Below are 114195 nucleotides of genomic sequence, written 5' to 3'. Positions count from 1 at the left end.
CTGCCGGCCAGCGCGGACTCGAACATGTTGGGGATGCGCAGGCCCGGATCAGGTTGCAGGGTCACGTTCCAGGCCTGTTCGAACTGCGTGCGCACCGCTTCGTTGGAGATGTGCCGGTAGCCCGGCAGCTCGTGGGGGAAGGAGCCCATGTCGCAGGAACCCTGGACGTTGTTCTGCCCGCGCAGCGGGTTCACGCCGACACCTTCGCGGCCGATATTGCCGGTGGCCATGGCCAGGTTGGCGATGCCCATCACGGCGGTGCTGCCCTGGCTGTGCTCGGTGACGCCCAGGCCATAGTAGATCGCCGCATTGCCGGCGCCAGCATAGAGGCGGGCGGCGGCACGGATATCGGCGGCTTCGACGCCGCAGATCAGTCCAAGAACTTCCGGCGAGTTTTCCGCGCGGCTGACGAACTCGCTCCAGCGGGCGAAGTCGACACCTTCGCAACGGGCGTCGATAAAGTCCTGGTCGAGCAGGCCCTCGGTGACGATGACGTGGGCCAGTGCATTGAGCATGGCGACGTTGGTGCCCGGGCGTAGCGCCAGGTGCAATTCGGCGCGGGCATGGATCGAGTCCACCAGGTCGATGCGCCGTGGGTCGATGACGATCAGCCGGGCGCCTTCACGCAGGCTGCGCTTGAGTTGCGAGGCGAACACCGGGTGGGCGTCGCTGGGGTTGGCGCCCATCACGAGGATCACGTCGGCCTGCATCACCGAGTCGAAACTCTGGGTGCCGGCGGATTCGCCGAGGGTCTGTTTCAGGCCATAGCCGGTGGGCGAATGGCAGACCCGCGCGCAAGTGTCGACGTTGTTGTTGCCGAAGGCGGCGCGTACCAGTTTCTGTACCAGGTAGGTTTCTTCGTTGGTACAGCGGCTGGAAGTAATGCCGCCGATGGAGTCGCGCCCATATTTCTGCTGCAGGCGACGGAATTCGCTGGCGGCATAGGTCACGGCTTCATCCCAGCTGACTTCCTGCCAGGGGTCGCTGATGTGCTTGCGGATCATCGGCTTGGTGATGCGATCCGGGTGGGTGGCGTAGCCCCAGGCAAAGCGGCCCTTGACGCAGGAGTGGCCATGGTTGGCCTGGCCGTTCTTGTCGGGAACCATGCGTACCAACTGGTCGCCTTTCATCTCGGCGCGGAACGAGCAGCCCACGCCACAGTAGGCGCAGGTGGTGATCACGGCGTGTTCGGGCTGACCCAGTTCGACCACGCTTTTTTCCATCAGGGTCGCGGTGGGGCAGGCCTGCACGCAGGCGCCGCAGGACACGCATTCGGAGTCGAGGAAGTTCTCGCCACCGGCCGCCGCGACCCGCGATTCGAAGCCACGCCCGGTGATGGTCAGAGCAAAGGTGCCCTGGGTTTCTTCGCAGGCGCGCACGCAGCGGTTACAGACGATGCACTTGCTCGGGTCGTAGTCGAAGTAGGGGTTGGAGGTGTCTTTCTGGTCGGCCAGATGGTTTTCACCGGCGTAGCCATAGCGCACTTCCCGCAGGCCGACCTGGCCGGCCACGGTTTGCAGTTCGCAGTTGCCGTTGGCCGAGCAGGTCAGGCAGTCCAGCGGGTGGTCGGAGATGTACAGCTCCATGACGTTGCGTCGCAGGGTGGCGAGCTTCGGCGTCTGGGTGTGTACGGTCATGCCCTCGCTGACCGGCGTGGTGCAGGACGCGGGATAGCCGCGCATGCCGTCGATCTCCACCAGGCACATGCGGCAGGACCCGAAGGGCTCCAGGCTGTCGGTGGCGCACAGTTTGGGAATGCTGGTCCCGAGCATGGCCGCCGCCCGCATCACCGAGGTGCCTTCGGGCACGCTGATGCTCTGGCCGTCGATGTTCAAGGTGACCTGTACCTGGCTGTCGCGCGCCGGGGTGCCCAGGTCCATGTCGGTTTTCGGGTCGAAGAGAGTGATCATTGGTCGGCCTCCGAAGGCTGCAGACCGAAGTCGGCAGGGAAGTACTTGAGGGCGCTGGCGACCGGATAGGAAGTCATGCCGCCCAACGCGCACAGCGAACCGTATTGCAGGGTGTCGCACAGGTCCTTGAGGATGATCGCCTGTTCATCGCGACCGCTCTGGTCGGGAGCGGCCAGCAGGCGGTCGATCACCTCCACGCCGCGCGTCGAGCCGATCCGGCACGGGGTGCATTTGCCACAGGACTCCTCGGCGCAGAACTGCAGGGCGAAGCGGGCCATGTGGGCCATGTCGAGGCTGTCGTCAGCGACCACCACGCCACCGTGACCGAGCATGGCGCCAATGGCCGCAAAGGCCTCGTAATCCAGCGGGGTGTCGAAGTGTTCCGGGGGTACCCAGGCGCCGAGCGGGCCACCGACCTGGGCGGCCTTCAGCGGTCGACCGCTGGCGGTGCCGCCGCCGTAGTCTTCCACCAACTCGCGCAGGGTCAGGCCAAACGCCCGCTCGACCAACCCGCCGTGACGGATGTTGCCGGCCAGTTGGAAAGGCATGGTGCCCAGGGAGCGGCCCATGCCGTAGTCGCGATAGAACTGCGCGCCCTTGGCCAGGATCAGTGGCACCGAGGCCAGGGTCAGCACGTTGTGTACCAGTGTCGGTTGGCCGAACAGGCCTTGCAGCGCAGGGATCGGCGGCTTGGCGCGGACGATTCCGCGTTTGCCTTCGAGCGAATCCAGCAGGGCGGTTTCCTCGCCGCAGATATAGGCGCCGGCACCGACCCGCACTTCCAGGTCGAAGGCCAGGCCGCTGCCGCCGACATCGCTGCCGAGGTAGCCGGCGGCGCGGGCGATGCCGAGCGCCTCGCGCAGCGTCGCCACTGCTTGTGGATATTCCGAGCGTACATAGATGTAGCCGTAGCTGGCGCCGACGCTGAGTCCGGCAATGGCCATGCCTTCGATCAACAGGAAGGGGTCGCCCTCCATGAGCATGCGGTCGGCGAAGGTGCCGGAGTCACCTTCGTCGGCGTTGCAGACAATGTACTTCTGCGCCGCCTGGGTGCTGCGCACCGTGCGCCATTTGATCCCAGCGGGGAAAGCCGCGCCGCCACGACCGCGCAGGCCTGAATCGAGCACGGCGGTGGCGGTCTGTTCGCCACCGAGAGCGATGGCCCGGGCCAGGCCCTCGAAGCCGCCGTGGGCGCGGTAATCCTCCAGGGACAAGGGGCGGGTGATGCCGGCGCGGGCGAACAGCAGGCGTTGCTGGCTCTTCAGGTAGGGCAGTTGTTCCACCAGGCCCAGGGCCAATGGATGGCTGGACGGATCGCCTTGCAGGGCATCGAGCAGCGCTGGCACATCGGCGGCGGTCACTGGGCCGAAGCCGATACGGCCTTGGGGGCTGTCGACTTCCAGCAGCGGTTCGAGCCAGTACAAACCACGGGAACTGGTGCGTTGCAGATCCAGCGACAGATTGCGCTCCCGGGCCTGGGCCAGCAGCGCCGTGGCGATGTCGTCGGCACCGACGGCGCGGGCCAGGGAGTCAGTGGGCAGGTAGAGCGTCGGCATCATGCGTCCTCCCGGCAGGCATCGAGCAGGGCGTCCAGGCGTTCGGCGCTGAGCCGCGCATGTACCTGGCCATCCAGCTCCAGGGCGGGCGAGCAGGCGCAGGCACCGAGGCAATAGACCGGACGCAGGCTGATGCTGCCATCGGCGCTGCTGCCGTGGTCGTTCAGTTGCAGGCGGTCGCGCAGCTGCGCAGCGAGTTGTTCGGCGCCGCGGCTCTGGCAGGATTCGGCCCGGCACAGGCGCAGGATATGTCGAGCGGGGGGCGCGGTGCGGAAGTCGTGGTAGAAACTGATTACGCCGCGAACCTCGGCCTGGCTCTGGTTGAGGGCGTGGGCAATCTCTGGAATGGCGGCATCGGGGATGTAGCCGATGCCCTCCTGAATCTCATGAAGGATCGGCAACAGTGCGCCGGGGGAGCCTTTGTGGCGCTCCAGCAGGCGGTTGACCATAGACAGGTGCAGCATCTCATCAGGCATACAGCATTCCTCACGGTCACGGACAAACCCGGTGGTTGTCGTTTGTCCGAAAGTGTCGGCTGCGGCATACACACCACGTCACGGTATCGTGGCATGCCCGTTGGCCAGGCACCCTGAGTGGCCTCTTTTGGGGTCCGGTGCGATCTTTGTCGCACCTCTTCAGGGCATAAAGAGCAGATTGCCATGCGGCTTTGGGTTCATCAGTACCAAAGCGACGTGGACGGTTCTTTCTGCGACTGGACTTGAGTATAGAAGGCTACGGCTCGGGGTATGGGACAGGAGGGCAAAGGCCAAAAATGCAGGCGAAAAAAAACCGCCTTAGTAGGGCGGTTTTCCACAAGCCAGCTTGTCGCTGGCCTGCTGGTGTCACTGAGTGCATCAACGTGATGTGCTCACTTTACTCAGACCTTTTAACGTCTGCAATATTTGGGTGTAACCGAAATTTTCCAAGAGTGCGACGGAGACAGCCTTACACTGAGATTTCTTGATTAAAGTGGTTACACAATGGGTGTTTTTTTCAGCCCTTTGTTCTCAAACATTCAAGTATTCTCCTTTGGCTCTCTCGTTCTAAGCACTCTTTGAAGTAGTCAGGCTATCGCGCGCATTCAGGACCCTCTGACACGGCTTAGTAACCCGTGCCGGACTCGCTCTGAGGGCCATCAACCTGGCCGCTTCACTGAGTGCATCAACGTGGACTCGAAGGCGTACGTGTTCCGGTAAGTACGCTGGAGGTTTGGCTCACCCTTGGAGGGCCAACGTATGTCAAAGATCCTGCGACGTACCTGGAGCCTCGTAGTCAACGCATTTCGGGCTTATCGCCTGTATGAGTTTCTACGGGATCACTTCGATGACCAGCGGTAAGGGTTATTGAAGTGGCCCGCCCCGGTCTCGGCTTGGGCGGGTTTAACGAAAATCCCTTCAGTCGAGCCCTTCCAGTAGATTTTCTTCGCGCAGAATATCGTTAATGACCGACTCTCGGGCCTCGACGAGGCCTCTTCTCAGCACGGATTATAGTGAGTTATAGAGCTATTATAGATTCGCCATGGTGACGGTGATTTCGGGTCAAGGGGCACTGAGCAGGTGTCGACTGATTGCCCTGAAATATCTCGCTTCAAACGCTTTTTGAAGCACTCCGCGTATCTCGCTATCCTCGAAATGTCGTTGAAAATCCAGCGACCAGGCCTGGAAACCTGCGGAACAAAAGATAGGCGCATAGGCGCCACCATGGTTAGACTGTTGGCGCTTTTTTGTGTCCGCACGTCCGTGTCATGGCGGCTGTGCGCGGGAGGCCTTCGGGTCTGCCGGGTGCCTATCTTCCCGGTTTCCAGCCTGCGTACAGCTGCCACCCTTCGCCTGGAAACGACTGGTGCAGCTCCTTCATCAAGGTAGGAGTAACGCATGAACGTGTCGACTCAAGAGTTTCAGTTTCAAATCCCAAGCATCCAGGCATTCGCCAGAGGTGCAAAATGACCACATCATCCCCAATCAAAACCCTCGGCGCCGTCACCTTTTCTACCTGCGGTTCCCAAGGCCGCGAGCTGTTTCGCGTCAATGGCGATGTGCCGATGCTGGAAGCCATGGAGCATGCTTCCCTGTTGTTGCAGTGCGCCAAGGCGTTGTCCCTCGATGCGGCATTAGACGCAAAGGATGGCGAGCGCTATGCCTGGGCGGCGCATTATCTGGGGGAGATGGGCAAGGCCGTGATCGATGATCTTACGCAGGGGATGTTGCTTGAGGCATAGGCCTGCGCGGTTCAGGACGTAGCGCTTTGGCGGTGGGTGTTGGCAGGCTCACCGCGTTATCGTTCTTCGTCGGAACGCCGCCCGGAGCAAGCTCTGCTCCTACAGGGTGGGGGCGCGTGTTTCCTGATGCTTGAGAGTTCTTCAGGCGGTCCTGATTTCTTCCAGCAGCTCTGGGTGCCGGTCGAGTACTTTAAGCAGCTTGACCAAGGCCAGCGATGGCTTGGTTTTGCCATTCTCGTACCGAGAGAAGGCATTGATGCCTCCGCCGAAGATTTCCGCCGCTTCTCGCTGATCAAGGGAAAGTTTCTTGCGCACGCTGGCAATGAATCCTGGATCAACAATGGCTGTATTGACCTGTTTCGAGAACGCGCGCATTTCACGCATGACGCGGTCTGATTCAGCCAGATTCAGAACGGACTCGCCGCATACTGGGCAGAAGTCACCTGTCACTGCCGTGATCACGGTGTTTTCGCCCTTGTAGGTGTAGGGTAGGTCACGAGTATCGTGGAGCAGTTCTGCCGCACCACAGGCAGGGCATTTCATGTTCATAGCTCCTTGAAGGATACGATCAGTACGTCATCGATCACCGTCAGCTTCAAATACACATCGCCGACCCGGGTTTTGGGACGGTATACGTCCTGCCAGATCGTGTGATCGGCGTGTGTGGTCATGCTCTTGTAAAAGTCCGAGGTAGCCAGGCTCATCACAACGCCCAGCATATCGAACAATTCCAGCCCGAGCTCATCCGCCCCCATTCGGGCAGAGTGCGTGGTACGTACCTTCCCCGCCTCGACCAAGACTTTGATGATCGATAGCTTGCAATGGGGAGTGCTTTTTTCCATGAGATTAGATACTAACCTACTAGGTTTTTATTTGGCAACTTGGTGGATGCCTCAGAGGGCCAAGACTACCCTGAAGCTCCCATCGGTGCTGTCGGGGTGTATTTCAGAATTTGAATGTTAAGGGGGTGGGGAGGGAGATTCTGGTCGGGTGCAGCCAGCCAGGAGATCTTCATGGGCTGGCCCACTCTCACAGTTGAGGCTATCCATGATGAAGGGATGACCCCGATGCGCTTTTCGTCACTGAATGTCTTTCAGATAGTCCCTGAGCAAGCCAAGCGGGGTCTTCAGTTCTTCGGTCGTCTGAGCCTGATCACAGCCATCTGCCAGTCGCTGTAGCTCTCGGCCCAAGGGCTTTTGCGTTCCGCCAACAGCTTCCATCGCCACCGCCACGCAGGCCTTGACCTTGCCTCGGATCGCCTCGACATCACCCTTGCGCAGCAGCAACTCGAACACTTCCTTCTGGTACTCGCCCATCACCACGTCATCACGCAAAAGCGGGCTCCCGCCGTCAGTTTCGTAGGCCAGTTTGAGGGCAAAAAGGGCGACGGTTTCCAGTTGCGATTCCATGAGGCATTTTCCTCCGTCGACCGCTGCGACCGCGGGTGGTGGCTTTTCTGCAGGCGAAAAAAAAGACCTTGATAATCAAGGTCTTTTTTAATTTTGGTGCCCCGAGGGAGACTCGAACTCCCACTCCTTTCGAAAACGGATTTTGAATCCGCCGCGTCTACCAATTCCGCCATCAGGGCTCAATGGCGGCGAAGTATAGAGACGTGACTACCGTTGGTCAATCGCCTTTCATGGTCAATTTTGACGAATTCCGCTAAACTTTCCGGCCCTGCTGGACGAACCCCCATCATGCGCGTCGCTGACTTTACTTTCGAACTTCCCGATTCCCTGATTGCTCGCCATCCGCTGGCCGAGCGTCGCAATAGCCGCCTGCTGACCCTCGATGGGCCCAGCGGTGCCCTGGCACACCGTCAATTCACCGATCTGCTGGAGTATCTGCGCCCGGGCGATCTGATGGTGTTCAACAATACCCGGGTCATTCCGGCCCGCCTGTTCGGGCAGAAAGCCTCCGGCGGCAAGCTGGAAATCCTGGTGGAGCGGGTGCTCGACAGTCACCGCGTGCTGGCGCATGTACGCTCCAGCAAGTCGCCCAAACCCGGCTCGAAGATCCTCATCGAGGGCGGTGGCGAGGCCGAGATGCTGGCCCGCCACGATACCCTGTTCGAACTGGGTTTCGCCGAGGAAGTGCTGCCCTTGCTGGAGCGCGTCGGTCATATGCCGTTGCCTCCTTATATAGACCGCCCTGATGAGGGGGCCGACCGCGAGCGTTATCAGACGGTCTACGCCGAGCGTCTGGGCGCCGTAGCCGCGCCGACTGCCGGCCTGCATTTCGACCAGCCGCTGCTGGAGGCCATTGCCGCCAAGGGCGTGGAGACCGCGTTCGTCACCCTGCACGTGGGCGCCGGCACCTTCCAGCCGGTGCGCGTGGAGCGCATCGAAGACCACCACATGCACAACGAGTGGCTGGAGGTCACCCAGGACGTGGTCGACGCCGTCGCGGCCTGCCGTGCTCGCGGTGGTCGGGTGGTCGCGGTGGGCACCACCAGTGTGCGTTCGCTGGAAAGCGCGGCCCGCGATGGCGTACTCAAGCCGTTCAGCGGCGACACCGACATCTTTATCTACCCGGGCCGGCCGTTCCATGTGGTCGATGCCCTGGTCACCAACTTCCATCTGCCCGAATCCACGCTGTTGATGCTGGTTTCGGCCTTCGCCGGTTATCCCGAAACCATGGCCGCCTACCAGGCCGCCGTGGACAACGGTTACCGCTTCTTCAGTTACGGTGATGCGATGTTCATCACCCGCAACCCCGCGCCGACCGGACCCCAGGAATCGGCACCCGAGGAGCAAGCATGAGTCGTACCTGTCGTATGTCGTTCGAGTTGCTGGCCACCGATGGCAAGGCCCGTCGCGGTCGCCTGACGTTCCCGCGCGGCACCGTCGAGACCCCGGCCTTCATGCCGGTGGGTACCTACGGCACGGTCAAGGGCATGCTGCCACGGGATATCGTCGCCACTGGCGCCGAGATCATCCTCGGCAACACCTTCCACCTGTGGCTGCGTCCGGGCACCGAGGTGATCAAGGAACACGGCGACCTGCATGATTTTATGCAGTGGAAAGGCCCGATCCTCACCGACTCCGGTGGTTTCCAGGTGTTCAGCCTGGGCGCCATGCGCAAGATCAAGGAGGAGGGCGTGACCTTCGCTTCGCCGGTCGATGGCGCCAAGGTGTTCATGGGGCCGGAGGAGTCGATGCAGGTGCAGCGCGACCTGGGCTCGGACATCGTGATGATTTTCGACGAGTGCACGCCGTACCCGGCCGATGAAGACGTCGCGCGGGTGTCGATGGAGTTGTCGTTGCGCTGGGCCCAGCGCTCGAAGAACGCCCATGGCGACAACACCGCCGCGCTGTTCGGGATCGTTCAGGGCGGCATGCATGAGAACCTGCGCATGCGCTCCCTCGAAGGCCTGGACAAGATCGGCTTCGATGGCCTGGCTATCGGCGGTCTGTCGGTGGGTGAGCCCAAGCACGAGATGATCAAGGTGCTGGACTATCTGCCAGGCCGGATGCCGGCTGACAAACCTCGTTACCTTATGGGCGTTGGCAAGCCGGAAGATCTGGTGGAGGGTGTGCGCCGCGGGGTGGACATGTTCGATTGCGTGATGCCAACCCGTAATGCCCGCAATGGGCATCTGTTCATCGATACCGGCGTGCTGAAGATCCGTAACGCGTTTCATCGCCATGATGATTCGCCGCTGGATCCGACCTGCGATTGCTACACCTGCCAGAACTTCTCCCGTGCTTATCTGCATCATTTGGACAAGTGCGGCGAAATGCTCGGGAGTATGTTGAATACCATCCACAACTTGCGTCATTACCAGCGCCTGATGGCTGGTTTGCGCGAGGCTATTCAACAGGGTACATTGGCCGCCTTTGTCGATGCCTTCTATGCCAAGCGCGGACTTCCCGTGCCGCCCTTGGACTGACTTTTCAGAATTGTATTCTCGTAATTGGAGTGCCAAATGAGCTTTTTCATCTCTAACGCGTTCGCTGATGGCGCGGCCCCTGCTGCTGCCGGTCCTGCGGGCGGCTTTGAGTGGATTTTCCTGGTCGGTTTCCTGGTCATCTTCTATCTGATGATCTGGCGCCCACAGGCCAAGCGTGCCAAAGAGCAGAAGAACCTGCTGGGCAGCCTGGCCAAGGGTGACGAAGTGGTGACCACCGGTGGTATCGCCGGCAAGATCGTCAAGGTGACCGATGAGTTCGTGGTACTGGAAATTTCCGACACCGTCGAAATGAAGTTCCAGAAGGGTGCCGTCGCGGCCACTCTGCCTAAAGGCACACTGAAAGCGATCTAAGTTTCAACATTCAACAATCGACGGGGCGCGCAAGGCGCCCCGCGTCATAAGCGGGCGGCGTGATGCTGAACAAATACCCTCTGTGGAAATACGTACTGATCGTGGTGGTGCTGGCGATCGGTTTTATTTATTCCGCTCCCAATCTCTACCCTGACGATCCGGCTATCCAGGTCAGTGGTGCCAGCACGGCGCTGCAGGTCAACCAGGCCGATCTGGACCGGGCGAGCAAGGCGCTCACCGATGCCGGTATCACGGTCAAGGCTGCTACCCTGGCTGCCAACGGCAAGGACGGCCTGCTGCGTCTGAGCAAGCAGGAAGACCAATTGCCAGCCAAGGATGTCGTGCGCAAGGTGCTCGGCGACGATTACGTGGTTGCCCTCAACCTGGCACAGACCACCCCGCAGTGGCTGCGCAATATCGGCGCGCATCCGATGAAGCTGGGTCTGGACTTGTCCGGTGGTGTGCACTTCCTGCTGGAAGTGGACATGGACAAGGCTGTCGACGCCCGCCTGAAAGTCTACGAAGGCGACGTCAAGAGCCTGCTGCGCAAGGAGCGTGTGCGTTATCGCAGCCTGCCGCAGCTCAATGGTGCCATTCAGCTGGGCTTCACTGACAACGATACCCGCGAGCAGGCCCGTGCCCTGATTCGCAAGGGTTTCAATGATTTCGACATTGTTCCGGCCGACCTGAATGGCCAACCGGTACTGCGTCTGGCGATGACCCCGGCCAAGCTGGCGGAAATCCGTGAATACTCGATCAAGCAGAACTTGACCACGGTGCGTAACCGCGTCAACGAGCTGGGTGTGGCCGAGCCGCTGGTACAACGCCAGGGTGCCAACCGCATCGTGGTCGAGCTGCCGGGCGTACAGGACACTGCAGAAGCCAAGCGGATCCTCGGCAAGACCGCCAGCCTCGAGTTCCGCCTGGCCGCTGAGCCGGGTGCGTCGAAGGCGACCTCCGAAGAGTTCGAATTCCGCGAGGGCAAGCGTCCGCCTGCGCTGATCGAGCGTAGCCTGATCATCACCGGTGACCAGGTGACCGATGCCAAGGCCGGTTTCGGCGAGCACGGCACTCCGGAAGTGAACATTCATCTGGACAGCCATGGTGGCGAGCTGATGAGTCGTGCCACGCGCACCAACGTCGGCCGTCAGATGGCGGTGATCTTCATCGAGCAACGTCCGGTGACGACCTACGCCAAGCAGATGGTCAACGGCGTCGAGAAAGAAGTGGCGGTGCAGAGCTTCAAGGAAGACAAGAAGATCATCAGCCTGGCGACCATTCAGTCACCGCTGGGCTCGCAGTTCCGTATCACCGGTCTGAACGGCCAGGGTGAGTCGTCCGAACTGGCTCTGCTGCTGCGTGCCGGTGGTCTGGCTGCGCCGATGTACTTCGCGGAAGAACGTACCATTGGCCCGAGCCTGGGTGCCGACAACATCACCAAGGGTATTGATGCGTCGCTGTGGGGCATGCTGTTCGTGTCGCTGTTCATCATCGCCATCTACCGCTTCTTCGGCATCATCGCTACTGTGGCCCTGGCCTTGAACATGGTCGTGCTGCTGGCGCTGATGTCGCTGCTGGGGGCAACGCTGACGCTGCCGGGTATTGCCGGTATCGTGTTGACGATGGGTATGGCGGTGGACGCCAACGTGCTGATCTTCTCGCGGATCCGCGAAGAGATTGCCGCGGGCATGACCGTGCAGCGGGCGATCAACGAAGGCTTCAACCGGGCCTACACCGCGATCGTCGACGCCAACCTGACCAGCTTGCTGGTGGGCGGGATCCTCTTCGCCATGGGTACCGGTCCGGTCAAGGGCTTCGCGGTCACCATGTCCCTCGGGATCTTTACCTCGATGTTCACGGCCATCATGGTGACCCGCGCGATGGTCAACCTGATCTTCGGCGGTCGTGACTTCAAGAAGTTGTGGATTTAAGGGGCTGCCATGTTACGTACAATCAACTTCATGGGCGTTCGCAACATTGCGTTCGGCGTCACTGTGCTCCTCACCGTTCTGGCGTTGTTCAGCTGGTTCCACAAGGGCTTGAACTACGGTCTGGACTTTACCGGCGGTACGCTGATCGAGCTGACCTACGAGCGTCCGGCTGATGTGACCAAGGTCCGTGCGCAACTGGGCGATGCCGGTTATCATGAGGCGATCGTGCAGAGCTTCGGGGCGACCACCGACTTGCTGGTGCGCATGCCTGGCGAAGACCCGCAACTGGGTCACCAGGTAGCGGAAGCGCTGCAGAAGGTCGGTGGCGATAACCCGGCGCAGGTCAAGCGCGTCGAGTTCGTCGGCCCGCAAGTGGGTGAGGAACTGCGCGACCAGGGCGGCCTTGGCATGCTCCTGGCGCTGGGCGGTGTTCTGGTCTACCTGGCTTTCCGCTTCCAGTGGAAATTCGCAGTCGGCGCCATTGTTTCGCTGGTGCACGACGTGGTGGTGACCGTGGGTATCCTGTCGTTCTTCCAGATCACCTTCGACCTGACAGTGTTGGCGGCGGTGCTGGCGATCATCGGCTACTCGCTCAACGACACCATCGTCGTATTCGACCGGGTTCGCGAGAACTTCCGGGTACTGCGCAAGGCCAGTCTGATCGAGAACATCAACATCTCGACCACCCAGACCCTGCTGCGGACCATCGCGACTTCGATCTCCACCCTGCTGGCGATCGCGGCTCTGCTGTTCTTCGGTGGCGACAACCTGCACGGCTTCTCCGTGGCGCTGTTCGTGGGTGTGATGGCGGGTACCTACTCGTCGATCTACATCGCCAACGTGGTGCTGATCTGGCTGAACCTGAACAGTGAGGACCTGATTCCTCCGGCCAGCACCCAGAAGGAAATCGACGACCGTCCTTGATGTCCGTCATTTCTCCGGTTGTTGTCTGAAAAAGGCGCGAGTATTGAACTCGCGCCTTTTTTTGTGCTCCAAGGCTAGGAGAGATGCGGATAGGTTCCGCGTGTGATGGTCAGGAGGTTCACGTGAACAAATCGTTGCTGGTGGGTGCGGTTTTGGGTGCTGTCGGTGTCACCGCCGGAGGTGCTGTTGCGACCTACAGCATGGTGAAGAGCGGTCCTGAGTATGCGCAAGTGTTGGCGGTCGAGCCGGTGAAAACCCAGGTCAAGACGCCACGCGAAGTTTGCAAGGATGTGGCCGTGACCCGGCAGAAGCCGGTGCAGGATGAGCATCGTCTGGCCGGTACGGCGCTGGGCGCGGTCGGTGGTGGTCTGCTCGGCAGCCTGGTCGGTAACGGCCGTGGCAAGACCCTGGCGACGGTGGTCGGTGCCGTAGGTGGCGGTTATGCGGGGAACAAGGTGCAGGAGGGCATGCAGGAGCGTGACACCTACACCACGACCCAGACCCGCTGCAACACGGTCAACGATATCAGCGACAAGGTCGTGGGTTATGACGTGCGTTACCAGCTCGACGGCAAGGAAGGTCGGGTGCGTATGGATCGTGACCCGGGCAACCAGATTCCGGTGGACAAGGAAGGTCGTCTGATCCTCAGTCAGGCGCAGACCCAGCCAGGCCAGTAATCCCTCTTGGGGGTGTCGCTGCCTCTTATAGGGGTTGGGCTTGCCCGCGAAGCTTTTGGCGATCTTGAGGACGCCTTCGCGGCGGTTCAGCGTCCCGACAAGCCCGGCTCATGCAGGGTTTGCTGGCAGTCGGTAATTGCGGGCACAAAAAAAGCACCCCTCGGGGTGCTTTTTTATGGGCTGTCGCTTAGCGCTTCAGCGAGGCCGGCAGGTGCGGCTGGATCGCCGTCAGTACGGCTTTGAAGCACTTGGTGTTACCGGCGACGATGTGGCCTTTCTCGAGGAAGTCATGACCGCCGGTGAAGTCGCTCACCAGGCCGCCGGCTTCCTGAATCAGCAGGGCGCCTGCAGCCATGTCCCATTCGGACAGGCCCGATTCCCAGAAGGCATCGAAACGACCGGCAGCCACGTAGGCCAGGTCCAGGGAGGCGGAACCGGCGCGGCGGATGCCGGCGGTCTGGCCGACCAGGGCGCGGAACATGCCCAGGTAGTTGTCCAGGTTGTCCATCTGGTCGTCACGGAACGGGAAGCCGGTGCCGAGCAGGGCGCCGTCGAGGCTGGTGCGCGGGCTGACACGCAGGCGGCGACCGTTCAGTTGGGCGCCACGGCCACGGCTGGCGGTGAATTCTTCCTGGCGAACCGGGTCGAGGACCACGGCGTGCTCCAGGCGGCCACGATATTTGCAGGCGATGCTGACCGCAAAGTGTGGAATGCCACGCAGGAAGTTGGTGGTGCCATCGAGTGGGTCGATGATCCACAGGTATTCTTCGCCTTCGCCGCTGCCAGCGTGGAAGCCGGTTTCTTCGCCGCGGATGGCGTGGGTCGGATACGCTTTGCGCAGCGCGTCGATGATTTTCTGTTCGGCGGCACGATCGACCTCGGACACATAGTCCTTGGCGTCTTTTTCGTCGACCTTGATGGTATCCAGGCGCTCGATGGAGCGGAAAATCAATTCACTGGCGGCGCGGGCGGCGCGCAGCGCGATATTCAGCATGGGCTGCATGGACATTTCACCTAGAGTGTTAAAGAAAGCCGAACATTCTAACAGAAAAGTTTTGCCGGAAAAGGACGACGTTCGGTTTCGTGGCGTAAACCTGAGTGCTTCTGTAAGATTTGCTCCCCTTTGCCTTGTCCGAGAGCGCTTCGTCGTGCTGCAAAATATTCGTATCGTTCTGGTCAATACCAGTCATCCGGGCAATATCGGCGGGGCCGCGCGAGCCATGAAGAACATGGGGTTGTCGCGTCTGGTGCTGGTCGAGCCGCGCAGCTTTCCGTCCAGTGAAGCCGACGCACGGGCATCCGGTGCAACCGATATCCTTGAAAACGCCCAGGTCGTCGCCACCTTGGAGCAAGCCTTGGCCGGTTGCACTCTGGTGCTCGGTACCAGTGCCCGCGACCGCAGCCTGCCCTGGCCGATGCTGGAGCCGCGCGAGTGCGGGGTGAAGGTGATCGAGGAGGCGGCCAAGGACGTGCAGATCGCTCTGGTGTTCGGTCGTGAAGATTCCGGCCTGACCAATGACGAGTTGCAGCGATGTCATTATCACGTGCATATCCCGTCGGATCCCACGTTCAGCTCGCTGAATCTCGGGGCGGCGGTGCAGGTCTTGAGTTATGAGGTGCGCATGGCCTGGCTGGCGCTGGAAGGTCAGTCGCACAAGGTCGAGAAGGGTGATGCGGGCGAAGAGCTGGTCACCATGGATGAGCTGGAGCGCTTCTATGAGCATCTGGAGCAGACTCTGGTGGCCATCGAATTTCTCGATCCGCAGAAGCCCCGGCACCTGATGGCACGCCTGCGCCGGCTTTACGGACGCAGCTCGGTCAGTCGAGTGGAAATGAATATATTGCGTGGCATTCTCACGGAGACCCAGAAAGCGGCCCGTGGCGAACTCCTTAAGCGGAAGGAATGATGATGTTCGAGCGTTTGCGTGAAGATATCCAGAGTGTATTCCATCGTGACCCGGCGGCGCGCAATGCCTTTGAAGTGCTGACCTGCTACCCCGGCATGCATGCCATCTGGCTGCATCGCCTGAGTCATTGGCTGTGGGCGCGCAACTGGAAGCTGCTGGCGCGGGTGGTGTCGAACTTCGGTCGCTGGCTGACCGGTATCGAGATTCATCCGGGGGCCAAGGTCGGGCGGCGGTTCTTTATCGACCATGGCATGGGGATCGTGATCGGCGAGACGGCCGAGATCGGCAATGACGTGACGATCTATCAGGGCGTGACCTTGGGGGGTACCAGCTGGAACAAGGGCAAGCGTCATCCGACCCTGGAAGATGGTGTGGTCGTTGGTGCGGGTGCCAAGGTATTGGGGCCGTTCATCGTGGGTGCCGGCGCGAAGGTCGGTTCCAATGCGGTGGTGACCAAGGCCGTGCCGCCGGGAGCGACGGTGGTCGGTATTCCCGGGCGGATCATCATGAAGGCCGATGATGAGCAGGAGGCCAAGCGCAAGGCGATGGCCGAGAAGCTCGGTTTCGATGCCTATGGGGTTAGTGGCGACATGCCGGACCCGGTGGCGCGGGCTATCGGGCAGATGCTCGATCACCTGCAGGCAGTCGATGGGCGTCTGGAGGGGATGTGCGGCGCGCTGAAGGACCTGGGGAGTAACTACTGCGCCAAGGATCTGCCGGAGTTGCGCTGCGAAGGGTTTGCCGAAGTGAAGCCCGAGGATGAGGTCAAGGCTGGCTGACCTGTATTGGGCTTTCTGGCCTATTCGCTGGCAAGCCCTGCTCCACAGGGTGAGGGCGCACACAAGATAAGTGTGTGGCGCCAATCTGTAGGAGTCGGGCTTGTCGGGGCGCCGAACCGCGCGAAAGCGATTTCAGGGTCACTGAAAACCATCGGTCTAGCCCGATGCCATTACGCGCGGATTTTGCTATGATGCGCGCGCTCTTTTTACGGGTAAACCTGACTAAAGTACTGGGTCTTATAGTTGACTTAAATACTCGGGAATCGCATACTCGTACCCATTCCGTAACTCCGTGGTAATTGTCCATGCGACTGACTACAAAAGGCCGATACGCCGTGACCGCCATGCTTGACCTGGCATTGCACGCGCAACACGGGCCGGTGTCCCTGGCCGATATCTCCGAGCGCCAAGGCATCTCCCTGTCCTACCTCGAACAGCTGTTCGCCAAGCTGCGCCGCAGCAATCTGGTTTCCAGCGTCCGTGGTCCCGGTGGCGGCTATCAGCTGTCGCGTGACATGCAGGGGATTCAGGTCGCTCAAGTGATCGATGCGGTGAATGAATCGGTCGATGCCACCAAATGCCAGGGACTGGGTGATTGCCATTCCGGTGACACCTGCCTGACCCACCACCTGTGGTGCGACCTCAGCCTGCAGATCCACGAATTTCTCAGTGGTATCAGTCTGGCGGACCTTGTCACTCGCCGTGAAGTGCAAGAGGTTGCCCTGCGTCAGGATCAGCGCCGCTGTAATGGCAAGGCGCCGCGCCTGGATAAGATCGAAACGTCCGCCGTCGAATGACAGCCAGAGAGCCAGCGGTGCGTCAGCCAGCCTGATTTAGGAGATAGTTCATGAAATTGCCGATTTACCTTGATTACTCAGCGACCACCCCGGTTGATCCGCGTGTCGCGCAAAAAATGAGTGAATGCCTGCTGGTCGACGGAAACTTCGGTAACCCGGCCTCGCGTTCCCACGTGTTCGGCTGGAAAGCCGAGGAGTCGGTGGAAAACGCTCGCCGTCAGGTTGCTGACCTGGTCAACGCCGACCCGCGTGAAATCGTCTGGACTTCCGGTGCTACCGAGTCCGACAACCTGGCGATCAAGGGTGTCGCGCATTTCTACCACACCAAGGGCAAGCACCTGATCACCAGCAAGATCGAGCACAAGGCGGTCCTCGACACCACGCGCCAACTGGAGCGTGAAGGTTTCGAAGTCACCTACATCGAGCCCGGTGAAGATGGCCTGATCACTCCGGCCATGATCGAAGCCGCGCTGCGTGAAGACACCATCCTGGTGTCGGTGATGCACGTGAACAACGAAATCGGCACCGTCAACGACATCGCCGCGATTGGCGAGCTGACCCGCTCGCGTGGCGTGCTGTTCCACGTTGACGCCGCCCAGTCGACCGGCAAGGTCGAGATCGACCTGCAGAAGCTCAAGGTCGACCTGATGTCCTTCTCGGCCCACAAGACCTACGGCCCGAAAGGCATTGGCGCGCTGTACGTCAGCCGCAAGCCGCGTGTACGTCTGGAAGCGACCATGCACGGTGGCGGCCATGAGCGTGGCATGCGCTCCGGCACCCTGGCGACTCACCAGATCGTCGGCATGGGCGAAGCGTTCCGCGTGGCCAAGGAAGACATGGCTGCCGAAAACGTGCGCATCAAGGCGTTGAGCGATCGTTTCTTCAAGCAGGTCGAGCACCTCGAAGAACTCTACGTCAACGGCAGCATGACCGCCCGCGTCCCGCACAACCTGAACCTGAGCTTCAACTACGTCGAAGGCGAGTCGCTGATCATGGCGCTCAAGGACCTGGCGGTTTCCTCCGGTTCGGCCTGCACCTCGGCGTCGCTGGAACCTTCGTATGTACTGCGTGCCCTGGGCCGTAACGACGAGCTGGCACACAGCTCGATCCGCTTCACCTTCGGTCGGTTCACCACCGAGGAAGAAATCGATTACGCCGCGCAGAAAGTCTGCGAGGCCGTGACCAAGTTGCGCGCCCTGTCGCCGCTCTGGGACATGTTCAAGGATGGCGTCGATATCTCGAAGATCGAGTGGGCGGCACACTAAATAAAGAAGCCGCCACATACAGAACCTGTAGCGACGCGGTAAAGATGTCTGGCGTAGCTACAGGGTCGAGAGCGGCCCTGATGAGTGAGGATCAAGTACCATGGCTTACAGTGAAAAGGTCATCGACCACTACGAAAACCCGCGTAACGTCGGCAAGATGAATGCCGAAGACCCGGATGTCGGCACCGGCATGGTCGGTGCTCCGGCGTGCGGCGACGTGATGCGTCTGCAGATCAAGGTCAACGAGCAGGGCATCATCGAAGACGCCAAGTTCAAGACCTATGGCTGCGGTTCGGCCATCGCTTCCAGCTCCCTGGCCACCGAGTGGATGAAGGGCAAGACGCTGGACGAAGCAGAAACCATCAAGAACACTCAGCTGGCTGAAGAGCTGGCCCTGCCGCCAGTGAAGATCCACTGCTCGGTACTCGCCGAAGACGCCATCAAGGCCGCCGTTCGCGACTACAAGCAGAAGAAAGGCCTGGTCTGACCGATCCGGCGTTGAAGATTTGAGCGAAAAGCTAAGGAGTCCCCGATGGCTATCAGCATGACAGAAGCGGCTGCTCGACACGTGCGGCGCTCCCTTGACGGGCGCGGCAAGGGTGAAGGCATTCGCCTGGGTGTTCGTACCACAGGCTGTTCCGGCCTTGCCTACGTGCTGGAGTTCGTTGACGAGGTGGTGGCGGAAGACCAGGTGTTCGAGAGTCACGGCGAGAAAGTGATCATCGATCCGAAAAGCCTGACCTACCTCGATGGCACCGAGCTGGATTTCGTCAAGGAAGGGTTGAACGAGGGCTTCAAGTTCAACAATCCCAACGTGCGCGGTGAGTGTGGCTGCGGCGAAAGCTTCAACGTCTGAGGCTATTCGTGGGTACTCCTTGTCATTTCGCTTTGTTCGAGTTGCAACCTGGCTTCACGCTGGACCTCGATCAGTTGGCCGCGCGCTATCGTGAGTTGGCGCGCGCCGTTCATCCGGACCGTTTCGCCGATGCTTCCGAACGTGAGCAGCGCCTGGCGCTCGAGCGTTCCGCCAGCCTCAACGAGGCCTACCAGACTCTCAAGAGCCCACCCAAGCGTGCGCGCTACCTGTTGGCGATGAATGGGCGCGAGCTGCCGGTGGAAGTCACCGTGCACGATCCCGAGTTCCTCATGCAGCAGATGCAGTGGCGTGAAGAGCTTGAGGATCTGCAGGACGATGCCGATCTGCCGGGCATCGCCGCCTTCAAGCGGCGCCTGAAGACCGCCCAGGATGAGTTGAACGACAGCTTCGCGGCTTGCTGGAACGATGCGGCGCAACGCGAACAGGCCGAACGCCTGATGCGGCGTATGCAGTTCCTCGACAAGCTCACCTACGAAGTGCGCCAGTTGGAAGAGCGCCTCGACGATTAACCCCGTGCTGCTGCACGCCTGATATTCAGATAAGCCCAGATAACCATGGCCCTACTGCAGATCGCCGAACCAGGCCAAAGCCCACAGCCGCACCAGCGTCGTCTGGCGGTGGGGATTGACCTGGGCACTACCAATTCGCTGGTCGCTGCATTGCGCAGTGGTCTTTCCGAGCCCCTGGCCGATGCCGATGGGCAGGTGATCCTGCCGTCCGCAGTGCGTTATCACGCCGATCGCGTCGAGGTTGGCCTGTCGGCCCGGCAGGCGGCCTCCAGTGATCCGCTCAATACCGTGTTGTCGGTCAAGCGCCTGATGGGCCGCGGCCTGTCGGACGTCAAGCAGTTGGGCGAGCAACTGCCTTACCGCTTTGTCGGCGGTGAGTCGCACATGCCGTTCATCGACACCGTGCAGGGGCCGAAAAGCCCGGTCGAAGTCTCCGCCGACATTCTGCGGGTGCTGCGCCAGCGCGCCGAGTCGACCCTGGGTGGCGAACTGGTCGGTGCGGTGATCACCGTGCCGGCCTATTTCGACGATGCCCAGCGCCAGGCGACCAAGGACGCGGCCCGATTGGCCGGTCTGAACGTCCTGCGCCTGCTCAACGAGCCGACCGCCGCCGCCGTGGCTTATGGTCTGGATCAGCACGCCGAAGGCGTAGTGGCGATCTACGATCTGGGCGGCGGCACGTTCGATATTTCTATCCTGCGCCTGACCGGCGGCGTTTTCGAGGTCCTGGCTACGGGCGGCGATAGCGCCCTGGGTGGTGACGATTTCGATCACGCGATTGCCGGCTGGATCATCGAGCAGGCCGGGTTGTCGGTGGATCTCGATCCGGGGGCGCAACGCAGCCTGCTGCAGGCCGCTTGTGCCGCCAAGGAAGCGCTGACCGACGCTGTCGCGGTGGATGTCGCCTATGGCGACTGGCATGCGCAACTGACCCGGGAAGCCTTTGCCGATCTGATCGAGCCGATGATCGCCCGCAGTCTCAAGGCTTGCCGCCGTGCGGTGCGCGATTCGAATGTCGAGCTCGATGAAGTGCAGGCTGTGGTCATGGTCGGTGGCTCTACCCGTGTGCCGCGCGTACGCGAAGCGGTGGCCGAGATGTTCGGTCGTCAGCCGTTGACCGAGATCGATCCGGACCAGGTGGTTGCCATAGGTGCTGCGATCCAGGCCGATACCCTGGCTGGCAACAAGCGCGATGGTGGCGAATTGCTGCTGTTGGATGTGATTCCATTGTCCCTGGGGCTGGAAACCATGGGCGGCCTGATGGAAAAGGTGATTCCGCGCAACACCACCATTCCCGTCGCCCGTGCCCAGGAGTTCACCACCTACAAGGACGGTCAGTCGGCCATGGCGATTCACGTGCTGCAAGGCGAACGTGAGTTGATCAGTGACTGCCGCTCGTTGGCGCGCTTCGAATTGCGCGGTATCCCGGCGATGGTCGCAGGTGCGGCGAAAATCCGTGTGACCTTCCAGGTCGACGCCGATGGCCTGCTCAGTGTCTCCGCCCGCGAGCTGGGGTCGGGCGTCGAGGCGAGCATCCAGGTCAAGCCGTCCTACGGCCTGACCGACGGCGAAATTGCCCGGATGCTCAAGGACTCCTTCCAGTACGCCGGCGACGACAAGGTTGCCCGCGTGCTGCGTGAGCAGCAGGTCGATGCCCAGCGTCTGATCGAAGCGGTGCAGGGCGCTCTTGAGGCGGATGGCGAGCGTCTGCTCGACGCCGACGAGCGACTGGTCATCGAGCTGCAGGTGCAGGAACTGAGCGAACTGATAACAGGCACCGATGGCTATGCCATCGAGCAGCAGACCAAGCGTCTGTCGCAAGTGACCGATGCCTTTGCGGCCCGCCGCCTGGATTCCACGGTGAAAGCCGCCCTGGCCGGACGCAACCTGAACGAGATTGAGGAATAACGATGCCGCAGGTCATTTTTCTGCCCCATGAGAAGTTTTGCCCGGATGGCATGGTGGTCGAGGCCGAACCCGGTACTTCCATCCTCGAACTGGCGCATGAGCACCATATCGAGATGGAAAGCGCCTGTGGCGGCGTCTGTGCCTGTACTACTTGTCATTGCATCATTCGCGAGGGCTTCGATTCGCTGGAGGAGGCTGACGAGCTGGAAGAGGATTTCCTCGACCGTGCCTGGGGGCTGGAAGCCCAGTCCCGCCTGGGTTGCCAGGCCATTGTCGGTACCGAGGACCTGACCGTCGAGATTCCCAAGTATTCGCTCAATCACGCTGCCGAAGCGCCGCACTGATTCAGTGGGTCAAGGGTTCAAGGGGTTATCGAGGAGCTATCATGAGTCTCAAATGGACAGATGTACTGGAGATTGCCATCCAGCTGGCTGAAAGCAAGCCGGACATCGACCCGATATCGGTCAATTTCGTCGATTTGCGCAAGTGGGTCATGCAATTGCCGGAGTTCGACGACAAACCGGAACATTGTGGCGAGAAGATTCTGGAGGCCATCCAGGCCCACTGGATCGAAGAACGCGACTGATCCGGTCAAGTAATACCCGAGTTAGGCAATACCCAAGAACCCGCGTATAATTCGCGGGTTTAATTTTTCGCAAATTATCGTTTCTGGAGTTACACCATGGCTGTTCAACGCACTTTCTCCATCATCAAGCCTGACGCTGTTGCAAAAAACGTCATCGGCGAGATCACCACCCGTTTCGAAAAAGCCGGCCTGCGCGTTGTGGCTTCGAAACTCAAGCAACTGTCGAAAGCTGAAGCCGAAGGCTTCTACGCTGAGCACAGCGCTCGTGGTTTCTTCGCTGACCTGGTTGCCTTCATGACTTCCGGCCCGGTTGTTGTTCAGGTTCTGGAAGGCGAGAACGCTATTGCTCGCAACCGCGAACTGATGGGCGCTACCAACCCTAAAGAAGCTGCTCCAGGCACCATCCGCGCCGATTTCGCTGAATCCATCGACGCCAACGCTGTTCACGGTTCGGACTCCGAAGCCGCTGCTGCTCGCGAAATCGCTTACTTCTTCGCTGCTACTGAAGTAACCACTCGCTAAGCCACGGCTAATGAGTGAAGGTGAATCCATGACGACATCTGCTGTGAAAACCAACCTGCTGGGGCTGACCCAGCCGGAAATGGAGAAATTCTTCGACTCGATCGGGGAGAAGCGTTTCCGTGCCGGCCAGGTAATGAAATGGATTCACCACTTTGGCGTCGACGATTTCGACGCCATGACGAACGTCAGCAAGGCCCTGCGCGAAAAGCTCAAGACCGTTGCCGAGGTTCGTGGTCCCGAAGTGGTCAGCGAGGACATTTCCAGCGACGGCACCCGCAAGTGGGTGGTGCGCGTGGCGTCCGGCAGCTGTGTCGAGACCGTCTACATTCCCCAGGGCAAACGCGGCACCTTGTGCGTTTCGTCCCAGGCAGGCTGTGCCCTGGACTGCAGTTTCTGCTCCACCGGCAAGCAAGGCTTCAACAGCAACCTCACCGCCGCCGAAGTGATCGGCCAGGTGTGGATTGCCAACAAATCCTTTGGCAGCATTCCGGCGTCCATCGACCGCGCCATCACCAACGTGGTGATGATGGGCATGGGCGAACCGCTGCTGAACTTCGACAACGTCATCGCTGCCATGCGCCTGATGATGGACGACCTGGGCTACGGCATTTCCAAGCGCCGCGTGACCCTGTCGACCTCCGGCGTGGTACCGATGATCGATGTGCTGGCCGAGCACATCGACGTGTCCCTGGCGTTGTCGCTGCACGCGCCGAACGATGCGCTGCGTAACCAGTTGGTACCGATCAACAAGAAGTACCCACTGAAGATGCTGCTCGAGTCGTGCCGTCGCTACATGGACACCCTGGGCGAGAAACGCGTGCTGACCGTCGAGTACACCCTGCTCAAGGATGTGAACGACCAGGTCGAGCACGCGGTCGAGATGATCGAGCTGCTCAAGGACACGCCGTGCAAGATCAACCTGATCCCGTTCAACCCGTTCCCGCATTCGGGTTACGAGCGCCCGAGCAACAATGCGATCCGGCGTTTCCAGGATCTGTTGCATCAGGCCGGTTATAACGTCACTGTGCGGACCACCCGTGGTGAAGACATTGATGCTGCCTGTGGGCAGCTGGTCGGGCAGGTGCTGGATCGCACCCGTCGCAGCGAGCGGTATATCGCGGTGCGTGAGTTGAGCGCTGATTCCGATATGCCACTTGGCGCTTCGAGCCGAACCTGAGAGAGGACCTCCATGAGCTTGCGCGCTGCGCTCCTTGTACTGTTCGTCGGTCTGTTGGCTGGCTGCGTTTCGACGGGCAATGTCGATCCGATGAGTACCGGCAAGGGGCGTGATGAAGCGCGCAATGCGTATGTGCAGTTGGGGATCGGTTACCTGCAGCAGGGGCAGACCGAGCAGGCCAAGATCCCGCTCAAGAAAGCCCTGGAACTGAACAGCTCCGATGCCGATGCCAATGCCGCACTGGCGCTGGTGTTCCAGGCGGAAATGGAATGGGACCTGGCCGACCAGCACTTTCGCAAGGCGCTGTCCTCGCGTCCGAACGATGCGCGGATCCTCAACAACTACGGTGGCTTCCTGTACGAACGCAAGCAGTACAAGCAGGCCTACGAACGTTTCGAGCAGGCCGCCGCGGACAGTCTTTACCCCGAGCGTTCGCGGGTCTACGAGAACCTCGGTCTGACCGCCCTGGCTTTGGGTGATCGCGAGCTGGCCCGGCAGAATATGGACAAATCCCTGCGTCTCAATCGTCAGCAGCCACGCGCATTGCTGGAAATGGCTGAGTTGTCTTACGAAGACAGGCATTATGTGCCCGCGCGTGATTATTACGAGCGGTTCAGCCAGCTCAGCGAGCAGAATGCCCGTAGTCTGCTGCTCGGTATTCGCCTGGCGAAGATTTACGAAGATCGCGACAAGGTCGCCAGTTACGGCCTGCAATTAAAACGACTCTATCCCGGTACGCCGGAATATCAGCAATACCTGTCGGAGCAATGATGAAAGCGGCGCATCCAGAAGTTGTAGCAGCCACTCGCGTAAATCCCGGTGAGACCCTGCGTCAGGCCCGCGAAAGCAATGGTTGGACGCTGGCCGAGGTGGCCCTGAAGCTCAACCTGACCAGCAGCTCCCTGAGCAATCTGGAGGCCGGCGCCTTCGACAAGCTGCCGGGGCACACCTTTGCCCGGGGTTATATCCGTGCCTACGCCAAGCTGCTGGGTATGGACCAGACCTTGCTGGTGCAGCAGTTCGACCAATGCACCGGCACCGACTCCCAGGGCAGCAACGTTCATGCCCTTGGTCGGATCGAAGAGCCGGTGCGGGTTTCTCATACTATCTTGCGAATTGTCAGCCTGTTGCTGCTCATTGCCGTGATCGGTGGTGGTTTTGTCTGGTGGCAGGACCAGACCAGCCAGCGCACCAAGGATCAGGCGGCAATCAGCATGGAACACGTCGAAGTCGAAAGCGCCGACGGCACCACGCAGATTCATCCGATCGACGAGCCGGAAGATCAGGCGGTCGCGCAGAACCAGTCCAGCCCGCAAGCCGAGCCGGCCGAACCTGCGACTGAGACCCCGGCCAATGCCCAGGCTCCAGCGGCCCCGGCAGTGGTCCCTGTGCCTCATGCGGCGCAATCGCTGGTAGTCGCACCGCCGCCTGCGCCAAGCCCGGTGTCGCCCGTGTCGCCAAGCGCTGCGGTCAATGGCGCTGCAGGCGCGCCTGCCGCCGAGAGCAGTGCGCCGGTAGCCGGTGCCGGTCAGGTCCACCTCACGTTCGTCGCCGACTGCTGGACCCAGGTCACCGACGGAGGGGGCAAGGTTTTGTTCAGCGGCCTCAAGCGCAAGGGCGATTCGCTCGAAGTGAGTGGCAAGCCGCCGTTTGCGGTGCGTCTGGGCTACGCCAAGGGCGCACAGATTACTTACAACGGTCAGGCGGTCGATGTCGCACCGTTCACCAGCGGCGAGACTGCTCGCCTGAAGCTAGGTCAATAAGTCATGCACGGCGAATCCCCAATCAAGCGTCGCGAATCGCGTAAAATCTGGGTCGGCTCGGTGCCGGTGGGCGGCGATGCGCCTATCGCGGTGCAGAGCATGACCAACAGCGACACCAACGACGTCGCGGCCACCGTCGCCCAGATCAACCGGCTGGAAGCGGCGGGCGTGGATATTGTTCGGGTTTCCGTGCCGGACATGGACGCTGCCGAGGCCTTTGGCCGGATCAAGCAGCAGGTCAAGGTGCCGCTGGTCGCCGATATCCATTTCGATTACAAGATTGCCCTGCGGGTCGCCGAGCTGGGTGTGGATTGCCTGCGGATCAACCCGGGTAATATCGGTCGCGAGGACCGGGTGCGTGCGGTGGTTGACGCGGCCCGTGATCGCGGGATTCCGATCCGGATCGGCGTCAACGCCGGTTCCCTGGAAAAGGATCTGCAGAAAAAATATGGCGAGCCGACCCCGGCCGCGCTGGTAGAGTCTGCACTGCGCCATGTCGAGCACCTGGAACGCCTGAATTTCCAGGACTTCAAGGTCAGTGTCAAGGCTTCCGACGTGTTCATGGCGGTAGAAGCCTATCGCCTGCTGGCCAAGGAAATCGTCCAGCCGCTGCACCTGGGTATCACCGAGGCGGGCGGTTTGCGTTCAGGTACGGTGAAATCGGCGGTCGGCCTCGGTATGCTGCTGGCTGAAGGAATTGGCGATACTATTCGCATCTCGTTGGCGGCCGACCCGGTCGAGGAAGTGAAAGTCGGCTACGACATTCTCAAGTCCCTGCACCTGCGGTCCCGTGGGATCAACTTCATCGCCTGTCCGAGCTGCTCGCGGCAGAATTTCGATGTGGTCAAGACCATGAACGAGCTGGAAGGGCGCCTGGAAGACCTGCTGGTACCGCTGGATGTTGCGGTCATCGGCTGTGTGGTGAACGGTCCCGGTGAAGCCAAGGAAGCCCATGTCGGCCTGACCGGCGGTACACCGAACCTGATCTACATCGACGGCAAGCCGTCGCAGAAACTGACGAATGACAACCTGGTGGATGAGCTGGAAAAGCTGATCCGGCAGAAGGCGGCCGAAAAGGTCGAAGCCGACGCGGCAGTCATCGCCCGCGGCTGATCGAAGAATTTAAGGAATATCTGTGAGCAAGTCCCTGCAAGCCATTCGTGGCATGAACGACATCCTGCCTGAGCAGACGCCACTGTGGCGTTATTTCGAGGGTACTGTGGCGCGTCTGCTGGATAACTACGGTTACAAGCAGATCCGCATGCCGATCGTCGAATTCACCGAGCTATTCAAGCGCTCCATCGGTGAAGTGACCGATATCGTCGAAAAAGAGATGTACACCTTCGAGGACCGCAACGGCGATTCGCTGACCCTGCGTCCGGAAGGTACTGCGGCGTGCGTGCGTGCGGTGCTGGAGCACGGCATCAGCGGTGGCGGCCAGCAGCAGAAACTCTGGTACATCGGTCCGATGTTCCGTCACGAGCGTCCGCAGAAAGGCCGTTATCGCCAGTTCCACCAGATCGGTTGCGAAGTGTTCAATATCGACGGTCCGGACATCGACGCCGAACTGATCGTGCTGACCTGGCGTCTGTGGGGCCTGCTGGGCATCCGCAACGCAGTCAAGCTGGAACTCAACAGCCTGGGGACCAGCGAGTCCCGCGGCCGTTATCGCGAAGCGCTGGTGGAGTATCTTTCCGCACGCTTCGAACAACTGGATGAAGACAGCCAGCGCCGTCTCAAGACCAACCCGCTGCGCGTGCTCGACACCAAGAACGCCGACACCCAGGCAGTACTGGTGGATGCGCCGAAGCTGGCCGACTACCTCGACGAAGAGTCGCGCCTGCACTTCGAAGGCCTCAAGGCCCGTCTCGATGCCGCGGGCATTCCCTACGTGCTCAACCCCAAGTTGGTCCGTGGCCTGGATTACTACAGCAAGACCGTGTTCGAGTGGGTCACCGACCAACTGGGTGCCCAGGGTACCGTCTGTGCCGGCGGCCGCTACGACGGCCTGGTCGAGCAGATGGGCGGCAAGCCGACCCCGGGCGTCGGTTTCGCCATGGGTATCGAGCGCCTGATCCTGCTGTTGGAAACCCTGGAGCAGGTACCTGAAGAGATTTCCCGTCAGGTCGACGTGTACCTGTGTGCCTTCGGCGAGGCTGCCGAAGTGGCGGCGCTGGCCTTGAGCGAGAAGGTTCGTGACCAGTTGCCGAACCTGCGTTTGCAGATCAACGCCGGCGCCGGTAGCTTCAAGAGCCAGTTCAAGAAAGCTGACAAGAGTGGTGCGCTGTACGCCTTGATCCTCGGAGACGACGAATTGGCTCAGCAAGTGGTAGGTTTCAAACCCCTGCGTGGCCAGGGCGAGCAACAAAGCATTGCCTGGGATGCTCTTTCCGAGCACTTGTCCACCTGCGTCGTGCAGGGTTGAAGCTGTAAAACAGCCGATTTAGAGAATAAGGAGTATTGGGGTGTCGAGTTCCGAAGATGATCACGTAGCCGAGATGAAGGAATGGTGGCAGCGCAACGGCAAACCCCTGGTCACCGGCGGCCTGCTGGCGCTGGTGGTGGTGTTCGGCTGGCAAGCCTGGCACAAGTACCAGAGCAACCAGTCGCAAGGTGCCTCGGTGCTCTATCAGGAGTTGCTGGAAAGCACCCTGACGCCTGACGGCAAACCTGATCCGGCGCGTGTCGCCGACCTGGCCGGCAAGCTCAATACCCAGTATGGCGGCACCGCCTATGCGCAATACGGCAGTCTGTTCGTCGCCAAGGTCGCGGTCGATACCGGCAAGCTGGACGACGCTGCCACCGAGCTCAAGGCCGTGCTCGACAAGCCCGCCAATGCTACCTTGGGCGAAGTCGCGCGTCAGCGCCTGGCCCAGGTACTGGCGGCACAGAACAAGGCTGACGATGCACTGAAACTGCTCACTGGCGATGCCGACAAGGCGTTCCTGGCCAGTCGTGAAGAACTCAAGGGGGACCTGCTGGTTCAACTGGGTCGTAACGATGAAGCCCATGCTGCGTACCAAAAGGCCAAGGCGGCGCTCTCTGATGAAGCGGCGGTCGGTGGCTTACAAATCAAGCTCGACGACTTGGCCAAAGGGGATGCGTGACGTGATCCGTTGGAAACATGCAGCATTGCTGGCTCTGGCCATTCTGGCCGCGGGTTGCAGCAGCAACAGCAAAAAAGAACTGCCACCGGCCGAACTGACTTCCTTCAAGGAAGAAGTGGTTCTGCAGAAGCAGTGGAGCCGCTCCATCGGTGATGGCCAGGGCAAGATCTACAACCTGCTGGTTCCGGCTGTCGACGGCGATACTATCTATGCGGCTGACGACAGCGGCATCGTGGTCTCCATGGATCGCATGAACGGCGACGTGAAGTGGAAGAAGGACCTCGAACTGCCGGTATCCGGTGGCGTTGGCGTCGGTTACGGCCTGGTGCTGCTAGGGACCCTCAAGGGTGAGGTCATCGCCCTGGACGCCAGCAGCGGTGAAGAAAAATGGCGCGCGCGCGTGACCAGCGAGGTGCTGGCTCCGCCGGCAACCAACGGTGACGTGGTGGTGGTCCAGACCCAGGATGACCGGGTGATCGGCCTCGACGCCGCCACCGGCAACCAGCGCTGGTTGTACGACAGCTCGCCAGCGGTACTGACCCTGCGCGGCACGGGTGCACCGTTGGTGACCAACCACCTGGCGGTGGCTGGCCTGTCGACCGGCAAGGTCGTTGCCCTGGATACCCAGAACGGCGTGCCTGCCTGGGAAACCCGCGTGGCGATTCCTCAAGGTCGTTCCGAGCTGGAGCGGGTAGTTGATATCGACGGTGGCCTGCTGTTGTCCGGCGGCACCTTGTATGTCGCCAGCTACCAGGGCCGCATGGCTGCTCTGGATCTGGAAAGCGGTCGGATCCTCTGGCAACGCGATGCGTCCAGCTACGCGGGTGTCGCCCAAGGTTTTGGCAGCGTCTATGTTGCGCTGGCGTCGGGTACCGTCGAAGGTGTCGACGAGCGTTCCACCACTTCAATCTGGAGCAACGATTCCCTGGCTCGCCGCCAACTGTCGGCTCCGGAAGTGTTCTCCAGCTACGTGGCGGTCGGCGACTTCGAAGGCTACCTGCACCTGCTGAGCCAGGTGGACGGTCGTTTCGTCGGTCGCGAACGTATCGACAGCGACGGCCTGCGGGTTCGTCCGCTGGTGGTCGGTGACATGATTTACGTGTATGGCAACAGCGGCAAACTGGAAGCCCTGACCATCAAGTAGTTTTTAGCGCCTGAAGCTGCCGAGCAAACATCAGGCAAGGCGAAGATCGGGGAACATTGTGAACTGATCTTCACTGCCGCCTGATCGAGCGCAGCGGCTTGCGATGCAAAAAACAGGTTTGACTATGCTTGGGGGTATCTCCAAGCGGCCTCGCTCTGCGAGGTTTGCGGCACCCAAGGGGGCCGCCCCCGAGCACCAGCCGCTGCCACGCAGCGGCTTTTGTATTTTCTGAAATAACGAAGTGGAGAGCCGCATGGTTCCCGTAATCGCCCTGGTGGGCCGACCGAACGTCGGCAAGTCCACCTTGTTCAACCGCCTGACCCGCAGTCGCGACGCCATCGTCGGCGACCTGTCCGGTCTGACCCGTGATCGCCAATACGGTGAGGCTAAGTGGCAAGGGCGCTCCTACATTGTGATCGACACCGGCGGTATTTCCGGCGACGAGCATGGCATGGACGAAAAAATGGCCGAGCAGTCGCTGCTGGCCATTGAAGAAGCCGATGTCGTGCTGTTCCTGGTGGATGCCAAAGCCGGTTACACCGCTGCCGATCAGATGATCGGCGAGCACCTGCGCAAGCGTAACAAGCGTTCCTACGTGGTCGCCAACAAGATCGACAACATCGATCCGGACATGGCCCGTGCCGAGTTCAGCCCGATGGGGCTGGGCGATGCGATCCCGATCGCCGGTGCCCACGGTCGTGGCATCACCCAGATGCTCGAAGTCGCCTTGAGTGACTTCCCCAGAGACGACGAGGAAGAGCCGCCAGAGGGCGAAGAGGAAGAGGTTGCCGAAGGCGAAGAAGCCAAGCGCATTCCTGGCCCGAGCGAGAAGGACGGCATCAAGATCGCCATCATCGGCCGGCCGAACGTTGGCAAGTCGACCCTGGTCAACCGCATGCTCGGTGAAGACCGGGTGATCGTCTACGACCAGCCTGGCACCACCCGTGACAGTATCTACATCCCGTTCGAACGTAACGAGGAAAAGTACACGCTGATCGACACCGCCGGTGTGCGCAAGCGCGGCAAGATCCACGAGGAAGTCGAAAAATTCTCCGTGGTGAAAACCTTGCAGGCGATCAAGGACGCCAACGTGGTGATCTTCGTCATGGACGCCCGCGAAGGTGTGGTCGACCACGACCTGAACCTGCTCGGTTTTGCCCTGGAGTCCGGTCGGGCGATCGTGATCGCGCTGAACAAGTGGGACGGCATGACCCCGGGCGAGCGTGACTATGTGAAAATCGAGCTGGAGCGCCGGCTGTTCTTCGTCGACTTCGCCGACATCCACTTCATTTCGGCCTTGCACGGCACCGGCGTGGGTAACCTGTATCAGTCGGTGCAGAACTCGTTCAAGTCGGCGGTGACCCGCTGGCCGACCAGCCGCCTGACCCAGATCCTCGAGGATGCGGTGTCCGAGCACGCGCCACCGATGGTCAACAACCGGCGGATCAAGCTGCGCTACGCTCACCTGGGTGGTGCCAACCCGCCGCTGATCGTGATCCACGGCAACCAGGTCGAGAAAGTCCCGAAATCGTATGTGCGCTATCTGGAGAACACCTATCGCCGGGTGCTGAAGCTGGTCGGTACGCCGATTCGCATCGAGTTCAAAGGCGGCGACAACCCCTACGAGGGCAACAAGAACACGCTGACTGACCGTCAGGTCAACAAGAAGCGTCGCTTGATGTCGCACCACAAGAAAGCCGAGAAAAAGCGCCGCGACAAGCGCTGATCCCGGACTCGAAAGAGGGCGCCCATGGCGCCCTTTTTCATGCCTGGCGGATACGTTATTCTCGAACTGTCCCGTGCCGTCTAGAGCCGGATGTTGAGCAGGGAAAACGGCCCCATGATCACCAGCAAGTTGCCGAATGTCGGCACCACCATCTTCACCCGGATGTCCCAGCTCGCCGCGCAAACCGGTGCACTGAACCTGTCCCAGGGTTTTCCGGACTTTGATGGCCCGCCTGCGCTGCTTGAGGCTGTAGGTCGGCATATCGCCAGTGGTCACAATCAGTATGCGCCGATGACCGGCTTGCCTGCCCTGCGCCAGCAGGTGGCTGCGAAGGTTTTCAACAGCTACGGCGTCCATGTGAGCGCCGATGCGGAAGTGACCATCACCCCGGGAGCCACCCAGGGCATCTTCTGTGCGATCCAGGCGGTGATTCACCCCGGTGATGAAGTCATCGTCTTCGACCCCAGCTATGACAGCTACGAGCCTTCGGTGGAGCTGGCGGGCGGCCGTTGCATCCACGTGCCGCTGGCTCTGGATGATTTCGCCATCGACTGGCAGAAGCTTGAGGACGCGCTGAGTCCGCGTACCCGAATGATCATCCTCAATACGCCACACAACCCGAGCGGCACCTTGATCAGCCATGCCGAGCTGGACCAGTTGACGGCGTTGATTGCCGACCGCGATATCTATCTGATCAGCGATGAGGTGTATGAGCACCTGGTCTATGACGATGTGCCGCATGCCAGCGTGCTGGCCCATGAGGCACTCTATCAGCGTGCTTTTGTCGTCAGTTCGTTCGGCAAGACCTACCACGTGACTGGCTGGAAGACCGGTTATGTGATCGCGCCGCCGGCCCTGAGTGCGGAGCTGCGCAAGGTGCACCAGTACGTCAGTTTCTGCGGCGTGACCCCGCTGCAGTACGCCCTGGCCGACTACATGGAAGCGGATCCCGGGCATGTGCAGCGCCTGCCGGCGTTCTACCAGAACAAGCGCGACCTGTTTTGCGACCTGCTCAGCCGGTCGCGTTTCAGCTTCAAGCGAGTCGCCGGTACCTACTTTCAGTTGGTCGATTATTCGCAGATCCGCCCGGACCTGAATGACATCGACATGGCAATGTGGATGACCCGTGAACATGGCGTGGCGGCGATCCCGGTGTCGGTGTTCTACCAGACGCCGCCGGAGGGCCAGCGTCTGGTCCGCCTGTGTTTTGCCAAACGCGAGGAGACGCTGCGTGAAGCTGCGGAGAAACTATGCGTGATCTGAGTGCATTGCCCGACCTCAAGTTGGCCCTGGTGCAAACCTCTCTGGTCTGGCACGACCGCCAGGCCAACCTGGAGCATTTCGAGGTGTTGCTGGAACAGGCCCGGGGGGCTGATCTGATCATCCTGCCGGAAATGTTCACCACCGGCTTTTCCATGGAGTCCCGGACCCTGGCTGAGTCGGAAGAGGGCCCGACCACCCACTGGTTGCGCGGCCAGGCGAAAAAACTCGATGCGGTGGTCACCGGCAGCGTGATCGTGCATGCCACTGATGGTAGCCACCGCAACCGCCTGTTGTGGGCGCGTCCGGATGGCGAGGTCTGGCATTATGACAAGCGCCATCTGTTCCGCATGGCGGGTGAGCACAATCATTACACCCCGGGCGAGCGCCAGGTGCAGTTCGAACTCAAGGGCTGGCGGGTCCGTCCGCTGATCTGCTACGACCTGCGCTTCCCGGTGTGGAGCCGCGATGCCCACGACACCGACCTGTTGCTCTATACCGCGAACTGGCCGGGGGCGCGGCGTTTGCACTGGAATCGTCTGTTGCCGGCCCGGGCGATCGAGAATCTCTGTTATGTGGCGGCGGTGAACCGCGTGGGTACCGATGGCAAGGGCTTCTCTTACACCGGCGACAGCCAGGTGCTGGATTTCCAGGGCGAGTCGCTGCTGGGGGCGGGGGAGGCCGATGGTGTGTTCCAGGTCAGCCTGAGCGCGGCCGAGCTGGCGGCGTATCGCGAGCGGTTTCCGGCCAATCTGGATGCCGATACCTTCGAGTTTACTTGAATGATTGGTTGGTAGTGCCGGCCCTTTCGCGGGCAAGCCCGGCTCCTACAGGGCGGTGTATGCGAAAGTTTTCGGTACCACCCCGGCTTTGGACTGCCCCCAAGGGTTGGATTAGTGTCCAACTTCTTGGGGGCAGTCCACTCTGTAGCCGGGGTTGTCGGAGCGCCGAACCGCCGCGAAGAGGTCCTGAAATCCAACCCAAATCCCAGCATGAAAAAAGGCCCCGGGGTTTTCACCCCGGGGCCTTGTTCATTGCGGTGGACGCTTACGCGGCCTTGCTCGCAGTCGACTGGCTCAACGAGCGGTTCAAGGCGCTGAATACCGCCTTGAAGCTGGCCGTGGTGATGTTTTCATCGATACCCACGCCGTGCACCGCCCGTTCGCCGTTCACGCGCAGCTCGATGTAGGCCGCCGCCTTGGCGTTGGTGCCCGCGCCGATGGCGTGTTCGTTGTAGTCCATGATCTCCACCGGAACCGGCAGGCCGGCCACCAGGGCTTCCAGGGCGCCGTTGCCCTTGCCGCGCCAGTGCAGGTTGGTCTCGCCCTGGCCTTTGCTGGCCACTTCGACTTCGACGTTGCTGTTGCCGTTCTCTTCCTGCAGACGATGGCTGACCAGCGCGTACGGGGTGTTGGCTTGCAGGTACTCGCTGTGGAGCAGCGCGTGGATCTGCTGGGCAGTCATCTCCAGGCCCAGGCGGTCGGTTTCGCGCTGTACCACCTGGCTGAATTCGATCTGCATGCGACGGGGCAGGCTGATGCCATATTCCTGCTCCAGCAGGTAGGCGATACCGCCCTTGCCCGACTGGCTGTTGACGCGGATGACCGCCTCGTAGCTGCGACCGATATCGGCCGGGTCGATCGGCAGGTACGGCACTTCCCACAGCGCGTCCGCTTGCTGCTGGGCAAAGCCCTTGCGGATTGCATCCTGGTGCGAGCCGGAGAACGCGGTGTGAACCAGGTCGCCGACATAAGGATGACGTGGGTGCACCGCAATCTGGTTGCACTCCTCGACAACCTTGCGCACGCCGTCGATGTCGGAGAAGTCCAGCTCAGGGTTGAGGCCCTGGGTGTACATGTTCAGGGCCACGGTCACCAGGTCGACGTTGCCGGTCCGTTCGCCGTTGCCGAACAGGCAGCCTTCGACGCGGTCGGCGCCGGCCATCAGGCCCAGCTCGGTGGCAGCTACGCCGGTGCCACGGTCGTTGTGGGTGTGCAGGCTGATGATCACGCTGTCACGGCGGTTGATGTTGCGGTGGAACCATTCGATCTGGTCGGCGTAGACGTTCGGCGTGGCCACTTCAACGGTCGCGGGCAGGTTGAGGATCACCTTGTTCTGCGGCGTGGCGTTCCACACCTCAACCACGGCGTCGCAGACTTCCTTGGCGAACTCCAGCTCGGTGGCGCTGAAGGTTTCCGGGGAGTATTCGAACTGCCACTGGGTTTCCGGCTGCTGGGCGGCGTATTTGACGAACAGCTTGGCTGCGTTCACCGCGATGTCCTTCACGCCCTGCTGGTCCTGATTGAAGACGATGCGGCGGAACGACGGGCTGGTGGCGTTGTACAGATGCACGATGGCCTTCTTGGCACCGCGCAGGGATTCGAAGGTGCGGGCGATCAGGTCTTCACGGGCCTGGGTCAGCACCTGGATGGTGGTGTCGTCCGGGATGTGGCCGTCTTCGATCAGGGTGCGAACGAAGTCGAAGTCGGTCTGCGAAGCGGCCGGGAACGAGGCCTCGATTTCCTTGACGCCGACACTGACCAGGGTTTTCCAGAAGCGCAGCTTTTTCGCCGCGTCCATCGGTTCGATCAACGACTGGTTGCCATCACGCAGGTCGGAGCTGCACCAGATCGGCGCGGCGGTGATGGTTTTCGATGGCCAGGTGCGGTCAGGCAGGTTGATGACCGGGAACGCACGATATTTCGAAGACGGGTCTTTGAGCATGCTCATGGGGAATTCCTTGTGTGTCAGGGCCGAAAAGAGGCGGCCAGCCGATGTAGCGTTGTCAGGAAACAGCCTGGGGATGAGGCACCGCGATGTCAGCCCGGCAGTCGTGCACTGACGAGGCAGAGACTGCGGTGTTGACGACGCTGAATGAGGGTATGGGACGTTTTCATGCTTCCAACCCTAACCACTGGGGTGAAAGATGGCAAGCCTGTAGGAAAAATTGAGAGGAATACTCGATAAAGTAGCTTTTTCGAGATTTTATTTTGCTTCTTTAGCGGAAACTCTAGAACAATTGCGCACTATTTTGGACCAGCGCAATTCCTCTTGCCGTGTGGCAGGGTGTGGAAGGGGCGCCATCGGACGCTGCCCAGGTGACACCGAAAATAAAAAGGGAGGCTCGCAGGCCTCCCTTTTCAACGGCTCCACCCCTTTACAGGCTGGAGATCCGGGCGTGTTGCTCGGCCAGCTTGCCCAGGGCCTGTTCGGCCTCGGCGAGTTTGGCGCGTTCTTTCTCGATGACTTCGGCCGGGGCCTTGTCGACGAATGCGGCATTCGACAGCTTGCCGCCGACGCGCTGTACTTCGCCTTGCAGGCGCTGGATTTCCTTGTCCAGTCGGGCCAGTTCGGCACCCTTGTCGATCAGCCCGGCCATCGGCACCAGCACTTCCATCTCGCCGACCAGGGCGGTGGCGGACAGCGGTGCCTCGTCGCCGGCAGCCAGCACGGTGATCGATTCGAGTTTTGCCAGCTTCTTCAGCAGGGTCTCGTTTTCCTTCAGACGACGCTGATCCTCGGTACCGGCGTTGTTCAGGAACAGTGCCAGTGGCTTGCCCGGGCCGATGTTCATTTCGGCGCGGATGTTGCGCACGCCGAGCATCAGGCCCTTGAGCCATTCGATATCGTCTTCGGCGGCTTGGTCGATGCGTGCTTCGTTCGCTACCGGCCAGGCTTGCAGCATGATGGTCTTGCCTTCGGCACCGACCAGCGGCGCCAGGCGCTGCCAGATTTCTTCGGTGATGAACGGCATGAACGGATGCGCCAGGCGCAGGGCCACTTCCAGCACGCGTACCAGGGTGCGACGGGTGCCGCGCTGGCGTTCGACCGGCGCGTTTTCGTCCCACAGCACTGGCTTGGACAGTTCCAGGTACCAGTCGCAGTACTGGTTCCAGATGAACTCGTAGAGTGCCTGGGCGGCCAGGTCGAAGCGGAACTGGTCGAGCTGGCGGGTCACTTCGGCTTCGGTGCGTTGCAGTTGCGAGATGATCCAGCGATCGGCCAGCGACAGCTCGTAGGCCTCGCCGTTCTGGCCGCAATCCTCGCCCTTGTCCAGCACGTAGCGGGCGGCGTTCCAGATCTTGTTGCAGAAGTTGCGATAGCCTTCGACGCGGCCCATGTCGAACTTGATGTCGCGGCCGGTGGAGGCCAGCGAGCAGAAAGTGAAGCGCAGGGCGTCGGTGCCGTAGCTGGCGATACCTTCGGCGAACTCGGCGCGGGTCTGCTTCTCGATGGCTTTCTGCAGCTTGGGCTGCATCAGGCCGGTCGTGCGCTTCTGTACCAGTGCTTCGAGTTCGATGCCGTCGATGATGTCCAGCGGGTCGAGGACGTTGCCCTTGGACTTGGACATTTTCTGGCCCTGGCCGTCACGCACCAGGCCATGGACGTAGACTGTCTTGAACGGAACCTGCGGCGTGCCGTCCTCATTCTTCACCAGGTGCATGGTCAGCATGATCATCCGGGCGACCCAGAAGAAAATGATGTCGAAACCGGTCACCAGCACGTCGGTCGGGTGGAAGGTCTTGAGGAAGTCGGTCTGCTCCGGCCAGCCCAGGGTGGAGAAAGTCCACAGGCCCGAGCTGAACCAGGTGTCGAGTACGTCGTTGTCCTGTTGCAGGGTTACGTCTGCGCCGAGTTTGTGCTTGGCACGCACTTCGGCTTCGTCGCGACCGACATAGACCTTGCCGGACTCGTCGTACCAGGCCGGAATGCGATGTCCCCACCACAACTGGCGGCTGATGCACCAGTCCTGGATATCACGCATCCAGGAGAAGTACATGTTTTCGTACTGCTTGGGCACGAAGGCAATGCGGCCGTCTTCCACGGCAGCGATGGCCGGTTCGGCCAGCGGTTTGGTCGACACATACCATTGGTCGGTCAGCCACGGCTCGATGATGGTGCCGGAGCGGTCGCCCTTCGGTACTTTCAGCGCGTGGTCATCGACGCTGACCAAAAGGCCTGCGGCGTCGAAATCGGCGACGATCTGCTTGCGCGCCTCGAAACGGTCGAGGCCGGCGTATTGGGCCGGGATCTTGCCGTCGATGCTGTCGTTCAGCGTACCGTCGAGGTTGAACACCTGACAGGCCGGCAGGACGCTGGCGTTCTTGTCGAAGATGTTCAGCAGCGGCAGGTTGTGGCGTTTGCCGACCTCATAGTCGTTGAAGTCGTGGGCTGGGGTGATCTTCACGCAGCCGGTGCCGAACTCGGGATCGCAGTAATCGTCGGCGATGATCGGGATGCGGCGGCCAACCAGCGGCAGCTCGACGAACTGGCCGATCAGGGCCTTGTAGCGCTCGTCGTTCGGGTTCACCGCGACGGCGGAGTCGCCGAGCATGGTTTCCGGGCGAGTGGTCGCGACGATCAGGTGATCCAGGCCTTCGGCGGTCTTGGCGCCGTCCGCCAGCGGGTAGCGCAGGTTCCACAGGAAACCCTTCTCGTCGTGGTTTTCCACTTCGAGATCGGAAATCGCCGTGTGCAGTTTGGTGTCCCAGTTGACCAGGCGCTTGCCGCGGTAGATCAGGCCGTCTTCATGCAGGCGCACGAAGGCTTCCTTGACCGCTTCGGACAGGCCGTCATCCATGGTGAAACGCTCGCGGCTCCAGTCCACCGAAGAACCCAGGCGGCGGATCTGTCGGCTGATGTTGCCGCCGGACTGATCCTTCCACTCCCAGACCTTCTCCAGGAACTTCTCGCGACCCAGGTCGTGCCGGTTCTGGCCCTGGGCTTCGAGTTGGCGCTCCACCAGCATCTGGGTGGCGATACCCGCGTGGTCGGTGCCCGGCTGCCACAGGGTGTTGCGGCCCTGCATGCGGCGGAAACGGATCAGGGCGTCCATGATCGCGTTGTTGAAGCCGTGACCCATGTGCAGGCTGCCGGTGACGTTCGGCGGCGGGATCATGATGGTGTAGGCGTCACCCGCGCCTTGCGGAGCGAAGTAGTTCTCGGACTCCCAGGTCTGGTACCAGGAAGTTTCAATCGCGTGTGGCTGGTAGGTCTTATCCATGCGCGGCGGGACCCTTAGGCATTAATTCAGGAAAGCCGACAAGTATAACGGGGATATGGCGCGGGGCGTAGAGCGAGGTGAGGGGTGGCGGCAAAATAGGCCCGCCAATGCAGCGCATACATTGTTGGAGCAGGCGGGCGGCGATCCGACTTGCCCGCGAAGCTTCTGGCGATCTCGCGGGCCTCTTCGCTGGCAAGCCAGGCTCCTGCAAGGACCGCGTAGGTCCAGGTGGACGGGCTGTCAGGACGGATACTGGCTGAGCAGACGCTCCATCCGGGCATCCAGGCGGCGCTTGATCTCGGTTTCGATATGCGGCGCGAAGTCGTCGATCACATCCTGCATGATCAGTTGCGCGGCAGCACGCAGCTCGCTGTCCAGGTGCAGCAGGGCGTCCTGGTTCTTGTTGCGCACAGGTTCGACAGCAGGGGCGGTCGTCACGGGTTCGGGCGTCGGTTCGGGCTTGATTTCCACCGGCGTGCTGACCTTGGGCGTGACTGCTACCGGGGGCTCGGCCTGAACTTCGGTCTTGGCCTTGCCGCCCACCATGTCGAACAGCAGTGGAATCTGCACTTCAGGAGTAACGGTTTCGGTCAGCAGGGGCGGTTGCAGGGTTTCATCACCCAGCAGCTTGCGGATCGACTCAAGCTCGTCCAGCAGGGGCGCAGCTTTTTGTGGTTGTTTGGGAGTGTCCATCGGGGTGCTCAAAGTCGCTGTAGACGGTGATCTTGCAGAGGATAGCCCTGTTCGCGGTAGAAGCGGAAACTCTCCCGTGCCGCCTGGCGGATGCTCGGGTCTTCCACCACGACTTCCGCTATGCGGGCAAATCGCGAGGCAAACGGCGGAACCCGCTGGTCGAGGTTGACCAGCAGGTCCTGATGCGTTCCGGGATCGTCGCCCAGGCCCAGCACCACGCTGCCCTCCGGTTCACTTTCGGCCGGGCCGTGGGGCACGAAGCTCTCGCCCTTGAAGCGCCAGAGGCGGGCATCGAGCTCCTCGCGCTGGTCGGCATCGCTGCAGTGCAGGTAGATCCGGTGGCCCAGGCGCCAGGCCTTTTCGGTCAATTTGCAGGCGAAATCCAGGCGCGCGAGGGGATCGGCGCTGGGAAGAATATAGAAGTCGACTTGGGTCATGGGGAATTCCGCAGGCCAGGCGGCGGCATTGAGGGTCGCCGCCCGGCAGGCTCAGGCTCAGGCCTTGGCACGGTCCAGCAGGTATTGGGTCAGCAGGGGGACCGGACGACCGGTGGCGCCCTTGTCCTTGCCACCGCTGATCCAGGCGGTGCCGGCGATGTCCAGGTGTGCCCAGTTGAGGTTTTTGGTGAAGCGCGACAGGAAGCAGGCCGCAGTGATGGTGCCGGCCTTCGGCCCGCCGATGTTGGCGATGTCGGCGAATGGGCTGTCCAACTGTTCCTGGTACTCGTCGAACAGCGGCAGTTGCCAGGCGCGGTCATCGGCCTGGCGGCCGGCACTCAGCAGTTGCTCGATCAGTTCGTCGTTGTTGCCCAAAAGGCCCGAGGTGTGCGAGCCGAGGGCGACGATGCAGGCTCCGGTCAGGGTGGCGATGTCAATCACGGCCTGCGGTTTGAAACGCTCGGCGTAGGTCAGTGCATCGCACAGCACCAGGCGGCCTTCGGCGTCGGTGTTGAGGATTTCCACGGTCTGGCCGCTGAGGGTGGTGACGATGTCGCCCGGACGGGTCGCGCCGCCGCTTGGCATGTTCTCGGCACACGCCAGGATGCACACCAGGTTGATCGGCAACTGGAGTTCCAGCACGGCCTTGAGCGTACCGAAGACGCTGGCGGCGCCGCCCATGTCGAACTTCATTTCATCCATGCCGGCACCGGGCTTGAGGCTGATGCCGCCGGTGTCGAAGGTGATGCCCTTGCCGACCAGGGCGAACGGCTTCTCGGATTTCTTGCCGCCGTTGTATTGCATGACGATCAGGCGGGGTGGCTGGTCGCTGCCCTGGCCGACGGCATAGAACGAGCCCATGCCCATTTCCTTGATCTTCTTCTCGTCGAAGATCTCCACCTTCAGGCCCTTGTGGGTCTTGCCCAGGGTCTTGGCCTGTTCGGCGAGGTAGCTTGGATGGCAGACGTTCGGTGGCGCGTTGCCCAGGTCGCGGGTGAAGGCCATGCCGCTGGCGATTGCCTTGGCGTGGGTCACGGCGCGTTCGACTTCAGCCTGAGCCGCCTTGATGGTGACCAGGGTGATTTTCTTCAGGGCGCGCGGCTCTGCTTTCTGGCTCTTGTAGGCGTCGAAGGTGTATTCGCCATCAAGCAGGCTTTCCGCCAGCAGGCGGGTCTTGCCATAGCTGTCACGGCCCTTGACCACTACTTCGTCGAGTGCGAGCACGGCGTCGCTGCCGCCCAGGCCCTTGAGAGTGCCGAGAATGCTGGCGGCGATCTTGCGCAGTGGCCGGTCGCCCAGTTCGGCGTCCTTGCCTACGCCCACCAGCAGCACGCGTTCGGCTTTCAGGTTCGGCAGGCTTTGCAGCAGCAGGCTCTGGCCGACCTTGCCGGCGAGGTCGCCGCGCTTGAGGATGGCAGCAATGGCGCCGCCAGTCAGTTCGTCGATCTTCTGCGCGACCGCGCCGAGCTTGCGACCTTCGCCGACGGCGACTACCAGGGTGGCGGTCTTCAACGTTTCCGGGCTAACGCTTTTTACAACCAATTCCATGTCTGGGTCCTTGAATAAAGGTCAGTGGGGGCGCAGCGAGGCTCTGCGCCGGGCGGCTTGTCAACACGGTGGCGCGCAAGCGGCAAAGGCCGCAGTGTGAACCTCGCCGACCGCTGCTGACAACCCTGTGTTGCAGCTTTGCGTGCGTGGTTGAGCGTGCGCAGTGACAGGGGCGATCAATCACAGGATAATGCGCCATCCTTTCGGGTGGCTCGCAGTGCAGGCCGCCCTGTTTGCTTGTTCGGCCGCCTTAGCCCGACAACCCTGGAGTGTCTGGTTTGATTGTCTTTCGTTATCTGTCTCGCGAAGTCCTGGTTACATTGAGTGCCGTCAGCGCCGTCCTGCTGGTAATCACCATGAGCGGGCGCTTCGTCAAATTCCTCGCCCAGGCCGCCTCGGGTGCCCTGGATCCGGGTTCTTTGTTCCTGATCATGGGTTTTCGCCTGCCTGGCTTCCTGCAACTGATCCTGCCACTGGGGCTGTTCCTCGGCATCCTGCTGGCGTATGGCCGGTTGTACCTGGAAAGTGAAATGACCGTGTTGTCCGCCACGGGCATGAGCCAGCAGCGCCTGCTTGGCATGACCATGGCGCCCGCATTGCTGGTGGCACTGCTGGTGGCCTGGTTGAGCCTGGCCCTGGCGCCACAGGGTGCCTATCAGTTCCAGCTGGTGCTGAACCGGCAGGATGCCCTGACCGAGTTCGATACCCTGGAGCCGGGGCGCTTCCAGGCGTTGAACGACGGCTCGCGGATCACCTATACCGAAAAGCTTTCCGATGATCGTTCCCAGTTGGGTGGGGTGTTCATTTCGGAAAAGCGCTTGGGTCAGGACAAGAAGGATCGGGGTATTTCGGTGCTTGTCGCCGATCATGGCCGTCTTGAAGTCAAACCGGACGGTAACCGCTACCTGATCCTGGAGGATGGCTATCGTTATGACGGCAGCCCGGGACAGGCGGACTACCGGGCGATCAAGTACGACACCTATGGCGTACAGATGGAAAAACCGGAAATCAGCAACGAAGTGACCGACCGCGATGCGCTGGCCACCCACGACCTGTGGGGCAGCAGTGAACTCAAGTCGATTGCCGAGCTGCAATGGCGTCTGTCGTTGCCGTTGCTGGTATTCATCGTGACCCTGATGGCGGTACCGCTGTCGCGGGTCAATCCACGCCAGGGGCGCTTCCTCAAGCTGCTGCCGGCGATCCTGCTGTATATGGCCTACCTGACCATGCTGATCTCGGCCCGCGGTGCTCTTGAAAAGGGCAAACTGTCGCCGGCGCTCGGACTGTGGTGGGTGCATGTGCTGTTCCTGGCGATCGGCCTGGGACTGCTGTATTGGGAACCGTTGCGTTTGAAGCTGGCGAGTCGCCGCGACATGAAGGAGATGGCTCGTGGTTAAGCTCGATCGCTACATTGGCAGCGCCGTATTCATGGCGATCCTGGCTGTACTGGGGATCATTCTCGGCCTGGCCTCGCTGTTTGCCTTCATCGACGAGATGGGCAGTGTCAGCGATACCTACACCTGGGGCGATATCCTCAGCTTCGTGCTGCTGACGGCGCCCCGACGCGTCTATGACATGCTGCCGATGGCCGCGCTGATCGGTTGCCTGATCGGCCTTGGCAGTCTGGCCAGCAACAGCGAGCTGACCATCATGCGTGCCGCAGGGGTGTCCGTCGGGCGTATCGTCTGGGCGGTCATGAAACCCATGCTGGTACTGATGCTCGTCGGCGTACTAGTCGGCGAGTACGTGGCGCCGGTCACGGAAAGCAAGGCCCAGGCTGATCGTGCGCTGGCCCAGGGTTCGGGCGATGCGCAGAGTTCCAGGCATGGCCTGTGGCACCGTCAGGGTGACGAGTTCATCCATATCAACGCCGTGCAGCCCAATGGCCTGCTCTACGGGGTGACTCGCTACCAGTTCGACGACCAGCGGCGCCTGCAATCCTCGAGCTTCGCCAAGTTGGCGCGTTTCGACGAGGATCACTGGAATCTGACGGATGTCACCACCACCTATTTCCGTGGCGATCACACTGAAGTCATCAATGCGCCGCAGGAAACCTGGGCGGTGTCCTTGAAACCGAACCTGCTGAGTACCGTGGTGATGGTGCCCGAGTCTCTGTCGATCAGCGGCCTGTGGGGGTACATCCACTACCTGGCGGATCAGGGCTTGGCCAACGGTCGTTATTGGCTGGCGTTCTGGGTCAAGATCCTGCAGCCGCTGGTCACTGCAGCGCTGGTGCTGATGGCGATTTCGTTCATCTTCGGGCCGCTGCGTTCGGTGACCCTTGGTCAGCGGGTGTTCACCGGGGTATTGGTCGGTTTCACCTTCCGCATTGCCCAGGACCTGCTCGGGCCGTCGAGCCTGGTGTTCGGTTTCTCGCCGCTGTTGGCGGTGCTGGTGCCGGCGGGGATCTGCGCCATTGCCGGACTCTGGCTGTTGCGGCGCGCCGGATAGAAGGCTTGCACCCATCGGGATAGCCCGAAAAGAAGCCTCTGCCGACCAGCAGGGGCTTTTTTGTGCCTGTCGTCCTGCCGGTTGACGTGACGCCTTGGCTGCGCATCAGGTACAATTCCCGGCTATTTTTCGGCGGGCAGTCTGCCTGCAACCTTTTTGAGTGTTGACCCGTGAGTGATTTGAGTCATATCCGCAATTTCTCCATCATCGCCCACATTGACCATGGCAAGTCGACTCTGGCCGATCGCTTCATCCAGATCTGCGGCGGCCTGGCCGAACGCGAGATGGAAGCGCAGGTGCTGGATTCCATGGACCTCGAGCGCGAGCGCGGGATCACCATCAAGGCCCACAGCGTTACCCTGTATTACAAGGCTAAAGACGGCGTCACCTATCAGCTGAACTTCATCGATACCCCGGGCCACGTGGACTTCACCTATGAAGTCAGCCGTTCCCTGGCGGCCTGTGAAGGTGCGCTGCTGGTGGTCGACGCCGGTCAGGGCGTCGAAGCCCAGTCCGTGGCCAACTGCTACACGGCGATCGAGCAGGGCCTGGAGGTCATGCCGGTTCTGAACAAGATCGACCTGCCGCAGGCCGAGCCGGAGCGGGTGAAGGAAGAGATCGAGAAGATCATCGGTATCGATGCCACCGACGCCGTCACGTGCAGCGCCAAGACCGGCCAGGGTGTCGAAGACGTGCTCGAACGCCTGGTGACCACCATTCCGGCGCCAACCGGCAATATCGAAGATCCGCTGCAGGCGTTGATCATCGACTCCTGGTTCGACAACTACCTGGGCGTCGTGTCCCTGGTGCGTGTGCGTCACGGCCGGGTGAAGAAGGGCGACAAGATTCTGGTCAAGTCCACCGGCAAGATCCACCTGGTGGACAGCGTCGGTGTATTCAACCCGAAACACACTGCCACCGTTGACCTGAAGGCGGGCGAAGTAGGCTTCATCATCGCCGGTATCAAGGACATTCACGGGGCGCCGGTCGGTGACACCCTGACCTTGAGTTCGACCCCTGATGTCGACGTGCTGCCGGGCTTCAAGCGTATCCAGCCGCAGGTTTATGCCGGTCTGTTCCCGGTCAGCTCCGACGACTTCGAGGATTTCCGCGAAGCCTTGCAGAAGCTGACCCTCAACGACTCCTCGCTGCAGTACACCCCGGAAAGCTCCGACGCCCTGGGCTTCGGTTTCCGTTGCGGCTTCCTCGGCATGCTGCACATGGAGATCATCCAGGAGCGCCTGGAGCGCGAATACGACCTGGACCTGATCACCACCGCACCGACGGTAATCTTCGAGCTCAAGCTCAAGAACGGTGAAACCATTTACGTCGACAACCCGTCAAAGTTGCCGGATCTGTCCGCTATCGAAGACATGCGCGAACCGATCGTAAGGGCGAATATCCTTGTGCCTCAGGAGCACCTGGGTAACGTCATTACGTTGTGTATCGAGAAGCGTGGCGTCCAGTACGACATGTTGTTCCTCGGCTCGCAGGTACAAGTGACCTACGACCTGCCGATGAATGAAGTGGTTCTGGACTTCTTTGACCGCCTCAAGTCCACCAGTCGCGGCTATGCTTCGCTGGACTATCATTTCGATCGTTATCAGTCGGCCAACCTGGTCAAGCTGGACGTGATGATCAATGGTGAGAAGGTCGATGCCCTGGCGTTGATCGTGCATCGGGATAACGCGCACTACAAAGGTCGTGCGTTGACCGAGAAGATGAAAGAACTGATTCCTCGTCAGATGTTCGACGTTGCCATCCAGGCCGCCATCGGTGGTCAGATCGTGGCGCGGACAACCGTCAAGGCGCTCAGAAAGAACGTACTGGCCAAATGCTACGGTGGTGACGTGAGCCGTAAGCGCAAGCTGTTGGAAAAGCAGAAAGCCGGTAAGAAACGCATGAAGCAAGTAGGTAACGTGGAAGTTCCACAGGAAGCCTTCCTTGCAGTGCTCAGGTTGGATAGTTAGGTCCTATGTCACTAAATTTCCCGCTGTTGCTGGTCATTGCCGTCGCTGTCTGCGGTCTGTTGGCGCTGCTCGATCTGGTCTTTCTGGCGCCACGTCGACGTGCGGCGATCTCTTCCTACCAGGGCAGCGTCGCGCAGCCTGACGTGGCCGTGGTCGAGAAACTGAACAAAGAGCCTTTGCTGGTCGAATACGGCAAATCCTTTTTTCCGGTGCTGTTCATTGTGCTGGTGCTGCGTTCGTTTCTGGTCGAGCCGTTTCAGATTCCGTCCGGGTCGATGAAACCGACCCTGGATGTCGGCGACTTCATCCTGGTGAACAAGTTTTCCTACGGGATCCGTCTGCCGGTGATCGACAAGAAAGTGATCCCGGTGGGTGATCCGCAGCGCGGCGATGTCATGGTGTTTCGCTATCCCAGTGATCCGAACGTCAACTACATCAAGCGTGTAGTCGGGCTGCCAGGTGATGTGGTGCGTTACACCAGTGACAAGAAACTGTTCGTCAACGGTGAGCCGGTAGCCGAGCAGTTGGTCGGTAACGAACCCGGCATGCTGGGCAGTGCCGAACTCTATAAAGAGAAGCTGGGCGCCGCCGAGCACCTGATCCGCAAGGAAATGGGGCGTTATCGCGCGCCGCCTGATCATGAGTGGAAAGTGCCAGCAGGCCACTACTTCATGATGGGCGACAACCGCGACAACTCCAACGACAGTCGCTACTGGGACGATCCCAACATTCCCAAGGATCTGCTGGGCATGGTTCCCGATGAGAATATCGTCGGCAAGGCCTTCGCGGTCTGGATGAGCTGGCCCGATCCCAAGTTCAGCCGCCTGCCGAATTTCTCGCGGGTCGGTCTGATCAAGTAACCCAAACGGCGCTGTTGAATACAGCGCCGAATGTTTTTCAGGTACTTGAAGACGATGAGAACGACTATGCGCCATGCGGGCTCCCAGAAAGGCCTGTCGTTTTTCGGCTGGTTGCTGACCCTGGCGCTGATTGCCTTTGCCAGCAGCACGGCATTCAAACTGGTGCCGTTTTACCTCGACTACATGTCGATGAAGAAAATCATCATGTCGGTCGAAACCGACAGGGCGGCGGACGTCACCACCGTCAACGACTTTTACTCCCATGTTGCCCGTGGCATGCAGGTCAACAGTATTCAGGATGTGGATTTGAACAAAGCGTTAAGCGTCACGGTGGAGGGCAGCCGATTTCATGCCCATCTGAAATACGAGCAGCGCGTTGCGCTGATCCAGAATATCGATCTGGTGGTTAAGTTCGACCACGAATTCAGCGTGGGTAAACCGTGAGCCTGTCCCTGAACCGTCTCGAGCGCAAGCTCGGCCATACCTTCAAGGATCAGGAGCTGATGCTCCTGGCCCTGACACACCGCAGCTTCGCCGGGCGCAACAACGAGCGTCTGGAGTTCCTTGGCGATGCGATTCTCAACTTCGTGGCTGGCGAGGCGCTGTTCGAGCGTTTTCCACAGGCCCGCGAAGGCCAGTTGTCGCGTTTGCGCGCACGCCTGGTAAAGGGTGAAACACTGGCCGTGCTGGCCCGTGGTTTCGAACTGGGCGACTACTTGCGCCTGGGCTCCGGAGAACTCAAGAGCGGTGGTTTTCGCCGTGAGTCGATCCTGGCCGATGCCCTGGAGGCGCTGATTGGCGCGATCTATCTGGACGCGGGCATCGACGTGGCGCGCGAACGCGTGCTGGACTGGCTGACCTCGGAGTTCGACAGCCTGACGCTGGTCGACACCAACAAGGACCCCAAGACCCGCCTGCAGGAATTTCTGCAATCGCGGGCATGCGAACTGCCGCGTTACGAGGTGGTGGATATCCAGGGCGAGCCGCATTGTCGGACGTTCTTCGTCGAATGCGAAGTGGCCCTTTTGAACGAAAAAAGCCGTGGGCAGGGCGTCAGCCGTCGTATTGCCGAACAGGTAGCGGCTGCCGCAGCACTGATCGCCCTGGGCGTGGAGAATGGCAATGACTGATTCAACTGCAACACGCTGCGGCTATGTCGCCATCGTTGGCCGGCCGAACGTGGGCAAGTCCACGCTGCTGAACCATATTCTCGGGCAAAAGCTGGCGATCACCTCGCGCAAGCCGCAGACCACCCGCCACAACATGCTCGGGATCAAGACCGAAGGCGCGGTCCAGGCGATCTACGTCGACACCCCGGGTATGCACAAGAGCAACGAAAAGGCGCTGAACCGCTACATGAACAAGACTGCTTCGGCGGCGTTGAAAGACGTCGACGTGGTGATCTTCGTCGTCGATCGTACCCGCTGGACCGATGAAGACCAGTTGGTCCTGGAGCGTATCCAGTACGTCGAGGGACCGGTGATCGTTGCCCTGAACAAGACTGACCGGATCGAGGACAAAGCCGAACTGATGCCGCACCTGAGCTGGTTGCAGGAGCAGTTGCCCAAAGCGCAGATCGTGCCGATCTCCGCGCAGCAGGGGCACAATCTCGATACCCTGGAAGGCCTGATCGCTCAACACCTGCCGGAAAACGAGCACTTCTTCCCGGAAGATCAGATCACCGACCGCAGCAGCCGCTTCCTCGCCGCCGAACTGGTGCGCGAGAAGATCATGCGCCAGTTGGGGGCGGAACTGCCTTACCAGATCACCGTGGAAATCGAAGAGTTCAAGCAGCAGGGGGCGACCTTGCACATTCATGCGCTGATCCTCGTCGAACGTGATGGCCAGAAGAAGATCATCATTGGTGACAAGGGCGAGCGTATCAAGCGCATCGGCAGCGAGGCTCGCAAGGATATGGAGCTGCTGTTCGATTCGAAGGTCATGCTCAACCTGTGGGTCAAGGTGAAGGGCGGTTGGTCCGATGACGAGCGCGCCTTGCGTTCGCTGGGTTACGGCGACCTGTAGGGTCTGAGGATGTTGTCGCGGGTGTGCAGGGCAGCTGCGGGCCCAGCCCGCTCGCCACAGTGAGTCGCTGACTCACCACCACTTGTATCCTCCAGAGACATTCACAGACCGATGTCCACCCACCCGCCTCCCGGCCAGCCGGCCTACGTCCTGCACTCCCGCGCCTATCGCGAAAACAGCGCCCTGGTGGATTTCATTACCCCCCAAGGTCGTCTGCGCGCGGTGTTGCGCAGTGCGCGGGGCAAGGCCGGCACCCTGGCGCGGCCGTTCGTGCCCTTGGAAGTCGAGTTCCGTGGTCGTAGCGAACTGAAGAATGTCGGCCGCATGGAGAGCGCCGGCGTGGCGGCCTGGCTGGTCGGGGATGCGCTGTTCAGCGGTCTTTACCTCAATGAGCTGCTGATTCGCCTGCTGCCCGCCGAAGACCCGCACCCGGTGTTGTTCGAGCATTACGCCCTGACCTTGCTGGCCCTGGCCGAAGGCCGTCCGCTGGAGCCGCTGTTGCGCTCGTTCGAGTGGCGGCTGCTGGACGATCTCGGCTATGGCTTTGCCTTGAACGCGGATATCCATGGCGAACCGCTGGCGGCAGACGGGATGTATCGACTTCAGGTCGACGCCGGCCTGGAGCGGGTCTATCTGTTGCAACCCGGGTTGTTCCAGGGGCACGAACTGCTGGCGATGGCCGAGACCGACTGGAGTGCAGTGGGAGCCCTGTCGGCTGCCAAGCGGCTGATGCGCCAGGCCCTTGCCGTACATCTGGGTGGCAAGCCGCTGGTCAGTCGCGAGTTGTTCCGCAAGCCCTGAGCGGGCAGGGCGGTTCGCTGAAATTGATCGATGCAACTGAACGTGCAAGCCCATGTCCCGTGTATGCTGTGGGCCGAATCTTCAACTCTTCAGGAGCCTTTTCGTGAGCACCAGCACCCGCATTCTTCTTGGCGTGAATATCGACCATGTGGCTACTCTGCGTCAGGCTCGGGGCACCCGTTACCCTGATCCGGTCAAGGCCGCGCTGGACGCCGAGGAGGCTGGGGCCGATGGCATCACCGTGCACTTGCGTGAAGATCGCCGACACATCCAGGAGCGCGATGTGCTGTTGCTCAAGGACGTGCTGCAGACCCGCATGAACTTCGAAATGGGCGTGACCGAAGAGATGATGGCGTTCGCCGAGCGCATTCGTCCGGCCCATATCTGTCTGGTGCCGGAAACCCGTCAGGAACTCACCACCGAAGGTGGCCTGGATGTGGCTGGGCAGATCGATCGAATCCAGGCAGCGGTGGAGCGATTGAGCCGGATGGGCAGTGAGGTGTCGTTGTTCATCGATGCCGATGAGCGGCAGATCGCGGCCGCCAGGCAGGTCGGTGCGCCGGCGATCGAGCTGCATACCGGGCGTTATGCCGATGCCGAAACGCCGGCCGAGGTGGCTGAAGAACTGAAACGTATCGCCGATGGCGTGGCGTTTGGCGTGGCCCAGGGGCTGGTCGTCAATGCCGGGCATGGCCTGCATTACCACAACGTCGAGGCGGTGGCGGCGATTGCCGGGATCAACGAGCTGAACATCGGTCACGCGCTGGTGGCTCATGCGTTGTTCGTCGGTTTCAAGGGCGCCGTGGCGGAAATGAAGGCCCTGATCCTGGCGGCTGCGGCCAAGGCCTGAGGTCCTGTAGGCGCCGGCTTGCTGGCGATTGCGGACGCGTCTTTGTCGTCTGACGCACCAGCATCGCCAGCAATCCGGCGCCCACGCCTATCTCTGGTGGGTATCGGATTGATCCGCGAATAGGCTGGCTCAGAGCTGTGACGGTTGCTCGGTGGGTTTGGTCTTGTCGACGCCGGGGATGTGCAGTACACCTTCGGCGACCTGGCTGCCCTCGAGCTGCGGCTGAGTCACCCAGGTGAGAATGTCGTAGTAGCGGCGGATGTTGGCGACGAAATGCACCGGCTCGCCACCTCGGGCATAGCCATAGCGGGTCTTGCGGTACCACTGCTTCTGCGACAGGCGCGGCAGCATCTTTTTCACGTCCAGCCACTTGTTCGGGTTCAGTCCCTCGTTTTCGGCGAGCCTGCGTGCATCGTCAAGGTGGCCGCTGCCAACGTTGTAGGCGGCCAGTGCGAACCAGGTCCGATCCGGTTCCTCGATCTTGTCGTCGAGCTGATCTTTCATGGATGCCAGGTACTTGGCGCCGCCGAGGATGCTCTGTCGGGCATCCAGGCGGTTGGACACGCCCATGGCCTGGGCGGTGTTCTGGGTCAGCATCATCAGACCACGCACGCCGGTCTTGGAGGTGACGTCCGGCTGCCACAGCGATTCCTGGTAGCCAATGGCGGCCAGCAGGCGCCAATCGATCTTTTCCTGCTTGGCTGCGGTCTGGAAGTGTTTCTCGTACTTGGGTAGCCGTTGTTGCAGGTGTTGGGCGAAGGTATAGGCGCCGACATAACCGAGAACATCGACGTGCCCGTAGTAGCGATCCTTCAGGCGTTGCAGGGTGCCATTCTTCTGCACCTTGTCGAGGTAGGCGTTGATCTCGTTGAGCAGGCTGTTGTCTTCCCCGGGCGCCACGGCCCAGCGCTGGTCACGGGCATCGCCGAGGTCGAAGGCGACTCGCACGTTGGGGAAGTAGACCTGGTTCATTGCCACTTCGTTGGAATCCACCAGCGTCAGGTCGATCTGCCCCTCATCGACCATGCGCAGTAGGTCGACGACTTCGAAAGCGTCGGACTCTTCGTATTCTATTGCCGGATTCTGCTTTTTCAGTTCAGCCAGCTGTTCGGCGTGGGTGCTGCCTTTCAATACTGTTATGCGTTTGCCTACCAAGTCCGCCGGAGTGGTGGGGCGCGGCTGGCCGTTGCGGTAGATGACCTGTGGGGTGACTTCCAGGTAGGGGTGGGAAAAACGCGCCTGCTGCTTGCGCTCGTCGCTGCCGACCAGGCCGGCTGCTGCCAGGACCGGGCCGTTGGGTTTGCCCAGTTGGCTGAACAGGTCGTCGAGGTTGTCCGCTGTTTCGATCTCGAGCTTGACTCCCAGGTCATCGGCAAAGCGCTTGACCAGTTCGTATTCGAAGCCGGTTTCGCCGTTGCGGTCCTGGAAATAGGTGGCCGGACTGTTGCGGGTGATCACGCGCAGTACGCCGTCCTCCTTTACGCGCTCAAGCGTGCTGGGTTTTTCAACACAGGCACCGAGCATCAGGAAGAGTCCGGTTGCGATGAGCCACTTGGCACAGCGCGGGCGGAAAGCAGTTCGAGAAAACATTTGCGCAGTATACGCAAAGGACCTCGGCCGCCATATCTCGACAGATGGGTGCCGGTCTGCTAGCGAATCCGCCGCAAGGCTGGAGGCCGCAGGAATGGGGCTGTGCGATGGGCCGACAGCGCAAAAATAACCGTCCTGAATGGCTTTGATGCCTATTAATAATAAGCAGCGCTGTCCAAGGCGACACCTGGCCTGAGTCGAGGATGCCGTTTCGGGTGCCGACGCGGGCGGTTTAGGCTAGAATGCACGGCCTCAAAGCACACCCCCTTCCCGAGGCTGTCCCGAAGATGTTGATCCTGCGCGGTGCTCCTGCCCTTTCCGCCTTTCGCCACGGCAAACTTCTCGAGCAACTGAGCCAGAAAGTTCCGGCTGTCAGTGGCCTGTATGCCGAGTTCGCCCACTTCGCCGAAGTGACTGGCGTCCTGACCGGCGACGAACAGCAAGTGCTGGCCCGTCTTCTGAAATACGGCCCGAGTGTGCCGGTTCAGGAGCCTACCGGTCGTCTGTTTCTGGTGTTGCCGCGTTTCGGCACCATTTCGCCCTGGTCGAGCAAGGCCAGCGACATCGCCCGCAATTGCGGCCTGGGGAAAATCCAGCGGCTGGAGCGCGGTATCGCGTTCTACGTGGCCGGCCAATTCAGCGAGGCCGAGGCCGAACTGGTCAGCGCCGTCCTGCATGACCGCATGACCCAGATCGTCCTTGGCAGCCTGGAGCAGGCTGCGGGTCTGTTCAGCCACGCCGAGCCCAAGCCGCTGACTGCGGTGGATATCCTGGGTGGTGGTCGCGCCGCGCTGGAAAAAGCCAACGTCGAACTGGGCCTAGCCCTGGCCGACGACGAAGTCGACTACCTGGTGACGGCGTTCACCGGCCTTGCGCGCAACCCGCATGACATCGAATTGATGATGTTTGCCCAGGCCAACTCCGAGCACTGCCGTCACAAGATCTTCAACGCCAGTTGGGATATCGACGGCGAAAGCCAGGAAAAAAGCCTGTTCGGCATGATCAAGAACACCTACCAGATGCACAGCGAAGGCGTGTTGTCGGCTTACAAGGACAACGCTTCGGTGATCGTTGGTAACGTGGCCGGCCGTTTCTTCCCGGATCCCGAGACCCGCCAGTACGGCGCGGTGCAAGAGCCGGTGCACATCCTGATGAAGGTCGAGACTCACAACCACCCGACCGCGATCGCGCCGTTCCCTGGCGCCTCGACCGGTTCCGGTGGCGAGATCCGCGACGAGGGTGCCACCGGTCGCGGCGCCAAGCCGAAGGCCGGCCTGACCGGTTTCACCGTGTCCAACCTGCAGATCCCCGGTTTCGAGCAGCCTTGGGAAGTGCCTTACGGCAAGCCCGAGCGCATCGTCAACGCCCTGGACATCATGATCGAAGGCCCGCTGGGCGGCGCCGCGTTCAACAACGAATTCGGTCGCCCGGCCCTGACCGGCTACTTCCGGACTTTCGAGCAGTCCATCAGCACCCCGCACGGTGAAGAAGTGCGCGGTTACCACAAGCCGATCATGCTCGCCGGCGGTATGGGTAACATCCGTGCCGAACACGTGCAGAAAGGCGAAATTACCGTCGGTTCCAAGCTGATCGTACTGGGTGGCCCGGCGATGCTGATTGGCCTGGGTGGTGGTGCGGCCTCGTCGATGGCGACCGGTACCAGCTCGGCTGACCTCGACTTCGCTTCGGTACAGCGCGAAAACCCGGAAATGGAGCGTCGTTGCCAGGAAGTGATCGACCGCTGCTGGCAGTTGGGCGACAAGAACCCGATCAGCTTCATTCACGACGTCGGTGCGGGTGGCCTGTCCAACGCCTTCCCGGAGCTGGTCAACGATGGCGAGCGTGGCGGTCGCTTCGAACTGCGTAACGTTCCCAACGACGAGCCGGGCATGGCCCCGCACGAAATCTGGAGCAACGAATCCCAGGAGCGCTACGTGCTGGCGGTCGATGCGGCCGACTTCGAGCGTTTCAAGGCGATCTGCGAACGTGAGCGTTGCCCGTTTGCCGTGGTGGGCGAGGCCACTGCCGAACCGCAACTGACCGTGACCGACAGCCACTTCGGCAACAGCCCGGTAGACATGCCTCTCGAAGTCCTGCTGGGCAAACCGCCGCGCATGCACCGTTCGGTCAAGCGCGAGGCTGAGCTGGGCGACGATTTCGACCCGAGCGGCCTGCCTCTCCCCGAGAGCATCGAGCGCGTCCTGCACCACCCGGCCGTGGCCAGCAAGAGCTTCCTGATCACCATCGGTGACCGCTCCATCACCGGCCTGGTCGCCCGCGACCAGATGGTCGGCCCGTGGCAGGTCCCGGTCGCCGACGTGGCCGTCACCGCCACCAGCTTCGACGTCTACACGGGTGAAGCCATGGCCATGGGCGAGCGCACTCCGCTGGCCCTGCTGGATGCCCCGGCATCCGGCCGCATGGCGATCGGCGAGACCCTGACCAACCTGGCCGCCTCGCGCATCGGCAAGATTTCCGACATCAAACTGTCGGCCAACTGGATGTCCGCTGCCGGTCACCCGGGTGAAGATGCGCGTCTGTACGACACCGTGAAAGCGGTCGGCATGGAACTGTGCCCTGAGCTGGGCATTACCATTCCGGTGGGCAAGGACTCCATGTCCATGGCCACCCGTTGGAAAGACGAAGGCGTCGACAAGAGCGTGACCTCGCCGCTGTCGCTGATCGTGACCGGCTTCGCGCCCGTTACCGACATCCGCCAGACTCTGACCCCAGAGCTGCGCATGGACAAGGGCATCACCGACCTGATCCTGATCGACCTGGGTCGTGGTCAGAACCGCATGGGGGCGTCGATTCTCGCCCAGGTGCACGGCAAGCTCGGCAAGCAGGCACCGGACGTCGATGACGCCGAAGACCTCAAGGCTTTCTTCGCGGTGATCCAGGGCCTCAACGCCGACGGTCACCTGCTGGCCTACCACGACCGTTCCGATGGTGGCCTGCTGGTCAGCGCCGTGGAAATGGCCTTCGCCGGTCACTGCGGCCTGAGCCTGAACCTCGATGGCCTGGCGGAAACCGCTGCGGATATCTCGGCCATCCTGTTCAACGAGGAACTGGGTGCGGTGATCCAGGTGCGTCAGGACGACACTGCCGAAGTGCTGGCGCAATTCAGCGCCGCCGGCCTGGGCGATTGCGTCTCGGTGATCGGCCAGCCGTTGAACAATGGCGATATCAGCATCAGCTTCAACGGTGAAGCCGTGTTCACCGGCGAGCGTCGTCTGCTGCAGCGCCAGTGGGCTGAAACCAGCTACCGCATTCAGCGTCTGCGCGACAACGCCAACTGCGCCGACCAGGAATTCGATGTCCTGCTGGACGAAGGCAACCCGGGCCTGAGCTACAAGACCAGCTTCGACGTGAACGAAGACGTGGCCGCACCGTACATCAAGAAGGGCATTCGTCCACAGGTGGCGGTACTGCGCGAGCAAGGCGTCAACGGCCAGGTGGAAATGGCGGCGGCGTTCGACCGTGCCGGCTTCAGCGCCATCGACGTGCACATGAGCGATATCCTCGCCGGTCGTGTCGACCTGAACGAGTTCAAGGGGTTGGTCGCCTGCGGCGGCTTCTCCTACGGTGACGTCCTGGGCGCCGGCGAAGGCTGGGCCAAATCGGCCCTGTTCAACAGCCGTGCCCGCGATGCCTTCCAGGGCTTCTTCGAGCGCAACGACAGCTTCACCCTCGGTGTGTGCAACGGTTGCCAGATGATGTCCAACCTGCACGAACTGATTCCGGGCAGCGATTTCTGGCCGCACTTCGTCCGCAACCGCTCCGAGCAGTTCGAAGCGCGCGTGGCGATGGTGCAGATCCAGGAGTCGAACTCGATCTTCCTGCAGGGCATGGCCGGTTCGCGCATGCCGATCGCTATCGCCCACGGTGAAGGTTATGCCGAGTTCGAAAGCGAGGAAGCGCTGCTGCAAGCCGATCTGTCGGGTTGCGTGGCCATGCGTTATGTCGACAACCACGGCAAGGTCACCGAAACCTATCCGGCCAACCCGAACGGCTCGCCGCGCGGTATCACCGGCCTGACCAGCCGCGACGGTCGCGTCATGATCATGATGCCGCACCCTGAGCGGGTCTTCCGTGCCGTACAGAACTCCTGGCGTTCGGACGACTGGAGCGAAGATGCACCGTGGATGCGCATGTTCCGTAACGCCCGCGTCTGGGTGAACTAAGCGCGGTATGTACAAGCTCGCTTTCTTCGTTCCGCCCAGCCATGTGGAACAGGTCAAAAGTGCCGTATTCGCCGCCGGTGGCGGGCGAATCGGCACCTATGACCACTGTGCATGGCAGGTGCTGGGCCAGGGTCAGTTTCGCCCGCTGGACGGCAGCCAGCCGTTCCTCGGGCAGACCGGCGTGGTCGAGCAGGTGGAGGAGTGGAAGGTCGAGCTGGTGGTGGAGGATGCCCTGATCGCAAGCGTGGTCGGGGCTCTCAAACACAGCCACCCCTATGAAACGCCCGCTTACGAGGTCTGGCGTCTCGCGGACTACTGATTTCCCTTCTTCTGCCTGGCCTTCCATTGGGCCCGGTGTCCTTGTCTAGCCTTTCGACGCATCACCAGCCCTTGCTTCAGGGGCGAATCTCTACCAGCGTGCCATCCTTGACCAGGCTCCAGACTTCACGCATGTCGACGTTGCGCATGCCAATGCAGCCGTCGGTCCAGTCCAGGGTGTGCAGCCACTGTTCCGGGTAGTCCTCGGAGTCCGGGGTGCCATGGATCATGATCATGCTGCCGGGGTTGACGCCTTCACGGCGGGCACGGGCGGCATCGCTGATGTTGGGGTAGGAGATGTGCATCGACAGGTTGAACTTGTCGCTGGTCTTGCGCCAGTCGATCCAGTAGAAACCCTCCGGCGTGCGGCGGTCACCCTCGATCAACTTGGGCCCCCTGGGGTTGCGGCCAAGGGAAATCCGGTAGGTCTTCAGCGGCTTGCCGTCGTTGATCAATTGCAGTTGGTGGGCGGACTTGAGCACCAGAACTTTCTCGATGACCCGACCCTGCAGCGGGTCGGCGGCGGTGGCCTGGGACAGCGTGGCAAACGACAGGCAGAACACAGCGAACAACCAACGCATTGAAACGATATCCCTGAAAGTGGCAGAGCGGCTTATTGTGGTTCGACGGCTTTCGGCACCATCGGCGGCACGGCTTCGCTGCGCACCGGGAATTGCTGGCTCGGGCGATCGGCGAAGAAGCATTCTAAGGTACGCCCGACAGTCCTGAAAGCCAGCTCTGACCAGGGGATCTCATGTTCCTCGAACAACCGTACTTCCAGGCTTTCGGCACCGGCGGAAAAATCCAGGTCGGCCAGGTCGGCGCGATAGAACACGTGGACCTGATTGATGTGCGGTACATCGATCAGGGCATAGATGTTCAGGTTGTCCACCCGGGCGCAGGCTTCTTCCAAGGTCTCCCGGCGCGCGGCTTCCTCTACGGTTTCGCCGTTTTCCATGAACCCCGCCGGCAGGGTCCAATACCCCAGCCGTGGCTCGATGGCTCGTCGGCACAGCAATACCCGGGTTCCCCAGACCGGCAGGCAGCCGGCGACGATATTGGGGTTTTGGTAATGAATGGTCTGACAGTGATCGCAGACAAAGCGCAGGCGCGTGTCGCCCTCGGGGATACGTTGACTGACCGGTTTACCGCACTGGCTGCAGAACTTCATGCTGGATTCTCTGAGTGGCCGTCTATCTTCGCGTGCCCGGTCGGCTGTCGGCAAGTTGTGTGTTCGCGAAACCACCGAGGGGTTGGGCGCTCCGACGGTTTGGTGCATGATGGACGGTAAGTCAGACATCGAGATCAGCCATGCAGGATGAGCTAATTCGACGTGTAAGAGAGCATACCCCGCGCCCTTTGGAGACTGACCGACGTTTTCCTGAAGCGGCGGTGTTGGTGCCGATCACGCGCCATGAGGAGCCGGAACTGGTGTTGACGTTGCGTGCCAGCGGCCTTTCGACTCATGGTGGCGAGGTGGCGTTTCCTGGCGGGCGGCGTGATCCGGAAGACCCGGACCTGGCCTTCACCGCGCTGCGCGAAGCCGAGGAGGAAATCGGCCTGGCGCCCGGCCTGGTGGAAATCATCGGTCCGCTCAGTCCATTGATTTCCCTGCATGGAATCAAGGTCACGCCTTATGTCGGAGTGGTCCCGGACTTCGTCGACTACCGCGCCAACGACGCCGAAATCGCCGCAGTATTCAATGTGCCGCTGGAGTTCTTCCGCCAGGATCCACGTGAGCATACACATCGGATCGACTACCAGGGGCGCAGTTGGTACGTACCCAGTTACCGTTACGGCGAATTCAAGATCTGGGGGCTGACGGCGATCATGATCGTCGAGTTGATCAATCTCTTGTATGACGCCAAGATCAGCCTGCACAAACCGCCCGAGCGGTTCATCAATATCTGAAACCAGGCCATCGTCAGTAGGGCGCTGCATCCCGAACCGTGAGGACTACCGCATGAAATACCGTCTGGGCGACTTTCGCGTCGAAACCCATCCGCAGAGCTGGGTAGCACCCAACGCCGTCCTGGTTGGCAAGGTCAAGCTGGAGGAGGGCGCCAGCGTCTGGTTCAACGCCGTGCTGCGCGGTGACAACGAACTGATCCTGATCGGCCGCAACAGCAATGTGCAGGACGGTACGGTGATGCACACCGACATGGGCTATCCATTGACTCTCGGTACCGGCGTGACCATCGGTCACAACGCCATGCTGCATGGTTGCACTGTCGGCGACTACAGCCTGATCGGTATCAACGCAGTGATTCTCAACGGGGCGAAAATCGGCAAGCACTGCATCATCGGCGCCAATTCGCTGATCGGCGAAAACAAGGAAATTCCTGATGGTTCGCTGGTGATGGGCTCGCCGGGCAAGGTGGTGCGGGAGTTGACCGAGCAGCAGAAGAAGATGCTCGAAGCCAGTGCGGCGCACTACGTGCACAACTCGCAACGTTATGCCCGTGATCTGCAGGAAGACCACGAATGAGTACGGTTGAACGTCCGGTGGCCTCTCCCTGCGTGAGTATCTGTGCGCTGGATGAGCAGGATATCTGCACCGGCTGCCAGCGCACGGCTGGGGAAATCAGCCGCTGGGGGCGGATGGATAACGCCGAGCGGCGCGATGTGCTGGGGCGTTGCCATGAGCGGGCCAAGGCGGCCGGGCTGCTGTGGACAGTGGCCCAACCGGCTGCCTCCTGAGCCATTGACTGAGGGCCGCTGGCCCTGCGTCCCCCTCTACAGTACCCTGTGCGGCTATATCGACAAGTAGTCCTGCAGCCATGCTCTTTCTCATTGCCTACATCGCCAGTGTCGTGCTGATCAACTTCGCGTTTTCCAGCGCACCGCACCTGGACATCATCTGGTCGGCCTGGGGTGGCTTGGTGTTCGTGCTGCGCGACATGGTGCAAACCCGCTTCGGCCATGGCGCCATCGTTGCCATGCTGGTCGCGCTGCTGCTGTCCTACGTCACTTCCGATCCGGCCATTGCCCTGGCCAGCGCCACTGCCTTTGCCGTGTCCGAATGCATCGACTGGCTGGTGTTTACCGTCACCCGGCGGCCGCTGCATGACCGCCTGTGGATCAGTTCGGCGCTGAGTATCCCGCTGGACACCTTCATTTTCTTCGGCCTGATCGGTGCGCTGACTCCCGCTGTGATCCTGACGGCGCTGGGCTCCAAGTTCGCCGGGGTCACTGTGGTCTGGCTGGCGATGGCCTGGCGCCAACGTAACACCGTTCATCAGAACGGATAGCCCCAGCGGGCACAGGCCATACAGGCGAATCGCCGCAGTTCATGTAAAATGCCTGCCTTTCTTCCCTGCAGGCGCCCGGTGAGCGGGTGCCTTCGATGATCCGCTTCCCCGAGGACCTGAAATGACCCGTATCGGAACTCCACTGTCGCCGACTGCGACTCGCGTATTGCTCTGTGGCTGTGGTGAATTGGGCAAGGAAGTGGTGATCGAGTTGCAACGCCTGGGGGCCGAAGTGATCGCGGTCGACCGTTATGCGAACGCGCCGGCCATGCAGGTCGCCCACCGCAGCCACGTGATCAACATGCTCGACGGTGCTGCCCTGCGGGCGGTGATCGAGGCCGAGAAGCCGCATTTTATCGTGCCGGAAATCGAAGCCATTGCCACCGCCACCCTGGTGGAGCTGGAGAGCGAAGGTTTCACCGTGGTGCCGACCGCCCGCGCCGCGCAACTGACCATGAACCGCGAAGGCATCCGTCGCCTGGCCGCCGAAGAGCTGAAGCTGCCGACCTCGCCTTACCATTTCGCCGACACCTTTGAAGACTACAGCAAGGCCGTCGAGGATCTCGGCTTCCCCTGCGTGGTCAAGCCGGTGATGAGTTCCTCGGGCAAGGGCCAGAGCCTGCTGCGTAGCGTCGATGACGTTCAGAAGGCCTGGGACTATGCCCAGGAGGGCGGACGTGCCGGCAAGGGCCGGGTGATCGTCGAGGGCTTCATCGATTTCGACTACGAAATCACCCTGCTGACCGTGCGCCACATCGGCGGTACCACGTTCTGCGCGCCGGTCGGTCACCGCCAGGAGAAGGGCGACTACCAGGAGTCCTGGCAGCCGCAGGCCATGAGCCCGTTGGCCCTGGCCGAATCGGAACGGGTCGCCAAGGCGGTCACCGAGGCTCTGGGCGGGCGCGGCATGTTCGGTGTCGAGCTGTTCATCAAGGGTGACCAGGTGTGGTTCAGCGAAGTTTCGCCGCGTCCGCACGATACCGGCATGGTCACCATGATTTCCCAGGACCTGTCGCAGTTCGCCTTGCATGCACGGGCGATCCTCGGCTTGCCAATCCCATTGATCCGTCAGTTCGGCCCATCGGCCTCGGCGGTGATCCTGGTGGAAGGCCAGTCGACCCAGACCGCTTTCGCCAACCTCGGCGCAGCCCTGAGCGAGCCGGATACCGCTTTGCGCCTGTTCGGCAAGCCGGAAGTCAACGGCCAGCGCCGCATGGGTGTGGCCCTGGCGCGTGACGAATCGATCGAAGCGGCGCGGGCCAAGGCGACCCGTGCGGCCCAGGCGGTCGTCGTAGAGCTGTAAAACCGCGTCGCCTTATTCGCGTCGCCCCGACAAGCCCGCTCCCCAAAAGTCCGAGTACAATTCGGTGATTGGACTGCCCCCAAGAAGTTGGACACTAATCCAACCCTTGGGGGGGCAGTCCACATTGTGGGAGCCGGCTTGCTGGCGAACCGCCAAAGGCGGCCATCCCCCCCACGGTTATCAGCCGACCTTGTCCAAATCGCTGTCGCGCGTTTCCTTCAGGCACAGTACGGCAATCAGGCTCAGCAGCGCCGCTGCCGACACATACCCGCCGACCCAGCTCAAACCGCCCATCGTCACCAGCTTCTGGGCAAAGAACGGCGCCGCCGAGGCTCCGACGATGCCGCCCAGGTTATACGCCGCCGAAGCACCGGTATAACGCACGTGGGTGGGAAACAGCTCCGGCAGCAGTGCACCCATTGGTGCAAAGGTAATCCCCATCAAAAACAGCTCAAGGCTCAGGAACAGCGCCACGCCCCAGGTCGAGCCGTTGCCCAGCAGCGGCTCCATGGTGAACCCGGAAAGCAACGCCAGCACGGCGCCGATGATCAACACCGGCTTGCGCCCGAAGCGGTCGCTGGCCCACGCTGCCAGCGGTGTTGCGGCGGCCATGAACAGGACGGCGAAACACAGCAGGCCGAGAAAGGTCTCACGGCTGTAACCCAGGTTGGCGACGCCGTAGCTCAGGGAAAACACCGCCGAGATGTAGAACAGCGCGTAACACACCACCATGGCCACCGAGCCCAGCAGCACGGGCATCCAGTAGCGGCTGAACAGCTCGATCAGTGGCATCTTCACTCGTTCGTGACGGGCTACCGCGTTGGCGAAGATGGGGGTTTCCTCCAGCTTTAGGCGTACATACAAACCGACGATCACCAGCACGGCACTGAGCAGGAACGGAATCCGCCAGCCCCAGGAGCGGAACTGCTCGTCGCTGAGGCTCATGGCGAGGATCAGGAACAGGCCGTTGGCCGCCAGGAAACCGATCGAAGGCCCCAGTTGCGGAAACATGCCGAACCAGGCGCGCTTGCCTTCGGGGGCGTTCTCGGTCGCCAGCAGCGCCGCGCCACCCCATTCCCCGCCGAGTCCAAGGCCCTGGCCGAAGCGCAGCACGCAGAGCAGCACTGGCGCCCAGGCACCGATGCTGGCGTAACCGGGCAGTACGCCGATCAGCGTGGTGCACACGCCCATCAGCAGCAACGAGGCGACCAGCGTCGACTTGCGACCGATCCGGTCGCCGAAGTGACCGAACAGGATCGAGCCCAGTGGGCGGGCCAGAAAGGCAATACCGAAAGTCAGGAATGCCGACAGCATCTGTGCGGTGCTGTCGGTCTGGGGGAAGAACACCGGTCCGATCACCAGTGCGGCGGCGGTGGCGTAGACATAAAAGTCGTAGAACTCGATGGCGGTGCCGATGAAGCTGGCGGTCGCTACCCGGGCAGTGGAGTTCTGCGGTGTGGTCGAGCTGGCGTCATCGAAGGTGCTGCTGGAAGTCATTACGCGATTCCCTGAAAGTCTTGCTCGTAAGAATTATTAGTAGTGAACACCCAGGGATAAGGGCTTTTCCCGGGCCGGAAGGGGTTCTGTCCGGCGCGGGGGAGTTGCAACACGTGCGGGGCCGGAGAGCGAGTTGCGGGTAGGCAGGCGGTCCGGTGAGGCTGGGTAAGCCGATTCGATTATAGGAAGCTGCCCATGAATCGAACAAGAGTGCAGCTCATGCGTCTAGCGCGTGCGCTTGTAGGCGCCGGCTTGCTGGCGATTACGATTTCGCCAGCGCGACCAGAGAGGTGGGGGTTCGATTTCGGCGTTTACGTTAGACCGGAGGGGTGGTAAGTGTCGGCGTGGCGCTGGTATGCCAGGCGAGCACGCGACTGACCCGGTTGTCTTCGGTCTCGAGGATTTCCAGGCGATAGCGCCCGATCTTCAGGCAGACCGCGCTTTCCGGAATGGTTTCCAGGGCTTCGGTCACCAGGCCGTTGAGGGTCTTGGGGCCGTCGCAGGGCAGGTGCCAGCCGAGACTCTTGTTCAATTCGCGAATCGATGCGGCGCCTTCGATCACCAGGCGGCCATCGGCCTGGGGGTGAATATGCGGATTGTCGAGGCTGTGCTCGCTTTCGAACTCACCGACGATTTCTTCGAGGATATCTTCCAGGGTAACGATACCCAGCACTTCGCCATATTCGTCGACGACCATGCCCAGGCGCCGCTGTTGCTTGTGGAAATTCAGCAACTGCAATTGCAGCGGGGTGCTTTCAGGAACGAAATAGGGCTCGTGGCAAGCACTCAGCAGGGTGGTCAGGGTCAGGCTGGCATCGGGCAGCAGATGGCGGATCTGACGGGTGTTGAGAACTGCTTCGACCTGGTTGATATCGCTGTGGAATACCGGCAGGCGCGTGCGCTTGTTATTGCGCAGTTGGGTGATGATGTCTTCGATCGGGTCGTCCAGGTTGATCCCGTCGACCTCGCTGCGCGGTACCAGGATGTCGTTGACCGTGATGTTGTCCAGCGCATGAATCCCGGACAGCAGTGGCCGGCGACTCGAATGCTCCTTGCCGAGCTCTTCCAGGTCGATCGGCGGCATGTCCTCGTCACTCTGCTTGACCGCGCCGGCCTTGCTGATGAAGGGGTGCAACAGCAGGCGCGCGGCACCGTGCAGCAACCAGGGCGCGGGGTAGATGATTTTCAGCGGGATGGCCAGCAGGGTGTTGCCGACCACGAGCATCGCTTCGGGATAGCGGGCGGCGAGCAGACGTGGCAGATAGTCGGCCAGTACCAGCAGGGCGACCGCGCTGCCCAGGCAGGCCAGCCAGGGGCCGTGGTTGCCCCAGAGCAGCAGTGAGAGCAGGGTGGCGATGATCACCACGACGATGCGGCACAGGGTGTTGCAGAAAATCAGACTTTCGCGCGGAAAGCTCAGACGGGCTGCCGGTTTGTCGCCCGAGCGCGATGTCGGGCGTTGGGCCGTGAGCAGTTGCTGGGCGACCTCGATGGCCGTGAACAGCGCCGACCAGAGGATCAGCAGGGCCAATACGGCGAGCATCGGCCCGGCGGGCAAGTTGTCCATGTTCTCGGCCCGTCAGATGTGCAGGATGTATTCGCGGACCAGCTTGCTGCCGAAATAGGCCAGCATCAGCAGGCAGAAACCGGCCAGGGTCCAGCGGATCGCCTTGTGCCCGCGCCAGCCGAGACGATTGCGTCCCCAGAGCAGCACGCTGAACACCACCCAGGCCAGGCAGGCCAGCAGGGTCTTGTGCACCAGGTGCTGGGCGAACAGGTTCTCGACGAACAGCCAGCCGGAGATCAGCGACAGCGACAACAGCGTCCAGCCGGCCCAGAGAAAACCGAACAGCAGGCTTTCCATGGTCTGCAGCGGTGGGAAGTTGCGGATCAGGCCGGAAGGGTGCTTGTTCTTGAGCTGGTGATCCTGCAGCAACAGCAGCAGGGACTGGAAGACGGCGATGGTGAACATGCCGTAGGCAAGGATCGACAGCAGGATGTGCGCGAGGATGCCCGGCTCCTCGTCGATGATCTGTACCGTGCCCGATGGGGCGAACTGCGCCAGCAAGGCTGTCAGCAGACCCAGCGGAAAGAGCAGCAGCAGCAGGTTTTCCACGGGAATCCGCAAGCAGGCGACCAGGGTCAGTGCTATCACCGCGACAGCGATCAGGCTGGCGGCGTTGAAAAAGTCCAGGCTCAGGCCGACCGGTGCCGCCAGGTGCGTGCACAAGGCAATCGCATGGGCCAGTACGGCGACGGTGCCGAGCCCGACGAGCAGGCGTTTGTCGGCCTTGGCGCGCTGGCGCAGGCGAGCGCCTTGATAGAGGGTCGCGGCGGCGTACAGGCAGGCAGCGGCGATACTGGTCAGAAAACTGGGTGACAAAGAGAACATAAATCCTGGGAAGAAAGCCTGGAAGACGCTGAGTTTGGCATATATCCGCCAGTCCACGAAAGACCGTGGCGCTAGTGCCGCGCACGCAGTCTCGCTATAATTCGTGATCTGCCCACGCTGCAGGCTCGTCAGACGCGTTTTTCGGATCGTCGGCGGCCCATTTCCTCAGTGGCTTCAAAGGATCGCGCATGTTTGAAAACCTGACCGACCGTCTCTCGCAGACGCTGCGCCATGTCACCGGCAAGGCCAAGCTGACCGAGGACAACATCAAAGACACCCTGCGTGAAGTGCGCATGGCGTTGCTCGAAGCCGACGTCGCCCTGCCGGTGGTGAAGGACTTCGTCAATTCGGTCAAGGAGCGCGCGGTCGGTACCGAAGTCTCGCGCAGCCTGACGCCGGGCCAGGCGTTCGTGAAGATCGTCCAGGCCGAACTCGAAAGCCTGATGGGGGCGGCCAACGAGGATTTGAACCTCAATGCCGTACCACCTGCTGTCATTCTGATGGCGGGTTTGCAGGGTGCAGGTAAGACCACCACGGCTGGCAAGCTCGCGCGCTTCCTCAAGGAACGCAAGAAGAAGAGCGTGATGGTGGTGTCGGCGGACGTCTATCGTCCGGCCGCGATCAAGCAGTTGGAAACCCTGGCCAACGATATCGACGTGACCTTCTTCCCGTCCGATATCAGCCAGAAGCCGGTGGCGATCGCCGAAGCGGCTATTAAGGAAGCACGGCTGAAGTTCATCGACGTGGTGATCGTCGATACCGCCGGGCGTCTGCACATCGACGCCGAGATGATGGGCGAGATCCAGCAGTTGCATGCGGCGATCAAGCCGGTGGAAACGCTGTTCGTGGTCGACGCCATGACTGGCCAGGATGCGGCCAATACCGCCAAGGCGTTCGGCGATGCACTGCCGCTGACCGGCGTAATCCTGACCAAGGTCGACGGTGATGCTCGTGGCGGTGCCGCGCTGTCGGTCCGTGCCATTACCGGGAAGCCGATCAAGTTCATCGGTATGGGTGAAAAGAGCGAAGCGCTCGACCCCTTCCATCCGGACCGGATCGCTTCGCGGATCCTCGGCATGGGCGACGTGCTCAGCCTGATCGAGCAGGCCGAACAGACCCTCGACAAGGAAAAGGCCGACAAACTGGCCAAGAAACTGAAAAAGGGCAAGGGCTTCGACCTCGAAGACTTCCGCGATCAGTTGCAACAGATGAAGAACATGGGCGGCCTTGGCGGCCTGATGGACAAACTGCCGAGCATCGGTGGCGTGAATCTGTCGCAGATGGGCAATGCCCAGAATGCGGCGGAGAAACAGTTCAAGCAGATGGAAGCCATCATCAACTCCATGACCCCGGCCGAACGCCGTGACCCCGAACTGATCAGCGGCTCGCGCAAGCGCCGGATCGCTCTGGGTTCCGGTACCCAGGTGCAGGACATCGGTCGCTTGATCAAGCAGCACAAGCAGATGCAGAAGATGATGAAGAAATTCACCGCCAAGGGCGGCATGGCCAAGATGATGCGTGGTCTTGGCGGCATGATGCCCGGTGGCGGCATGCCGAAAATGTAAGGAATCTGCGCCGGCCGTCGTGTCGGCGTTGCCCTGCCAGGAGGCGGGGAAATCCAGCAAACCCGCGTTATGCGGGAGCTGACCTGCCGTTAATCATGACGGCTCCATGGCACATCTCTATTGCACGGCGCTGGACGCCGGAAAAAGTCATTGGCAAAAGTCCGGATATTCCTTAGAATATGCGGCCTTTCGGGCACCCATGCCCGCTGTGCATTTAGATTTGCAGCACCGACTACAGGAACGATGTTCACATGCTAACAATCCGTCTTGCCCTTGGCGGCTCCAAAAAGCGCCCGTTTTACCACCTGACCGTAACCGACAGCCGCAACGCTCGTGACGGCTCGCACAAAGAACAAGTGGGTTTCTTCAACCCGGTTGCTCGTGGTCAGGAAATTCGTCTGTCCGTGAACCAAGAACGCGTCAACTACTGGTTGAGCGTTGGTGCACAACCTTCTGAGCGCGTTGCTCAGTTGCTGAAGGAAAACGCTAAGGCTGCGGCCTGAGCAATATGAACGCGACGCCTGCTTCTACCGATGATCTGATCGTTATCGGCAAGATCTATTCTGTTCATGGCGTTCGCGGCGAAGTGAAGGTTTATTCCTTTACGGATCCGATCAAGAACCTGTTGGAGTACAAGACCTGGACGCTGCGGCGCGAAGGGAATGTGAAACAGGTGGAACTGGTCAGTGGACGCGGGAACGACAAGTTCCTGGTCGCGAAGCTCAAGGATCTTGAAGATCGTGAAGAAGCCCGTCTTCTTGCCGGTTATGAGATCTGCGTGCCAAGCAACCTGTTCCCTGAGCTGACTGACGGCGAGTACTACTGGTACCAGCTGGAAGGTCTCAAGGTTATCGACACGCTTGGACAACTGTTCGGGAAGATCGATCACCTGCTCGAAACCGGTTCGAATGATGTCATGGTGGTCAAGCCTTGTCCGGGCAGCCTGGATGATCGCGAACGCCTGTTGCCGTATACCGAGCAATGTGTGTTGGCTGTCGACCTTGCCGCTGGCGAGATGAAGGTGGATTGGGATGCGGACTTCTAAGCAATGGCTAGCCTGCGCGTAGAAGTGATCAGTCTGTTTCCCGAAATGTTTTCCGCCATCAGCGACTACGGCATCACCAGTCGTGCGGTGAAACAGGGGTTGTTGCAACTGACCTGTTGGAACCCGCGGGACTATACGACGGATCGACATCACACTGTGGATGATCGCCCATTTGGCGGTGGTCCGGGCATGGTGATGAAGATCAAGCCCCTCGAGGACGCCCTGGTTCAGGCCAAGGCAGCAGCGGGGGAGGCGGCGAAGGTGATCTACCTGTCGCCCCAGGGTCGGCAACTGAATCAGTTGGCGGTTCGCGACCTGGCGAAAGAGGATGCCTTGATCCTCATTGCTGGTCGTTATGAAGGCATTGACGAGCGCTTTATAGACGCTCATGTCGATGAAGAGTGGTCGATTGGGGACTATGTCCTGTCCGGTGGCGAGCTGCCGGCGATGGTCCTGATAGATGCGGTTACACGGCTGCTGCCCGGAGCTTTAGGGCATGCGGACTCCGCGGAGGAAGATTCCTTCACGGATGGTTTGCTGGATTGCCCGCACTACACCCGTCCGGAGGTGTATGCGGATCAGCGTGTTCCCGACGTGTTGCTCAGTGGCAACCACGCACATATCCGGCGTTGGCGTCTGAAGCAGTCCCTTGGCAGGACCTCGGAACGACGCGCCGATCTTCTGGAAAGACGCTCGCTTTCTGGAGAAGAGAAGAAGCTGCTCGAGGAATACATCCGCGAGCGGGACGATAGTTAACAACGTATCGATGGTAGATCAGACGATTTACCTTAGGAGCACAGCATGACCAACAAAATCATTCTGCAACTCGAAGCCGAGCAGATGAGCAAAGAGATCCCTACCTTTGCCCCGGGCGACACCATTGTCGTTCAGGTGAAAGTGAAGGAAGGCGACCGTTCGCGTCTGCAGGCATTCGAAGGCGTGGTAATTGCCAAGCGTAACCGCGGTGTGAACAGCGCGTTCACCGTACGTAAAATCTCCAACGGTGTTGGCGTAGAGCGTACCTTCCAGACCTACAGCCCGCAAATCGACAGCATGGCTGTCAAGCGTCGCGGTGACGTACGTAAAGCCAAGCTGTACTACCTGCGTGACCTGTCGGGTAAAGCAGCTCGCATCAAGGAAAAACTGGCTTAAGTCCAGCTTCCGATGCAGAAAAAAGCAGCCTACGGGCTGCTTTTTTGTTGCCTGCGTTTTGATCCTTGGGCACTCTGACTGCGTTTGAAATATTGTGTTTCTCGAGCCCTTATGCCTGCCATCGATCACCCTCTCATCGACCAGTTCCTCGACGCCCTGTGGTTGGAGAAAGGTCTCTCGGACAATACCCGCGAGGCTTACCGAAGCGACTTGACGCTGTTCAATGGCTGGTTGCAGGAAAAAGGTGTGGAACTGTCCAGCGCCGGCCGTGAGCTTATCCTCGACCACCTGTCCTGGCGGGTGGAGCAAGCTTACAAACCGCGCTCCACGGCGCGCTTTCTCTCTGGTGCACGGGGCTTCTATCGCTACCTGTTGCGCGAAAAGCTGATCAGTGTTGACCCGACCCTGCAGGTCGAAATGCCGCAATTGGGCAGGCCACTGCCCAAATCCCTGTCGGAAGCCGATGTCGAAGCATTGCTCAAGGCTCCGGACCTGAGCGAGGCCATCGGCCAGCGTGATCGGGCCATGCTCGAAGTGCTGTATGCCTGCGGGTTGCGGGTGACCGAACTGGTCAGCCTGACCCTCGAACAGGTCAATCTGCGCCAGGGTGTGCTGCGGGTCATGGGCAAGGGCAGCAAGGAACGGCTGGTGCCGATGGGCGAGGAGGCGATCGTCTGGGTCGAGCGTTACTTGCGCGATGCCCGCAGCGAGTTGCTCGGTGGTCGCCCCAGCGACGTACTGTTTCCCAGTCTGCGTGGCGAACAGATGACCCGTCAGACCTTCTGGCACCGGATCAAGCACCAGGCCAAGGTTGCCGGGATCGCCAAGTCACTGTCGCCTCACACGCTGCGACATGCCTTTGCTACTCACCTGCTGAACCACGGTGCCGACCTGCGGGTGGTGCAAATGCTGCTGGGGCACAGTGACCTGTCGACCACCCAGATCTACACCCATGTCGCCCGCGCTCGCCTGCAGGATATGCACGCCAAGCATCACCCGCGTGGCTGAACTACGCTGAAGTCGATGGCCGTAGTCGCGTAATCCTGTAACCGCGTAGCCGTTTATCCGGACAGCAATCCCCTGGCAAGTCGAGGATGGCTGTTCAAACGACCGACGCCACCTCCCTCCGTTTTTGTGGCCGACTTTTTCCAAGGTATATGGAGAAAAGTATGTCTATTAAAAAAGGAAATAAAAGAACCAAAGAACTGCTCAGGAAAGTAAGCGTCAATACCATCAACGGGTCTGGTGTGAGCCGTCGGCGCTTTATGAAAACTGGCTTGACCGTCGCGGCCGCCTTGTCGCTCAGTGGTATTGCTTATAGAGCAAACGCACTCACGGGAAATACCGTGGCCATTCTGGGTGGTGGCGTGGCAGGGCTGACAGCGGCACATGAGCTGATCGAGCGGGGTTATACGGTTACTGTTTATGAGCGCCGCGCATTGGGCGGAAAAGCACGCAGTATCCCGGTTCCCCATACAGGAACCAGCGGCCGCCTGGATTTACCCGGTGAGCATGGCTTTCGCTTTTATCCCAATTTTTACCACAACCTTCCCGATACACTAAGGCGAATTCCCTATAGTGGTAATCCCCATGGCGCCTGGAGCAATCTCGCAGCGTTGCAGAACTTCCTGATTGCGTTGACGGGGCGCCCTGATTTCTATGTGGATACCACCACGATTCTGGTGTTTCCGGGAACGCCCGCCGGTATTCCCCAGGCCCTGACCTCACTGGTCAATCTGCTCTCGGCGGGTCTGCAGATCCCGCCTCACGAATTGGCGTTTTTTGTCCAGAAACTGCATGTGTTCTTCACCAGCGGCGATTTGCGGCGCCTGGGGCAGTGGGAGAAGATGAGCTGGTGGGACTATACCCAGGCAGCCAATATGTCTGCTGCCTATCAACAGTTGTTGGGCAGGATCATTATCGGCTTTGTGGCGGCGCGGCCCGAAATTGCCAGTGCCCGCACCATAGGGCAGGCGGTGGAAGGCTTTTTCTACAGTTATGCCAAGCGCGATGTCGATAACCCCTTTGCGGGTATCCTGCGCTTGATGAATCATCCCACCAACGAAGCCTGGATCGACCCCTGGGTGCACTACCTGAGCCAATCGGGTGTGACCTTCAGCGTGGGAACGCAAGTGACCGGGTTTACCTTCAGCAACGGCCATATCAGCAGCGCGCAAGCCACTGATGTCAATCACGCCGGCATCAATATCAGTGCAGACTATTTTGTGCTCGCGGTACCTGCCGAGCAGGTTGTGCCCTTGATGAGTCCGGCGATGGTTGCCGCTGATGCCCAGCTTGGTCGTATTGCCAATCTGCAAATACGCTGGATGAATGGCATACAGTTTTTCCTCACTGCGGCCACCGCTGTTCCGCTAATGGAATGTATCGACTCGCCCTGGGCTATCGGAGGTGGAACACAGGCACAGTTTTGGCCCGTTGGTTTCTCTACAACCTATGGTGATGGCAGCGTAAAGGATGTGCTATCGATAATTATTGCCGAGTGGACGCAGCCCGGTATTGTTTATAAAAAACCGGCCAATCAGTGTACGCCACAGGAAATTGCCAATGAGGTGTTGGCGCAAATAAGGGCCGGCTTGGATAATGGCGCAAGTGTGCTCCCGGACAGTCTGATTCATTCGTGGTTTCTCGACCCAGGCCTGTCCAATGTGGGAACGAGCACTATTCGCAACGATGATCCGTTATTGGTCAATACACCCAACTCATGGATCAATCGGCCGGATACCAGTAGCCAGATCGACAACCTGTTTTTAGCTGGCGATTACGTACGGGCCAAAGGCTTCGATCTGGCGTGCATGGAAACCGCCAATGAAAGTGGGCGGCGGGCCGCCAATGCGATTCTTGTCGCCAGTAACAGTACGGCCTCGCCCGCTCCGATCGTCTCACGTTACAAGGAGCCTTTGCTGGCATTGGATCAGACCCTGGACGACACGCTGTATCGCTTGGGGTTACCCAATCAATATGATTTGATTTCACCTTACCGACCGTCTTGATCACAGGTTCGGCGAGCAGGATGATTATCCGGTGCCCTGGTGCATCGTATTGCCGGGAGTCGGTCATGCCGGCCTTATGTGGTAGGCTTGACCCGTTTACACGGTGGGCGCTCGTAACCCGGATCCGCTGATCGGTGTTTCCCGTCCCATTGGTTGTCCGCCTTCAGGAGTTCCCATGCGTTTGACCCAGATTTTCGCTGCTGCTGCCCTCGCCCTGGTCAGTTCCCTGGCCCTGGCCGACGACACCGCCGAACAGGCAATCCGCAAGAGCCTCGACAGCCTCCAGCTGGAAACCCCGGTGGAGAGCATTACTGCCAGCCCGCTGAGCGGTCTGTATGAAGTCAAGCTCAAGGGCAGTCGCGTGCTGTATGCCAGCGCCGATGGCCAGTTCGTCATGCAGGGCTACCTGTTCCAGCTCAAGGACGGCAAGCCGGTCAACCTGACCGAGAAGACCGAACGCCTGGGTATCTCGAAGCTGATCAACGGCATTCCAGTGGCCGAAACCGTGGTCTACCCGGCTATCGGTGAAACCAAGTCGCATATCACGGTGTTCACCGATACCACCTGCCCGTATTGCCACAAGCTGCACGCCGAAGTGCCTGCATTGAACAAAATGGGCATCGAGGTCCGCTACGTGGCGTTCCCGCGCCAGGGGTTGGGCTCGCCGGGCGACCAGCAGTTGCAGGCGGTCTGGTGCTCGACCGACAAGCGCGCGGCCATGGACAAGATGGTCGAGGGTGAGGATATCAAGGCTGCCAAGTGCACCAATCCGGTTTCCCGGCAGTTCGCTCTCGGTCAGTCGATCGGCGTCAATGGGACACCGGCCATCGTTTTGGCCGACGGTCAGGTAATTCCAGGCTACCAGCCGGCCGCACAAGTCGCCAAACTCGCGCTGGCAGCCAAGTAATTCAGTCTCGTCGCAGTCAGTCTTCAGACGAGCATGGCCGCGGGCATCTGGCCCGTTGGTCCTAAACAGCCAGCCGCTGGCGGATCAGCGGCTGTTTTTCACGGCCGACCTTGTGTCGGCCGTTTCATGGGGAGTCAAGAGTGAAACCGGTCAAAGTAGGCATCTGTGGGTTAGGTACCGTCGGTGGCGGCACCTTCAACGTACTTCAGCGTAACGCCGAGGAAATTGCTCGTCGTGCCGGGCGTGGAATCGAAGTGGCGCAAATTGCCATTCGCACGCCAAAGCCTCAGTTCCAAACGACCGGTATTGCGATTACCAACGATGTCTTCGAAGTGGCCACGAACCCTGAGATTGACGTCGTCGTAGAGTTGATGGGCGGCTATACCGTTGCCCGTGAGCTGGTACTCAAAGCGATCGAGAACGGCAAGCACGTGGTTACCGCGAACAAGGCGCTGATCGCCGTGCACGGTAACGAAATTTTCGCCAAGGCCCGTGAAAAGGGCGTCATCGTGGCTTTCGAGGCCGCAGTGGCTGGCGGTATTCCGGTGATCAAGGCGATCCGCGAAGGTCTCTCGGCCAATCGCATCAACTGGGTTGCCGGCATCATCAACGGCACGGGCAACTTCATCCTCACCGAAATGCGCGAGAAGGGTCGTACCTTCGAGGACGTACTGGCCGAGGCCCAGGCCCTGGGTTACGCCGAGGCCGATCCGACCTTCGACGTCGAAGGTATCGATGCCGCGCACAAGCTGACCATCCTGGCGTCCATCGCCTTTGGTATTCCGTTGCAGTTCGACAAGGCCTACACCGAAGGCATCACCAAGCTGACCACCGCTGATGTGAACTACGCCGAAGCCCTGGGCTATCGCATCAAGCACCTGGGTGTGGCGCGCAGCACCGCTGCCGGTATCGAGTTGCGGGTTCACCCGACGCTGATCCCGGCCGATCGGCTGATCGCCAACGTCAACGGGGTGATGAACGCCGTGATGGTCAATGGCGATGCCGCCGGTTCGACCCTGTTCTACGGTGCGGGTGCCGGCATGGAGCCTACGGCCTCTTCGGTCATCGCCGACCTGGTCGACGTGGTGCGCGCCATGACCTCCGATCCGGAGAACCGTGTACCGCACCTGGCCTTCCAGCCGGACTCGCTGTCGGCTCACCCGATCCTGCCCATCGATGCTTGTGAAAGTGCCTACTACCTGCGTATCCAGGCCAAGGACCATCCAGGCGTGCTGGCCCAGGTGGCGAGCATCCTGTCCGAGCGCGGGATCAACATCGAGTCGATCATGCAGAAGGAAGTCGAGGAACAGGACGGCCTGGTGCCGATGATCCTGTTGACCCATCGCGTGGTCGAACACCGCATCAACGATGCCATCGAAGCGCTGGAGGCCCTGCAGGGTGTGGTCGGTCCTGTCGTGCGGATCCGCGTCGAGCACTTGAACTGAGTCGGCATTGTCGACTGGAGAGGAATTTTTCATGCGTTACATCAGTACCCGCGGCCAGGCGCCCGCGCTGAATTTCGAAGACGTGCTGTTGGCCGGTCTGGCCAGCGATGGCGGCCTGTACGTGCCGGAAAACCTGCCACGTTTCACCCAGGAAGAAATCGCTTCCTGGGCTGGCCTGCCTTACCACGAGCTGGCGTTCCGGATCATGCGCCCGTTCGTCACCGGCAGCATTCCGGATGCGGATTTCAAGAAGATCCTCGAGGAAACCTACGGTGCCTTCGCCCATAACGCCGTGGCGCCGCTGCGTCAGTTGAACGGCAACGAATGGGTGCTCGAGCTGTTCCACGGCCCGACCCTGGCCTTCAAGGACTTCGCCCTGCAACTGCTGGGACGCCTGCTCGACTACGTGCTGGAAAAGCGTGGCGAGCGTGTGGTGATCATTGGCGCGACCTCCGGTGATACCGGTTCGGCGGCGATCGAAGGCTGCAAACACTGTGAAAACGTCGACATCTTCATCCTGCACCCGCACAACCGGGTTTCGGAAGTTCAGCGTCGGCAGATGACCACCCTGTTCGGTGAGAACATCCACAACATCGCCATCGAAGGCAACTTCGACGATTGCCAGGAGATGGTCAAGAACAGCTTCGCCGACCAGAGCTTCCTCAAGGGCACGCGCCTGGTGGCGGTGAACTCGATCAACTGGGCGCGGATCATGGCCCAGATCGTCTACTACTTCCACGCGGCGCTGCAGTTGGGTGGCCCGGCGCGTTCGGTCTCGTTCTCGGTGCCGACCGGCAACTTCGGCGATATCTTCGCCGGCTACCTGGCGCGCAACATGGGCCTGCCGATCAATCAACTGATCGTCGCGACCAACCGCAACGACATCCTGCACCGCTTCATGAGCGGCAACCAGTACGTCAAGGAAACTCTCCACGCCACGCTTTCGCCGTCCATGGACATCATGGTGTCGTCGAACTTCGAGCGGCTGCTGTTCGACCTGCACGGTCGCAATGGCGCGGCCATCGCCGGCTTGATGGATACCTTCAAGCAGGGTGGTGGTTTCAGCGTCGATCAGGACCGCTGGACCGAGGCGCGCAAGCTGTTCGATTCGCTGGCGGTGGATGATGCGCAAACCTGCGAGACCATCGCCGAAGTCTTTGCCCAGACCGGTGAGGTGCTTGACCCGCATACCGCCATTGGCGTGAAGGCTGCCCGCGAGTGCCGCCGTAGTCTGGACACGCCGATGGTGATCCTCGGTACGGCGCACCCGGTCAAATTCCCTGAGGCAGTTGAGAAAGCTGGCGTAGGAAAAGCACTTGAACTACCTGCACACCTTTCAGATTTGTTTGAAAGAGATGAGCGCTGCACGGTTCTGGCCAACGACCTGAAAGTCATGCAGGCCTTTGTCAGCCAGCATGGCAACCGCGGCAAGCCGCTCTGACCGACTAGAACGGTCACACTTTAGAGCCCGCCCCTTGGCGGGCTTTATCGTTTTTGCATGCCAAACTTTCCCCCTGTTTTTCATTTCCATTGAATCGAAGGGGGGCGGGTATTCCGTCATGGCGTGTTTGCGAAGAGCGATATATTCCATTCTGGCGTTACTGCCATGGGTACTGCTTGCGGGTCTACCGGGTCACCTGATGGCCGCCCAGGGGCTGCCATTCAGTTTGCCTGCGTCGTTCGTCGAGCTTGCCCGCCTGCCTCTCAGCACAGATGAACAGCGTTGGCTGGGACCCGAGCGCAGGCTGCGGGTGGGTATCTCGGTGGCCGACTATGAGCCTGTCGATATCACCAGCGACCGTAATCGCTACCAGGGCATCAGTGCCGACTACGTGGGCCTGATCCGTGATCGGCTCGGTGTGACGGTGGAGGTCCTGGGGTTCGCCGAGCGTGACCAGGCCGTGGAAGCGTTGCGTCACGGGCAGATCGATCTGCTCACCAGTGCCAACGGTTTCGAGCGGGGTTTTCCCGACCTGGTGTTCTCCAGTGACTACATGCCGGACCGCTCGGTGATTGTCAGTCGCAGCGACACCGCCGACCTGAACAACCTCAGGGGACAAAAGGTGGTGCTGCTGGAAGGTTATGCCGATGCGCAAGTCGTGCATGCCACGTATCCCCAGAGCCGGATCATTCTCGCTCCGACCCTCTATAGCGCACTCGAGGCTCTGGCCCAGGGCGAGGTCGATGCCTTCATCGGCAACGAGGTCATTGTCCGGGCCTACAAGACCATGCGGCCGCACATGGGCCTGCACATCCGGGGGCAAAGCGCCTTGCCTCCGATCGGCTTCGCGTTCGCCACGCGTCGTTCGGAGCCACAGCTCAGTGGCCTGGTCCAGCGCGTGCTGGACAGCATCGACGAAGCGGTACGGCGGGAGATCCTGGCACGCTGGACCACCGGCTTCGGTTCGGATATCGCCCAGCCCAGGCTTGAGCTGACGCTGACGGAGCAGGCCTGGATCGACCAGCACCCGCAGGTTGTCGTTGCTTCCCAGCAGTATCAGCCGTACATCTACAAGGATGTCCACAATCGTTGGGTCGGCCTCAATGCGGACCTGCTGGCGCGCATTTCCCGCATGACCGGTCTGCAATTCGTCTTCGAGGAAAGCTTCTCCACGGTCCAGACCCTCGAAATGCTCAAGGACGGTCGGGCGCTGATGAACGGTTCGCTGGCCGAAAGCCCCGAGCGCAAGGCCTTTCTGAATTTCACCTACGCCTTTGGCGGCAGTTCCTGGGTCTTTGTCGTACCGGCCCATGACGCTCAACTGGGGTCGCTCAAGCAACTGGCCGGTCGGGTGCTGGCGTTGCCCCAGGAGCATGCGCTGCAAGGCATGATCCGTCGGGAGTATCCGGATATCGTTCTGCGCAGTGTCAGAACACAGGAGGAGGCCAGGTCGCTGGTCGAAAGCGGCGAAGCGGCGGCCACCATCCAGAGTGATGCCCGAGCCTATCTCTACCCCATGAGCAGCCTGAAGGTCGGGCGCAGCGTGGACGGTCTCTGGTCGGCCGATAATTTTTCGGTGGTCAAGGCCGCCCCCGAACTGCTCAGTATTCTCAACAAGTCCCTGGAGGCCTTTCCCGTCGCAGAGCTGCGGGCGCTGCGGATCAAGTGGCTGGGGGCTGTCCCGGTTGCGCCGCCGCCCTCGGTCTGGAAACGGGTGCCGTTATGGGGCTACGCACTGTCCGCTGCCATGTTGCTGCTGGGGGGCGTCTCGCTCGCCTGGAACCGGCGCCTGAACATCCAGATTCGCCAGCGCCGCCTGGCGGAGCAGGAGCTCAATGATCGCCTGGCATTCCAACGCGCGTTGCTTGATGGTATTCCCGATCCGATCTTCGTTCGCGACCTGCAGGGCCGGTTGATCACCTGTAATCGCAGCTACGAGCAACGGCTGTCGACGACCCTGGAACAGGTTCAGGGGTGTCGTATCACCGAGGAGTGCCTGCTGCTGCCTCGGGCCGCACAAGAACTGCACGACGAGTTCCTGCGGCTGCTGGAGAACCAGCAGCCGGTCTTTCGGGACCTGCAACTCGAACTTCCCAACGGCAGCATCGATATCTACCTGTGGATGGTGCCATTCCACTCGGCAGGCGCGCAGTTGCAGGGGTTGCTGGGTGGCTGGATCGATATCACCGAAAGAAAGCAGCTTGAGGGGCAACTGACCGAGGCCCGTCGCCAGGCAGAGCGGGCCAGTCATGCCAAGAGTGCATTCCTGGCCACCATGAGCCATGAAATACGCACCCCCATGGGCGCGATCATCGGTTTGCTCGAGGTCGAGCGCGAGCAGGCGCTGGCCAGTGGACAAGTGTTCTCGCACGGTTTGCAGGTGGCCTATCAGTCGGCCCGTGAACTGACCGCCCTGATCGGCGACAGCCTTGACCTGGCCAAGATCGAGGCCGGCGGTATGCGCCTGGTGCTGCAGCCGACTGACCTGAGACCTCTGCTCGAGGGCGTAGTGCAACTGTTCGAGGCGTTGGCGCGAGAAAAGGGCATTGTTCTTAGCCTCGGCATCGATCCTTCGCTGGCGGGCCTCTACCGCCTTGATCCACTGCGTTTGCGCCAGGTTCTGCACAACCTGATCGGCAATGCGTTGAAGTTCACCAGCAAGGGGTTTGTCCGCGTACGGGTCCGGCGCCTCTCGCAAGGGGCGGATACCGATCGCTTGTCCATTGATATCGAAGATTCCGGTAAGGGTATCGGTCCGCAACAACAGGCGACCTTGTTCGCCCCCTTCATGCAGGCGCGTGGGGAAACTGATGAGGAGCATGAGGGGACCGGTCTGGGTTTGAGCATCTGCAAACAGTTGGTGGAGCTGATGGACGGCGTTATCGAACTTGAAAGCCAGCTGGGACGAGGTACTCGGGTATATATCGAACTGCCACTCAAGCGTGAAACACAGCCTTCTGCCCCGGTGTCGCTGGACAGCGCACGATTGCGACTGCCTTGCCTGAATGTGCTGATTGTCGATGACTTGTCCGCCAACCGCCTGGTCCTGCAACAGCAGCTCAGCTTCCTCGGACAGCGCGTCGATACGTGCCAGACGGCACAGGCCGCGTTGCAGGCCTGGAGAGACAGGCACTTCGATCTGGTCATCAGCGATTGCAACATGCCCGGAATGAGCGGCTATGAGCTGGCCCGGGCCATACGGCGCATAGAGGAGCAGGAGCAGCGGGCCGCGTGTGTGATCATCGGCTGCACGGCCAACGCCATCAGTGATGAACGTCAACGCTGTCAGCAGGCCGGCATGAACGACCTGTTGGTCAAGCCGGTGCTGCTTGACGATCTGACCCGCCTGCTGGCGCAGATCGACCCTCGGGAAAAGTCCTTCGATCTCCAGACCCTCCGGAGCATGACCCAGGCCGATGCAGCGGTGCTTCAACACATGCTGCTGGAACTCTGGAAGAACCTGCGCGATGAGCGACGAGAGCTGCAAACCCTGGTCGACCGGGATGACTGGGACGGGGTGGCGGCCGGTGTGCATCGTCTCAAGGGCATTGCCTGCCTCGTCGATGCCATCGCCCTGGCGCAGGCCTGTGTCGACATGGACCGTTGCGTGAAGTTGAGGAGAACCGAGCACTTGCGTGCTCACTGGCCGGTGCTCAAGGCGGTGATCGAGCGGATGATCGCCGACATCGAGCCGAGCCTGCAGGAAAAACCGGCACTTTAGGACTTGTCCTATGGGGAACACCAACCGGGATGGCTAAGGTGGAGGGCCGTTGCGGGTAATGACCGCTTCCACTTGCGGAGATCATCGATGCGTGCGCTCAGGATCCTGATTCTTGAAGACAACCCCTTTCAACTGATGGCGTTGCATCAGATGCTCAATGCCAATGGTGTGTTCGATGTGCTCACCGCAGAAAACGTCGAGAGTGCACGCCAATCCCTGGCCAACCGCGGACCGATTGATGTCGCCATCTGCGATCTGCACCTGGAGGACGGCGATGGCCTGGAATTGATCCGGCACCTGGCCGAAACCCGCGAGGCCCAGGCGCTGATCATTCTCAGCAGTCTGGAAGTGGAGCTACGCGAAGGCGCGGCGCACATGGCCCGGCAGCAGGGGCTGCATGTGTTGGGTTGCCTGCTCAAGCCTGCTTCGGCAGCCATACTCGGTGAATTGCTGACGACCTACCAGCGACGTTTTGGCCGCCAGCGTCCGGGGCTGCCGTTGGCGCAGGTCTGCGAATTGCTCTCGCTTCACGAGCTTCAGGCCGGGGCCGGGCCTGGTGCTATCGGCAGGTACTGCGAGGCTTTTTTCCAGCCCAAGGTGAGCTGTGATGGTCGTGTACAAGGCGTCGAGGCATTGGCCCGCTGGCAGCACCCGGAACGGGGCATGCTGTTGCCCGACACCTTCATTCCTGTGCTGGAATATGCCGGGCTCTCCCAGGCTCTGACGTGGCACATGCTTGAACAGGCCATCGGTCTGTCGGTCGAGGTGCACATGGACACCGACCGGTATCTGCCGGTGACGGTAAATATTGCGGGGCTGATGCTCGAGCAGGCGGACTTCGCTGCAGACCTGGGCGAGCTTCTGCGTCGTTTTCATCTGCCTGCCCAATGGCTGACCCTGGAAGTGGTCGACGGTGCCGATTGCACCAGCGAGGCGGCCCAGGCCGAGGGAATGCTGCGTTTACGGATGCTGGGTTGCCAATTGTCTATCGGTGATTTCGGTGTGGCCAGCGCGGGGCTGCAACGCTTGCTCGAACTGCCGTTCTCGGAACTCAGGATTGCACCGCGTTTCGTCAGCGGGATGGCCGAGGATTCGCGCAAGCGCTCGATCGTCGCTGGCGTGTTGAGCATGGCCCAGGGTATGGGCTTGCGAACGGTCATTACCGGGATCGAAACCGACGAGGAGTACCGGCTGATCCAGGAACTGGGTGACGTGCTGGTCCAGGGGCGTTTCATCGCTGCGCCGATGAGCCGCGTGGAACTGCTGCCCTGGCTGAAAATGGCCGGACTTGCCAGTGCGCCCGAGCATGAGCGCCAGCCGGGCTAGGCCGCACAGGCTATCAGGACAGTCCCTGTTCCTGCAGGTACAGAAACAGGGCGGCATCGTTGGACAGGCCGAGCTTGCGCATTGCGCTGACTTTCTGGGCGCTGACGGTCTGTTTGCTGCGACACAACCGTGTCGCGATTTCACCGACCGTACGGCCTGCCGCCAGCAGGCGGGTGACTTCCAGCTCCCGTGGCGAAAGCATTTCCCGGTCACCCAATCGGTGTGTGCCGACTTCCCCGGCCAATGCCAGGGTCTGGCGTACGGAGTTGGCCACGAATACCTTGCGTTGTCGCACATGCTCGATCGCAACCGGCAACTCATCCGCAAGGCTGGCTTTGCTCAGCAGCCCCATCACGCCCTGATCGAGGAGGTAGCGCAACAGCCCGGCATTGTTGAGCATGGTAACGACCACGATCGGTAGCCCCGGATAGTTGCGCAGCAGCGCCTCGATCATGCGCAGGCCGTCATTCTGCTCTGCCGTGGGCATCATGAAATCGGTGATGAGTGCGTCACAGGGACCACTCTCGAGCCGTTCGAAGAGCTCTCCAGGATTGCTGGCTTCGCCAACCACGCTGACGGCGGGAGCTCGTTCCAGGACAACCCGCAGGCCAATCAGGAAAATCGGGTGATCATCCGCCAGGACGATCCGTAATGGCGCAGGTGAGGGCGAACTCAAGGCAGGTCTCCGATGGGCATGGCGCTGAAGCGGATGAACACATGATCAAAAAAACAGATGCTTTGGCGCATGTCCATCAGTAAAGCCGACGTGTGTCGTAGTAAAAGTCTAAAAACCATCGATCTGATTTTAGTCGCGCTTTTCCCGCTGTTTTTTCCTTGTCATCTTTCTCGTTCATGTTCGATAGACGTCGATCAGTTCGTGAGGCCTGAACGGGCCAGCGAACTTTATTCTCCGGCTGGTGGTCACTGACTCCAGGCACCTTTGTTTTCGACCTTTCGGGTTTTGACTATTGAGTGGTGATCAAGATGGAAAATATCAGCCTGTTGCTCAGTGAGGCGCTGAGTCCTTATTCCGTTACCCTGACGCCATCCGGCGGGCACGGTGAATGCGTGGTGAGCGTGCGTGGCGTGGCCGGACCGATTCTGGTGGAGCGCGAGATCAATCAGGCGCAATTGACCGACAAGCGTCTGCTGACCGACGTGGTCGATGGTCTGCACCGTGATCTTCGAATCGCCGAGGGGCGTCTGGAACCCTGCATGATTGCTGCCTGGCGCAATGCCGCTGAACATCGTGGCACTCACAGCGTCAGCCTGTAGAGTTTTTTGGGAACCTTCATTCCTAAAGTGCTGTCAGACTTTATAACGGCAAGAGCAGGCATTGTGCTCCGGTGAATGTGGCTTGTCGTACTGGTCTTTGTAGGCCATGTTTAACCCCGAGTCGTCTCCCCACTTCTCGGGGTTTCTTTTGCCTGGAATTTGTCACTGATCATCCGGCGTGAGGAAAAAGCTTTTGGCGTCTTCGCGGTATTTTTTCTGGTCGGCGGGTGTCAGCCAGTGCGCATACAGCTCCACCAGTTGCTCCTTGCGCAGTTGCAGTAGAATCTCGTTGATATGCGCGATCGCCGCACTGCCTTGCGGCGTATTGGAACAAGCGACCCGGATGAACTGGTAACTGGCCGTGCCCTTGATCGGGTAAAACGCCAGGTCGTCATCGTCGATCTGTTGTTGTCGGGCTTGATAGCGGATTTCCACCCAGTAGCCCAGCAAGGCCTTCAAACGGCCTATCCGTTGCATCTGCAGCAGGCTGCCCAGGGCGTTGTTGCCATAATGACGCACCAGCAAAGACTCGCTGGTATGGGACAAGACATCATCGATCGGGTGGCCATAGCTGCGCTCGGCGACAATCCCCAATTGCAGCGTGTTGCTCAGCAACAATGCGGCCAGGTCCAGTTGGCCATCGAGCAGAAAGGGTTCGATCAGGGCTCGGTCTTTCTGGCGAACCACCAGACCGTTGCTGGTGGTAGCCATGCTGCGAATGGAAAACAGCATTTTCTGCGCCCGTGCCTCCGTCCACAGTAACGCTGGATCGCAGGTGAACGATGGCTCATTGAGCATTTGCATGCCCCGCGCCCGGTTGACCCGCAGGATGGAGTGGTCGTATTCCGGCAGCCTTTCCATCAGCAGTGGCAGCATCTGATCGACCGCGCCCTGACCCTGTTCCGGCCCATCGAAGATGCTCAGCGGTGGCAGGTCACGCAGCAGCCAGATCAAGGTTTCCCTGGCCTGAGCCAACGGCGGCAGGACCACAATCAGCGTAGCCAACAGCGCGACAACGAGGCGTCGCCACAAGGCACTGGGTGTCATGAGGTGGATACCTTCCTCGGCTTGAAAGCAGTCGTGGGTGACCGTGATACGTCAGATGGCGCCACTGGCACGCAACCGGACAATCTGTGCCTCATCGTAGCCGAGGTGGCCCAGTACCTCGGCATTGTGCTCGCCCAGTTGCGGCCCGACCCATTCACTGGAGCCGGGTGTCTCTGAGAGTTTCGGCACGATGCCGGGCATCTTGAAGTCCTTGCCATCCGGCAGCTTGGCCTGCAGGAACATTTCCCGGGCGAGGAATTGCGGGTCGCCGAACATGTCCTCGGCGCTGTAGATCCGGCTGACGGGAACTTCGGCACGGGTCAGTTCTGCGAGCACCGCATCCAGGGACAGTGAGTTGACCCAACGGTCGATCACCCCGTAAAGCTCGTCCCGTCGACTGTCGCGCCCGTCGTTGCTGGCAAGCGTGGGGTCGTTTGCCAGGTCCTCGCGCCCGATAGCGAGCATGAAGCGCTTGAAGATCGCATCGCCGTTGGCGCCGATCTGCACATGCCGGCCGTCGGCCGTGGTATGGATCGACGAGGGCGTGATACCGGGCATGATATTGCCGGTGCGTTCGCGGATGAACCCGAATACATCGAACTCAGGCACCATGCTTTCCATCATCGCGAAGATGGCTTCATACAGGGCGACGTCGACCACTTGGCCCTGTCCACCGTTCACTTCGCGATGACGCAAGGCCATCAGGGCGCCGATCACACCCCACAAAGCGGCAATCGAGTCGCCGATGGAAATGCCGGTACGCACCGGTGGACGGTCCTCGAAGCCGGTGATGTAACGCAGCCCGCCCATGGATTCGCCGACCGCGCCAAAGCCCGGTTGGTCCTTCATCGGGCCGGTCTGGCCGAATCCCGAGAGGCGCACCATCACCAGCTTGGGATTGAGCGCATGCAGGGTTTCCCAGCCCAGGCCAAGTTTTTCCAGAACGCCGGGACGAAAGTTCTCGATCAGGATGTCGGCTTCGCTCAGCAGTTGTTTGAGAATCGTCAGGCCGTCAGGATTTTTCAGGTTCAGTGTCAGGGATTTCTTGTTACGCGCCTGGACGAACCACCACAGCGAGGTGCCTTCGTACAGCTTGCGCCATTTGCGCAGTGGATCGCCGCCGTCCGGCGACTCGACCTTGATCACCTGTGCCCCGAATTCGGCGCAGATCCGCGAGGCGAAAGGGCCGGCGATCAGCGTTCCGAGCTCGATGACTTTCAGACCGGAGAGGGGTTTGGCGGTGAGTGACATGGGCGATCCTGTAAGACAAGACAAGGGCTATAGAGCTTTTTAACATGGTGCGCGTCATCTTCATAACCATCGACAGTCGTTGATTGAGCCGCGTATCGGTTAGACTTGGCTCCTTTCCCGTCTTTAGAAGCCCCGTTCATGGCCCAGCCGTCCACGACCTACAAGTTCGAACTCAACCTCACCGACATGGATCGCAACGTCTACGAGAGCGTCAAGCAGACCATTGCCCGCCACCCGTCGGAAACCGAAGAGCGGATGGCTGTGCGGCTGTTGGCTTATGCCCTCTGGTACAACGAATTGCTGGCCTTCGGTCGTGGTCTGTCAGAGGTAGACGAACCAGCTCTGTGGGAAAAAAGCCTGGATGACCGCGTACTGCACTGGATTGAAGTTGGCCAGCCCGATGCCGATCGCCTGACCTGGTGCTCGCGTCGTACCGAACGCACCAGTCTGCTGGCCTACGGCAGCCTGCGCGTCTGGGAAGGCAAGGTGGTTCCGGCGGTCAAGAACCTGAAAAACGTCAATATCGCCGCGGTCCCCCAGGACGTACTGGAAACCCTGGCCAAGGACATGCCTCGGGTGATCAAGTGGGACGTGATGATCAGCGATGGCAACGTCTTCGTCACTGACGACCGTGGCCAGCATGAGGTCCAGCTCCAGTGGCTGCTGGGCGAGCGCGGCTGAGTCCGACTGCCGTTTCAATTCCTGCGTACTGAAGAGAAATTTCCCCAGCGTTATGCGTATCGAACCTCGTCCACTACCCGCTACTCTGCCTTTTCTCGGCGACTTGCCGCCGCTGCTGACCCGCTTGTATGCGGCACGGGGCGTCGAATCCCAGGCCGAGCTGGACAAGAGCCTTGCGCGCCTGATTCCCTTTCAGCAACTCAAGGGCATTGAGGCGGCAGTGGATCTGCTGGTGGTCGCGTTGGAGCAGCGCCAGCGGATTCTCATCGTCGGCGACTTCGACGCCGATGGCGCCACCGCCAGTACGGTCGGTGTCCTGGGGTTGCGTCTGCTGGGCGCGGCCCATGTCGACTATCTGGTGCCAAACCGCTTTGAGTACGGCTACGGCCTGACCCCGGAAATCGTCGCGGTGGCCCTGCAGCGCGAGCCGCAGTTGCTGATCACCGTCGACAATGGCATCTCCAGTATCGAGGGCGTGCAGGCGGCCAAGGCGGCGGGGTTGAACGTGCTGGTCACCGACCACCATTTGCCGGGGACCGAACTGCCGGCGGCCGATGCCATCGTCAACCCGAACCAGCCCGGCTGCGAATTTCCGAGCAAGGCGCTGGCCGGTGTCGGCGTGATCTTTTACGTGCTGATGGCCTTGCGCGCGCGTCTGCGCGCCCTGGGTTGGTATGACAATCGTCCGCAGCCGAACATTGGCGAACTGCTGGACCTGGTGGCTCTGGGCAGTGTGGCCGACGTGGTGCCGCTGGACGCCAACAACCGGATTCTGGTGCACCAGGGACTTGAGCGGATACGCGCAGGCCGCGCGCGGCCGGGGCTCAAGGCGATCCTGCAGGTGGCCAAGCGTGAACAGGCGCGCCTGACTTCGACCGATCTGGGGTTCATCCTCGGTCCACGGCTGAATGCGGCTGGCCGCCTGGACGATATGAGCCTGGGTATCGAGTGCCTGCTCTGCGAAGATCCGGCCCTGGCGTTGGAAATGGCCACCCAGTTGGACGAGATGAACAAGGATCGCAAATCCATCGAGCAAGGCATGCAGCGCGAGGCCCTGGCCCAGCTCAAGGAACTGCCGGTGGATTCGATGCCGTTCGGCCTGTGTCTGTTCGATCCGGACTGGCACCAGGGCGTGATCGGTATTCTCGCCTCGCGGATGAAAGAGCGTTATCACCGCCCGACCTTCGCTTTTGCCGATGCCGGGGATGGCATGCTCAAGGGCTCCGGCCGTTCGGTCGCGGGTTTTCATATTCGCGACGCCTTGAGTGTGGTGGCGACGCAACATCCCGACCTGATTAGCAAGTACGGCGGTCATGCCATGGCCGCAGGCCTGAGCCTGCCAGAGAAGAACTTCCCGTTGTTCGCCGAGGCCTTCGATGCCGAGGTGCGCCGTCAACTCAGCGAGGATGATCTCACCGGCCGCCTGCAGACCGATGGCTCACTGGCCCTGGAGGAGTTCAACCTGGAACTGGCGCGAGCATTGCGCAATGCCGGCCCGTGGGGGCAGCACTTTCCGGAGCCGTTGTTCCATGGGGTCTTCCAACTGGTGGAAAAACGTATCGTCGGCGAGCGGCATCTGAAGGTGGTGCTCAAAAGCGAGTGCGGTTCGCTGAAGCTCGATGGGATCGCCTTCGGCATCGATCCGGAAATCTGGGCCAATTCCCGGGTCGACTGGGTCGAACTGGCCTACAAGCTCGATCTCAACGAGTTCCGGGGCAAGGAAAGCGTGCAACTGATGATCGCGCACATCGAGCCGCGCTGAGATCAGGTGCGGTTGAACCCTTCGGTCTCCGTCATTGTCGACTAGGCTCTAAGCACTGTCTGAATGGTCCTGTGACACTGTCCTGTTTTCTACCCGCCGGGGGGCGGGATTTCACTTCGTTCCTGTCACTTGCCGACGTTCTCACAGAACCCTGGAGCCAGCCCACTTGATTTGAGAGGTGCCCCATGAGTCTGCTGCTTGAACCCTATACCCTTCGCCAACTGACCCTGCCGAATCGCATCGCGGTTTCGCCCATGTGCCAATACTCCAGTGTCGATGGCCTTGCCAATGACTGGCACCTCGTTCACCTCGGCAGCCGCGCGGTGGGCGGTGCCGGGCTGATCTTTACCGAAGCCACGGCCGTGACGGCCGATGGCCGCATCACCGCCCAGGACCTGGGGCTGTGGAACGACGAACAGATTGAACCATTGCAACGTATCACCCGCTTCATCGCAGCCCAAGGCGCAGTGGCCGGCATTCAGTTGGCCCATGCCGGGCGCAAGGCCAGCACCCATCGGCCATGGCTGGGCAAGCATGGCAGCGTCAAGCCGGAAGAGGGCGGCTGGACGCCGGTCGGGCCGTCGCCGATTGCCTTCGATCCGCAGCACACCCCGCCTGTGCAACTCGACGAGGGACAGATCGCCGACGTGATCCAGGCCTTCGTCGCGGCGGCCCGGCGTGCCCTGGTGGCCGGCTTCAAGGTGGTCGAGGTGCATGCGGCCCACGGCTATCTGTTGCACCAGTTCCTCTCGCCGCTGAGCAATCAGCGCCGTGATCAGTATGGCGGCTCGTTCGAAAACCGCATCCGTCTGGTCCTGCAGGTGAGCGAGGCGGTCCGTGCCGTCTGGCCCGAAGAATTACCGCTGTTTGTGCGTGTGTCGGCCACCGACTGGGTGGAGGATGGCTGGAACCCGGATGAAACCGTGGAACTGGCGCTGCGTCTGAAGGCTCTTGGGGTCGACCTGATCGACGTCTCCTCGGGAGGGACCGCCGCGAACGCGGAGATTCCTACCGGCCCCGGCTACCAGACCCGTTTCGCCGAACGTGTGCGCAAGGAGTCCGGTATCGCCACCGGCACGGTGGGCCTGATCACCGAGCCGGCGCAGGCCGAACACATCCTGCGCACTTGCCAGGCCGACATCATCCTGCTGGCTCGCGAACTGCTGCGCGATCCCTACTGGCCGTTGCACGCCGACGACGACCTCGGTGGACGCAAGGCGGTCTGGCCGGCGCAGTACCAGCGGGCGACGCACCGGGATCAGCCCATCCATGAGTCTGATCTGCGGGAGTAGGGACGGCTGTCAGAATCGGCGGCAGGGCCCACCTCAGTGCTTGAACATCACATGGCGTACGGTGGTGTAGTCCTCCAGCCCGTACATGGACATGTCCTTGCCGTAGCCGGACAGTTTCTGTCCGCCGTGGGGCATCTCGCTGACCAGCATGAAGTGGGTGTTGACCCAGGTGCAGCCGTATTGCAGGCGTGCCGACAGGCGATGGGCGCGGCCGACATCGGCGGTCCAGACCGACGAGGCCAGGCCGTAGTCCGAATCGTTGGCCCATTCCAGTGCCTGCGCTTCGTCGGTGAAGCGGGTCACCGAGACCACCGGTCCGAACACTTCGCGCCGGACGATCTCGTCATCCTGCCGGGCATCTGCCAGCACGGTGGGTTCGAAGAAGAAGCCATTGCCTTCCACCGCCTTGCCGCCGGTCACCAGGCGGATATGCGGCTGCGCCAACGCGCGCTCGACGAAACCGACGACGCGGTCGCGATGCTGGGCGGTGATCAGCGGTCCGAGTTCGGTCGATGGGTCGTCCTGCAGACCGTACTTGATACTGCTCACGGCTGCGCCGAGCTTTTCGACGAATTTCTCGTAGATACCGTCCTGGGCATACACGCGGCAGGCGGCGGTGCAGTCCTGTCCGGCGTTGTAGAACCCGAAGGTACGGATGCCTTCGACGGCGGCCTCGATATCGGCGTCGTCAAAGATGATCACCGGCGCTTTGCCGCCCAATTCCATGTGCGTGCGCTTGACGCTGTCGGCGGTGCTGGAAATGATGTTCGAGCCCGTGGCGATCGAACCGGTCAGCGACACCATGCGTACTTTCGGATGGGTCACCAGCGGGCTGCCGACGCTTGGACCTCGGCCGAACACCAGGTTCAGCACACCGGCCGGGAAAATTTCGGCGGCCAGTTCGGCCAGGCGCAGTGCGGTGAGGGGTGTTTGCTCCGAAGGTTTGAGCACCACGGTGTTGCCGGCGGCGAGGGCCGGGGCGATTTTCCAGGCGACCATCATCAGTGGGTAGTTCCACGGCGCGATGGAGGCGATCACGCCCACCGGATCACGGCGGATCATCGAGGTGTGGCCCGGCAGGTATTCACCGGCGGCCGAACCGTTCATGCAGCGGCTGGCGCCGGCGAAGAAACGGAACACGTCGGCAATCGCCGGGATCTCGTCGTTGAATGCCGCGCTCAGCGGCTTGCCGCAGTTGTCCGACTCCAGCTTCGCCAGTTCCTCGGCATGCTCTTCGATGGCATCGGCAAGCTTGAGCAGTAGCCGCGAGCGGTCCTTCGGCGCGGTCTGCGACCAACTGTCGAAGGCGGCGTCGGCGGCGCGCACGGCAGCATCGACCTGAGCCTCGCTGGCTTCCTGGATTTCCACCAGTACACGGCCCAGGGCCGGGTTGAATACGGGTTGGGCCGGGCCTTCGCCGGTGACGAGTTGGCCGTTGATCAGCAGTTTGGTTTGCATGTCTATATCCTCATGGAGCAATCACTGGTTCCGATGAGCACCGATTTGTAGGAGCCGGTGTTCATCCGGGTAAAGAGATTATTTGCCGCCGCTACCGGCCACGCTTTCACCACCCCGGGTCAGGTAGTAGGCCCCGAGGATCGGCAGAATGGTGACCAGCATCACCAGCATCGCGACTACGTTGGTGACGGGGACGTCCCGTGGCCGACTGAGCTGGTTGAGCAGCCAGATCGGCAAGGTGCGTTCATGCCCGGCGGTGAAGGTGGTGACGATGATCTCGTCGAACGACAGGGCGAAGGCCAGCATGCCGCCGGCCAGCAGCGCCGAGCCGAGGTTCGGCAGGATGATGTAGCGGAAGGTCTGCCAACCATCGGCCCCGAGGTCCATCGACGCTTCGATCAGGCTGTGGGAGGTGCGCCGCAGCCGGGCGATGACGTTGTTGTAGACGATCACCACGCAGAAGGTCGCATGGCCAACCACGATAGTGAACATGCCCGGCTCGATCCCCAGTGACTTGAACGTCGCCAGCAGGGCAATGCCGGTGATGATCCCCGGCAGCGCGATCGGCAGGATCAGCATCAGCGAAATGCCCTGCTTGCCGAAGAACTCGCGGCGATACAGCGCGGCCGACGCCAGGGTGCCGAGAACCATGGCGATCAGCGTGGCAATGGCCGCGATCTGCAGCGACAGCTTGATCGATTCCACTACGTCCGGCCGTGAGAAGGCCACGCTGAACCACTTCAGGGTGAAACCCTGGGGCGGAAAACTGAACGCCGCGTCTTCGGTGTTGAAGGCGTACAGGAAAATGATCAGGATCGGGAAGTGCAGGAACACCAGCCCGCCCCAGGCCGCGATGCGCAAGCCCAGGGACGCGCGCTCCCCCTGCTTTTCTGACTTAGAGTGCATCGAAGGCCCCCAGGCGTTTGACGATGGACAGGTAGACGGCGATCAGCACGATCGGCACCAGGGTGAAGGCAGCCGCCATCGGCATGTTGCCGATGGCGCCCTGCTGGGCATAGACCATGCTGCCGACGAAGTAGCCGGGCGGGCCGACCAGTTGCGGCACGATGAAATCACCCAGGGTCAGGGAGAAGGTGAAGATCGAGCCGGCGGCGATGCCGGGGATCGACAGCGGCAGGATCACCTGCATGAAGGTCTGGCGCGGCTTCGCTCCGAGGTCGGCTGAGGCTTGCAGCAGCGACGGCGGCAGGCGTTCCAGGGAGGCCTGGATCGGCAGGATCATGAACGGCAGCCAGATGTAGACGAACACCAGGAAACGGCCCAGGTGCGAGGTCGACAGAGTGCTGCCGCCCACCCCGGGAATGCCCAGCACGAACTGCAACAGCGGCTCCAGGCCCAGATGCTGAACGAACCATTGCGCGACGCCGCCCTTGGCCAGCAGCAGGGTCCAGGCGTAGGCCTTGACGATGTAACTGGCCCACATCGGCATCATCACCGCGATGTAGAAAAATGCCTTGGTCTTGCCGCTGGTGTAGCGCGCCATGTAGTAGGCGATCGGGAACGCGACGATGCCGGCGGCGATCGACACCACCACCGCCATGCTCAGGGTACGCACGATGATGTCGAAGTTCGCCGGGTTGAACAAGGCGGTGAAGTTTGCCAGGGTCAGGTCCGGCGTGACCGCCATGGTGAAGTCGTCGAAGGTGTAGAAACCCTGCCAGAGCAGGCTCAGCAGCGAGCCGAGGTAGATCGCGCCAAACCAGATCAGCGGCGGCACCAGCAGCAGTGCCAGGTAGAAATTGGGCCGGCGGTAGAGCAGGTTGGAAAACCGCCGCATCAATGACGGGCTGGCCGTCGTCGGAGTCAGGGCCAGGCTGCGCATGTCACACCTCGCTCGCCAGTACAGTCATGGCTTCTCGCGCCCAGCGGGCGGTGATGCGCTGGCCGGTCTGGTGGCGGGCACTGCTGTCCAGCCACTGGGTATTGGGCTGGCTGATGTTGAGGGTCTGGCCATTGTCCAGCTTCAGCTCGAAACGGGTGGCGCTGCCCTGGTACTGGATATCGTGGAGCACGCCGCTGATCTCGACTTCATTGCCCTCGGCCGGGCCTTCGGCGAAGCGCACATGTTCCGGACGGATCGAGAAGGGCAGGTCGCTGCCGCCCAACTGCCGGGCCAGATCGCCACGGATCACGTTGGAGGTGCCGACGAACTCGGCGACGAAGGCGGTGGCTGGTTTCATGTAGAGGTTGCGCGGGGTGTCGACCTGTTCGATCCGACCCTTGTTGAAGACGGCCACGCGGTCGGACATCGACAGGGCTTCAGTCTGATCGTGGGTGACGAAGATGAAGGTGATGCCCAACTGGCGTTGCAGCTTCTTCAATTCACTTTGCATCTGTTCGCGCAGCTTGAGGTCCAGGGCGCCGAGGGGTTCGTCGAGCAGCAGCACCCGCGGGCGGTTGACCAGCGCGCGGGCCAGGGCCACCCGCTGGCGCTGGCCGCCGGACAGTTGTACCGGCTTGCGTTCGCCGTAGCCGCCCAGGGCGACCATGGCCAAGGCTTCTTCGGCGCGCTCCAGGCGTTCAGACTTGCCGACGCCCTTGACCTTGAGGCCATAGGCGACGTTGTCGCGTACGTTCATGTGGGGGAACAGCGCGTAATCCTGGAACACGGTGTTCACGTCGCGCTGGTACGGCGGCAGCCCGGCGGCTTCCTCGCCATGGATGCGGATCGAGCCGGCGCTGGGTTGTTCGAAGCCGGCGATCAGGCGCAGGCAGGTGGTCTTGCCCGAGCCGGAAGGGCCGAGCATGGAGAAAAACTCGCCGTCCTGAATATCGATGGAAACCCGGTCAACGGCTTTTACTTCGCCAAATTGACGGGAAACTTGGGTGAACTGGACTGCAAGCGTCATGAGGCGGTGCTCCAAGAAGGCACGGGTCGCCGCAGCGGCCCGGCCTGGACTTCTGAAAAAGCTGAATCGAATACGACAGGAGAATCTCGCCCCGTACTGTGTAGGAGCAGGCGATGCGGCGACCCGACTTGCCCGCGAAGCTTTTGCGATCTGACGGACGCCTTCGCGGGCAAGGATCGCCGCACCGCCTGCTCCTACAGGATGGCGGGGCGCTCAGGGGGCCGGTCGGTCAACGACCACCCATGATCGCGATATAGTCCTGGGTCCAGCGGCTATAGGGGACGAACTTGCCGCCCTCGGCCTGCGGGGTTTTCCAGAAGGCGATCTTGTCGAAGGTGTCGAAACCGTTGGTCTTGCAGCCCTCGGCGCCGAGCAGTTCGCTCTCTTTGCACGCCGCCGGTACCGCCGGCAGCGAGCCGAACCAGGCGGCCACGTCGCCCTGGACCTTCGGTTGCAGTGACCAGTCCATCCATTTGTAGGCGCAGTTGGGGTGCTTGGCCTCGGCGTGCAGCATGGTGGTGTCGGCCCAGCCGGTCACACCTTCCTTGGGAATGGTCGAGGCCACCGGCTGCTTGTCGGCTTGCAGACCGTTGACCATGTAGCCCCAGGAGCTGGAGGCGGCGACGCCTTCGTTCTTGAAGTCGCTCATCTGCACGGTCGCGTCATGCCAGTAGCGGTGGATCAGCGGCTGCTGGGCCCGCAGCAGGTCGAGTACCGCCTTGTACTGGGGCTCGGTCAGCTCGTAGGGGTTCTGGATACCCAACTCGGGCTTGGCCGACTTGAGGTACAACGCCGCATCGGCGATGTAGATCGGACCGTCATAGGCCTGCACACGGCCCTTGTTCGGTTTGCCATCCGGCAGGTTCTGCGCTTCGAACACCACGCTCCAACTGGTCGGTGCCTGCTTGAACACTTGGGTGTTGTACATCAGCACGTTCGGTCCCCACTGGTAAGGGGTGCCGTAGGTCTGCTGGTTGACCACGTACCACGGTGCGTCTTTCAGGCGCGGGTCGAGGTTCTTCCAGTTCGGGATCAGTTGCGGGTTGATCGGCTGCACCCGCTTGCCGACGATCAGGCGCAACGAGGCATCGCCCGAGGCAGTGACCAGGTCGTAGCCGCCCTTGGCCATCAGGCTGACCATTTCGTCGGAGGTCGCGGCGGTCTTCACGCTGACCTTGCAGCCGGTTTCCTTCTCGAAACCGCTGACCCAATCGTAGGCCTTGTCGCTTTCACCCCGTTCGATATAGCCCGGCCAGGCGACGATATCGAGTTGGCCTTCGCCGGCACCGACGGCTTTCAGCGGTTCGGCGGCCTGCAGGCTGGCGCTGGCCAGCAGGGCGGTGGTCAGTGCACTGAGCAGTGCGGTCTTGTGCGCGAACATCGGTTTTCCCTCTTCTTTAATTATGGTCGGGGCAGTCGAACGGGGTACTGCATGCCGCTGGCGGCTTGTTGTTAGGGGCGTGCGTGTTACAGATGCTGGCCGTGACGCGCCATGATGTGGCGCACCACGCTGTAGTCCTGCAGTGAATCGCTGGACAGGTCCTTGCCGTAGCCGGAGCGCTTGAGGCCGCCGTGGGGCATTTCGCTGACTAGCATGAAGTGGCTGTTGATCCAGGTGCAGCCATATTGCAGGCGTGAGGCGACCTGCATTGCCTTGTCCAGGTTCTGGGTCCAGACCGATGACGCCAGGGCGTATTCCGAATCGTTGGCCCAGTCCACCGCCTGGCTCAACTCGTCGAAGCGGGTCACCGTGACCACCGGGCCGAACACCTCGCGCTGAACGATTTCGTCGCTCTGCTTGCAGCCGGCGAGCAGGGTCGGTTGATAGTAGAAGCCGGCACCTGAATGTACGGCGGCGCCGGTCACCCGTTCGATATGCGGCTGGCCGAGGGCGCGCTCGACGAAGCTGGCGACGCGGTCGCGCTGGCGGGTGCTGATCAACGGGCCGATCTCGTTGTCGGCATCGCGTTTACCGGCAAAGCGCAGGCTGCTGACCGCCGCGCCGAGTTCGGCCACCAGGCGGTCGTGAATCCCGGCCTGGGCGTAGATCCGGCAAGCAGCGGTGCAGTCCTGACCCGCGTTGTAGTAGCCGTAGCTGCGCACGCCTTCGACCACTGCCTGGAGGTCGGCGTCGTTGCAAACGATCACCGGCGCCTTGCCGCCGAGTTCCAGGTGGGTGCGCTTGACGCTTTTCGCCGCAGCCTGGAGGATTTTCTGCCCGGTGACGATATCGCCGGTCAGCGACACCATGCGCACCTTGGAATGGCTCACCAGGTGGCTGCCGACGCCTTCACCACCACCGCAGACGATATTGATCACCCCGGCCGGCAGCAGCTCGGCCAAGGTGGGTGCCAGGGCGAGGATCGATAGCGGCGTGTGTTCGGACGGCTTGAACACCAGGGTATTGCCGGCCGCCAGGGCCGGGGCGATCTTCCACGCGGCCATCATGATCGGGTAGTTCCACGGCGCGATGGAGGCCACCACGCCGATCGGATCGCGGCGGACCATGCTGGTGTAGCCCGGCAGGTATTCGCCGGACAGTTGTCCGGTCTGGCAACGCACGGCGCCGGCGAAGAAACGAAACACATCGACGGTGGCGCTCAGGTCGTCCTGGCGTGCCAGATGCAGCGGCTTGCCGCAGTTCAGCGATTCGAGGCGGGCCAGCAGGTCGGCGTTTTTTTCCACCGCGTCGGCGATCGCCAGGAGGATGTTCGAGCGTTGTTGCGGAGTGGTCCGCGACCAGTCGGCAAACGCGCGGTGGGCGGCGAGGATCGCGCTTTCGACCTGTTCGGGGCTGGCTTCGGCGATCTGCGTGATGACCTCGCCGGTGGCCGGGTTGAGGATCGGTTCGACGAAGCCTTGGCCTGCGACGAGTTCACCATCGATCAGCAACGAGGTGAACAGCGGGGTCGGATGCGCACCAGCCATTTTGCGAGTTCTCTTTTCTTGTGTGGCCATGGCGCTTCCCTTGCAGCTGGAGTCCGGCCTTTCTCCTGTGGATGGAAAGAGACTAGTGGCCGGAGCAGAGGTCGACAAATACTAAATACTGAAAGCGGCGTTCGATTAAATAGATGGCTTGCGCCCGCCAGCAGGTTGTTCGCGGGCGACGGTCAGGAACGGGTCGACCAGCGTTGGCCGGGCAGCGCCGCGACGCCAGGCCAGGCCGACGTCGAGGGTGTGGTTCAGGTCGGCGATCGGCCGGGCCTCGATGATGTCGCCCTCCAGTGACCACGGCCGGTACGTCATGTCCGGCTGGATCGACAGACCGAGACCGGCGGCCACCAGGCTGCGCACCGCTTCGGTGGAGGCGGTGCGCAGGTTGATGCGCGGTTGCAGGCCGGCACCACGCCACATGCGCTGGGCGTTGCGGTCCATTTCATCGACATTGAGCTGGATCAGCGGCTCGCGGGCGACATCGGCGAGGTTGATGCTGTCGTGCTCCAGCAAGGGGTGTTGTGCGGGCAGCCACAGGCGGTGTGGCGAATGGGTCAGGACTTCAGTCTGCAGAGCGTGGCGGTCTTCCAGATTGGAGAGAATCAGCACCCCGACATCGATCTCGCCACTGACCAGCAGATGCTCGATGTACGGGCGCTCATCCTCGGTCACACGGATTTCCACGTTGGGATAGGCCCGCTGGAAGCGGGTCAGCAGGTCGGCCAGGTAGTAGCCGGCCACCAGGCTGGTGACACCGACCGTCAATTGTCCGCTGACCTGATCGGTGCTCTGTTGCAGGCTGCGTTTGGCATTGTCGACGGTGGCCAGGATCAGGTGTGCCTGGCGCAGGAACTGATGGCCCTGGTGGGTCAGGGTCATGCCCTTGGCATGGCGGTTGAACAGGCTGACGCCGATCTCCTGTTCCAGTTGCTGGATCGCCAGGGTCAGGGTGGACTGGGAAATGAACACGGCCTGGGCGGCGGCCGAGATCGAGCCGGTTTCGGCCACGGCAATGAAATGGCGGATCTGACGCAGGGTCATCATGGGGCGCTACCCTTGCCGGTTTTTTCGGTGAATGGTTTTTTTGGAGACGGGGCAGTGTATATCTTTTTAATCGATCGCTTGATCGTCGACTCAGGCGTGGCTCCCGGATATGCAACATCTGGAAGCACACTTACCCACCATCGTCCGAATGCTCGTTTTACCCTGGCAGCTCATTCCTCGCTTGCGGAGACGGCCGATGAACACCCGTGGATTGCTCGATCAGTTACTCAAATCTGGTCAGGACCTGTTGCAGAGTCAGGCCCGAGGTCGGCCGGACAGCTCGGCTGACAAGGGGGCATTGGGTAGCCTGCTCGGCGGCGGGAAGGGCGCTTCTGCGGGGTTGGGCAGCCTGCTGTCCGGGGCTGGCGGTGGCGCCTTGGCGGCCGGGGCGATGGGGCTTTTGCTGGGGAGCAAGAAGGCGCGCAAGGTCGGTGGCACGGTATTGACCTATGGCGGGTTGGCGGCGCTGGGTGTCCTGGCCTACAAGGCTTATGGCAACTGGCAGGCGCAGCAGGCGAATGCCGCTGCGGTCGAGCCCCGAACCCTCGATCGCCTGCCGGCGGAGCAGGCCGAACAGCACAGTCAGGCAATTCTCCAGGCGCTGGTGGCAGCGGCCAAGGCCGATGGTCATGTTGACGCTCGGGAGCGTGAGTTGATCGAGGGCGAATTCGCCAAGCTGGGCAACGATCGCGAGTTGCAGCAGTGGCTGCATGCCGAGTTGAACAAGCCGCTGGACCCGGCACAGGTTGCCCGGGCGGCGACTACGCCGGAGATGGCGGCGGAAATGTACATTGCCAGCGTGCTGATGGTGGATGAAGAGCACTTCATGGAGAAGGCCTACCTGGACGAGCTGGCGCGTCAGTTGCGGCTGGAGCCCGGTTTGCGTCAGGAACTGGAGCGTCAGGTGCGCCAGTCCACCTCTGCGTGATAACGCCCGTCACTCAAAGTCGGGTAGCACATTCTCCGCCTGATGGAAGTGCGCCTGCCCCTTGCCAGCATGCTTGGCTCGATAAAGGGCCTTGTCCGCCAGCCCCAGCGCGTCACTGAGGTCCGTGGCGTCGAGGGGCCAGATCGCGCCACCGATGCTGCAACCGATCTGCGCTGGCACCTGCTGCAGCATGATCGACTGTGTCAGGCTGGCGAGCACTCGGTTGGCGATGGTCCTGGCCTGGTTCAGTGCATCGCCGCGTTGTACCTGCAGGACCATCAGGAACTCGTCACCGCCCAGGCGTGCGACCATATCACCGTCGCGCAGACAGTTGCGCAGGCGCCCAGCCACCTCTCTGAGCAGTTCATCGCCACCGGCATGGCCGAACTGGTCGTTGATGGGCTTGAACCCGTCCAGGTCCAGATACAGCAGTGCCAGGCAATTACTATGCGATTGGCTGCGTTGCTGCGCCCTGAGCAGGTGTTTTTCCAGTGCCGCCCGATTGGGCAGGCCGGTCAGCGAATCATGATGAGCCAGGCTTTCCATCACGCCCAGGGCCGTCTGATGATTGCTCAGACTGTCGACGAGATGGCGAATCGACTGGCTCAACTGGGCGATTTCCCGGGTTCCCTTGAGGTCCGGGATCTCTATCGATTCACCGATACTCAGACGATCGGCGGCATCGGCGATGGCTTTCAGTGGTCGGGTGTACCAGGTCGCCAGCAGCCAGCCGATAAGGGCGACGATCAGGGCCAGCGCGATACCCCAGACCAGGATATCGCGCTGCAGCTCCTTGGCCGGGGCATATGCCTCGTCGAGGGTCTGGCGGGTGACCACGGTCCAGCCCAGACCGTGGTAATCCTCATGACCGTGACTGCGGGCCATGCCGGTCAGGTACTCACGGCCGTCTGGCCAACGCTGGATGGTCCAGTGCTGTTGTTGTTCCGAACCGTCCATCAGCGGCAGAGGCAATAGCTGGCCGATGTCGTCACGGGGCCCGAGCAGGATCCGGTGATCGGCTGCCACGACAAAAAATTCGATCTTGCGCCGTTGCTGTAGCGGTCCCGCCAACGACTGGCGCATGTTTTCGGCCCAGGTCCAGGACAGGTGTGCGGCGAGTACCCCGACTTTCTCCTGGGCTTTACCGTTGGCATCATTAAAGAGCGGCAGACTGATGTCGACGAACTTCAAGGTCTCGCCGCTGGGATTGGGCAGCAGTTTGGACAGCAGCAGGGCTTCGTGGACGTCGCCGACGAACACCTGGTCGCGTCCCTGCCTGAACACTGGGCGCTGGCTGATGTTGGTACCTTGCAGAATCCCCCCGGTCGAGACCCGGACCCGACCCTCGGTATCGGTGATGCCAAGCCAGGCGATATCGGGGAAATCGGCTTGCAACTGATCGAGCAACTGGCGGACCTCGACCAGGTCTGAACCCTGCTGCAAGACCTTGAGGCGGCTGAAGACACTCAATAGATGAATGCGGTTGGCCATGGCGCGGTCCAGTCGATCGGACATCTGATAGGCAGCCTCCGCCAGATCCTGGCCGATCTCGCTGCGCATTCGCTCGCTGGAGTCATGCCCGATGAACGAACCCAGCAACCAGCTCAGCATGCTCACCAACAACGCGATGATCAGCGCAAAGCGGCTACGCAGGCTTGGAAGTAGGGGCATGCAGCAAATCCCGGGTCAGTACGACTGGAGGGTCGAGGTCATGAGTGCTAGCCATTTGCTTCAAGCCATGGCCGCGTTGTAAGAGGGTGTCGGCCAATATCCTGTCAGGATTAGAAAACTCCTGTCAGTCATATCCTCTACATTTGTCATCTCTGTCGCGGCTTGTGCATAAATGATGGCATACCCTCGGCTATACTGCCTTCCATTTGAAATGGTTCCCGAGGACTGACTGTGAAGAACTGGACTCTGCGTCAACGAATACTGGCGAGTTTTGCCGTCATCATCGCGATCATGTTGTTGATGGTTGTTGCCTCGTATTCACGGTTGCTGTCGATCGAGTCCAGCGAGGAGAGTGTACGTAGCGACGCTATTCCCGGGGTCTACTACAGCACCATGATTCGCAGTTCCTGGGTTGAAAGCTATGTGCTGACTCAGCAATTGCTCGGCTTTGATGGTAACGGCGTGATCAGCGCTGCCGACCAGGAGCTGTACAAGACCTTCGCCAGTCGTCTGCTCGAGCAGATCGACAATTATCAGAAGACCATCTTCGACAGCGCGGACAAGGCGCAATTCGAACTCTTCAAGCGCGAGCATCAGGCCTACACCAAGGCTTTGGCCAACGTGCTCGACCTCTATGAGCGCAAGCAGAATGAGGAGGCGATCCGCGAGTTCCAGTTGCAGTTGACGCCCGCCTGGATGAACGGGCGTAAAGAGCTCAACGACATCATCGTTCAGAACAAGGACGTCGCCGACAAGGCCACCGATAGCATCAGTCGCGCTGTGTCGTCCGCTAAGATCAGCATGGTCATTTCGCTGTTGCTGGCCGTGCTCGCTGCCGGCTTGTGCGGTTGGTTGCTGATGCGTGCAATCACTTCGCCGATGCAGCGTATCGTCGACATCCTCGAGACCATGCGTACCGGCGACCTGAGCAAACGCCTGAGCCTGGACCGCAAGGACGAGTTCGGTTCGGTGGAAACCGGTTTCAACGACATGATGACCGAACTGACCGCCCTGGTGTCCCAGGCGCAGCGTTCGTCTGTGCAGGTGACTACTTCGGTCACCGAGATTGCCGCCACGTCCAAGCAGCAGCAGGCCACGGCCACTGAAACCGCCGCGACGACCACCGAAATTGGCGCGACGTCGCGGGAAATCGCGGCGACCTCGCGGGACCTGGTGCGGACCATGACCGAAGTGTCCTCCGCCGCCGATCAGGCCTCGGTACTCGCAGGTTCCGGCCAGCAGGGGTTGGCGCGGATGGAAGACACCATGAGTTCGGTGATGGGCGCCGCCGAGCTGGTGAACTCCAAGCTGGCGATCCTCAACGAGAAGGCCGGTAACATCAACCAGGTGGTGGTGACCATCGTCAAGGTCGCCGACCAGACCAACCTACTGTCTTTGAACGCCGCGATCGAGGCGGAAAAGGCCGGGGAATACGGGCGTGGTTTCGCCGTGGTCGCTACTGAGGTGCGTCGCCTGGCCGACCAGACCGCCGTTGCCACCTACGATATCGAACAGATGGTGCGCGAGATCCAGTCGGCGGTGTCCGCCGGGGTCATGGGCATGGACAAGTTCTCCGAAGAAGTGCGCCGTGGCATGTTCGAAGTGCAGCAGGTGGGCGAACAACTGACGCAGATCATTCATCAGGTTCAGGCCTTGGCGCCGCGCGTGCTGATGGTCAACGAGGGCATGCAGGCACAGGCCACCGGTGCCGAGCAGATCAACCTGGCGCTGGTGCAGTTGGGCGATGCCAGCAGCCAGACCGTCGAATCGCTGCGTCAGGCCAGCTTCGCCATCGATGAGCTGAGCCAGGTCGCGGTCGGCCTGCGCGGCGGCGTTTCGCGTTTCAAAGTCTGATGAGCGAATGGGTGGCTAAACGCGTCGCCAGCGCGCAGCCCAGGAACAGCCTGTTCCTGGTTTTCCGCATCGGCAGTGAACGCTATGCCCTGCAAGCCGTGGAAATCGCGGAAGTGCTGCCGCGTCTGCAACTCAAGGCGATTGCCCATGCGCCAAGCTGGGTCGCGGGGGTATTTGCCCATCGCGGCTCGATGGTGCCGGTGCTCGACGTCAGTGCGATGACCTTCGGCCAGCCTGCTGCGGCCCGCACCAGCACGCGCCTGGTCCTGGTGCATTACCGGCCGGTGCCCGATGCCGCGGGGTATCTGCTCGGGCTGATTCTCGAACAGGCCACCGATACCCTGCGCTGCGACCCGCAGGATTTCCAGCCCTATGGCCTGGATAACCGCCAGGCGCCTTACCTGGGCCCGGTACGTGAGGATGAGCAGGGGCTGGTGCAACGCATCAGTGTCGACGCACTGCTCAGTCCGCAAGTGCGTGCCTTGCTGTTTCCCGAATCCGCCGAGGGTCTGTGATGAGTGGCGACCAGCGATTCTTCGACTTTCTCAAGGAACGTATCGGCCTGGATGTCGCGTCGGTCGGTCCACTCATCATCGAACGCGCCGTACGCCAGCGCTGCATACAACTGCAGATGGCGACGACCGAGCAGTACTGGAGCCGGTTGCAAGGCAGCGCCGATGAACAGCAGGCACTGATCGAAGCGGTGATCGTGCCCGAGACCTGGTTTTTCCGTTATCCCGAGTCCTTCTCGACCCTGGCCCGCCTGGCAACCGAACGTCTGGAGCAACTGCGCGGCATGCGGGCGCTGAAGATCCTCAGTCTGCCATCCTCCACGGGGGAAGAGCCCTATTCGATTGCCATGGCGTTGCTGGATGCGGGACTGGCGCCCCATCAGTTCAAGGTCGATGGCCTGGATGTGAGCCCGGCCTCGATCGAGCGGGGCAAGCGCGCGATCTATGGCAAGAACTCGTTTCGGGGTGAGGACATCGCTTTTCGCGAGCGGCATTTCACGGCGGTGGCGGAGGGGTACCAGGTCAGCGAACGAGTTCGCGAGCAGGTGCGGCTGAGCGCCGGCAATCTGCTGGAGCCCGGGCTGCTGGCCGGCGAGGTCTATGACTTCGTGTTCTGCCGCAACCTGCTGATCTATTTTGACCTGGCGACCCAGCAGCAGGTCTTCGAGATTCTCAAACGCCTGACCCATGTCGATGGCGTGCTGTTCATCGGTCCGGCCGAGGGCAATCTGCTGGGCCGGATGGGCATGCGTTCCATCGGGGTACCGCAGTCGTTCGCGTTTCGCCGACATTCGCCAGTCGAGCCTGAGCCGGTGCCCGCGTGGGCGCCGCCGCCGCCGCCGCCGCCGTCGCCGATCACACCACCACCGCCGTTGCGTACGCCGCCAGGCAGTATGGTCGCCGCCAAGACAGCGCCCCGTCCGTGGTCGGCTCCAGCACCGGCGCCGGTGCTCCGGCCTGCCCGGCCGCAGGCGCCGGACGATGCCGCGAGCCAACTGGCGCGGATTGCCGAGTTGGCCAATGAAGGCCGCAGCGATGAAGCCCGGCAGGCCTGCGACAGCTATCTGCGTCAACACGAGCCGGTGGCCCAGGTGTTCTATTGGCTCGGCCTGCTGAGCGATGTGGCCGGCAATGCGCAACAGGCCCAGGGTTTCTATCGCAAGGCGTTGTACCTTGAACCGCAACACCCCGAAGCCTTGGCCCAACTGGCCGCCCTGCTGGCCTCCCAGGGCGATGCGGCCGGAGCCCGGAGATTGCATGACCGCGCCGCCCGTAGCGGGCGTGCCGCTGACAGTGAGCGTAAACGATGAGCGGTTTGACAGGCTTGAACCTGACCCATGAAGACGCCGAGGCCATCGACGATTGCTGGAACCGTATCGGTATTTACGGCGACAAGTCCTGCTCGCTGCTGGTGGACCATATCCATTGCCGCAACTGTGCGGTGTATTCGGCTGCGGCCACCCGCCTGCTGGATCGTTATGCCCTGTTGCAGGAGAGCCACGAGCAGGTTGCGGTGGTGGCGGGCGAAGAGATCGTCACCCGCTCCCTGTTGATGTTTCGCCTGGGCGAGGAGTGGCTGGGCCTGGCCACGCGTTGCCTGGTGGAGATCGCTCCGTCACGGGCGATTCATTCGCTGCCGCACCAGCGCTCGCGAGCGCTGCTGGGCGTCGCCAATGTGCGCGGAGCGCTCGTGGCCTGCCTGTCGCTGGTGGAACTGCTGGGTTTGGACGCCAGTGTCACGGCCACGCCGGGCGGCCGGGTCATGCCACGCATGCTGATCATTGCGGCCCATGGCGGTCCGGTGGTGGTGCCGGTGGATGAGGTGGACGGCATCCATGCCATCGACCAGCGCCTGCTCGACGGTGCCTCCGCCGCCGGCCCCCAGGCCAGTGCCAGGTACACCCGTGGGGTGTTGCCGTTCAGGGGGCGCAGCCTGCGCTGGCTGGATGAAGAGCAACTGCTGTCGGCCGTGACCCGGAGCCTTACATGACCCCCGATCAAATGCGCGATTCGTCGTTGCTCGAACTGTTCAGCCTGGAAGCCGAGGCCCAGACCCAGGTACTCAGTGCCGGGCTGCTGGCACTGGAACGCAATCCGACCCAGGCCGACCAGCTCGAAGCCTGCATGCGCGCCGCCCACTCGCTCAAGGGAGCGGCGCGGATTGTCGGTGTCGATGCCGGAGTCAGCGTGTCCCACGTGATGGAAGATTGCCTGGTCAGTGCCCAGGAGGGGCGGTTGTATCTGCAGCCCGAGCATATCGACGCCCTGCTGCAGGGCACCGACATGCTCATGCGCATTGCCACGCCGGGCAGTGCCAATGTCGGGCCGGTGGATGTCGAAGCCTATCTGCTGTTGATGAAAACCTTGCTCGACCCGTCTGCATCGAGCGCACGCATGGCGCCGCCGAGTCAGCCGGCAGCCGCGAAGCCAGCGCTTGAGGAGCCAGCCCCAGCCATCGGCGGCGTCGAGCCCGTGGTGCTGCCGGTCGAGCCCGAACCGCCGGTGCAGAACAAGCGCGCCGCCACCGAGGGCGGCGAGCGGGTGTTGCGGGTTACCGCCGAACGTTTGAACAGCTTGCTTGACCTGTCGAGCAAGTCCCTGGTCGAGACCCAGCGGCTCAAGCCGTATCTGGCCAGCCTGCAACGCCTGCGGCGGATGCAGGGCAACAGCCAGCGGGCACTGGACAGTCTCGGCGACCAGTTGAAAAGTGTCGGCCTGAGTCTGGAAGCCGAGGAAGCGCTGGCCGACGCGCGGCGCCAGTTGGCCGAGTCGCAACAGATGCTGACCGCGCAGATTGCCGAACTCGACGAATTCGGCTGGCAGGCCGGACAGCGTGCCCAGGTACTTTATGACACGGCCCTGGCCTGCCGCATGCGGCCTTTTGCCGATGTTCTGGGCGGACAGGCACGGATGGTCCGTGATCTTGGGCGTAGCCTGGGCAAGCAGGTGCGGCTGGAGATCGAGGGTGAGAAAACCCAGGTCGATCGCGATGTTCTGGAAAAGCTCGAGGCGCCGCTGACCCACTTGCTGCGCAACGCGGTCGATCACGGTATCGAAAGTCCGGAGCAGCGTGTACTGGCTGGCAAGCCCGCCGAGGGCCTGATTCGTTTGCGCGCCTCGCACCAGGCTGGCCTGCTGGTGCTGCAGTTGCAGGATGACGGCGCTGGCGTCGACCTTGAGCGTCTGCGCCGCAATATCGTCGAACGCAAATTGTCGCCCGCCGAGACCGCCGCGCAGCTCAGCGAGGAAGAACTGCTGACCTTCCTGTTCCTGCCCGGCTTCAGCCTGCGCGACAAGGTCACCGAGGTTTCCGGGCGCGGTGTCGGCCTGGATGCGGTACAGCATATGGTCCGGCAATTGCACGGTGCGGTCGTGCTGGAACAGGAGGCCGGGCAGGGCAGTCGTTTCCATCTGGAGGTGCCGCTGACCCTGTCGGTGGTGCGCAGCCTGGTGGTCGAAGTCGGGGGAGAAGCCTACGCTTTCCCGCTGGCGCATATCGAACGGATGCTCGATCTGCCGACGGAGGAGATCGTGCAACTGGAAGGCCGCCAGCATTTCTGGCACGAGGGGCGGCATGTCGGTCTGGTCGCGGCCAGCCAGTTGCTGCAGCGCCCGGCCGGTGAGCATGCCGGCGACACGCTCAAGGTCGTGGTGATTCGCGAGCGCGACGCGGTCTACGGGCTGGCGGTCGAACGATTCATCGGCGAACGCACCCTGGTGGTGCTGCCGCTCGACCCACGCCTGGGCAAGGTTCAGGACATTTCCGCCGGGGCCTTGCTCGACGACGGCTCGGTGGCGCTGATCGTCGATGTCGAGGACATACTGCGTTCGGTGGACAAGTTGCTCAACACCGGTCGCCTGGAGCGTATCGACCGGCGCAATCGCCAGGCCAGCGAAGTGGCGCGCAAGCGTATCCTGGTGGTCGACGATTCACTGACCGTGCGCGAGTTGCAACGCAAGCTGCTGCTCAATCGCGGTTACGATGTGGCGGTCGCGGTGGATGGCATGGATGGCTGGAATGTTCTGCGTGCCGAGGATTTCGACTTGTTGATCACCGATATTGATATGCCTCGTATGGATGGGATCGAATTGGTCACACTCTTGCGCCGGGATGCCCGCCTGCAGTCACTGCCGGTGATGGTGGTTTCCTATAAGGATCGTGAAGAAGACCGTCGACGTGGACTGGACGCCGGAGCCGACTATTATCTGGCCAAGGCCAGTTTCCATGACGACGCCTTGCTCGATGCGGTGGTGGAACTGATAGGAGGCGCGCAGGGATGAGGATTGCGATCGTCAACGACATGCCCATGGCCGTCGAGGCCTTGCGCCGTGCCTTGGCATTCGAACCGGCCCATCAGGTGATCTGGGTGGCGAACAATGGCGCCGATGCGGTGAGGCAGTGCGCCGAGGACGTCCCGGACCTGATTCTGATGGACCTGATCATGCCGGTCATGGATGGTGTGGAGGCGACACGCCGGATCATGGCCGAATCGCCCTGTGCGATTGTCATCGTTACCGTCGACCGCCAGCAAAACGTGCACCGGGTTTTCGAGGCCATGGGTCACGGCGCGCTGGATGTGGTCGATACGCCGGCCATTGGTGGCGCCAACCCGCGGGACGCCGCCGCGCCACTGTTGCGCAAGATCCTCAATATCAGTTGGCTGATCGGTCAGAGCAGTAGCCGGGTGCGCAGCGTCGCGACGCGTGACGGAAATGGCGGCACTCGGCAGAAATTGGTGGCCATCGGCTCCTCGGCCGGTGGTCCGGCAGCCCTGGAAAGCCTGCTCAAGGGCTTGCCGGTCAATTTTCCTGCGGCGATTGTTCTGGTGCAGCATGTCGACCAGGTGTTCGCTGCCGGCATGGCCGAATGGTTGGGTAGCGCCTGTGGGCTGCCGGTACGCCTGGCCCGTGAAGGCGAGCCGCCGCAGGCCGGTACGGTACTGCTGGCCGGTACCAACCACCACATCCGCTTGTTGCAGAACGGCACGCTGGCCTATACCGCCGAGCCGGTAAACGAGATTTATCGCCCGTCTATTGATGTGTTCTTTGAAAGTGTCGCCAACTACTGGAAAGGTGACGCAGTGGGTGTGCTGCTCACTGGTATGGGACGCGATGGTGCCCAAGGATTGAAGTTGATGCGTGAGCGAGGCTATCTGACGATCGCCCAGGATCAGGATAGCAGCGCGGTGTATGGGATGCCCAAAGCGGCAGCCGCTATCGATGCCGCGGTGGAAATTCGCTCACTTAACAGGATTGCACCACGTTTGCTGGAGATATTTCCAACATGAGCCCTACAACCAGCACGCCTGGTTTGAATGCAGTAAATCAGGTGACCGCGCATGATTGACCTAGAGCTGGATGATTTCAAAACCGTCGATGAAAACGTCTCCATGGTGCTGTTGGTCGATGACCAGGCCATGATCGGCGAGGCCGTGCGTCGTGGGCTTGCCACGGAAACGAACATCGATTTTCATTTCTGTGCCGATCCTCACCAAGCCATCGCCCATGCGATCCGGATCAAGCCGACGGTGATCCTGCAGGACCTGGTGATGCCGGGCCTCGACGGCCTGAGCCTGGTGCGCGAATACCGCAACCACCCGGCGACCAAGGACATTCCGATCATCGTGCTGTCGACCAAGGAGGATCCGCTGATCAAGAGTGCGGCATTTTCTGCAGGCGCCAACGATTATCTGGTCAAACTGCCGGACACCATCGAACTGGTGGCGCGAATCCGCTATCACTCGCGCTCCTACATGATGCTGCTGCAGCGTGATGCCGCCTACCGCGCCTTGCGCCTCAGCCAGCAGCAACTGCTCGATACCAACCTGGTGCTGCAGCGGCTGATGAACTCGGACGGCCTGACCGGGCTGTCCAACCGCCGGCATTTCGACGAATACCTGGAGCTGGAATGGCGCCGGGCCCAGCGCGAGCAGGCACAACTGTCGCTGCTGATGATCGACGTCGATTATTTCAAGTCCTATAACGACAGCTTTGGTCACCTCGAGGGTGACGAAGCGTTGCGCAAGGTCGCGGTGGCCATTCGCGAGGCCAGCAGTCGTCCTTCGGATCTGCCGGCACGCTATGGTGGCGAGGAGTTCTCGCTGGTGCTGCCCAGTACCTCGCAAGGCGGCGCGCGATTGGTGGCCGAGAAGCTGCGCCACAACGTGGCCGCGCTGAAAATTCCGCACAGCATGCCCAGCGAGGGCTCGGTGTTGACCATCAGCATCGGCTTGTCGACCTTGATACCGCAGCAGGGCAGCAACTGTCGGGAACTGATCCTGGCTGCCGACAAGGGGCTCTACCTGGCCAAGCACAATGGGCGTAATCAGGTGGGCATCGGGCAGCCGTAAGGCGTCATGGGGCAGGCAATTCACCTGATTGCGCTCACTGCCCCGCCAAGCGGGATGCCGGGACAGTTACAATTGCGTTATACTCGTCGGCTTTCAAAAGTTCACCGACGAGTGCTGCCCGCCATGGAAATCAACCCGATCCTTAACAGTATCAAGGACCTGTCCGAGCGCTCCGAAACTATTCGGGGGTATCTTTGACTACGATCAAAAGCATGAGCGCCTGATCGAAGTCAACCGCGAGCTCGAAGACCCAAGCGTCTGGAGCAACCCCGAGTACGCCCAGAACCTGGGCCGCGAGCGTGCCACCCTGGCCCAGATCGTCGAGACCCTGGATGAGATGTCCAGCGGCCTGAGCGATGCCAGTGACCTGCTGGAAATGGCTGCTGCCGAAGAAGATCAGGGCGCTGTCGACGATGTCGCCGCCGAGGTCGAACGCCTGCGCGCAATCCTCGAGAAGCTGGAATTCCGCCGGATGTTCAGCGGCGAAATGGACCAGAACCATGCCTACCTGGACATCCAGGCCGGTTCCGGCGGTACCGAAGCCCAGGACTGGGCCAACATCCTGCTGCGCATGTACCTGCGCTGGGCCGACAAGCGCGGCTTCGATGCGACCATCATGGAACTGTCCGCTGGCGAAGTCGCCGGGATCAAGGGCGCGACCGTGCATATCAAGGGCGAGTACGCCTTTGGCTGGCTGCGCACCGAAATCGGCGTGCACCGCCTGGTGCGCAAGAGCCCGTTCGACTCCGGCAACCGTCGCCACACCTCATTCTCGGCGGTGTTCGTCTCGCCGGAAATCGATGACAACATCGAAATCGACATCAACCCGTCTGACCTGCGGATCGACACCTATCGTTCCTCCGGTGCCGGTGGTCAGCACGTCAACACCACCGACTCGGCGGTACGGATCACCCACGTGCCGACCAACACCGTGGTCAGTTGCCAGAACGAGCGTTCCCAGCACGCGAACAAGGACACCGCGATGAAGATGTTGCGGGCGCGCCTGTACGAGCAGGAAATCCAGAAGCGCAACGCCGCTTCCCAGGCTCTGGAAGACACCAAGTCCGACATCGGCTGGGGACACCAGATCCGCTCCTACGTACTCGATGCCTCGCGGATCAAGGATCTGCGCACCAACATCGAACGCAGCGACTGTGACAAGGTGCTGGACGGCGATATCGACGAATACCTGGTGGCCAGCCTCAAGCAAGGGCTGTAAGACACTGCTGTGGGAAGCCGGCTTGCTGGCGATCCCCGGCCGCAGGCCGGGGGCAACGAACCTGTGATGGAAAATTTAAAGACATGAGCGACCAACAACTCGACCCGCAAGCCCTGCAACAGGAAGAAAACACGCTGATCGCCCTGCGCAAGGAAAAGCTTGCCGCCGAGCGCACCAAGGGCAATGCCTTCCCCAACGACTTCCGCCGCGACGCCTACTGCGAAGACCTGCAGAAACAGTACGTCGACAAGACCAAGGAAGAGCTGGCAGAGGCAGCGATCCCGGTCAAGGTTGCGGGTCGCATCATGCTCAACCGTGGTTCGTTCATGGTGATCCAGGACATGTCCGGGCGCATCCAGGTCTACGTCAACCGCAAGACGCTCTCGGAAGAGACCCTGGCAGCGGTGAAAACCTGGGACCTGGGCGACATCATCAGCGCCGAAGGCACCCTGGCCCGTTCCGGCAAGGGCGACCTGTACGTCGAGATGACCGATGTGCGCCTGCTGACCAAATCGCTGCGTCCGCTGCCGGACAAGCACCACGGCCTGACCGACACCGAACAGCGTTATCGCCAGCGCTACGTTGACCTGATCGTCAACGAAGACACGCGCCAGACCTTCCGTGTGCGTTCGCAAGTCATCGCCCACATCCGCAGCTTCATGATGAAGCGCGACTTCATGGAAGTCGAAACGCCGATGCTGCAGACCATTCCGGGCGGTGCTGCGGCCAAGCCGTTCGAAACCCACCACAATGCGCTGGACATGGGCATGTACCTGCGTATCGCGCCGGAGCTGTACCTCAAGCGTCTGGTGGTCGGTGGCTTCGAGCGCGTGTTCGAGATCAACCGCAACTTCCGTAATGAAGGTGTATCGACCCGGCATAACCCCGAGTTCACCATGCTCGAGTTCTACCAGGCCTACGCCGACTACGAAGACAACATGGACCTGACCGAAGAGCTGTTCCGTGAACTGGCTCAGGCCGTTCTGGGCAGCACCGACGTGCCCTATGGCGACAAGGTGTTCCACTTCGGCGAGCCATTCGTGCGTCTGTCGGTGTTCGACTCGATCCTCAAGTACAACCCGCAACTGACCGAAGCCGACCTGCTGGACGTCGACAAGGCTCGCGAAATCGCGAAAAAGGCTGGCGCCAAGGTGTTGGGCCACGAAGGCCTGGGCAAGCTGCAGGTGATGATTTTCGAAGAGCTGGTCGAGCACAAGCTGGAGCAGCCGCACTTCATTACCGAGTATCCGTTCGAAGTTTCGCCTCTGGCGCGTCGCAACGACAAGAACCCGAATGTCACCGATCGCTTCGAGCTGTTCATCGGTGGCCGTGAAATCGCCAACGCCTACTCGGAGTTGAACGACGCCGAAGATCAGGCCGAGCGCTTCAAGGCTCAGGTGGCGGAGAAGGATGCCGGCGACGACGAAGCCATGCACTACGATGCCGATTTCGTCCGCGCGCTGGAGTACGGCATGCCGCCGACCGCCGGTGAAGGTATCGGTATCGACCGCCTGGTGATGCTGCTGACCAACGCCCCGTCGATCCGCGACGTGATCCTGTTCCCGCACATGCGGCCGCAAGCGTAAGACCGTTGTTGACGAAGCCGCCCTCGCAAGGCGGCTTTTTTATTGCGTGCTGGTACGAATGTTTCAGATTATTACAAGAGAGGGATGTCAGGATTGGACCGTGCAATAGCGCAAAAGGGAGCGGCGGGTGTGGCCAGTGCATTGGCTGAAAGCGTTCAGTATCAAGGGCGCAAAGCCAGCCGGCAGGGCAGTGAGCAACGGCGGCAGGACATTCTCAACGCCGCCATGCGGATTGTCGTGCGTGACGGTGTGCGGGGCGTGCGACACCGTGCGGTGGCTGCCGAAGCGGGGGTGCCGCTGTCGGCCACCACCTACTACTTCAAGGATATCGATGACCTGCTGACCGATACCTTTGCCCAGTACGTCGAGCGCAGCGCGGCCTACATGGCCAAATTGTGGGAGAACAACGAAGGCTTGCTGCGCGAGATGGTTGCCTATGGCGATGGCAGCCCGGGTTCGCGGGCTCAGTTGGCCGATGACATCGCCCGGCTGACTGCCGAGTACGTTCAGCGCCAGTTGCACAACCGGCGCGAGCACCTGATGGCCGAGCAGGCGTTTCGTCAGGAAGCCCTGCTCAACCCGCGCCTGGCGCTGCTCGTGCGTGCGCACCAGCAGATTCTCCTGCAGGGCTCCTGCCAATTTTTCCAGGTGCTGGGCTCCCGTGAGCCGGAGCAGGATGCCAAGGTGTTGACGGCGATTATCGGCCAGATGGAATATCAGGGCCTTCTCGACGAAGCGGAACCCGAAACCGAGCAGGACCGGCTCGGGATTCTCACCCGTTACATGCATCTGGTGCTGGCCTCCGTCTAAGCTACTGGGCACGGCCATTCACCGCAGCAACGATCAGGAGTTTTCCTTGGACGAATACCAGCAGACGATACGCAGCCTCTCCGACCGCATTGTGCTGGCGCAGACGCCGATTCGCGTGCTCGATGCGGTGAAGTGGGACGAGAACATCCGCCAGGGGTTTCTCAAGGCCAAGGGCAAGGAAATGCCGGCGGTGGACCGTGACTACTACACCTCGCGGCCGCTGTCGTTCGACTCTGGCGCGGTCAAGCTGGAGTTCCAGAACATCGAGCGCGACATCACCCGCCGGTTGGGCCAGTTCAGCCCGGTGGGACAGATCATGCGGCGCATGTGCCGGGAATACCGCATGGTGGTGCGGATGCTCGAGGCGCGCGGCACCCCGGACTTCGGGCTGATCTCCCAGGAACTCTATGGCGCCGCCTCCGATGCGTTCCATGCCGGCGACCCGACCCTGGCAGACCTCGGCCTGATGCTGTCCGACTACCTGAACAATATCGATGGTCGCGGCGACCTCAAGGATGAACCCAAGACCCTGACCGCCAAGGACGCCGTCGATATGCTGCAGCGGCGGCTGAACAAGGTGTTCGGCGAGGCCGAGGAAACCATCCGGGTATTCGAGTCCGATGGCATCGTCGCCGATGCGGCGGCCGGCGCCGACTACATCAAGATCCGCGCCGATGCGTTGTTCAACTCGCGGGATGTGCGGGCGCTGGAAGTGCATGAGGGACTGGTGCACGTTGGTACCACGCTCAACGGCCTGAACCAGCCGATCTGTACCTTTCTGTCCAAGGGCCCGCCCTCGTCGACGGTGACTCAGGAAGGGCTGGCGATCCTGATGGAAATCATCACCTTCGCCTCCTACCCGAGCCGCCTGCGCAAGCTGACCAACCGGACCCGGGCCATCGACATGGTGGAGCAGGGCGCTGACTTTCTTCAGGTGTACGAGTTCTTCCGTGAACAGGGCTTCGAGATGGCCGAGAGCTACGGCAATGCCAGCCGGGTGTTCCGTGGTTCGGTGCCCAATGGGCTGCCGTTCACCAAGGACCTGTCCTACCTCAAGGGCTTCATCATGGTCTACAACTACATCCAGTTGGCCGTGCGCAAGGGCAAGCTCGAACAGGTGCCGTTGCTGTTCTGCGGCAAGACCACCCTGGAGGACATGCGTACCTTGCGCCAGTTGGTGGACGAAGGGCTGGTGGTGCCGCCCAAATACCTGCCGGAGCAGTTCCGCGACATGAATGCGCTGTCGGCCTGGATGTGTTTCAGCAACTTCCTCAATCACCTCAGCCTGGATCGGATCGAGGCGGATTATTCCAATATCCTCTGACCCTTCCGGACTCTCAACACCGCCGTCCTGTGTGGGAGCCGGCTCCTGCAAGGGCATTGGCGTTGCTACTGACATTGAGGTTTAAATCGGATGAGAACCCTCGGCATCCTCTGCCTGCTCCTGACCCTGAACGGTTGCAGCTCACTGCTGTTCTACCCCGAGCCCGGCCTGCCGTTCACCCCGGACAAGGCTCATCTCGCCTACCGTGACGTCACCCTGACCACCGCCGACGGTACCCGCCTGCATGCCTGGTGGCTGCCGGCCAAGGCCGGGGTGCCGGTCAAGGGCACGGTGCTGCACCTGCACGGCAATGGCGGCAACCTGTCCATGCACCTGGGCGGCAGTTGGTGGCTGCCGGAGCAGGGGTATCAGGTGTTGCTGATCGACTATCGCGGCTACGGCGTGTCCGAAGGGGAACCGAGCCTGCCGGCGGTCTATCAGGATATCGATGCTGCGTTCCAGTGGCTGGATCGCGCCCCGGAAGTCCGGGACAAGCCGCTGGTGGTCCTGGGGCAGAGCCTGGGAGGCGCGATGGCGGTCCACTATCTGGTTGAACACCCCGCTTATCAGCCCCGCCTCAAGACGTTGGTCCTCGACGGCGTGCCGGCCAGCTATCGCGCGGTGGGCCAGTTTGCTCTGAGCGGCTCCTGGCTGACCTGGCCCTTCCAGGTGCCGCTGTCGTGGCTGGTGCCCGATGGCGACAGTGCGATTCACGCGATGCCGCAACTGAACGGCGTGCCCAAGCTGATCTTCCAGAGTATCGACGATCCGTTGGTGCCCATGAACAACGGTATTGTCCTGTATCAGGCTGCACCACCGCCCAGGGTGTTACAACTGACTCGCGGAGGGCATGTGCAGACCTTCGCCGACCCGACCTGGCGCCAGGTGATGCTGCGCTATCTGGAGGACCCCCAGCATTTCAACGGCCTGCGCCGATTGGGTGAGATCCCGAATTATCCTGCTGCCCCGAATTCGAATGTTGAACCAGAGAGTCCGCAATGACCGAAGAACGCAACGCCATTCCCCTGATCATCACCGGTATCTGCAGCATCATCGGCACCGTGGGGTGCCTGTGGTACTACGGCTACCTGCATTTCGCCAAGCCGGAGGATGCGTTGGAACTCAACCAGTTCACCATGCTCAAGACCGTTCCGGGGGAAGACTATAAAGTGTCGCTGACACCGGCCAACCAGGTTGCCCAGTGCATCGACGGCGTGCTGGTACTGTTCGACACCGAGCAGAAGGGGCTGACCGGTGTACTGGTCAATGACAAGAAACAGGCGGTGCGTTGCATGGGCCAGGAAACCCCCAAGCTGGAGCAATAGGACTCTGGCGAGCTGCATGAAAAAGCCCCGCCTGATGCGATCAGGCGGGGCTTTTTCGTAGGCGTTCAAACGATTATTGGTTGCTGCTCATCGAAGAACGCGGTGCCACTGGCTGGTTGTCGTTGGAAATGGTCACTTCCACGCGACGGTTCATGGCCCGGCCGGAAACGCTGCCGTTATCCGCTACCGGGTATTCCTTGCCATAGCCCTGGGTGACAATGCGGCTCGGGTCCACACCCATCTTGATCAGGGCAACCTGTACCGACGTTGCACGGCGTTCGGACAGGCTCTGGTTGTAGGCCTCGCTGCCGGTGCTGTCGGTGTAGCCTTCGACAATCACCTTGCGGTCAGGGTTTTCCTGGAGGAACTGCACCAGTTTGTTGATATTGACCAGGCCGTTGGATTTGA

Annotated in this window: 104 protein-coding genes and 1 tRNA gene (2 of these 105 cut by a window edge); 74 read left to right on the top strand and 31 right to left on the bottom strand. The window is 61.3% G+C overall.

The window, feature by feature from the left end; translation table 11 throughout:
• The 3 genes in view from fdhF to BLU37_RS01840 are tightly spaced (each overlapping or abutting the next) and all read right to left on the bottom strand, a layout consistent with a single transcriptional unit that may run on beyond the window.
• A protein-coding gene (gene fdhF, locus BLU37_RS01850; protein WP_090202056.1) for a formate dehydrogenase subunit alpha crosses the window boundary here: on the bottom strand, positions 1-1910 show its 5' portion. The gene continues 979 nt to the left of window position 1, outside the view; 1910 of the gene's 2889 nt are visible here — the first part of the coding sequence; it begins with the start codon at positions 1908-1910; its stop codon lies beyond the left edge, outside the window.
• Positions 1907-3469 carry a formate dehydrogenase beta subunit gene (locus BLU37_RS01845; RefSeq protein WP_172832988.1) on the bottom strand — a complete coding sequence of 521 codons (1563 nt, stop codon included), beginning with the start codon at positions 3467-3469 and terminating at the stop codon, positions 1907-1909. The genes fdhF and BLU37_RS01845 overlap by 4 nt, the downstream gene beginning before the upstream one ends.
• On the bottom strand, positions 3466-3942 hold the full coding sequence (locus BLU37_RS01840; protein ID WP_090202055.1) for a formate dehydrogenase subunit gamma: 477 nt from the start codon (positions 3940-3942) through the stop codon (positions 3466-3468). Before BLU37_RS01840 ends, BLU37_RS01845 begins: the two co-directional genes overlap by 4 nt.
• 1466 nt (positions 3943-5408) lie before the next feature.
• Between BLU37_RS01840 and BLU37_RS01835 the strand changes: the two genes are divergently transcribed.
• Complete coding sequence (locus tag BLU37_RS01835; RefSeq protein ID WP_090202054.1) at positions 5409-5684, top strand: DUF3077 domain-containing protein; 276 nt, start codon at positions 5409-5411, stop codon at positions 5682-5684.
• 141 nt (positions 5685-5825) lie between these two features.
• Here the strand turns inward: BLU37_RS01835 and BLU37_RS01830 are convergent, their stop codons facing one another.
• The 4 genes from BLU37_RS01830 to BLU37_RS01815 all read right to left on the bottom strand — a co-directional run bounded on the left by BLU37_RS01830 (position 5826) and on the right by BLU37_RS01815 (position 7272).
• Positions 5826-6227, bottom strand: coding sequence for a type II toxin-antitoxin system MqsA family antitoxin (locus tag BLU37_RS01830; RefSeq protein WP_019363110.1), 402 nt, complete (start codon positions 6225-6227; stop codon positions 5826-5828).
• A 2-nt stretch (positions 6228-6229) separates the two neighbouring features.
• On the bottom strand, positions 6230-6526 hold the full coding sequence (locus BLU37_RS01825) for a type II toxin-antitoxin system MqsR family toxin (RefSeq protein WP_090202053.1): 297 nt from the start codon (positions 6524-6526) through the stop codon (positions 6230-6232).
• 237 nt (positions 6527-6763) lie between these two features.
• Entirely contained in the window at positions 6764-7093 is a 330-nt protein-coding gene (locus BLU37_RS01820; protein WP_090202052.1) for a hypothetical protein, read from the bottom strand.
• Between the two features lie 94 nt (positions 7094-7187).
• A tRNA-Leu gene (locus BLU37_RS01815) sits at positions 7188-7272 on the bottom strand.
• A gap of 109 nt (positions 7273-7381) precedes the next feature.
• Here BLU37_RS01815 and queA point away from each other — a divergent pair.
• The 6 genes from queA to BLU37_RS01785 all read left to right on the top strand — a co-directional run bounded on the left by queA (position 7382) and on the right by BLU37_RS01785 (position 13480).
• Complete coding sequence (queA, locus tag BLU37_RS01810; protein WP_010452737.1) at positions 7382-8446, top strand: tRNA preQ1(34) S-adenosylmethionine ribosyltransferase-isomerase QueA; 1065 nt, start codon at positions 7382-7384, stop codon at positions 8444-8446.
• Between the two features lie 14 nt (positions 8447-8460).
• Entirely contained in the window at positions 8461-9576 is a 1116-nt protein-coding gene (gene tgt, locus BLU37_RS01805) for a tRNA guanosine(34) transglycosylase Tgt (RefSeq protein ID WP_010452739.1), read from the top strand.
• Positions 9577-9612: 36 nt separating this feature from the next.
• Positions 9613-9948 (top strand): preprotein translocase subunit YajC, encoded by a 336-nt coding sequence (yajC, locus tag BLU37_RS01800; RefSeq protein WP_010452741.1) that lies wholly within the window; start codon positions 9613-9615, stop codon positions 9946-9948.
• 62 nt (positions 9949-10010) lie between these two features.
• Positions 10011-11879, top strand: a complete 1869-nt coding sequence (gene secD, locus BLU37_RS01795) for a protein translocase subunit SecD (RefSeq protein WP_090202051.1) — start codon at positions 10011-10013, stop codon at positions 11877-11879.
• A 9-nt stretch (positions 11880-11888) separates the two neighbouring features.
• Positions 11889-12803, top strand: coding sequence for a protein translocase subunit SecF (gene secF, locus BLU37_RS01790; RefSeq protein WP_010452744.1), 915 nt, complete (start codon positions 11889-11891; stop codon positions 12801-12803).
• 122 nt (positions 12804-12925) lie between these two features.
• Positions 12926-13480: a glycine zipper 2TM domain-containing protein gene (locus tag BLU37_RS01785; protein ID WP_090202050.1), complete on the top strand. Its 555-nt coding sequence runs from the start codon at positions 12926-12928 to the stop codon at positions 13478-13480.
• Positions 13481-13667: 187 nt separating this feature from the next.
• Here BLU37_RS01785 and suhB read toward each other — a convergent pair whose 3' ends face one another.
• Complete coding sequence (gene suhB / locus BLU37_RS01780) at positions 13668-14483, bottom strand: type III secretion system regulator SuhB (protein WP_010452748.1); 816 nt, start codon at positions 14481-14483, stop codon at positions 13668-13670.
• Between the two features lie 145 nt (positions 14484-14628).
• On the opposite strand from suhB, the gene trmJ reads away from it, so the two are divergent.
• The 21 genes from trmJ to BLU37_RS01675 all read left to right on the top strand — a co-directional run bounded on the left by trmJ (position 14629) and on the right by BLU37_RS01675 (position 33589).
• Positions 14629-15387, top strand: a complete 759-nt coding sequence (gene trmJ, locus BLU37_RS01775) for a tRNA (cytosine(32)/uridine(32)-2'-O)-methyltransferase TrmJ (protein ID WP_010452751.1) — start codon at positions 14629-14631, stop codon at positions 15385-15387.
• Between the two features lie 2 nt (positions 15388-15389).
• Entirely contained in the window at positions 15390-16166 is a 777-nt protein-coding gene (cysE, locus tag BLU37_RS01770) for a serine O-acetyltransferase (protein WP_010452752.1), read from the top strand.
• A 305-nt stretch (positions 16167-16471) separates the two neighbouring features.
• Complete coding sequence (gene iscR / locus BLU37_RS01765; protein ID WP_010452753.1) at positions 16472-16963, top strand: Fe-S cluster assembly transcriptional regulator IscR; 492 nt, start codon at positions 16472-16474, stop codon at positions 16961-16963.
• 50 nt (positions 16964-17013) lie between these two features.
• Positions 17014-18228 (top strand): IscS subfamily cysteine desulfurase, encoded by a 1215-nt coding sequence (locus BLU37_RS01760; RefSeq protein ID WP_010452755.1) that lies wholly within the window; start codon positions 17014-17016, stop codon positions 18226-18228.
• A 100-nt stretch (positions 18229-18328) separates the two neighbouring features.
• Complete coding sequence (gene iscU / locus BLU37_RS01755; RefSeq protein ID WP_010452756.1) at positions 18329-18715, top strand: Fe-S cluster assembly scaffold IscU; 387 nt, start codon at positions 18329-18331, stop codon at positions 18713-18715.
• A 45-nt stretch (positions 18716-18760) separates the two neighbouring features.
• Positions 18761-19084 carry an iron-sulfur cluster assembly protein IscA gene (iscA, locus tag BLU37_RS01750; RefSeq protein WP_010452758.1) on the top strand — a complete coding sequence of 108 codons (324 nt, stop codon included), beginning with the start codon at positions 18761-18763 and terminating at the stop codon, positions 19082-19084.
• A gap of 8 nt (positions 19085-19092) precedes the next feature.
• Complete coding sequence (gene hscB, locus BLU37_RS01745; protein WP_010452760.1) at positions 19093-19614, top strand: co-chaperone HscB; 522 nt, start codon at positions 19093-19095, stop codon at positions 19612-19614.
• 45 nt (positions 19615-19659) lie between these two features.
• Positions 19660-21522, top strand: a complete 1863-nt coding sequence (hscA, locus tag BLU37_RS01740) for a Fe-S protein assembly chaperone HscA (RefSeq protein WP_090202049.1) — start codon at positions 19660-19662, stop codon at positions 21520-21522.
• Positions 21523-21524: 2 nt separating this feature from the next.
• Complete coding sequence (gene fdx / locus BLU37_RS01735; RefSeq protein ID WP_010452763.1) at positions 21525-21866, top strand: ISC system 2Fe-2S type ferredoxin; 342 nt, start codon at positions 21525-21527, stop codon at positions 21864-21866.
• Positions 21867-21907: 41 nt separating this feature from the next.
• Positions 21908-22108 (top strand): Fe-S cluster assembly protein IscX, encoded by a 201-nt coding sequence (gene iscX, locus BLU37_RS01730; protein WP_010452765.1) that lies wholly within the window; start codon positions 21908-21910, stop codon positions 22106-22108.
• A 96-nt stretch (positions 22109-22204) separates the two neighbouring features.
• Entirely contained in the window at positions 22205-22630 is a 426-nt protein-coding gene (gene ndk / locus BLU37_RS01725) for a nucleoside-diphosphate kinase (RefSeq protein ID WP_010452767.1), read from the top strand.
• Between the two features lie 28 nt (positions 22631-22658).
• Positions 22659-23807: a 23S rRNA (adenine(2503)-C(2))-methyltransferase RlmN gene (gene rlmN, locus BLU37_RS01720; RefSeq protein ID WP_026007458.1), complete on the top strand. Its 1149-nt coding sequence runs from the start codon at positions 22659-22661 to the stop codon at positions 23805-23807.
• Between the two features lie 12 nt (positions 23808-23819).
• Positions 23820-24578: a type IV pilus biogenesis/stability protein PilW gene (gene pilW / locus BLU37_RS01715; RefSeq protein WP_090202048.1), complete on the top strand. Its 759-nt coding sequence runs from the start codon at positions 23820-23822 to the stop codon at positions 24576-24578.
• Positions 24578-25570 carry a RodZ domain-containing protein gene (locus tag BLU37_RS01710; RefSeq protein ID WP_090202047.1) on the top strand — a complete coding sequence of 331 codons (993 nt, stop codon included), beginning with the start codon at positions 24578-24580 and terminating at the stop codon, positions 25568-25570. Before pilW ends, BLU37_RS01710 begins: the two co-directional genes overlap by 1 nt.
• A 3-nt stretch (positions 25571-25573) precedes the next feature.
• Positions 25574-26683 carry a flavodoxin-dependent (E)-4-hydroxy-3-methylbut-2-enyl-diphosphate synthase gene (gene ispG / locus BLU37_RS01705; RefSeq protein ID WP_010452777.1) on the top strand — a complete coding sequence of 370 codons (1110 nt, stop codon included), beginning with the start codon at positions 25574-25576 and terminating at the stop codon, positions 26681-26683.
• Positions 26684-26705: 22 nt separating this feature from the next.
• Entirely contained in the window at positions 26706-27995 is a 1290-nt protein-coding gene (hisS, locus tag BLU37_RS01700) for a histidine--tRNA ligase (protein ID WP_090202046.1), read from the top strand.
• Between the two features lie 40 nt (positions 27996-28035).
• Entirely contained in the window at positions 28036-28677 is a 642-nt protein-coding gene (locus tag BLU37_RS01695; RefSeq protein WP_010452779.1) for a tetratricopeptide repeat protein, read from the top strand.
• Complete coding sequence (bamB, locus tag BLU37_RS01690) at positions 28670-29821, top strand: outer membrane protein assembly factor BamB (RefSeq protein ID WP_029379638.1); 1152 nt, start codon at positions 28670-28672, stop codon at positions 29819-29821. Before BLU37_RS01695 ends, bamB begins: the two co-directional genes overlap by 8 nt.
• A gap of 253 nt (positions 29822-30074) precedes the next feature.
• A complete protein-coding gene (gene der, locus BLU37_RS01685; protein ID WP_090202045.1) occupies positions 30075-31547 on the top strand; it encodes a ribosome biogenesis GTPase Der in 1473 nt (490 codons plus the stop codon).
• A 114-nt stretch (positions 31548-31661) separates the two neighbouring features.
• A complete protein-coding gene (locus tag BLU37_RS01680) occupies positions 31662-32810 on the top strand; it encodes a pyridoxal phosphate-dependent aminotransferase (protein WP_090202044.1) in 1149 nt (382 codons plus the stop codon).
• Positions 32798-33589, top strand: coding sequence for an amidohydrolase (locus tag BLU37_RS01675; RefSeq protein WP_090202043.1), 792 nt, complete (start codon positions 32798-32800; stop codon positions 33587-33589). Before BLU37_RS01680 ends, BLU37_RS01675 begins: the two co-directional genes overlap by 13 nt.
• Positions 33590-33854: 265 nt before the next feature.
• Here BLU37_RS01675 and leuA read toward each other — a convergent pair whose 3' ends face one another.
• From leuA to BLU37_RS01645, 5 genes are all read right to left on the bottom strand, one after another.
• The gene (gene leuA, locus BLU37_RS01670) at positions 33855-35537 is read right to left on the bottom strand and encodes a 2-isopropylmalate synthase (protein WP_010452787.1); all 1683 of its coding nucleotides are present in this window, start codon (positions 35535-35537) and stop codon (positions 33855-33857) included.
• 427 nt (positions 35538-35964) lie between these two features.
• The gene (locus BLU37_RS01660) at positions 35965-38811 is read right to left on the bottom strand and encodes a valine--tRNA ligase (RefSeq protein ID WP_090202042.1); all 2847 of its coding nucleotides are present in this window, start codon (positions 38809-38811) and stop codon (positions 35965-35967) included.
• A 240-nt stretch (positions 38812-39051) separates the two neighbouring features.
• Positions 39052-39504 carry a DNA polymerase III subunit chi gene (locus tag BLU37_RS01655; protein WP_090202041.1) on the bottom strand — a complete coding sequence of 151 codons (453 nt, stop codon included), beginning with the start codon at positions 39502-39504 and terminating at the stop codon, positions 39052-39054.
• Between the two features lie 8 nt (positions 39505-39512).
• Positions 39513-39941 (bottom strand): DNA polymerase III subunit chi, encoded by a 429-nt coding sequence (locus BLU37_RS01650; protein ID WP_029530406.1) that lies wholly within the window; start codon positions 39939-39941, stop codon positions 39513-39515.
• A gap of 57 nt (positions 39942-39998) precedes the next feature.
• The gene (locus BLU37_RS01645; protein ID WP_090202040.1) at positions 39999-41489 is read right to left on the bottom strand and encodes a leucyl aminopeptidase; all 1491 of its coding nucleotides are present in this window, start codon (positions 41487-41489) and stop codon (positions 39999-40001) included.
• A gap of 278 nt (positions 41490-41767) precedes the next feature.
• On the opposite strand from BLU37_RS01645, the gene lptF reads away from it, so the two are divergent.
• From lptF to pdxJ, 9 genes are all read left to right on the top strand, one after another.
• Positions 41768-42886, top strand: coding sequence for an LPS export ABC transporter permease LptF (gene lptF / locus BLU37_RS01640; protein ID WP_090202039.1), 1119 nt, complete (start codon positions 41768-41770; stop codon positions 42884-42886).
• Entirely contained in the window at positions 42879-43940 is a 1062-nt protein-coding gene (gene lptG / locus BLU37_RS01635; RefSeq protein WP_090202038.1) for an LPS export ABC transporter permease LptG, read from the top strand. The genes lptF and lptG overlap by 8 nt, the downstream gene beginning before the upstream one ends.
• A gap of 170 nt (positions 43941-44110) precedes the next feature.
• Positions 44111-45910, top strand: coding sequence for a translation elongation factor 4 (gene lepA / locus BLU37_RS01630; protein ID WP_090202037.1), 1800 nt, complete (start codon positions 44111-44113; stop codon positions 45908-45910).
• A gap of 5 nt (positions 45911-45915) precedes the next feature.
• Positions 45916-46770: a signal peptidase I gene (lepB, locus tag BLU37_RS01625; protein ID WP_010444023.1), complete on the top strand. Its 855-nt coding sequence runs from the start codon at positions 45916-45918 to the stop codon at positions 46768-46770.
• Between the two features lie 66 nt (positions 46771-46836).
• Entirely contained in the window at positions 46837-47214 is a 378-nt protein-coding gene (locus tag BLU37_RS01620; protein ID WP_019360937.1) for a DUF4845 domain-containing protein, read from the top strand.
• The gene (gene rnc, locus BLU37_RS01615; RefSeq protein ID WP_010444026.1) at positions 47211-47900 is read left to right on the top strand and encodes a ribonuclease III; all 690 of its coding nucleotides are present in this window, start codon (positions 47211-47213) and stop codon (positions 47898-47900) included. Before BLU37_RS01620 ends, rnc begins: the two co-directional genes overlap by 4 nt.
• Positions 47893-48795 (top strand): GTPase Era, encoded by a 903-nt coding sequence (gene era, locus BLU37_RS01610; RefSeq protein WP_090202036.1) that lies wholly within the window; start codon positions 47893-47895, stop codon positions 48793-48795. Before rnc ends, era begins: the two co-directional genes overlap by 8 nt.
• A gap of 111 nt (positions 48796-48906) precedes the next feature.
• Positions 48907-49596, top strand: a complete 690-nt coding sequence (gene recO / locus BLU37_RS01605; RefSeq protein WP_090202035.1) for a DNA repair protein RecO — start codon at positions 48907-48909, stop codon at positions 49594-49596.
• 103 nt (positions 49597-49699) lie between these two features.
• Positions 49700-50446 carry a pyridoxine 5'-phosphate synthase gene (gene pdxJ, locus BLU37_RS01600; protein WP_010444032.1) on the top strand — a complete coding sequence of 249 codons (747 nt, stop codon included), beginning with the start codon at positions 49700-49702 and terminating at the stop codon, positions 50444-50446.
• Between the two features lie 129 nt (positions 50447-50575).
• Here the strand turns inward: pdxJ and mltF are convergent, their stop codons facing one another.
• Positions 50576-52036, bottom strand: coding sequence for a membrane-bound lytic murein transglycosylase MltF (gene mltF / locus BLU37_RS01595; protein ID WP_010444033.1), 1461 nt, complete (start codon positions 52034-52036; stop codon positions 50576-50578).
• 287 nt (positions 52037-52323) lie between these two features.
• Here mltF and purL point away from each other — a divergent pair, with 287 nt between their 5' ends.
• Complete coding sequence (gene purL / locus BLU37_RS01590) at positions 52324-56220, top strand: phosphoribosylformylglycinamidine synthase (RefSeq protein ID WP_090202033.1); 3897 nt, start codon at positions 52324-52326, stop codon at positions 56218-56220.
• Positions 56221-56227: 7 nt separating this feature from the next.
• A complete protein-coding gene (locus tag BLU37_RS01585) occupies positions 56228-56539 on the top strand; it encodes a Nif3-like dinuclear metal center hexameric protein (protein ID WP_010444036.1) in 312 nt (103 codons plus the stop codon).
• Between the two features lie 76 nt (positions 56540-56615).
• On the opposite strand, the gene BLU37_RS01580 is transcribed toward BLU37_RS01585, so the two are convergent.
• Both BLU37_RS01580 and BLU37_RS01575 read right to left on the bottom strand, forming a co-directional pair.
• Positions 56616-57119 carry a L,D-transpeptidase family protein gene (locus tag BLU37_RS01580; RefSeq protein WP_010444037.1) on the bottom strand — a complete coding sequence of 168 codons (504 nt, stop codon included), beginning with the start codon at positions 57117-57119 and terminating at the stop codon, positions 56616-56618.
• A 32-nt stretch (positions 57120-57151) separates the two neighbouring features.
• Positions 57152-57709, bottom strand: coding sequence for an NUDIX hydrolase (locus BLU37_RS01575; RefSeq protein WP_090202032.1), 558 nt, complete (start codon positions 57707-57709; stop codon positions 57152-57154).
• 140 nt (positions 57710-57849) lie between these two features.
• On the opposite strand from BLU37_RS01575, the gene BLU37_RS01570 reads away from it, so the two are divergent.
• The 5 genes from BLU37_RS01570 (at position 57850) to purT (ending at position 61092) form a co-directional block, all read left to right on the top strand.
• A complete protein-coding gene (locus BLU37_RS01570) occupies positions 57850-58449 on the top strand; it encodes a CoA pyrophosphatase (RefSeq protein ID WP_090202031.1) in 600 nt (199 codons plus the stop codon).
• A gap of 52 nt (positions 58450-58501) precedes the next feature.
• Positions 58502-59026 (top strand): gamma carbonic anhydrase family protein, encoded by a 525-nt coding sequence (locus BLU37_RS01565; RefSeq protein ID WP_010444043.1) that lies wholly within the window; start codon positions 58502-58504, stop codon positions 59024-59026.
• Complete coding sequence (locus tag BLU37_RS01560; protein WP_090202030.1) at positions 59023-59238, top strand: DUF1289 domain-containing protein; 216 nt, start codon at positions 59023-59025, stop codon at positions 59236-59238. The genes BLU37_RS01565 and BLU37_RS01560 overlap by 4 nt, the downstream gene beginning before the upstream one ends.
• 80 nt (positions 59239-59318) lie before the next feature.
• Complete coding sequence (locus BLU37_RS01555; protein ID WP_010444046.1) at positions 59319-59789, top strand: preQ0 transporter; 471 nt, start codon at positions 59319-59321, stop codon at positions 59787-59789.
• 121 nt (positions 59790-59910) lie between these two features.
• The gene (gene purT / locus BLU37_RS01550) at positions 59911-61092 is read left to right on the top strand and encodes a formate-dependent phosphoribosylglycinamide formyltransferase (RefSeq protein WP_010444048.1); all 1182 of its coding nucleotides are present in this window, start codon (positions 59911-59913) and stop codon (positions 61090-61092) included.
• A gap of 180 nt (positions 61093-61272) precedes the next feature.
• On the opposite strand, the gene BLU37_RS01545 is transcribed toward purT, so the two are convergent.
• From BLU37_RS01545 to BLU37_RS01535, 3 genes are all read right to left on the bottom strand, one after another.
• Positions 61273-62589, bottom strand: a complete 1317-nt coding sequence (locus BLU37_RS01545; RefSeq protein WP_090202029.1) for an MFS transporter — start codon at positions 62587-62589, stop codon at positions 61273-61275.
• A gap of 316 nt (positions 62590-62905) precedes the next feature.
• Positions 62906-64156, bottom strand: coding sequence for a transporter associated domain-containing protein (locus tag BLU37_RS01540; RefSeq protein ID WP_090202028.1), 1251 nt, complete (start codon positions 64154-64156; stop codon positions 62906-62908).
• Between the two features lie 12 nt (positions 64157-64168).
• Positions 64169-64981 (bottom strand): cytochrome C assembly family protein, encoded by an 813-nt coding sequence (locus tag BLU37_RS01535; protein WP_010444055.1) that lies wholly within the window; start codon positions 64979-64981, stop codon positions 64169-64171.
• 188 nt (positions 64982-65169) lie between these two features.
• Between BLU37_RS01535 and ffh the strand changes: the two genes are divergently transcribed.
• The 12 genes from ffh to BLU37_RS01475 all read left to right on the top strand — a co-directional run bounded on the left by ffh (position 65170) and on the right by BLU37_RS01475 (position 80594).
• The gene (ffh, locus tag BLU37_RS01530) at positions 65170-66546 is read left to right on the top strand and encodes a signal recognition particle protein (protein WP_010444057.1); all 1377 of its coding nucleotides are present in this window, start codon (positions 65170-65172) and stop codon (positions 66544-66546) included.
• Positions 66547-66797: 251 nt separating this feature from the next.
• Positions 66798-67049, top strand: coding sequence for a 30S ribosomal protein S16 (gene rpsP / locus BLU37_RS01525; protein ID WP_010444059.1), 252 nt, complete (start codon positions 66798-66800; stop codon positions 67047-67049).
• Positions 67050-67054: 5 nt separating this feature from the next.
• Positions 67055-67591, top strand: coding sequence for a ribosome maturation factor RimM (gene rimM, locus BLU37_RS01520; protein WP_090202027.1), 537 nt, complete (start codon positions 67055-67057; stop codon positions 67589-67591).
• A gap of 3 nt (positions 67592-67594) precedes the next feature.
• Positions 67595-68347: a tRNA (guanosine(37)-N1)-methyltransferase TrmD gene (trmD, locus tag BLU37_RS01515; protein WP_010444062.1), complete on the top strand. Its 753-nt coding sequence runs from the start codon at positions 67595-67597 to the stop codon at positions 68345-68347.
• A 45-nt stretch (positions 68348-68392) separates the two neighbouring features.
• The gene (gene rplS, locus BLU37_RS01510; protein ID WP_010444064.1) at positions 68393-68743 is read left to right on the top strand and encodes a 50S ribosomal protein L19; all 351 of its coding nucleotides are present in this window, start codon (positions 68393-68395) and stop codon (positions 68741-68743) included.
• 111 nt (positions 68744-68854) lie between these two features.
• Positions 68855-69751 carry a site-specific tyrosine recombinase XerD gene (gene xerD / locus BLU37_RS01505; protein WP_010444066.1) on the top strand — a complete coding sequence of 299 codons (897 nt, stop codon included), beginning with the start codon at positions 68855-68857 and terminating at the stop codon, positions 69749-69751.
• A 161-nt stretch (positions 69752-69912) separates the two neighbouring features.
• Positions 69913-71754, top strand: coding sequence for a hydroxysqualene dehydroxylase (locus tag BLU37_RS01500; RefSeq protein ID WP_172832987.1), 1842 nt, complete (start codon positions 69913-69915; stop codon positions 71752-71754).
• Positions 71755-71929: 175 nt separating this feature from the next.
• Positions 71930-72661 (top strand): DsbC family protein, encoded by a 732-nt coding sequence (locus BLU37_RS01495; protein WP_090202025.1) that lies wholly within the window; start codon positions 71930-71932, stop codon positions 72659-72661.
• A gap of 140 nt (positions 72662-72801) precedes the next feature.
• Positions 72802-74106, top strand: coding sequence for a homoserine dehydrogenase (locus BLU37_RS01490; RefSeq protein ID WP_010444069.1), 1305 nt, complete (start codon positions 72802-72804; stop codon positions 74104-74106).
• 31 nt (positions 74107-74137) lie between these two features.
• On the top strand, positions 74138-75547 hold the full coding sequence (gene thrC, locus BLU37_RS01485) for a threonine synthase (protein ID WP_010444071.1): 1410 nt from the start codon (positions 74138-74140) through the stop codon (positions 75545-75547).
• 199 nt (positions 75548-75746) lie between these two features.
• Complete coding sequence (locus BLU37_RS01480; protein ID WP_090202024.1) at positions 75747-79268, top strand: ATP-binding protein; 3522 nt, start codon at positions 75747-75749, stop codon at positions 79266-79268.
• A gap of 87 nt (positions 79269-79355) precedes the next feature.
• A complete protein-coding gene (locus tag BLU37_RS01475) occupies positions 79356-80594 on the top strand; it encodes an EAL domain-containing response regulator (RefSeq protein ID WP_090202023.1) in 1239 nt (412 codons plus the stop codon).
• 13 nt (positions 80595-80607) lie between these two features.
• Here BLU37_RS01475 and BLU37_RS01470 read toward each other — a convergent pair whose 3' ends face one another.
• On the bottom strand, positions 80608-81270 hold the full coding sequence (locus tag BLU37_RS01470) for a response regulator transcription factor (protein ID WP_029532215.1): 663 nt from the start codon (positions 81268-81270) through the stop codon (positions 80608-80610).
• A gap of 308 nt (positions 81271-81578) precedes the next feature.
• On the opposite strand from BLU37_RS01470, the gene BLU37_RS01465 reads away from it, so the two are divergent.
• The gene (locus BLU37_RS01465; RefSeq protein WP_010444076.1) at positions 81579-81869 is read left to right on the top strand and encodes a DUF3509 domain-containing protein; all 291 of its coding nucleotides are present in this window, start codon (positions 81579-81581) and stop codon (positions 81867-81869) included.
• A 162-nt stretch (positions 81870-82031) separates the two neighbouring features.
• On the opposite strand, the gene BLU37_RS01460 is transcribed toward BLU37_RS01465, so the two are convergent.
• Together BLU37_RS01460 and BLU37_RS01455 are read right to left on the bottom strand one after the other, a co-directional pair.
• A complete protein-coding gene (locus BLU37_RS01460; RefSeq protein ID WP_090202022.1) occupies positions 82032-82916 on the bottom strand; it encodes a TIGR02285 family protein in 885 nt (294 codons plus the stop codon).
• Between the two features lie 51 nt (positions 82917-82967).
• Complete coding sequence (locus BLU37_RS01455; protein ID WP_090202021.1) at positions 82968-84167, bottom strand: CaiB/BaiF CoA transferase family protein; 1200 nt, start codon at positions 84165-84167, stop codon at positions 82968-82970.
• Between the two features lie 138 nt (positions 84168-84305).
• On the opposite strand from BLU37_RS01455, the gene BLU37_RS01450 reads away from it, so the two are divergent.
• From BLU37_RS01450 to BLU37_RS01440, 3 genes are all read left to right on the top strand, one after another.
• Positions 84306-84848 (top strand): YaeQ family protein, encoded by a 543-nt coding sequence (locus BLU37_RS01450; RefSeq protein WP_029532218.1) that lies wholly within the window; start codon positions 84306-84308, stop codon positions 84846-84848.
• A gap of 52 nt (positions 84849-84900) precedes the next feature.
• On the top strand, positions 84901-86610 hold the full coding sequence (gene recJ, locus BLU37_RS01445) for a single-stranded-DNA-specific exonuclease RecJ (RefSeq protein WP_090202020.1): 1710 nt from the start codon (positions 84901-84903) through the stop codon (positions 86608-86610).
• A gap of 185 nt (positions 86611-86795) precedes the next feature.
• Complete coding sequence (locus BLU37_RS01440) at positions 86796-87902, top strand: NADH:flavin oxidoreductase/NADH oxidase (protein WP_090202019.1); 1107 nt, start codon at positions 86796-86798, stop codon at positions 87900-87902.
• 33 nt (positions 87903-87935) lie between these two features.
• Here the strand turns inward: BLU37_RS01440 and BLU37_RS01435 are convergent, their stop codons facing one another.
• From BLU37_RS01435 to BLU37_RS01405, 7 genes are all read right to left on the bottom strand, one after another.
• Complete coding sequence (locus tag BLU37_RS01435) at positions 87936-89360, bottom strand: gamma-aminobutyraldehyde dehydrogenase (RefSeq protein ID WP_090202018.1); 1425 nt, start codon at positions 89358-89360, stop codon at positions 87936-87938.
• 78 nt (positions 89361-89438) lie between these two features.
• Positions 89439-90266: an ABC transporter permease gene (locus tag BLU37_RS01430; RefSeq protein WP_090202017.1), complete on the bottom strand. Its 828-nt coding sequence runs from the start codon at positions 90264-90266 to the stop codon at positions 89439-89441.
• Positions 90256-91203 carry an ABC transporter permease gene (locus BLU37_RS01425; protein ID WP_010444085.1) on the bottom strand — a complete coding sequence of 316 codons (948 nt, stop codon included), beginning with the start codon at positions 91201-91203 and terminating at the stop codon, positions 90256-90258. The genes BLU37_RS01430 and BLU37_RS01425 overlap by 11 nt, the downstream gene beginning before the upstream one ends.
• A 1-nt stretch (position 91204) precedes the next feature.
• A complete protein-coding gene (locus BLU37_RS01420; protein WP_090202016.1) occupies positions 91205-92230 on the bottom strand; it encodes an ABC transporter ATP-binding protein in 1026 nt (341 codons plus the stop codon).
• Between the two features lie 229 nt (positions 92231-92459).
• Positions 92460-93611 (bottom strand): putative ABC transporter substrate-binding protein YdcS, encoded by a 1152-nt coding sequence (ydcS, locus tag BLU37_RS01415; protein WP_090202015.1) that lies wholly within the window; start codon positions 93609-93611, stop codon positions 92460-92462.
• 86 nt (positions 93612-93697) lie between these two features.
• Positions 93698-95188: a gamma-aminobutyraldehyde dehydrogenase gene (locus BLU37_RS01410; protein WP_090202014.1), complete on the bottom strand. Its 1491-nt coding sequence runs from the start codon at positions 95186-95188 to the stop codon at positions 93698-93700.
• A gap of 105 nt (positions 95189-95293) precedes the next feature.
• Positions 95294-96208, bottom strand: a complete 915-nt coding sequence (locus BLU37_RS01405) for a LysR family transcriptional regulator (protein ID WP_010444090.1) — start codon at positions 96206-96208, stop codon at positions 95294-95296.
• A gap of 196 nt (positions 96209-96404) precedes the next feature.
• Between BLU37_RS01405 and BLU37_RS01400 the strand changes: the two genes are divergently transcribed.
• A complete protein-coding gene (locus BLU37_RS01400; protein ID WP_090202013.1) occupies positions 96405-97136 on the top strand; it encodes a tellurite resistance TerB family protein in 732 nt (243 codons plus the stop codon).
• Between the two features lie 9 nt (positions 97137-97145).
• Here the strand turns inward: BLU37_RS01400 and BLU37_RS01395 are convergent, their stop codons facing one another.
• On the bottom strand, positions 97146-98807 hold the full coding sequence (locus BLU37_RS01395; protein WP_090202012.1) for a diguanylate cyclase domain-containing protein: 1662 nt from the start codon (positions 98805-98807) through the stop codon (positions 97146-97148).
• Between the two features lie 231 nt (positions 98808-99038).
• On the opposite strand from BLU37_RS01395, the gene BLU37_RS01390 reads away from it, so the two are divergent.
• The 13 genes from BLU37_RS01390 (at position 99039) to BLU37_RS01330 (ending at position 113787) form a co-directional block, all read left to right on the top strand.
• Positions 99039-100661, top strand: coding sequence for a methyl-accepting chemotaxis protein (locus BLU37_RS01390; RefSeq protein ID WP_090202011.1), 1623 nt, complete (start codon positions 99039-99041; stop codon positions 100659-100661).
• On the top strand, positions 100661-101176 hold the full coding sequence (locus BLU37_RS01385) for a chemotaxis protein CheW (RefSeq protein WP_090202010.1): 516 nt from the start codon (positions 100661-100663) through the stop codon (positions 101174-101176). Before BLU37_RS01390 ends, BLU37_RS01385 begins: the two co-directional genes overlap by 1 nt.
• Positions 101176-102483 (top strand): CheR family methyltransferase, encoded by a 1308-nt coding sequence (locus BLU37_RS01380; protein ID WP_090202009.1) that lies wholly within the window; start codon positions 101176-101178, stop codon positions 102481-102483. The genes BLU37_RS01385 and BLU37_RS01380 overlap by 1 nt, the downstream gene beginning before the upstream one ends.
• On the top strand, positions 102480-103163 hold the full coding sequence (locus BLU37_RS01375; protein WP_090202008.1) for a chemotaxis protein CheW: 684 nt from the start codon (positions 102480-102482) through the stop codon (positions 103161-103163). Before BLU37_RS01380 ends, BLU37_RS01375 begins: the two co-directional genes overlap by 4 nt.
• The gene (locus tag BLU37_RS01370; protein ID WP_090202007.1) at positions 103160-105454 is read left to right on the top strand and encodes a hybrid sensor histidine kinase/response regulator; all 2295 of its coding nucleotides are present in this window, start codon (positions 103160-103162) and stop codon (positions 105452-105454) included. Before BLU37_RS01375 ends, BLU37_RS01370 begins: the two co-directional genes overlap by 4 nt.
• Positions 105451-106461 carry a chemotaxis response regulator protein-glutamate methylesterase gene (gene cheB, locus BLU37_RS01365; RefSeq protein WP_090202006.1) on the top strand — a complete coding sequence of 337 codons (1011 nt, stop codon included), beginning with the start codon at positions 105451-105453 and terminating at the stop codon, positions 106459-106461. Before BLU37_RS01370 ends, cheB begins: the two co-directional genes overlap by 4 nt.
• Before the next feature lie 51 nt (positions 106462-106512).
• Positions 106513-107523, top strand: coding sequence for a diguanylate cyclase (locus BLU37_RS01360; protein ID WP_090202005.1), 1011 nt, complete (start codon positions 106513-106515; stop codon positions 107521-107523).
• 123 nt (positions 107524-107646) lie between these two features.
• Positions 107647-108742, top strand: a protein-coding gene (gene prfB, locus BLU37_RS01355) for a peptide chain release factor 2 (RefSeq protein WP_157581040.1) whose coding sequence is annotated in 2 segments (ribosomal slippage) — positions 107647-107718 and positions 107720-108742 — 1095 coding nt in all. Because the reading frame shifts where the segments join, the coding sequence is not laid out codon by codon here.
• 83 nt (positions 108743-108825) lie between these two features.
• The gene (lysS, locus tag BLU37_RS01350; protein ID WP_010444103.1) at positions 108826-110328 is read left to right on the top strand and encodes a lysine--tRNA ligase; all 1503 of its coding nucleotides are present in this window, start codon (positions 108826-108828) and stop codon (positions 110326-110328) included.
• Between the two features lie 93 nt (positions 110329-110421).
• Positions 110422-111138 carry a TetR/AcrR family transcriptional regulator gene (locus BLU37_RS01345; RefSeq protein WP_090202004.1) on the top strand — a complete coding sequence of 239 codons (717 nt, stop codon included), beginning with the start codon at positions 110422-110424 and terminating at the stop codon, positions 111136-111138.
• Positions 111139-111184: 46 nt separating this feature from the next.
• Positions 111185-112462: a flavohemoglobin expression-modulating QEGLA motif protein gene (locus BLU37_RS01340; RefSeq protein ID WP_010444105.1), complete on the top strand. Its 1278-nt coding sequence runs from the start codon at positions 111185-111187 to the stop codon at positions 112460-112462.
• A gap of 90 nt (positions 112463-112552) precedes the next feature.
• Positions 112553-113464, top strand: a complete 912-nt coding sequence (locus tag BLU37_RS01335; protein ID WP_090202003.1) for an alpha/beta hydrolase — start codon at positions 112553-112555, stop codon at positions 113462-113464.
• Positions 113461-113787, top strand: coding sequence for a hypothetical protein (locus BLU37_RS01330; protein WP_010448619.1), 327 nt, complete (start codon positions 113461-113463; stop codon positions 113785-113787). The genes BLU37_RS01335 and BLU37_RS01330 overlap by 4 nt, the downstream gene beginning before the upstream one ends.
• 73 nt (positions 113788-113860) lie before the next feature.
• On the opposite strand, the gene BLU37_RS01325 is transcribed toward BLU37_RS01330, so the two are convergent.
• Positions 113861-114195, bottom strand: partial view of an OmpA family protein gene (locus BLU37_RS01325; protein ID WP_090202002.1) — the 3' end only. The gene runs 457 nt beyond the window's last position; the window shows 335 of its 792 coding nt (coding positions 458-792); the start codon falls outside the window, past its right edge — the gene reads right to left on this strand; its stop codon occupies positions 113861-113863.

Source organism: Pseudomonas asplenii, from assembly GCF_900105475.1.
In the GTDB taxonomy this organism is placed as follows: domain Bacteria; phylum Pseudomonadota; class Gammaproteobacteria; order Pseudomonadales; family Pseudomonadaceae; genus Aquipseudomonas; species Aquipseudomonas asplenii.
Note: the sequence above shows the minus strand (reverse complement) of the source record. Positions and strands in the feature narration are given on the sequence as shown.

Bases quoted from the DNA above. Each gene is read 5' to 3' on its own strand.
- BLU37_RS01845 (WP_172832988.1), bottom strand. From the start codon at position 3,469: ATGATGCCGACGCTCTACCTGCCCACTGACTCCCTGGCCCGCGCCGTC.
- BLU37_RS01840 (WP_090202055.1), bottom strand. From the start codon at position 3,942: ATGCCTGATGAGATGCTGCACCTGTCTATGGTCAACCGCCTGCTGGAG.
- BLU37_RS01835 (WP_090202054.1), top strand. From the start codon at position 5,409: ATGACCACATCATCCCCAATCAAAACCCTCGGCGCCGTCACCTTTTCT.
- BLU37_RS01830 (WP_019363110.1), bottom strand. From the start codon at position 6,227: ATGAAATGCCCTGCCTGTGGTGCGGCAGAACTGCTCCACGATACTCGT.
- BLU37_RS01825 (WP_090202053.1), bottom strand. From the start codon at position 6,526: ATGGAAAAAAGCACTCCCCATTGCAAGCTATCGATCATCAAAGTCTTG.
- BLU37_RS01820 (WP_090202052.1), bottom strand. From the start codon at position 7,093: ATGGAATCGCAACTGGAAACCGTCGCCCTTTTTGCCCTCAAACTGGCC.
- queA (WP_010452737.1), top strand. From the start codon at position 7,382: ATGCGCGTCGCTGACTTTACTTTCGAACTTCCCGATTCCCTGATTGCT.
- tgt (WP_010452739.1), top strand. From the start codon at position 8,461: ATGTCGTTCGAGTTGCTGGCCACCGATGGCAAGGCCCGTCGCGGTCGC.
- yajC (WP_010452741.1), top strand. From the start codon at position 9,613: ATGAGCTTTTTCATCTCTAACGCGTTCGCTGATGGCGCGGCCCCTGCT.
- secD (WP_090202051.1), top strand. From the start codon at position 10,011: ATGCTGAACAAATACCCTCTGTGGAAATACGTACTGATCGTGGTGGTG.
- secF (WP_010452744.1), top strand. From the start codon at position 11,889: ATGTTACGTACAATCAACTTCATGGGCGTTCGCAACATTGCGTTCGGC.
- suhB (WP_010452748.1), bottom strand. From the start codon at position 14,483: ATGCAGCCCATGCTGAATATCGCGCTGCGCGCCGCCCGCGCCGCCAGT.
- cysE (WP_010452752.1), top strand. From the start codon at position 15,390: ATGTTCGAGCGTTTGCGTGAAGATATCCAGAGTGTATTCCATCGTGAC.
- iscR (WP_010452753.1), top strand. From the start codon at position 16,472: ATGCGACTGACTACAAAAGGCCGATACGCCGTGACCGCCATGCTTGAC.
- BLU37_RS01760 (WP_010452755.1), top strand. From the start codon at position 17,014: ATGAAATTGCCGATTTACCTTGATTACTCAGCGACCACCCCGGTTGAT.
- iscU (WP_010452756.1), top strand. From the start codon at position 18,329: ATGGCTTACAGTGAAAAGGTCATCGACCACTACGAAAACCCGCGTAAC.
- iscA (WP_010452758.1), top strand. From the start codon at position 18,761: ATGGCTATCAGCATGACAGAAGCGGCTGCTCGACACGTGCGGCGCTCC.
- hscA (WP_090202049.1), top strand. From the start codon at position 19,660: ATGGCCCTACTGCAGATCGCCGAACCAGGCCAAAGCCCACAGCCGCAC.
- fdx (WP_010452763.1), top strand. From the start codon at position 21,525: ATGCCGCAGGTCATTTTTCTGCCCCATGAGAAGTTTTGCCCGGATGGC.
- iscX (WP_010452765.1), top strand. From the start codon at position 21,908: ATGAGTCTCAAATGGACAGATGTACTGGAGATTGCCATCCAGCTGGCT.
- ndk (WP_010452767.1), top strand. From the start codon at position 22,205: ATGGCTGTTCAACGCACTTTCTCCATCATCAAGCCTGACGCTGTTGCA.
- rlmN (WP_026007458.1), top strand. From the start codon at position 22,659: ATGACGACATCTGCTGTGAAAACCAACCTGCTGGGGCTGACCCAGCCG.
- pilW (WP_090202048.1), top strand. From the start codon at position 23,820: ATGAGCTTGCGCGCTGCGCTCCTTGTACTGTTCGTCGGTCTGTTGGCT.
- BLU37_RS01710 (WP_090202047.1), top strand. From the start codon at position 24,578: ATGAAAGCGGCGCATCCAGAAGTTGTAGCAGCCACTCGCGTAAATCCC.
- ispG (WP_010452777.1), top strand. From the start codon at position 25,574: ATGCACGGCGAATCCCCAATCAAGCGTCGCGAATCGCGTAAAATCTGG.
- bamB (WP_029379638.1), top strand. From the start codon at position 28,670: ATGCGTGACGTGATCCGTTGGAAACATGCAGCATTGCTGGCTCTGGCC.
- der (WP_090202045.1), top strand. From the start codon at position 30,075: ATGGTTCCCGTAATCGCCCTGGTGGGCCGACCGAACGTCGGCAAGTCC.
- BLU37_RS01680 (WP_090202044.1), top strand. From the start codon at position 31,662: ATGATCACCAGCAAGTTGCCGAATGTCGGCACCACCATCTTCACCCGG.
- BLU37_RS01675 (WP_090202043.1), top strand. From the start codon at position 32,798: ATGCGTGATCTGAGTGCATTGCCCGACCTCAAGTTGGCCCTGGTGCAA.
- leuA (WP_010452787.1), bottom strand. From the start codon at position 35,537: ATGAGCATGCTCAAAGACCCGTCTTCGAAATATCGTGCGTTCCCGGTC.
- BLU37_RS01660 (WP_090202042.1), bottom strand. From the start codon at position 38,811: ATGGATAAGACCTACCAGCCACACGCGATTGAAACTTCCTGGTACCAG.
- BLU37_RS01655 (WP_090202041.1), bottom strand. From the start codon at position 39,504: ATGGACACTCCCAAACAACCACAAAAAGCTGCGCCCCTGCTGGACGAG.
- BLU37_RS01650 (WP_029530406.1), bottom strand. From the start codon at position 39,941: ATGACCCAAGTCGACTTCTATATTCTTCCCAGCGCCGATCCCCTCGCG.
- BLU37_RS01645 (WP_090202040.1), bottom strand. From the start codon at position 41,489: ATGGAATTGGTTGTAAAAAGCGTTAGCCCGGAAACGTTGAAGACCGCC.
- lepB (WP_010444023.1), top strand. From the start codon at position 45,916: ATGTCACTAAATTTCCCGCTGTTGCTGGTCATTGCCGTCGCTGTCTGC.
- BLU37_RS01620 (WP_019360937.1), top strand. From the start codon at position 46,837: ATGCGCCATGCGGGCTCCCAGAAAGGCCTGTCGTTTTTCGGCTGGTTG.
- era (WP_090202036.1), top strand. From the start codon at position 47,893: ATGACTGATTCAACTGCAACACGCTGCGGCTATGTCGCCATCGTTGGC.
- recO (WP_090202035.1), top strand. From the start codon at position 48,907: ATGTCCACCCACCCGCCTCCCGGCCAGCCGGCCTACGTCCTGCACTCC.
- mltF (WP_010444033.1), bottom strand. From the start codon at position 52,036: ATGTTTTCTCGAACTGCTTTCCGCCCGCGCTGTGCCAAGTGGCTCATC.
- purL (WP_090202033.1), top strand. From the start codon at position 52,324: ATGTTGATCCTGCGCGGTGCTCCTGCCCTTTCCGCCTTTCGCCACGGC.
- BLU37_RS01585 (WP_010444036.1), top strand. From the start codon at position 56,228: ATGTACAAGCTCGCTTTCTTCGTTCCGCCCAGCCATGTGGAACAGGTC.
- BLU37_RS01580 (WP_010444037.1), bottom strand. From the start codon at position 57,119: ATGCGTTGGTTGTTCGCTGTGTTCTGCCTGTCGTTTGCCACGCTGTCC.
- BLU37_RS01575 (WP_090202032.1), bottom strand. From the start codon at position 57,709: ATGAAGTTCTGCAGCCAGTGCGGTAAACCGGTCAGTCAACGTATCCCC.
- BLU37_RS01570 (WP_090202031.1), top strand. From the start codon at position 57,850: ATGCAGGATGAGCTAATTCGACGTGTAAGAGAGCATACCCCGCGCCCT.
- BLU37_RS01565 (WP_010444043.1), top strand. From the start codon at position 58,502: ATGAAATACCGTCTGGGCGACTTTCGCGTCGAAACCCATCCGCAGAGC.
- BLU37_RS01560 (WP_090202030.1), top strand. From the start codon at position 59,023: ATGAGTACGGTTGAACGTCCGGTGGCCTCTCCCTGCGTGAGTATCTGT.
- BLU37_RS01555 (WP_010444046.1), top strand. From the start codon at position 59,319: ATGCTCTTTCTCATTGCCTACATCGCCAGTGTCGTGCTGATCAACTTC.
- purT (WP_010444048.1), top strand. From the start codon at position 59,911: ATGACCCGTATCGGAACTCCACTGTCGCCGACTGCGACTCGCGTATTG.
- BLU37_RS01545 (WP_090202029.1), bottom strand. From the start codon at position 62,589: ATGACTTCCAGCAGCACCTTCGATGACGCCAGCTCGACCACACCGCAG.
- BLU37_RS01540 (WP_090202028.1), bottom strand. From the start codon at position 64,156: ATGGACAACTTGCCCGCCGGGCCGATGCTCGCCGTATTGGCCCTGCTG.
- BLU37_RS01535 (WP_010444055.1), bottom strand. From the start codon at position 64,981: ATGTTCTCTTTGTCACCCAGTTTTCTGACCAGTATCGCCGCTGCCTGC.
- ffh (WP_010444057.1), top strand. From the start codon at position 65,170: ATGTTTGAAAACCTGACCGACCGTCTCTCGCAGACGCTGCGCCATGTC.
- rpsP (WP_010444059.1), top strand. From the start codon at position 66,798: ATGCTAACAATCCGTCTTGCCCTTGGCGGCTCCAAAAAGCGCCCGTTT.
- rimM (WP_090202027.1), top strand. From the start codon at position 67,055: ATGAACGCGACGCCTGCTTCTACCGATGATCTGATCGTTATCGGCAAG.
- trmD (WP_010444062.1), top strand. From the start codon at position 67,595: ATGGCTAGCCTGCGCGTAGAAGTGATCAGTCTGTTTCCCGAAATGTTT.
- rplS (WP_010444064.1), top strand. From the start codon at position 68,393: ATGACCAACAAAATCATTCTGCAACTCGAAGCCGAGCAGATGAGCAAA.
- xerD (WP_010444066.1), top strand. From the start codon at position 68,855: ATGCCTGCCATCGATCACCCTCTCATCGACCAGTTCCTCGACGCCCTG.
- BLU37_RS01500 (WP_172832987.1), top strand. From the start codon at position 69,913: ATGTCTATTAAAAAAGGAAATAAAAGAACCAAAGAACTGCTCAGGAAA.
- BLU37_RS01495 (WP_090202025.1), top strand. From the start codon at position 71,930: ATGCGTTTGACCCAGATTTTCGCTGCTGCTGCCCTCGCCCTGGTCAGT.
- thrC (WP_010444071.1), top strand. From the start codon at position 74,138: ATGCGTTACATCAGTACCCGCGGCCAGGCGCCCGCGCTGAATTTCGAA.
- BLU37_RS01480 (WP_090202024.1), top strand. From the start codon at position 75,747: ATGGCCGCCCAGGGGCTGCCATTCAGTTTGCCTGCGTCGTTCGTCGAG.
- BLU37_RS01475 (WP_090202023.1), top strand. From the start codon at position 79,356: ATGCGTGCGCTCAGGATCCTGATTCTTGAAGACAACCCCTTTCAACTG.
- BLU37_RS01465 (WP_010444076.1), top strand. From the start codon at position 81,579: ATGGAAAATATCAGCCTGTTGCTCAGTGAGGCGCTGAGTCCTTATTCC.
- BLU37_RS01460 (WP_090202022.1), bottom strand. From the start codon at position 82,916: ATGACACCCAGTGCCTTGTGGCGACGCCTCGTTGTCGCGCTGTTGGCT.
- BLU37_RS01455 (WP_090202021.1), bottom strand. From the start codon at position 84,167: ATGTCACTCACCGCCAAACCCCTCTCCGGTCTGAAAGTCATCGAGCTC.
- BLU37_RS01450 (WP_029532218.1), top strand. From the start codon at position 84,306: ATGGCCCAGCCGTCCACGACCTACAAGTTCGAACTCAACCTCACCGAC.
- recJ (WP_090202020.1), top strand. From the start codon at position 84,901: ATGCGTATCGAACCTCGTCCACTACCCGCTACTCTGCCTTTTCTCGGC.
- BLU37_RS01440 (WP_090202019.1), top strand. From the start codon at position 86,796: ATGAGTCTGCTGCTTGAACCCTATACCCTTCGCCAACTGACCCTGCCG.
- BLU37_RS01435 (WP_090202018.1), bottom strand. From the start codon at position 89,360: ATGCAAACCAAACTGCTGATCAACGGCCAACTCGTCACCGGCGAAGGC.
- BLU37_RS01430 (WP_090202017.1), bottom strand. From the start codon at position 90,266: ATGCACTCTAAGTCAGAAAAGCAGGGGGAGCGCGCGTCCCTGGGCTTG.
- BLU37_RS01425 (WP_010444085.1), bottom strand. From the start codon at position 91,203: ATGCGCAGCCTGGCCCTGACTCCGACGACGGCCAGCCCGTCATTGATG.
- BLU37_RS01420 (WP_090202016.1), bottom strand. From the start codon at position 92,230: ATGACGCTTGCAGTCCAGTTCACCCAAGTTTCCCGTCAATTTGGCGAA.
- ydcS (WP_090202015.1), bottom strand. From the start codon at position 93,611: ATGTTCGCGCACAAGACCGCACTGCTCAGTGCACTGACCACCGCCCTG.
- BLU37_RS01410 (WP_090202014.1), bottom strand. From the start codon at position 95,188: ATGGCCACACAAGAAAAGAGAACTCGCAAAATGGCTGGTGCGCATCCG.
- BLU37_RS01405 (WP_010444090.1), bottom strand. From the start codon at position 96,208: ATGATGACCCTGCGTCAGATCCGCCATTTCATTGCCGTGGCCGAAACC.
- BLU37_RS01400 (WP_090202013.1), top strand. From the start codon at position 96,405: ATGAACACCCGTGGATTGCTCGATCAGTTACTCAAATCTGGTCAGGAC.
- BLU37_RS01395 (WP_090202012.1), bottom strand. From the start codon at position 98,807: ATGCCCCTACTTCCAAGCCTGCGTAGCCGCTTTGCGCTGATCATCGCG.
- BLU37_RS01385 (WP_090202010.1), top strand. From the start codon at position 100,661: ATGAGCGAATGGGTGGCTAAACGCGTCGCCAGCGCGCAGCCCAGGAAC.
- BLU37_RS01380 (WP_090202009.1), top strand. From the start codon at position 101,176: ATGAGTGGCGACCAGCGATTCTTCGACTTTCTCAAGGAACGTATCGGC.
- BLU37_RS01375 (WP_090202008.1), top strand. From the start codon at position 102,480: ATGAGCGGTTTGACAGGCTTGAACCTGACCCATGAAGACGCCGAGGCC.
- BLU37_RS01370 (WP_090202007.1), top strand. From the start codon at position 103,160: ATGACCCCCGATCAAATGCGCGATTCGTCGTTGCTCGAACTGTTCAGC.
- cheB (WP_090202006.1), top strand. From the start codon at position 105,451: ATGAGGATTGCGATCGTCAACGACATGCCCATGGCCGTCGAGGCCTTG.
- BLU37_RS01360 (WP_090202005.1), top strand. From the start codon at position 106,513: ATGATTGACCTAGAGCTGGATGATTTCAAAACCGTCGATGAAAACGTC.
- lysS (WP_010444103.1), top strand. From the start codon at position 108,826: ATGAGCGACCAACAACTCGACCCGCAAGCCCTGCAACAGGAAGAAAAC.
- BLU37_RS01335 (WP_090202003.1), top strand. From the start codon at position 112,553: ATGAGAACCCTCGGCATCCTCTGCCTGCTCCTGACCCTGAACGGTTGC.
- BLU37_RS01330 (WP_010448619.1), top strand. From the start codon at position 113,461: ATGACCGAAGAACGCAACGCCATTCCCCTGATCATCACCGGTATCTGC.